We start from the raw sequence: 111,675 nt of genomic DNA on the forward strand, positions 1-111,675 counted from the left end.
GAGCTGTGCGAGAACACCCCCCTGCGGGAGGGCAGCGAGGAGTACCTCGACTCCGAGAAGTACCAGCTCCGCCCACGCGACTGGGACACCGCCGAGACCATCGCCCCGCTCATCACACGACTCAACGACGCCCGCCGCCGCCATCCCGCGCTGCAAAGGCTCAGGAACCTGCGCTTCCACCACACCGACAACGACGCGCTGATCGCCTACAGCAAGCGGGAGGGCTCCGACACGGTGATCGTCGTCGTCAATCTCGATCCCCACCACACCCAGGAGGCCACGGTCTCGTTGGACATGCCGCGACTCGGCCTGGATCACGGCGCCTCCCTGTCCGTGCACGACGAACTGACGGGTGACACCTACACCTGGGGCAGGACCAACTACGTGCGTCTGGAGCCCGGTCGGGCCCCGGCCCACGTGTTCCACGTCCGGCCGCAGAGAGCGCTGATCGGAGGGTCCAGAGCGTCATGACCGTCAACTCACCCGTTCCGGACACCTTCGAGGACACGCCCGCCAAGGACCGCGACCCCGACTGGTTCAAACGCGCCGTCTTCTACGAGGTGCTGGTCCGCTCCTTCCAGGACAGCAACGGCGACGGCGTCGGCGACCTCAAGGGCCTCACCAGCAAACTCGACTACCTGCAGTGGCTGGGCGTCGACTGCCTGTGGCTCCCGCCGTTCTTCAAGTCACCGCTGCGGGACGGCGGCTACGACGTCTCCGACTACACCTCGGTCCTGCCGGAATTCGGTGACCTCGCCGACTTCGTCGAATTCGTCGACGCCGCCCACCAGCGCGGCATGCGCGTCATCATCGACTTCGTCATGAACCACACCAGCGACCAGCACCCGTGGTTCCAGGAATCCCGCAAGAACCCGGACGGGCCCTACGGCGACTACTACATGTGGGCCGAGGACGACAAACAGTACGCGGACGCGCGGATCATCTTCGTCGACACCGAAGTGTCCAACTGGACGTACGACCCGGTGCGGGGGCAGTACTACTTCCACCGCTTCTTCTCCCACCAGCCGGACCTCAACTACGAGAACCCGGCCGTCCAGGAGGAGATCCTGGCCGCCCTCCGCTTCTGGCTGGACCTGGGAATCGACGGTTTCCGCCTGGACGCGGTGCCCTACCTGTACGCGCAGGAGGACACCAACTGCGAGAACCTCCCGGCCACGCATGAATTCCTGAAACGGGTCCGCCGCGAGATCGACGCGATGTATCCGGACACGGTGCTGCTGGCGGAGGCCAACCAGTGGCCCGAGGACGTCGTCGACTATTTCGGCGACTACGCCTCCGGCGGCGACGAATGCCACATGGCGTTCCATTTCCCCGTCATGCCGCGCATCTTCATGGCCGTACGCCGCGAATCGCGCTACCCGGTCTCCGAAATTCTGGCGAAGACCCCGGCGATCCCGGCGAGCTGCCAGTGGGGCATCTTCCTGCGCAACCACGACGAGCTGACCCTCGAAATGGTCACCGACGAAGAGCGCGACTACATGTACGCGGAATACGCGAAGGACCCGCGTATGCGCGCCAACATCGGCATCCGCCGCCGCCTCGCCCCCCTCCTCGACAACGACACCAACCAGATCGAGCTCTTCACCGCTCTGCTGCTGTCGCTGCCCGGCTCCCCGATCCTGTACTACGGCGACGAGATCGGCATGGGCGACAACATCTGGCTCGGCGACCGGGACGCCGTACGCACCCCGATGCAGTGGACGCCGGACCGCAACGCCGGCTTCTCCACATGCGACCCGGGGCGGCTGTTTCTGTCGGCCATCATGGACCCGGTCTACGGCTACCAGGTGACCAACGTGGAGGCGTCGATGGCCTCCCCGTCGTCGCTGCTGCACTGGACCCGCCGCATGATCGAGATCCGCAAGCAGAACCCGGCCTTCGGCCTGGGCAGTTTCACCGAACTGCCGGCGTCGAACCCGGCCGTCCTCGCCTTCCTGCGGGAGTACGAGGACGACCTGGTGCTGTGCGTGCACAACTTCTCGCGCTTCGCCCAGCCCACCGAACTCGACCTGCGCCGCTTCGACGGCCGCCATCCCGTCGAGCTGTTCGGCGGCGTGCGCTTCCCCGCCATCGGTGAACTGCCCTACCTGCTCACCCTCGCGGGCCACGGCTTCTACTGGTTCCGGCTCGCCCGAGTCGCATCCCGCACCGGCCGGCGCGTATGAGCGTGCGCCGGGGAAAGGACGCGTCACCATGCCGAAGACCGCAGTGATCACCCGAGGGTCCGCCGACACCCGTGCCACCGGGGCACTCGGCGCCCTGCTGAGCGAGTGGCTGCCCCGGCAGCGCTGGTTCGCCGGGAAGGACCGGCCCGTCGAGGATCTGCGTCTGCTGTCCATGACGGAGCTGTATCCGGGCTGTCTGCACGTCCTGCTCCACGCGGGCCACGCGGGTGTGCCGGCGCCGGTCGGCGCGGCTCCGACGGGCGACTGCTACCAGCTGCTGCTGGGCGTGCAGGAGCATGTGTCGCCGCGGCTGGGCCGGGCGCTGATCGGCAGGGTGGCGGAGGGTCCGCTGGCCGGGCGGATGGTGTACGACGCCCTGCAGGACCCCCGTTCGGCTCAGCTGCTGCTGGAGCGCATGCGGCATCCGGGGACGCTCGGCCCGCTGGTCTTCGAGTCCGATCCGGACGCGCCGCCGGTGCCCGCCGGGCTGGCGCCGCGGCTGCTGGAGGCCGAGCAGTCCAACACCTCGCTGGTGTACGGGGACGCCTTCATCCTGAAGGTGTTCCGGCGCATCCAGCCGGGCGTCAACCCCGATCTGGAGGTGCCGGTGGCGCTCGCCGGACAGGGGTGCGAGCGGGTGCCCGCGCCGGTGGCGTGGATCCGCACCACACAGCCGCAGGAGGCGACGCTGGGCGTGCTGCAGCCGTTCCTGCCGAACGCCTCGGACGGCTGGACACTGGCGCTGGACGCGTTGGCGCGCGGTGAGGACTTCACCGCCGAGGCCCTTGCGCTGGGCCGGGCGACGGCCGATGTGCATGTCGCGCTGGCGGCGGCCTTCCCGCTCGGTGAGCACAACGGCAACGGGGTCCTGGCGATCGCGATGGCGGAGCGTCTGGAGGCGGCCGCGCACCACGTGCCGGCGCTGCGCCCCTTCGTGCCGGGGCTGCGCGGTGCCTTCGGCGCGCTGTGCGCCTGCGACCCGGGGCCGCCCGCCCAGCGCATCCACGGCGATCTGCATCTCGGGCAGGTGCTGCGGGCCGGGCGTGAGTGGTTCGTCATCGACTTCGAGGGCGAGCCGTCCCGTCCGCTGGCCGAACGGTGCAGTGCCCACTCCCCGGTGCGGGACATCGCGGGCATGCTGCGCTCCTTCGACTACGCGGCCCGGCAGCGCCGCCCCTGGCGCCCGGAGTGGGCGCGCCGCTGCCGGGAGGCGTACTGCGCGGGGTACGCGGCCCGGGCGGGCTGGGACCCCCGCAAGAAACACGCCCTGTTGCGCGCGCACGAGACCGACCGTGCGGTGTACGAAGTGCTGTACGAGGCCCGGCACCGGCCCGACTGGCTGGCGGTGCCGATGGCCGCGATCGAACGACTCGCCGTCCGAGGAGGAGGCTGACCCATGGCCCTGCGTGACACGTCACTGCCCGAGGGGGCCGGGCCGGACCCGTCCCGGACCGTCCCCCTGGATCCCACCGACCGTGCCCGGCTGCTGGCGGGCGCCCACCACGATCCGCATGCCCTGCTGGGCGCTCATCCGGTGCCGGACGGCATCGTGATCCGGGCGCTGCGGCCCTTCGCACGCTCGGTGAGCGTGCTGGTCGACGGCGAGCGGGTCCCGCTCGCGTCCGACGGTGACGGTCTCTTCTCCGTCGTACTGCCGCTGGCGGCGATCCCCGCGTACACACTGCTGGTGGCGTACGACGGCGACGAGACCGAGACGCACGACCCGTACCGTTTCCTGCCCGCGCTGGGTGAGCTGGATCTGCATCTGATCCGGGAGGGGCGGCACGAGCGGCTGTGGACTGCGCTCGGCGCCGAGCCGATGACCCACCAGGGGGTGTCCGGCACCCGGTTCACCGTATGGGCGCCGAACGCGCGGGGTGTACGGGTCACGGGTGACTTCTGTTGCTGGGACGGCACCGCTTTCCCGATGCGGTCGCTGGGCGCGGCCGGGGTGTGGGAGCTGTTCCTGCCCGGGATCGGCGAGGGCACGCGGTACAAGTTCGAGATCACCTCGCAGTACGGCGACCGCTTCCTCAAGGCGGATCCGATGGCGCGCCGTGCGGAGGTGCCGCCGGACACGGCGTCGATCGTGCACGCCTCGCACTACACGTGGGGCGACGAGGAGTGGCTGGCCCACCGGGGCGACGTCCCGGTGCACCAGGCCCCGTTCTCGGTGTACGAGGTGCATCTGCCGTCCTGGCGACCCGGGCTGACGTACCGCCGGCTGGCCGAGGAGCTGCCGGCGTATGTGAAGGACCTCGGTTTCACGCATGTGGAGTTCATGCCGGTCGCCCATCACCCGTTCAGCGGGTCCTGGGGCTACCAGGTCACCGGGTTCTACGCGCCGACGGCCCGGCTCGGCGGCCCCGACGACTTCAAGTACCTGATCGACGCCCTCCACCGGGCCGGTATCGGCGTGATCATGGACTGGGTGCCGGCGCACTTCCCCAAGGACGACTGGGCGCTGGCCCGGTTCGACGGGGATCCGCTGTACGAGCCCGGGGACGCGCGCCGCGCCGAGCACCCGGACTGGGGGACGTACGAGTTCGACTACGGGCGTGTCGAGGTGCGCAACTTCCTGGTCGCCAACGCCGTGTACTGGTGCGAGGAGTTCCATATCGACGGGCTGCGGGTCGACGCGGTCGCCTCGATGCTCTACCTGGACTACTCGCGGGACTCCGGGCAGTGGGCGCCGAACGTCTTCGGCGGCCGGGAGGACCTCGACGCGGTGGCCTTCCTGCAGGAGATGAACGCGACGGTGTACCGCCGCTGTCCCGGTGTGGTGACCATCGCGGAGGAGTCCACCGCCTGGGACGGGGTGACCCGGCCCACCGACAGCGGCGGGCTCGGCTTCGGGCTGAAGTGGAACATGGGCTGGATGCACGACTCGCTGCAGTACATGTCCCATGAGCCGGTCCACCGCAAGTACCACCACCACGAGATGACCTTCTCGATGGTGTACGCGTACAGCGAGAACTACGTCCTGCCGATCAGCCATGACGAGGTCGTGCACGGCAAGCAGGCGCTGGTGTCGAAGATGCCCGGCGACTGGTGGCAGCGGCGCGCCAACCACCGGGCGTACCTGGGCTTCATGTGGTCCCACCCGGGCAAGCAGCTGCTCTTCATGGGCCAGGAGTTCGCGCAGGGCGCGGAGTGGTCCGAGGCGCACGGCCCCGAATGGTGGCTCCTCGACCCCGCCTACGTGGCGGCCGGCGACCACCGGGGCGTACGCGACCTGGTCCGTGATCTCAACCGGCTCTACCGCGACACCCCGGCGCTGTGGCAGCGCGACAGCGACCCGTCCGGCTTCCGGTGGGTGATGTGCGACGCCGCCGACGACAACGTGTACGCCTATGTCCGCCACGCCGCCGACGGCACACCGCTCCTCTCGGTCAGCAACCTCTCCCCCGTCGTCCGCCACGGCTACGCCCTCGGGGTCGGCGACGACATCGGGGCCTGGGAGGAGGTCCTCAACACCGACGCGGCCCGCTACGGCGGCGGCGACGTCATCAATCCGGATCCGGTGAAACCGGAGGAGGGGACCGTCCGGATCACCCTGCCGCCGCTGGCCACGGTGTGGCTGGTGCCGTCCGTGTGAACCCGACCCGCGGGGGCAGTCGGGTGCGTACGAGCCGTGTCAGAAAGGCCGCATGCCGTGCGCACTGTCGGAGTGGAGGAGGAGCTCCTCCTGGTGGACCCGACGACGGGTGAGCCCCAGGCACTGTCCGCCGCGGTGCTGGCGCGTGCCGCGCTGGACGACGACGGCCGGGACGCCGTCTTCGAGAAGGAACTCCACAACCAGATGCTGGAGTTCGCCACCCATCCGCAGTCCGGGATGGACGCGCTGGCGGCGGAGATCGTCCGCTGCCGCGCCAAGGCGGCCCGGCACGCCCGGGACACCGGGTGCGCGGTGGCCGCGCTGGCGACGTCGCCGCTGCCGGTACGCCCGGCCGTCGGGATGAACCGGCGCTACCGGTGGCTCGCGGACCAGTACGGCATCCGGCCCGGCGAGGAACAGCTGGTGTGCGGCTGCCATGTCCATGTACACGTCCACTCCGACGAGGAGGGCGTGGCGGTCGTCGACCGGATCCGCCCCTGGCTGTCGGTGCTGACCGCGCTGAGCGCCAACTCGCCGTTCTGGCAGGGCCGGGACACCGGGTACAGCAGCTACCGCAGCCGGGTGTGGCAGCGGTGGCCGTCGGCCGGGCCGACGGAGCTGTTCGGGTCGGCCGAGTCGTACCACCGTCGGGTGGCGGACATGGTGAGCACGGGGACGATCCTCGACGAGGCGATGGTCTACTTCGACGCGCGGCTCGCCCGGCGCTATCCCACGGTGGAGATCCGGGTGGCGGACGTCTGTCTGCACGCCGACAGCGCGGTGCTGATCGCCACGCTGGCCCGGGGGCTGGTGGAGCGGGCCGCGCGGGACTGGGAGGCGGGCCGGGAGCCGGTGGACCACAGTGTGAGCCTGCTGCGGCTGGCCGACTGGCGGGCCGCCCGCACGGGGCTGACCGGCGAGCTGCTGCACCCCGTGACGATGCGCCGGGCGCCGGCCGAGACGGTCGTACGGGCCCTGCTGGACCATGTCGGGGAGGCCCTCGCGGACAGCGGGGACCTGGACCGGGCCCGCGCGTCCTGCGCGGGGCTGCTCGCCCGGGGCAGCGGCGCGCAGGTGCAGCGCGCGGTGTGGGAGCGCACGGGCAGCCTGCGGGACGTGGTCACCGAGTGCGTGGGGCACACCCAGCGGTGAGGCGGAGTGTGCCGGGCGCACCCGGCGGTGAGGCGCGCTCACAGCATCAGCACGATGGCGTACGCCAGGAAGAACGCGGCGACCAGGACGACCAGGACGAGGATCAGCGTCAGCGGGGCCTTGGCCCAGCCTTTGGGCGGGTTGTGCGTCTCCTGGGGGCCGGCCTCGGGCATGCTGCTCTCCGCGGGCGGGGTCTCGCCCGGGGGGACGCCGCCGCCCGGTTCCAGTCCGGTGGAGCGCTCGGGTTCGGGATCGGGATTGATGTGCGTCATGCCGTCCGAGTCCCCCGAACGCGCCCGGATCATCAACTTGCCGGTTCCCGGCCACAAGCGATCCGACCTCGGCTAGATTCGACCACCGCCGATGACGGTCCAGGTCGGCGGAGTCACCCCCCGTACACCTCAGGAGCAGCGCATGCGCGAGTCCGCGATCGCTCCCCCAGCCGTCCCGCCCCTGACCACGGGGCTCGCCGACAGCGTCTTCGACACCGCCGACCGCACGCCCACCCGGCCCGTCCTCGCCCGCCGCCGGGCCGACGGGGACGGGTGGGACGAGGTGACCGCCGTGGAGCTGCGCGACCAGGTCGTGGAGCTGGCCAAGGGCTTCGTGGCCTTCGGGATCTCGCCGGGCCACCGCGTGGCGATCATGGCGCGCACCCGCTACGAGTGGACGGTGCTGTGCTACGCGCTGTGGGCGGTGGGCGCAGAGGTCGTCCCCGTGTACCCGACGTCGTCGCGCGACCAGGTGGCGTGGATCCTGCGGGACTCGGGGTGTGTCGGGGTGGTCGTCGAGGACGAGCAGAGCGTGATGACGGTGGGCTCGGTGTGCGCGACGCTGCCCGGGCTGCGCCATGTGTGGCAGCTGGACGCGGGGGCCCTGGAGGAACTGGCCCGGCACGGCGAGGAGGTCCCCGCCACCACGGTGGACTCGCTGCGCCGGATCGTGCTGCCGGACGCCACCGCGGTGATCGCCTACACCTCCGGCACCTCGGGCCGTCCCCTGGGCTGCGCGCTGAGCCACCGGGGCCTGGCGAGCCCCTGCGACACCCTGCTGGCCGGCTGGGGCCACACCGCGGCGGCGCCGGGCGAGCAGCCGTCGGTCCTGGCCTTCCTGCCCTTCTCCCATGTGTACGGGCTGATGATCCAGGGGCTGTGCGTCCGCGGCGGCATCCTCATGGGCCACCAGCCCGATCTTGGCCAGGAGGCGCTGTCCTCGGCGCTGCTGACGTTCCGCCCGACGTATCTGTACGCGGTGCCGTCGGTGTTCGAGAAGATCTACAAGAACTTCCTGCGCGCGGCCGAGCAGGCGGGGCGCGGCGCCCTGTTCGAGCGGGCCGCCTCGACCGCGCGGGACTTCGCGGCGGCCGTGGAGCGCCGGCGGCTCGGGCGCGGCTCCGGCCCGGGGCTCGAACTGCGCATGCAGCACGCCCTGTTCGAGCGGACGGTGTACCGCAGGCTGCGGGCGTCGCTGGGCGGCCGGGTGCACCGCGCCACGTCGGGCGGCTCACCGCTGGGCCGTGACCTGTCCCTGTTCTACGAGGGCATCGGCATCTACGTCCACGACGGCTACGGCCTGACGGAGACCAGCGGCGGGGTCACCATGCAGCCGCTGGGCCGCGAGCGGTCGGGGACCGTGGGGCAGGCCCTGCCGGGTACGGAGATCCAGGTGGCCGACGACGGGGAGATCCTGGTGCGCGGCCCGTCGGTGTTCCAGGGCTATGTCCACGACGAGGCCGCCACCCGGGCCGCGCTGCGCGGCGGTTGGCTGGCCACCGGTGACCTCGGGCATCTGGACTCGGACGGGTACCTGACCATCACGGGCCGCAAGAAGGACGTGATCATCACGAGTAGCGGCAAGAGCGTCTCCCCGGCTCTGCTGGAGCAGCGGCTGCGGATGCATCCGCTGGTCCACCAGGCGGTGGTGGTGGGCGACAACCGGCCCTGCGTCGGTGCGCTGATCACCCTGGACCCGGAGTTCCTGGTGCACTGGCGGGGCCGTCTCAGCCTGCACGGCGACACCACGAGCCGGGAGGCCCGGGAGGAGAACGCGCTGCGTGAGGAGGTCGGCCGGGCGGTGGCAGCGGCCAACAGCGCCGTGTCCCGGTCGGAGTCCATCCGGGTGTTCCGTATCCTGCCCCGGCCGTTCGACCAGGTCAGTGGTCTGCTGACGCCGTCGATGAAGCTGCGCCGCGACTCGGTCGTGGAGCACTACGCGGCGGAGATCGACGCGATGTACGCGACGCGTCGGCCGATGCCCCGGCAGAGCACGCCGGAGGAGGCGCTGGGCTGGGACGAGCCGGACGACGTGTTCCGCTGACCCGGAGGGGAGCGTAGGTCGGACCGGTCCGGGAACTCTCAAGGTGCGTGGGGACAGTGCCGTACGAGGAAGGACGACGGCCCCGGCCTTCCGGCGGGGCACACGATGTGATGGCAACCGAGCCGAGCGGGAGAGATTCACTGGCCTCCTGGGGACCACCGACCCGTAGCGTCCGTTTCGCGGGCGAGCCGCGCGACGTGACGGGGGCGCGGCTGGCCGCGGAGGAGTATCTGCGCGCTCTCGCGCGGGTGGTGCCGCCGACGAGCGAGGAGTGCTGGCACGACATCCTGTTGATCGTCGGCGAGTTGACGTCCAACGCGGTCCAGTACGCGCCGGGCCCTTTCGAGCTGCGGATGCGCCGGACGTTCGACGGGGTGCACGTCACCGTGCACGACACCAGCACCACGCGTCCGGAGCCGCGCCCCTTCCGGCCGGACAGCGGCGGCGGGGGCATCGGCTGGCACCTGGTGCACACGCTGTGCCGTCAGGTCAGCGTGGTGACGACCGAGCGGGGCAAGGACGTCCATGTGTTCCTGCCCTGGTGAGCGGCCGCCCGGGTCAGCCGGCGGTGGTGCCGCGCGGAGCGGTCCGGAGGTAGTGGTCGCCGACGGTCGCCAGGTAGGCGGGGTCGAAGGTCTCGCTGTCGGTGCGGAAGCCGGGCGCCGACTTCACCTGGTCCCGGGTGCAGTTCAGCGTGATCCGGCGGGCCGCTCTGTCGACGGCCGCGACCACGCCCGCGGGGACGACCGCGCTGTGGCCGAATATCCAGCGTCCGGTGTCGACGACGAGATGCGCCATGCCGTGCGGGGCGGCGGCGCGCTCGACGTGGCCCATCGTGCCGCCGTCGGCGGCGGCCACGCTCCAGCCCGTGAGGTCCTGCCCGTCGAGGTGCCCGCTGTCCGCCGCGTAGGACCATATGCCGTCGCCGGTGCCCACTGCCCCACCCCCTCTGCTCGCGCGCGGTGCCCGGGGTGCCGCCGCGCTCGCTCCACAGCACCCTTTACCCGTCCGGCGCCGCCGCGATGCGGAGGGGGGAGTGTGCCCCGCGTCGCATCGAAGCGGCTCACCGGGGTAGCCGCCTGACACGCCAGAGTTCGGAGGTGCCCGTGTCCACCGCCCACAGCCCCCTGTCCATCAAGGTCGAGCTGCCCCGGGAGGACGTCGTCCTGGTCACGGTCGCGGGCCATCTGGACCTCGACACCGCCGCGGAGTTCGAGGCCCGGCTGGCGCACCAGTTGCGGCAGGGACGCCGGCACTTCCTGCTCGACCTGTCCGCGGTGCCGTTCATGGACTCGTCGGGGATGAACATCATCCTGCGGACGCACCAGAAGGCCCGTGAACGGCCCGGCAGCGTGCACGTCGTCCGGCCTACGGACGCCGTGCGCCGCATCCTTGACCTGACGGGGGTGAGCCTCACGGTCCCGGTCTCGGACACCGTCGAGGAGGCTCTCACCCTGATCGACGGGGGCACCTCCTAGCGCCCCGGTTCCTCTGCATGCCTCACCCGGCTGGCGCGCACGGGCCGGGCGCGGTGGGATCGTGTGAGGTGCGACACAGTGCGGCCGGTGTGCGCCGGCTGTCGAATGAGGACCGCCGGCGCCGCAGAGAGGGAGATCGACGTGATACGACCCAGGATCCTGGTGGTGGGCGCGGGTTTCGCCGGAGTGGAGTGCGTCCGGCGCCTGGAACGCAGGCTGTCCCCGGACGAGGCCGACGTCACCCTGGTGACGCCGCAGGCATACCAGCTGTATCTTCCGCTGCTGCCGCAGGTCGCCTCGGGGGTGCTCACCCCCCAGTCGATCGCCCTGTCGCTGCGCCGCAGCCGCAAGTACCGGACCCGGATCATCCCCGGCGGCGCGATCGGGGTGGACCTGAAGGCGAAGGTCTGCGTCATCCGCACCATCACCGACCGGATCGTCAACGAGCGCTACGACTACATCGTGCTGGCCCCCGGCAGCGTGACCCGTACGTTCGACATCCCGGGGCTGAGCGACCACGCCTTCGGCATGAAGACGCTCGCCGAGGCCGCCTACATCCGCGACCATGTGATCTCCCAGCTGGATCTGGCGGACGCCAGTGTGGACCCGGCCGAGCGGGCCGGCCGGCTGCAGTTCGTGGTGGTCGGCGCCGGCTACGCGGGCACCGAGACGGCGGCCTGTCTGCAGAAGCTGACGCACGCCGCGGTCCGGCGCTACCCGCGGCTGGATCCGCATCTGATCAAGTGGCATCTGATCGACATCGCCCCGAAGCTGATGCCGGAGCTGGGCGAGAAGCTCGGCCGCAGCGCGCAGGAGATCCTGCGCCGACGGGGCATCGACATCTCGCTGGGGGTGTCGATCGCCAAGGCGGGCCCGGAGGAGGTCACGTTCACCGACGGCCGGGTGATCCCGACCCGCACGCTGATCTGGACCGCCGGGGTGGTGGCGAGCCCGCTGATCGGCACCCTGGGCGCCGAGACGGTCCGTGGGCGGCTCGCGGTGACGCCCGAGATGGTGCTGCCCGGCCACGACGGGGTGTTCGCGCTCGGTGACGCCGCCGCCGTGCCGGATGTGACCAAGGAGGACGGCGTGATCTGCCCGCCCACCGCGCAGCACGCCATGCGGCAGGGCAAGGCGGTCGCCGAGAACGTCATCGCGACCCTGCGCGGCCGGCCGCTGCGGCGCTACGAGCACGGGGACCTGGGCCTGGTCGTCGACCTCGGCGGCCGGGACGCCGTCTCCAAGCCGCTCGGCCTGGAACTGCACGGCCTGCCCGCCCAGTTCGCGGCCCGCGGCTACCACTGGTGGGCGCTGCGCACCAATGTGGCCAAGGTGCGGGTGGCGACCAACTGGACGCTCAACGCGGTCGCGGGCGACGATTTCGTCCGTACCGGTTTCCAGGCCCGGCGGCCCGCCAAGCTGAAGGACTTCGAGTACACCGGCACGTACATGACGCCCGAGCAGGTGCGGGCGCATGTCGCGGGGACGGAGCCGGAAGCCGGCTGAGGCCGCCGTCCCGCGGGGTGAGGCACGGGGGACGGCGGCCGGCGTGGGGCGGCCGCCCGCGGTCAGAAGTCCGTGGGCAGGCCGCTCGCCTCGGCGATGCCGCGCAGTTCCTCGGTGTCGTGGTGCCGTTGCCTGATGTAGTCGGCGATCTCGGCGAGCCGCACCGGGTCGGCCGCGGTGGCCGCGTCGGTCACCACGCGCACCGGGCCGGTCTCGTCGATGTGCAGCTCGACGAGCTGGTTGTCTAGGCGTCCGGTGACGGCGGTGGCGATGACCAGGGCGGCCTCGTCGCGGACGCTCTGCGGCAGGCTCAGTGTGTCGTCGGGGTCGAGTGAGAAGTCCAGGGCGGCCGAGGGCTCCTCGTCCAGGGCGCGCAGCGCTGGGGCGACGACCCTCAGCAGGAGCCGGTAGTCGTCGCTGTCCATGCGGCCGCGCAGACGGTCGAGATAGAGGTCCACGGCCCGCCCGTCCGGCGGATGCTCGGGTTCCTTCATTCGCTACGGGTTCCTCCCGCACTCGGGTGTACACCCACGGGTGTGCACCCGCTCACACGTACGCGCGCGAGCCCGTGCCGGGCCGTCCGGTGGATGCGGCACCGGTGTGCGACAGCCAGCGGTGGGCGGTCTCCAGGGCGTGTCGCACATCGCGTGTGCCGGTGGACACGCACAGCGTGTAGGCGAGGTCCTGGGCCCGGATCCCTGCCTCGGTGCGTCCGTCGGCGGTGTCGTCCGACGCCATCAGTGCCTCGTACTCGTCGACGAGTCTGCGCAGCGCCGCGGGGTGGGGCATCAGCATGGGTTCGCTCCTCGGGCCGGGGTCGATGGTGGGGGTCGGTGGTGGTGCCGGTGTCGGTGGTGCGTCGGTTCAGTCGGTCGTGCCGTCGGGCGGTGTGCCCGGGCGGCCGGTGTGTCCCAGTGCCTCGTCGCGCACCCGGGCGCAGCTGCGGCTGATCAGCCGGGAGACGTGCATCTGCGAGATTCCCAGCCGGTCGGCGATACGGCTCTGGGTCATGTCCTCGAAGAAGCGCATGTAGAGAATGGCCCGCTCGCGCTCGGGCAGGTGGCGCAGTCCCTCCTTGGCGGACTCTCGGTCGACGACGACGTCGTAGGAGGCGTCGGTGGCGCCGAGGGTGTCGGCGAGGCTGTAACCATCGTCGCCGGAGGGGAGTTCCGCGTCCAGTGACAGCGTGCTGAAGCTCTCCAGGGCCTCCAGTCCGGCGCTGACCTCGTCCTCGGTGAGGCCGGTGTGGGCGGCGATGTCGGCGACCGTGGGTTCGGGGGCGCCGGGGTGCTGGCTGAGGTCGCGGCGGGCGAGCCGCACCTTGTTGCGCAGCTCCTGCACGCGGCGCGGCACGCGCAGCGCCCACATGCGGTCGCGGAAGTGCCGCTTGATCTCGCCGGTGATGGTGGGGACGGCGTAGCTCTCGAAGGCCCCGCGGGCGGGGTCGAAGCGGTCGACGGCCTTGACGAGCCCCAGGGCGGCCACCTGGCGCAGGTCCTCGATGGCCTCGCCGCGGTCGCGAAAGCGGCCGGCGATGCGGTGGGCCATGGGCAGCCACGCGGTGACGATCTCGTCGCGGACGGCGTCCCGCTCGGGGCCGTCCTCCAGACTGTTCAGCCGGATGAACTGGGTGGTCGTGTCGGGGGCGTCGTCGTGCGGCCGCCGCGGCGACGTGGTGGCGTGGGCGGGGTTTCCGGTCGGGCTTGTCGACAGGTCGGTAGCCATTGCGGTTTCGCTCCTGAACGGTGGTGTCAGGGACTGACCGCGGGAGGAAAACGGCACGTGGGGACAGCTGCGGCCCCGGGCAGCCGTAGGACTCCCGCTGGCGCGCCTCCGGTCCGAAGCACGAGTGTGCGACTGCCCCTTCTGCGGGGGCCCAAACCCCCGTGGGGCGGGAAAGACGGTGCGGGAAAGACCGTGCGGGAAGGACGGTGCTGGTAGGACAGCTGAGCGGGGGCTGAGGAGGCGGGCGCTCAGAAGAGCGGTACGACGGCGGTGATGCGTTTCCCGCCGGACGGCAGGTCGGCGACGCGGACCTCCCGGGACAGCCGGCACACGATCGGCCAGCCCCTGCCGCCGGTGCGGCGTCCGGCCCGGTCGTCGTGGCTGTCGACGACCACGGGCAGGCGGTCGCTGTGGTCGCTCACCGAGACCCGTACCGCGCGCCCGTCGAGGTCGACGTCGAACTCGGTGACCCCGCCGCCGTGCAGGATGGCGTTGGTGGTGAGCTCCGAGGCGACGAGCAGGGCGTCGGAGAGGGCGGCCTCGTCGCAGGGCGCCCCCGTCACCCCGCACCGCCCGGCCACCACGTGCTGGACGGCGCGGCGGACGTCGGCCGGCCGGCAGGGGCCCCGGGCGCGCTGCCGGAGGGTACGGCTGTGGGGTGGGTGCACAGGGCGGGGCGTGTGGTCGGTGGACATCCCTTCGCTCCTTGACCGTTGCCGACCGTCAGGGTCCGGGCCGACGCGAGTGGCCTCTCCCTTCGGCTGGCCTTCTTCGCGCGACCCAAACCTGCCTTCGGCCCCGGAAACGGGTGAAGTAGCGGCCACAGCGGGTACGCGGTGGCCATGGCTGATGTCGTCGACTCGGACGAGCTGCTGCGTCGTATCCAGCGGGCCCGCGCCTGTGCGCGTCAGGAGCTGCGGTCCTGGCGCGGCCGCGCCGACGGGTCGCGTCCCGCGTCGGACGCGGGGGAGGCGCGGATGCGGCAGCTGGCCTACGAGGCGGTGGTGCGCGTTCTGGACGAGATCCTCACCCCTGGCCGCCAAGGACCGGAGCCGAACCCCGACGGCACGTGATCGCGTCACCCACGGAACGAGTGAAACAGGTCACGTGACCGGCTTCCCGGTTCGCATGTGCTCCATGGATCGTTTACTGTTCATCCATAAGCGGCGCGCGGGGTCGACGGTACTCCTCCTCCGTGCACCACTCCCCATACGGCCCTGGCTGGCTTCCCCCGTCCAGCCAGGGCATTTTTCTGCCCGTCTCCGAGGTGCCCGAGGCTGCCGCAGCGGCTGAAATGGGCATAGGGAAACCACGCACCCGGAAATTCCCCTTCCGGGTCCCCCACCCATCGCCCGGCGAGGAGCACCGCGCCATGACCAAAGCGATCAAACTCCTGACGGCCCTCCCCTCGCCCCAGCGGCAACGGCTGATGGCCCTCGCCCGGGAGGTGTCCTTCCCCGAGGACGCCCGCATCTTCGAGGCCGGGGGCCGGGCCGACCGCTTCTGGGTCATCCGCTCCGGCTCGGTCTCCCTCGACCAGCGGGTCACCTCGCTGCAGCGGGTCACGGTCGCCAGTCTGTCCGCCGGTGATCTGCTCGGCTGGTCGTGGCTGTTCCCGCCGTACGAGTGGGACTTCGGCGCGGAGGCGTTCAGCCCTGTCCGCGCCTACGAGTTCGAGGCGCAACCGGTGCTGAAGCTGTGTGAGGAGGACCCCGCGCTCGGCATGTCCCTGGTGCGGATCGTGGCCGAGATCCTCGCCCACCGCCTGGAGATGACCCGCGGCAAGCTGATGGAACAGTACGGGACGTATCGACGGGGCGTGCTGTAGCGAATCGCTACTCGGGCTTGAAGAGCTGGAAGAACGTCGGGAAGGTGCCGAGGACCCCGAGGCCGATCAGGAACAGCGCCACGGTGAGGGCGCGGCCGGTCTCGTGCTCCTTGTTCCGCAGGGCCAGGTGGAGGACGACCCAGGCCACCAGCCAGACGGCCACCGCCATCAGGGTCTTGCCGGACAGCGGGCCCACCCGGTCGTTCCACTGCAGCCAGTCCGCCACACCCTTGCTGGCCTCGGCCAGCGTCGTGAGCAAGCCCAGGGCGGCAGCCCCGATACCGGCGGCGATGACGGCCGCCGAGATCGGCCCTTCCGGACGCTCGTCGGCGCGCTGTGCACCCGGTACGCGCTCGTCGTGTTCGCTCATCGCACTCACTCCTCCCCGGTCTACGTGACCGGTGCGACCTTGGTGATGAGAGCGCCGAACGCCCCGGCGACCGCGGCGAAGGCGAACGCGAGGACGAACAGCAGCATGGTCGTGCGCCGTACCCGCTCGTGACGGATGAGGTGGTTGCCGTAGTAGAGGACGATGAAGGCGACCACGGTGGCCAGGATCGGACTGAGCCAGGCGATGTGCTCCTTCCACTCCATGCCGAACTCGTGCCAGTCGGCGGTGTCCGGATCGGCCAGCAGCTGCGACCTGGCGCTGTCCGGGATCTTCTCCCGGTACCACGGGTAGACCACCCAGGTGCCGGTGATCACCGTCGCCCAGGCGGCCAGCGCCATCGCCGTGACGCCGATCCTCAACCGCCGCATCCGCTCGACGACCCCGGTGCCGGTGACGAGCGCGGACTTGAGGCCGTAGAGATCGGCGAGCCCGCCCGCGAAGGCGAGCAGGAAGACCGCGCCCAGGACCATGCCGTGGATCAGCCCCCACACTTCGCGGTTCGTGAAGCTCATGGACCACCTCGCTGTGAGTCGCCTGTGACGATGTGCGACCGGTCGACCAGGTAGGCGGCCGCTTCGGCACCGGACAGATGCCGAGCAGCCCAGCCGGACCACCCCTCCAGGCCCATGCTCGGGGAGGGGTCCGTCAGGCGCCTCCGCTGCCGACCATAAGCATGACCCCGAGGGTGATCATCGTCGCCGCGACCAGTCCGTCCAGGACACGCCAGGCGGCGGGGCGGGCCAGGAAGCGGCTGAGCAGCCGGGCGCCGAAGCCGAGGGCGGCGAACCAGCTGAGGCTGGCGAGGGCGGCGCCGAGGCCGAAGGTCCAGCGCAGTTCGCCGCGGTCGGCGGCGATGGAGCCGAGCAGGAAGACGGTGTCGAGGTAGACGTGCGGGTTCAGCCAGGTCAGTGCCAGGCAGGTGAGCACGGCCCGGCGGCGTGAGCCGGCCGCCTCGCCCTCCGCCACCAGCGCCCCGCCAGGCCGCAGCACCCGGCGGGCGGCGAGGGCGCCGTAGCCGAGCAGGAACAGGCCGCCGATCCAGGCGACCGCGGTCAGTACCTCGGGCCAGGCCACCACGACGGCGCCCACCCCGCCCACGCCGAGGGTGATCAGCAGGGCGTCGGACAGGGCGCAGATCGCGACGACGGCGAGGACGGCGTCGCGGCGGATCCCCTGACGCAGGACGAAGGCGTTCTGGGCACCGATGGCGACGATGAGCGACATGCCGGTACCGAAACCGGCCGCCGCGGCGGCAAGAGCGTTGGACATGGCTCCACGCTAGGGAGCCGCTGACCGCGCGTACAGCTAAAGATTCTTACGTAACATTAGCCAGCATGAAGACGAACGCGGACGCGGGGATGCCGGATCTCCCCCTGGACCAGGTACGGACCCTGCTCGCGGTGGTCGACGAGGGCACCTTCGACGCGGCGGCCGCCGCCCTGCACGTGACGCCCTCGGCGGTCAGCCAGCGCGTCAAGGCACTGGAGCAGCGCACGGGCCGGGTGCTGCTGCTGCGCACCAAGCCGGTCCGGCCGACCGAGTCCGGCGAGATCGTCGTGCGGTTCGCCCGCCAGCTGGCCCGACTGGAGCGCGACACGCGGGCCGAGCTGGGCATGAGCGGCGGCGCCGGGGAGCCGACGCGGGTGACGGTCGCGGTGAACGCGGACTCGCTGGCCACCTGGTTCCTACCGGCGCTCACCCGGGTCCCGCAGGAGCCACGGCTCTGCTTCGAACTGCACCGAGAGGACGAGACCCGCACCGCGCAGCTCCTGCGTGAGGGGCGGGTGATGGCGGCGGTGACCTCCTCCCCGGAGGCGGTGGCGGGCTGCTCGGTGCGGCGCCTGGGCACCATGCGCTACCTGGCCGCAGCGACTCCCGACTTCGTCGCCCGCCACCTCGGCGGACCGCTGCGTGAGACGCTGGCCGAGGCGCCGGTGGTCACCTTCGACCGGAGCGACGACCTCCAGGACGCGTTCCTACGACGGCTGCGGCGCGGCCCGGCTCACACGAGCGCCGTCCGGCACGCCGTGCCGACCTCGGAGGGGTTCGTGGCCGCGGTGGCCGCCGGGCTCGGCTGGGGCATGGTGCCGCAGGTTCAGGGCGCGGGCCTGCTGCGCACCGGCCATGTGGTGTCCCTCGCCCCGGACCGGCCGCTGGACGTACCGCTGTACTGGCAGCAGTGGAAGCTGGACTCCCCGGCGCTGGCCGCGTTCGCCGAGGCGGTGGCGGCAGCGGCGGCCGAGGCGCTCGACTAGAAGCGGCGGACCACGAGGTGGCGGTACCTCACGGGTACCCGGCGCGCTCAGCCATTCCTGCGCCGCAGCGGCCCCCACTCGCGCTCCTGGCGGGTCACCTCGGCGCGTGCCTCCTCGATCACGTCCCGCTCGATCCAGCACAGCGGCCGTACGTCGGCCACCAGCGGCTCGTTGTCCGGCCCCCGGCCCGTCTCGCGGCCGGCGAGGACCCAGGGGCGGACGCCGGGTCCCTTCTCGTGGGGCAGGTGGGCGTAGTCGTACAGGCGGCGTGCCACCCACAGGGCGAGGGGCCGGTCCTGCCACCACTCCTCCACATCGAGCGGGCTGGCCGACAGGCCGGGCATGGACACGCCGGTGAGGTCGTCGGTGCTGGACACCTCGCCGAGGTCCGCGCCGGGGCCGCGCGACCAGCGCACGTACAGTCCCTGCCGCCGGCCCACCAGCCGGGTCAGCTCGGCGAGGCTGCGGGCGACGGGCAGGCGATCCGGTGCGCTCATCCCGGCCTCCCTCCTCGCCACCAGGCCCTCGGGGTACCCGTGGGGTGTCGACGCAAATCCCTGTCGTCTCCGGAAAGGGGCAGCTCATGAGTGTCCGAGTGCGCCGCGTCTACGATCCGCCGCAGCCCGACGACGGAGCGCGGGTGCTGGTCGACCGGCTGTGGCCGCGCGGGGTCTCCAAGGACGCGGCACAGGTGGACGAGTGGCCCAAGGCGCTCACCCCGTCGACGGAGCTGCGCCGCTGGTTCCACGCGGGCGAGGGCTCCTACGAGGAGTTCGCCCGCCGCTACGAGGCGGAGCTGGCCGCGCCGGAGGCGGCCGAGCTCCTCGAACAGGTCCGGCGGCTGGCCGGCAAGGGGCCGGTGACCCTGCTGACGTCCGCGAAGTCTCCGGAGCAGAGTCACGCCGCTGTGCTGGTCCGCCTGCTGACGGCGGCGCCCTGACCTCAGCCGGTCTGCCGTGCCGCGGCCCGGCCCGCCGCGCGCCCCGAGAAGAGGCAGCCGCCGAGGAAGGTGCCCTCCAGGGCGTTGTAGCCGTGGACCCCGCCGCCGCCGAAGCCGGCGACCTCGCCCGCCGCGTACAGGCCCTCGACGGGCTGCCCGTCGGTGCCGAGGGCGCGGGAGTCGAGGTCGGTCTGGATGCCGCCGAGGGTCTTGCGGGTGAGGATGTGCAGCTTGACGCCGATCAGCGGCCCGGCCGCCGGGTCGAGGACGCGGTGGGGAGTGGCGACCCGGCCGAGGCGGTCGCCGATGTAGCGGCGGGCATTGCGGATGCCCTGGAGCTGGGCGTCCTTGGCGTAGGGGTTGGCCATTTGCAGGTCGCGGGCCTGTATCTGGCGGCGGAGCAGGTCCGCGTCGAGGAGCGGCTTGTCGGTCAGGCCGTTCATCTTGTCGACGAGCTCGTCGAGGGTGTCCGCGGTGACGAAGTCCGCTCCCTTGTCGAGGAACGCCCGCACCGGCGCGGGCGCCCCCTTGCCGAGCAGCCGGTCGCGCAGCACGGCCCGCTTGTCCTTGGCGGTGATGTCCGGGTTCTGCTCGGAGCCCGACAGCGCGAACTCCTTCTCGATCATCTTCTGGGTGAGGACGAACCAGGAGTGGTCGTACCCGGCGATGTCCTCGGTGGTGCGCAGGTACTTGAGGGTGCTGAGGGTGTCGTAGCCCGGCAGGCAGGGGTCGGGCAGCCGGCGGCCGAGGGCGTCGAACCACAGCGGGGACGGCCCGGACAGGATGCGGATGCCGTGGCCGGGCCAGATGGAGTCCCAGTTCTGGACTCCCTCGGTGTAGTGCCACATGCGGTCGCGGTTGACCAGGCGGGCCCCGGCCCGGGCACTGATGTCGAGCATGCGGCCGTCGACGTAGGCGGGGACTCCGGTGACCATCTCGGCGGGCGGGGTGCCGAGCCGTTCGGGCCAGTGGCGGCGGACGAGGTCGTGGTTGGCGCCGATGCCGCCGCTGGTGACGATCACGGCCTGGGCGGTCAGTTCGAACGCGCCGATCGCGTCGCGGTGGGAGGCGACGCCGCGCGGAGAGTCGTCGGGGGCGAGGACGGTGCCGCGCACACCGCGGGCCGTGCCGCCCTCGACAACCAGTTCGTCGACCCGGTGGCGGTGGTGGAAGGTGAGCAGTCCGTCGCGGGACGCCTGCTTGGCGTAGCGGGCGAACGGCTCGACGACGCCGGTGCCGGTGCCCCAGGCGATGTGGAAGCGGGGTACGGAGTTGCCGTGGCCGTCGGCGCGCAGATCGCCGCGTTCGGCCCAGCCGACGGTGGGCAGCAGGCTGATGCCGTGCCCGGCGAGCCAGGTGCGCTTCTCCCCCGCCGCCCATTCGACGTAGGCGCGCGCCCAGCGCACCGCCCAGGAGTCCTCGTCGTCGGTGCGGTCGAACCGGGCGCTGCCCCGCCAGTCGCTCCAGGCGAGGTCGAAGGAGTCCTTGACGCCTAGGCGGCGCTGTTCCGGGGAGTCGACGAGGAAGAGCCCGCCGAAGGACCAGAACGCCTGTCCGCCGAGGTTGGCGGCGTTCTCCTGGTCGACGAGCGCGACCCGGCGGCCCCGGCTGGTCAGTTCGTGCGCGGCGACCAGGCCGGCGAGGCCGGCTCCGACGACGATGACGTCCGCGTCCATGCGTCCGTTCCCTTCCTCAGTTCTTCGGGAGTTCCTCGACAGGGCGTGCCGCCGCTGTGGTGAGCAGGGCGGTGAGCAGCTGTTTGAGCCAGGCCCGGGCGGCGTCGACGTCCTTGTCGAGCAGCAGTTGGGTGGTGACGCCGTCGTAGGCGGCGACCACCGCGCGGGCGGCGCCGTCGGTGTCGCCGAGCGCGGCGGGCAGCGCGGTGTGGCCGCGGGCGCGGGCGAGCCGGTCGGCGATGGCCCCTCTGAGCCGGGCCCGGTGGTCGAGGAGCGTGCGGGCGACGGCGGGGTCCCGGGCGGCGTGCACCAGGAAGTCCGTCTTCACCAGCAGCCAGTCCACGTCCAGCAGGAGTACCTCGGTGACCCGGTCCACGGAGGTCGGCACGTCGAGGTCGGGTCCGTCCTGGGCGAGCGCGTCGGCGACCTGTGCGGCGATCAGGTCGGCGCGGTCCTGGTAGAGGGCGAAGAAGAGTTCGTCGAGGGTGGCGAAGTTGGAGTAGAAGGCGCCCCGGCTGTAGCCGGCGGCCTCGCAGACCTCCTCGATGGAGACACGGCCGAACCCCTTCGCCGCGAACACGGTGAAGGCTGCGTCGAGCAGCCGGGCGCGGGTGCGGATCCGGCGCCGGGTGACGCGTCTGGGCCCCTCGTCGTCCATGACCGGCCACCTCCGTCCGATACGGGAATGTATCCGATACACCAGTGAATCGAAAGGCCGGTACGAATACCGCCGCCAACCAAGCCGGCGGGACAGAACCTCGGGCGGAGATTCGGCGGCGGCCCCGGACCGGAGTGGGCCGGCGAGGCGTGCCCTCTCCCCAACCGGGTGCGCGAGGTAATCGCACGGCGACACGCGGGGCGGTTGCGCCCAGCAGCGGTCCGATGCCGGGCATGCCGGCCACGGTCTCGGCCAGCTCATGCACGCGGAATCGGGGCTCGGTGAGCCGGCCGACCTCGGCGACCTTTTCGTTCAGGGCCCGGACCTCCTGGCCGAGCGTCCGAACGAGATGGGCGCACTCATGTCAGCTTGCCTCAACGGGTTCGGTGCCAGCGACCGTCCGCCTCGGCTGCGTGATCCGAGCGAGCGCTGTAGAAGTCGTCGTTCGTGGGGGCGAAGATCGCCTGCCCCGTTCGTTCGGCGCGACCGGCAAACCGAGGTTCGCGACGTTGCTTGGTCCCGACCACCCGGACACCCTCGTCAGCCACCGCGCGATTGCGGTCGCCCTGGGCCGGCTCGGCCGCTGGACCGAGGCCCTCCCTGAGCACCGGCACATGGCCGAGGCCCTCGACGTCGTCCTTGTCGGCCTGCACCATCGGGTACTCGCCGCCGCGGGCCCTGGGAACGGGCGTACCGGGTCCCTCCCGCCTCTCCCGCTGGTCAGGCCCTGTCGCCGACGGCCGAGGACGTGCTCCCTCGGCTACCAGTGGCGCCCGGAGACCCCGGTGGGCCAGGTGGCGATGTACGCGGGCGTCGGCCGGAAGTGATCCGGCCCGTCCCCCGTCATCTGCCATCCCGCACCCGTCACCCTCCCAGGTACCGGGCGTCGACGCGGCTGATCTCGCGGAGGCCCGTCCCCTCCACACGGTAGACGCTGGTGCGCGTCAGGGTGTGGGCCACCGGCGGGTCGGTGTCGTGGCGCGTGTGGTAGACCACCGTCACGTTGGGGCCCCTCACCGTGACGGAGACCACCGGATTGCGGTCGCCGAGGGATTTGGTGGCGGCGGGGACCGGGGTGCCGTGGTCGTTGCGCCAGACGACCACGGTGTAGAACCGGCCCGTGCCTTCCGGGGTGACCTTCACGACCCCCACGGCGTCGGCCGCGTCGTCCCCGACGAGCTGGCCCGTCGCGCATTCGGGCTCCACCAGGTCGACCTGGACGCCGTCCCCGCCCTCCCAGTGGCCGTCGGTCAGCCGCATGGAGTCGCGCGGGTAGTCCGGCAGCTTGACGAGGGCGGTCTGCAGCGGGGCGTTCCGGAGCTGCTCGCACGCCAGAGCCGCCGAAGTGCCCGGCGCGGGTGCGGCGGATGTCGGGGCGGCGGACGGCGGCGCGGCGGACGGCGTGGCAGATACGGGGGCCGACGGGGCCGCGCTCACCGTCGGGCTCTTCGCCCCCGACGGGGCGTCGGCGGCCCCGTCCTCCGGGCCGCAGCCGGCCAGCAGCCCCGCGGCCAGCGTCGCCGCCAGGCCCCCGGTGCCCAGCCGTGCCACGCGTGCGAGCTGTCTGGTTCCCGTGGTTCCCATGAACGTCATGTCCGTACCCCCCTGTGTCACCGGATCCCGAGGTGGGATGCGGAAGCTGAGACGTACGGACGGCCGACCGAGGTTGCGAAAGATTGTCCGGAACATGTAACCGCGGTCCGCTCGCCGAGGCCGGGCGAAGCCCGGCCTTGGCTGCCCATAAGGAGCGGGGCGTCCATCGTCACTGAAGCCGCTGAGACAGTCGGCGAAGGCGTCGAGATTTTTTGCCGAAGTAGCCACCGGGACCGTTGAGGCGCTGCCCCGCACGGGTTCGCCGGAGCATGTGCGCTTTGCTGAAGGTCTTGTTCGAGGTCAGGCTGATGGCGCCCTTCTCATCGTGATGTCAGAGCATGGCGAGCCGGTCCACCAGCAGCTCCACCCTCGGCTCGGTGTCCCCCGGCGGCAGCCGTCCCGCTCTGGTCAGGGTGGCCAGCCCGTGCAGGGCAGCCCAGAACACCTCGGTGAACAGCGCCGGGTGGACGCCGTCCCCGGCGACCTCGCCAAGGCTCTCCAGCAGGGCGGCGAAGGCGTCCTTCAACGGCTCGGGGGTGTCCTCGTGTGCGAACGCCAGGCCGCCGTCAAGCTCGAACATGGCGTCGTAGACCGCCGGGTTGCGCGCGGCGAACTCGAGGTAGGTGCGGGCGAGGGCGGTGACCCGGGTGCGAGGTCCGTCCGCGGCGGAGGTCGCGGCCCTCAGCGCTGCGGCCAGCTCGGCGGCACCCTCGAGGGCGACGGCGCCGATGATCTCGCGCTTGCCGCGGAAATGGCTGTAGAGGACGGGCTGGCTGTATTCGATGCGCTCGGCGAGCCTGCGGGTGGTGACCGCGTCCCAACCCTGCTGCTCGGCGAGTTCGCGGGCTGTCGCCACGATGAGGCGCTCACGCTCCGCCCGTTCGCGCTGCTTGCGTTCCTGTACCGACATGACTCGATCCTAGCAGCGCTAGACAATCGAGCGGCAGCAGAGTTAGCGTTGCCTCATTGGCTAGCAGCGCTAGATCCATGGAGGGGTCATCATGCTCAACGCACTCGAGGTGTTCACCACCGTGGTGGTCGGCGTGATGGTGGGGGTGGAGTTCTCCGTCGCCTTCGTCATCAACCCGATCCTCAACGCACTCCCCGGCGACAGTGGCCAACTCGGCCGCGCCCACGGGGGCCGGATGCTCGGCGCCGTGATGCCGGTCTGGTACATCACCTCCCTCATCCTGGTCGCGGTCTGGGCCATCGCCGGATGGCACCACCACGGCATCGGCCTCGTCGTCACCGCCGGCGCGCTGCTGATTCTCAGCGTGGTCATCTCGCTCCTGCTGCTCGTCCCGATCAACAACCGGGGCAGGACGTGGACCCCCGAGAACCGGCCCGAGGACTGGAAGGAGCAGATGAACCGCTGGGACCGCTTCCACTACGTCCGCGTCGCTGTCATCATCGCCGCCTTCGCCCTGCTGGTCGCCGCCCTCGCCTGAGCGCGGGCCGACACCGCGCTGGCGGCGCACAATCCCCACTCCCCGGGCGGCACAGTTCCTCGCGTTCGGCGTTCTTGCCGGACTTCTTGAGGCCGCCGGTCCGTACGGCCGGTACGGGGACGAGGAGATCGGCGGTGTGGTCGTCCAGAGGGGCCGCAGCCGCCAGATCGTACAGAGAACGGTGCTCCTCAAGTTCTTGAGCACATCGACCTTCTGACAATCATGATGGGCGGCTCCTGCCAGCGGACCTGGGAGCACTGCGTGCCGAAGTCCACGCGGGCCTCGGAGCCCCGGATCAGCATCCAGCTCCGCCCGCGGGGGCGATCTGCTTTGCTGGCTACCAGCACCCACCTCACCCCCACGGGACGATCATGCGGGCAGAAGTGCAGCAAGTCGCCGACGGTGTCCACCTCGTGCACGGCTCCCACACCAACTGGGTGATCCTCGGTGAGGGGGACACGGTCACCCTGATCGACACCGGGTATCCCGGAGACCGTGAGCTGCTGCTGGGCTCCCTGGCGGCGGTGGGGAGTTCACCGGAGGCGGTCCAGGCCGTCCTGGTCACGCACGCCCACACCGATCACATCGGCTCGGCCCAGTACCTGCGCGGCGCCCACGGCACGCCGGTGCTGATGCACGAGGCCGAAGTGCCGCACGCCCGCCGGGAGTTCCTGCACCAGGTGAGCGTGGGGACCGTGCTGAGGAACGGGTGGCGGCCCGGGGTGCTGCCCTGGGCCGTGCGCGCGGTCCGGTCCGGCGGGACCACACACGTCCCGGTCACCGATCCCGCGCCGTTCCCGGCCGCCGGCCCGCTCGACCTGCCCGGCCGGCCGGTGCCCGTGCACACGCCCGGGCACACCCTCGGGCACTGCGCCTACCACCTGCCGCAGGCCGGTGTGGTGGTCTCCGGGGACGCCCTGGTCAGCGGTCATCCCACGGCCCGGGCGACGGGGCCGCAGCTGCTGCCCGACATGTTCCACCATGAGCGGGAGCGCGCCCTGGCCTCCCTGGATCTGTTCGAGGGGCTGGACGGCGAGGTGCTGCTGCCCGGTCATGGGCCCGTCCACCGGGGCCCGGTCCGCGATGCCGCACGCCGGGCGCGGGAGCGCGCCCTTTAAGGTCGGGCCATGGCTTTGCAGATCAGCGCCACCAATCCGGAGCACCCGGCCCTCCTGCTGGAGTTGCCGTGGCACCTGCCTCTGGAGGAGTGGCCGGAAGACGTCCTCGTCCCGCTGCCGCGCGGCATCTCCCGTCACGTGGTGCGCTACGCCAGGGCCGGCGACGAGGTCATCGCCGTCAAGGAACTCGCCCAGCGGCCCGCCCTGCGCGAGTACGAGCTGCTGCGCGACCTGGACCGGCTCGGCATCCCGGCCGTCGACCCGCTCGCCGTGGTCACCGGCCGCGCCGACACCGCCGGCGAGTCGCTGGAGTCGGTGCTGGTCACCCGGCACCTCGGTGGCTCCCTGCCGTACCGCTCGATGTTCGAGACGACGATGCGGCCGGCGACCATGCACCGTCTGATGGACGCGCTCGCCGTGCTGCTGGTGCGCCTCCACCTCGCCGGCTTCGCGTGGGGCGACTGTTCGCTGTCCAACACCCTCTTCCGCCGCGACGCGGGCGCCTACGCCGCCTATCTGGTCGACGCCGAGACCGGCGACCTGCACCCGCAGCTGAGCCCGGGGCAGCGGGACTACGACCTCGACCTGGCCCGCGTGAACATCAGCGGTGAGCTGCTCGACCTGGAGGCGTCCGGGGCGCTGCACCCCTCCGTCGACCCGGTCGAGTTCGGCAGGGAGATCTGCGCCCGCTACGGCGAACTGTGGAAGGAGCTGACCCGCACCTCCGTCTATCCGGCGGGCAAGTACCACTACATCGAGCGCCGCATACGGCGGCTCAACGACCTCGGTTTCGACGTGGCCGAGATGCAGATCGAGCACTCCTCCAACGGCGACACCGTCACGTTCGTGCCGAAGGTCGTCGACGCCGGCCACCACCAACGCCAGCTGCTGCGGCTGACCGGTCTGGACACCGAGGAGAACCAGGCCCGCCGGCTGCTGAACGACCTGGAGAGCTGGATGGCCACCCAGGACGACTACGCGCCCGGCGACCCCCTCGCGGCCCGCCCCGAGGTGCTCGCCCACCGCTGGGTGCGGGACGTGTTCCGGCCGACCGTGCGCGCCGTGCCGCTGGAGCTGCGCGGCTCCATGGATCCGGCGGAGATCTACCACGAACTGCTGGAGCACCGCTGGTATCTGTCGGAGCGCGCGCAGCACGACATCGGGCTGGACACGGCCGTGGCGGACTACATCGAGAAGATCCTGCCCAAGGCGCGGGAGACGCTGGAGCCGACCGTCCCCGAGTGACCGGCGGTGGTCAGTCGTGGGGCACGACGGCGACCGGGCAGTCCGCGAGGTGCAGCACACCGTGGGCCACCGAGCCGATCCGGGCGCCCACCGCCGTACGGTGGGCGCGGCGCCCCACGACCATCAGCTGGGCCCGCCCGGACACCGACAGCAGGACCTGCCCGGCGCTGCCCATCTCGACGTGCTCCACGACATGCACGTCCGGGAACCGCTCCCGCCACGGCTTGACCACGGCCGCCAGCGCCTTCCTCTCGTACGGCTCCAGCCCGCCGGCCTCGTCCAGGAGCTTGATCGAGCCGGGGCTGTAGGCGAACACCGGCGGCAGGGTCCAGGCCCGTACCACGCGGACGGTGGCACGGCGGGCGGCGGCCGTCTCGAACGCGAACCGCAGCACCGCCTCGCTGTCCTCCGGTTCGCCCTGCTGGCCGACGACGATCTCGTGCCCGGCCACCTCGTCGGACGCCTTGCCGCCCGCCCGTACCAGCACGACGGGCCGGGACACTTCGGCGATCACCTGCTGGCCGACGGAACCCAGCAGGAACCCGACGACGGCGCCGTGCCCGCGTGAGCCGAGCACCAGCATCTCGGCGTCCGCCGCGGCCGCGACCAGCGTCTCGACGGGCCGGCCCTCCACCACCTCGGTGGTCACCTCCAGGCCGGGGTGCCGCTCGGCGACCGCGCCGACGGCGTCGTCCACACCGTCGCGCACCCACCGGGCCTGGGTGTCACGGTCGGCCACGTCTGCCGCCGCGTGCGACTGGAACCGCCAGGCGTGCACCACGCGCAGCGCCACGTCCCGCCGGACGGCCTCCCGGGCCGCCCAGGCGAGCGCCGCCAGGCTCTCGTCCGTCCCGTCGACCCCTGCCGTGATCGGGCCCGTCATCCCGCTTGCCTCCCTGCATCGCGTGCATGTGCGTCGGGGCCAGTCTTCACCACTCGGCTGCGGTTCGGCAGCGCCGCGGACGAACGACGACCGCGCCCCGGTCCGTGGGAACTGCCGTCGTGCTGGTGCGTTGTGTGGGTATGAGCGAGTTGGTTCCCGGGAGCAATGCGCCTCTCCCGCACGGTGTCCTGGCCCTTCGGGTGCCCGGTCCCTTTGATCTGTCAGCTCTCATCACCGATGACAGCGGGCGGGTCAGAGGCGACGGCGACTTCGTGTTCTACAACCAGCCGGCCGTGCCCGGGGCGCGTCTTCACGGGGACACGCTCACGCTGGAGCCGGGGCGGCTGCGTACCGGTGCCACCCGTGTGACGGTGGTGGCCGGCCCGGCAGACCCGGGGACGCCCCTGGCGCGGCTGCCCGTGCCCACGCTCCACGTGACCGACCCGCGCGGCCGCCCGCTCGCCCGGTTCGTGCCGCCGCCCGTGCGGCAGGAGACGCTGCTGCTGCTCGCGGAGGTCTATCGCAGGAACGGTGTGTGGAAGCTACGGGCGATCGGGCAGGGGTACGCGGACGGGTTGGCGGGGCTGGCCCGGGACTTCGGGGTGGACGTCGTCGAGGACGAGGCGGACCCCGACGGGTTCCTGCCGCTCGTGAACCGCGCGCGAGCGGCCGCCGGTTCGCCCGCCCTGACGCTCGACGCGCGGCTGGCGAGCGCGGCCGGGGCGCATGCGGCCGCCATGGCGTCGGCCGGGCGGCTCGGGGTGGAGGGCGGTGACGGGGTTTCCCTGTACCAGCGCGTCACGGCCGCCGGGTACGCGTATCTGGCGGTCGGTGAGCATCTGGTGTCCGGGCCGCGCAGCCACGCCGAGTTCGTCGACTACTGTCTGGGCGGCGAGCGGCTCCGGTGGATCCTGCACGATCCGGTGTTCACGGACGTCGGCGTGGCCCGGGTCGTCGGTGGGCCGTCCGGCGACAGCTACTGGACCGCCCTGTGGGCGCGGCCGCTCACGCCGGGCGGCCTGGACCGGGTGGAGGCCGAGGTCGTCGAGCTGACCAACCGGGAGCGGGTGCGGGCCGGGCTGCGGCCGCTCGCCGCCGAGGGGCCGTTGGGCAGCGCGGCACGGGCGTACTGCGCGGACATGGCGGCGCGTGCCTTCTACTCGCACACCTCGCCCGAGGGCACCCAGCCCTGGGACCGGGCCGCCGCCGCGGGCTCCACCCGGCGGACCATCGGCGAGAACATCGCCTGCGGCCAGCGCTCCCCCGCCGAGGTCGTCGAGGGCTGGATGGACAGCCCCGGCCACCGAGCGAACATCCTCAAGCCGGAGTTCACCCATATCGGCGTCGGCTTCGCGGGCGGCGGCCCGGCGGGCACGTACTGGACCCAGCTCTTCGGCGGCTGACGTCCCGGTGAACCGCGAAGAGTCGCCGTCGGCCGAACCGAGTTGACCCGGGAACGGCCACGAGCAAGGGTGCGGTGAGGCGCGGATCCCGTACCGCGCCAGAAGCCAGAAGCCAGAAGGGCGAACCACCTTGATCGGCATCTCCGACATCGAAACCGCCGCCGAGCGCATCGCGGGACATGTCGTCCGCACCCCTACCGTGCCGAGCCCCGGCCTCACCGAGCTGCTCGGTGTGCCCGTCACGGCGAAGCTCGAACTGCTGCAGCGTTCCGGCTCGTTCAAGGCGCGCGGCGCGACGGCGAAGCTGCTGTCGCTGAGCGAGGCCGAGCGGGCCGCGGGTGTCGTCGCGGTCAGCGGCGGCAACCACGGCATCGCCGTCGCGCAGATGGCCGGCGCCCTCGATGTGAAGGCCACGGTCGTGATGCCGCGCTCGGCCCCGGCGCGGGCGGTCCGGATCGCCGAGTCGGCCGGTGCCGTGGTGCGGCTGACCGACACCATGGACGGCGCGTTCGAGCTGATGGGCCGGTTGCGCGACGAAGGGCTCACGCTGGTCCACCCGTTCGACGATCCGGTGGTCGTCGCCGGGCAGGGCACGGTGGGGCTCGAGTTCGCCGAGGACGCCGGTGACGTCACCGACGTACTGGTGAGCATCGGGGGCGGCGCGCTGATCTCGGGGGTCGCCGCCGCGCTGCGCGCCCGTCGCCCGGGGCTGCGGATCTGGGGTGTGGAGACGGAGGGCGCGCAGGCGATGTCGGCGGCGCTGGCGGCGGGCGGGCCGGTGCCGGTGGAGCTGTCGTCGATCGTGTCCACGCTCAGCGCCCCGTCGGTGTCGCGGTTGACCTACGACCATGTCACCGCGCTGGTCGAGGAGGTGCTGGTGGTGTCCGACGCGGAGGCGGTGCGCGGCGCCCTGGACCTCGCGGAGCACGCCAAGCTGTGGGCCGAGCCCGCCGCGGGCTGTCTGCTGCCGGCGGCGCGGCGGGTGCTGGAGCGGGTCGGTGAGGATGCCCGTCTGGGGCTGGTGGTCTGCGGCGGCAACGCGACGACCGGGGACATGGCTGCCTGGGCGGGCCGGCTCCTCGGTGTTTCCCGGTCGCCGGAATAGGCCCGGGCGGGCGTTTTCCATTTCCCCGCTGTTTCCCCACGCGGCTGCTTTTCTTCGCACACCTGACCGGCGTTTTTGAATGAAAGACAGGAATCGCTGCCGATGTGCGGTTCCTTTGAACACGCGCCGTCGTACGGGTCGTACCTCTGGGAAAGGGAGAGCTCCGGGGTTCAGCGAGGGATGGCCATGGTCAAGGCGCACGTCTCCACGTCCGAGTTGGTCGCCGGAAGATACCGGCTGCTCGACGTCGTCCACCGGGAGACGAACCGCGTCAGCTGGTACGGGGAGGATCTGCGGGAGACGCGCCCCTGTGTGGTGACCCGCGTGGGGCTGCCGGACGGCATCGGCGAGGAGGACATGCGCCGGGCCGCCGACCGGGTGCTGCGGATGTCCGAGACGATGGCGCGGCTGTGCCCCGGCCGGATCGCCGCCGTGCTGGACGCGGTGGCGGAGGACGGCGCGCTGTGGACCGTGACGGAGTGGATAGACGGCCGGCCCCTCGGCCAGCTCCTCGGCCAGAAGCGGGTCTTCCCTCCGGCGCGGGCGGCCGGGATCGGGCTGCAGCTGCTGGAGGTGCTGGAGGCGGCGCACGGCGAGGGCATCACCCACGGCGAGCTGAGCCCCGGCCAGGTGTTCCTGCGGGAGCGCGGGCCGGTGGTGCTCACCGGCTTCGGTCTGGCGGGCGCCATGCTGGTGCCGCGCCTGGCGGCACCGTCGTACGCCTCGCCCGAGCAGGCCCGGGACGAGCGGATCGGCCCGGCGGCCGATCTGTGGGCGCTGGGGGCGCTGCTCTACACGATGGTGGAGGGCCGGCCGCCGTTCCGGGACCGGGACCGGCCCGAGAGCACGCTGAAGGGCGTGGACCGGCTGCCGCTGCGCACGCCCCTGCGGGCGGGCCCGCTCACCTCGACCGTGCAGGGCCTGCTGCGCAAGGACTCCCGGGAGCGGCTGACCCGCCCGGTGGTGCGCCAGGCCCTCGCCCGGGTGCTGGTGGACGACGAGGATCCGCAGTGTGTCCCCCTGCACGGGCTGCGGCGCGTGTACGTGGCCGCCCGGCAGGCCGGGCCGCGCGGGAGCGGGCGGGCGATGGCCGCCGGGACCGCGCTGGCCGTCGTCACGGTGGCGGTCGCCACCCTCGCCGTCACGCACCAATTGCCCGGCTCCGACGACCAGCCGTCCGGCAGTGCCCAGGCCCGTCCGACCGTGTCCGCGACAACACCGGCGCCCCCGACACCGAGCCCAACGCCGACGCCGACGCCGACGCCGACGCCTTCGCCCTCCACGTCGGCTCCGGTCCAGCCGTCCCTGTCCCCGTCTCCCTCCGCGTCGGCGTCCGGGGACGCCCTCCCCGACGGCTTCCGGGTCCACCGCTCCCCCGAGGGCTTCTCCGTCGCCCTCCCGGACGGCTGGCGGCCGCTGAGCACCGACCGCCAGGCCGACCTCGCCTACCGGGTCACCTTCGGGGCGGACGGCGACCCGCGCACGCTCGCGGTGACCTACAGCCAGCGCGTCGGCCCCGACCCGGTCGCCGTCTGGCGGGACGACGTCGAGCCGGGGCTCAAGGCAGCCGCCGGGTTCCGGCGCATCGGCGAGATCCGGGCGACGACGTACCAGGGGCGGGCGGCGGCCGACATGGAGTGGCTCGTCGACGCGGACGGCACCTGGGTGCGCACGTTCGGCCGGGGCTTCCTGCTCGGCGGGCACCGGGGTTTCTCGCTGCGCTGGACGACCCCGGCCGCGGACTGGGACAAGGCGGCGAACCAGCAGGCTCTGCACACCTTCCTCGACACCTTCCGGCCGGACTCAGCCTGAGGCGCGCAGCGAGCGCAGCGGGCCGCCGTGCAGCGGGACGGTGTCCCAGCGGGCGGTGAACGTGCCGTCGGACCGTGCGCAGACCACCCGCAGGCAGTGCGGTGTCTCCAGGAAGCGGACGTCCACGGTGAGCCGGTCGGCGTCGGTCCAGCCGCCGCCGACGGCCACGGGCAGCGGCCGCTCGTGGACCGTCCAGCCGCCGCCCTGCCCGAGGCGCAGATCCAGCGGGTGCCCCTCCTCCAGCAGGGTCAGTGTCCAGCCGTCCGGGCCCTCGGTGACCTTGACGCGGCTCAGCGTCGGCTGGCCCGCGCAGGTGCCGCCGGACGGGGTGAAGGCGGCGTCCGACCAGTCCCCGGCCCGCTGCGGCGGCGCGGGCTCGCCGGGTGCGGGCTCCAGTGCGAGCCCGGTGAGCCGCTTGGCGAGGGTGGCCTCGGCCTGCTCCTGTCCGGTCAGCGGCGCGGGCCGGAACGCGGGCAGCAGATGGTCCCACACGAGGTTCAGCAGGGCCTGCATGTCGTCGGTGGCCGCGGTGAGCGCGACCACGGCGTCCTGTTCCGGCAGGACGAGGGCGAACTGGCCGTAGGCGCCGTCGGCGCGGTAGCCGTGCAGGGACCGCCAGAACTGGAAGCCGTAGCCCCGGTCCCAGTCCGACCGGTCGGCGCCCGCCATCGCCCCGGCCGTCGGTATCTGCGCCCGGGTCGCCTCGGCGACCCACTCCCGCGACAGCAGCCGCTCGCCGTCCCACATGCCCTCGCGCAGATACAGCAGGCCCAGCCGGGCGAGCGCGTCCGTGGGGGCGTGCAGTCCGCTGAAGCCCAGCTCATGGCCGGACCGGTCGCTCAGCCAGGTGACCTCGCCGATGCCGAGCGGGTCCAGGAGCCGGGGGCGCAGATACTCGGTGAGCCGCTGTCCGGTGACCCGTTGGAGGATCGCGGCGAGGGTGTAGGTGGCGGGCTGGTTGTAGGCGAAGACGGTGCCCGGGTCGCGGTCCGGCGGCAGCAGGAGGAAGCCGCGGACCAGGTCGCGCCCGTCGAGGGCGCGCGCCCGGTCGAAGGTCTCGGCCTCGTGCCCGCTCGCCATCGACGCCACGTGCCGTACGAGCATGGCCCGGCTGCGCGGGTCGGTGATCTCGGCGTCGAGTTCCGGGAAGTAGGAGATCACCGGGTCGTCGAGGCCGATCAGCCCCTCGTCGACGGCGATCCCGGCGGCCGTGGCGGTGAAGCTCTTGCTCACCGAGTACACCAGCCGACGCCGCTCGGGCGTGTACGGCGCCCACCAGCCGGAGGCGACGAGCCGGTCGTGCCGGAGGACCGTCAGGCTGTGCGGTGCGATGCCGTGGGCCGCTTCCACGGCGTCGAGGAAGGCGAGGACGTCCGACGCGTCGACGCCCTGGGCGGCGGGGGTGCTGGAGGGCAGGGTCATGACCGCATCGTCGCTCTGCACGCACACATTTTCGACCCTGTTTCGGGACAGGGGCGTTCGGGGGGACCGGGTACGGACGTCCCTGAGGCTTTCGTTTTCCCGCCGGTGCGCCGGGGACCCGTCCGGCATGGTGCGATTCGGATACACGATGATGACCGAGCAGGCCGGCCCCCGTGAACTCGTCGGGCATGTGGTGCGCGCCGAGGAGGCCGGCTTCGACTTCTCGGTGACGTCGGACCACTACTTTCCGTGGCTGCGCGCCCAGGGGCACTCGCCGTACGCGTGGAGCGTGCTGGGGGCCGCCGCCCAGGCGACCGCGCGCATTCCGCTGATGACGTACGTGACCTGCCCGACCGTCCGCTACCACCCGGCGCTGGTGGCCCAGAAGGCCGCCACGCTGCAACTGCTGTCCGAGGGCCGTTTCCGGCTCGGGCTGGGTTCCGGGGAGAACCTCAACGAGCATGTGGTGGGTGGTGGTTGGCCTTCGGTGGAGGTGCGGCACGAGTTGCTCCAGGAGGCGGTGGAGATCATCCGCGCGTTGTTCGCGGGCGGTCATGTGACGCGGCACGGCACGCACTTCGACGTGGAGTCGGCCCGGCTGTGGGACCTGCCCGACGAGCCGCCGCCGATCGGGATCGCCGTCTCCGGTGAGCGGTCGTGCCGGATCGCCGGCCGGCTCGCCGATCTGGTCATCGCCACCGAGCCCAAGTCCGGTCTGCTGGAGGCGTTCGACCGGCACGGCGGCTCGGGCAAGCCGCGCGTGGGCCAGCTGCCGGTCTGCCACGACCCCGACCGGGACACGGCCGTGAAGCGGGCCCATGCGCAGTTCCGCTGGTTCGGCCTCGGCTGGAAGGTGAACTCCGAGCTGCCGCACCCGGATTCCTTCGAGTCGGCGACCCAGTTCGTGACCCCGGACGACGTGGCCGACTCCATTCCCTGCGGGGACGACCCGGAGGAGTTCGTGGAGGCCGTACGTCCGTACGTGGAGGCCGGGTTCACGGAGATCGCCCTGGTGCAGATCGGCGGGGACACGCAGCCGGCGTTTCTGGACTGGTCGGAGAAGACGCTGCTGCCCGCGCTGCGGGAGGCGTTCGACTGAGCGGCGCAGCGTGCCGTCGGCAAAGCGTCGTCAATAGGCCGATATAGGCTGCCGGTCTGCCCTGTCGTCCGCCGGGCACCTCACCGAGCGCGCTTTCCAGGAGAGTCGTCCGTGACCGTAGTCGCCGCCCCGTCCGAGCCGTCCGCCGAGGTCCCCGCCGGGACCCGTCCCGCGCCGCTGTCCGACCTCGTGGCGCGGGACGCGCGTGAGTTCGGCGTGTACGCGCGCACCGGGGGCTGGGCGTTCGGGCTGAAGGTGGCGCGCAGTGTCCGGCCGGGCGGTCAGGGCGCCGCCGAGACGCCGAAGGTGTCCGCGAAGGAGTTCGCCGAGCTGGCGGGCTGCTCCCCGGAGCGGGTGATGCGCCACTACAAGGCATGGGACCGGGCCGCCGACGACGGTCTCGTCCCGCACTTCGAGGAACTGGCCCCGGGGCAGGAGGTGGAGCTGCCGGACGCGGAGGTGTGGCTGACCTACTACAGCGCCCGCTCCAGCGCCGCCTCGGAGCGCGGGGTCGCCATCACCGAGGCCGCCGAGGCGGAGGGGATCCGGCCGACGAAGGCGCTGGAGGTCGCGGAGAACCCGACCGCCCTGCGCGCGGCGATCCTCGCCGACCCCTCGACCGCGCGGGCGGCCCGCGCCGCGCTCCTCGACCGGGTGCGTGAGGACCCGGAGCTGCAGGAGGAGCTGGCCCGGGACGTGGTGCGCACCGACGACCTGAAGAAGGCCGTCGCCACCGAGAGCCGCTCCGCCGACCGCATCGGGTACGTCCGTCAGATCGCCGAGTCGGGCCGGATCAGGACGCCTGCCGGGCAGACCCTGGAGGCGCCCGCCGAGCTGCGGCTGGAGGCCGAGCGGCATCTGTCGCTGATCGACGAGCTGGACGAGGGCGAGGACGCCGGGGAGTGGGCGGCCGAGGCGTACGACACGATGAGGCACCTCGTCGTCGAGACCGTGGAGGCCGACCCCGGTCTGCGGGTGCGGGAGCGGCGCACGAAGTTCTACAGCAGCCTGCAGAAGGCGACCAAGGCGTTCGAGGAGCTGACCTTCGACGACGCCCAGGAGTTCTACGAGGACGACATGGTGCAGCGGCTGGAGGAGCTCCAGCAGGCCGTCGGGAGCTGTCTGGCGGCGCTGCGCGGCGCCGGGGGTCAGCGCGAGGTGTAGCGGCGGCGGGTCCACAGGGGGACGCCGAACCAGCACAGGGCGTACCAGAGGACCACGGCGACGACGAGCCAGGGCACGAAGGCGTCGTGGGTGGCCACGCGCAGGATCAGCAGCAGCGCGGCGGTCATCGTCGCGAACAGCAGGATCAGGCCGACGAAGGTCAGGCGGGACGCCCATCGCACCGCCTGCGGCTTCACCCGGCGGCCGGAGACCAGGCGGTGCAGGGAGACAGGGCCGATCAGCGCGCCCGTCGCGCAGGCGCCGAGGATGACGGTCACGATGTAGATCACCTTGTCGGTGTCCCCGAGCGTCGTGTAGCGGGGGGTGAACACGACGGTCAGCAGGAAGCCGAAGAGGATCTGCACCCCGGTCTGGGCGACGCGGACCTCCTGGATCAGCTCGCCCCACATCCGGTCGGCGCGCTCCTCCTCGCTCTCGTTGCGTCCCCGGCGCCGCTCGGTGCCGGTCTCCTTGCCGATGCCCGCCACCTGTCCTCCCGGGGTCTCGCGGTCGTCCCGGTTCGAGTCGCCCCTCGGTGCGCTCTCTCCCGGGAGTACCCGGCGAGTACCCCGTGAGCGGTTTTCGTCCCGGGACCCCCGCCCGGCCGGGCTACCAGCGTCCCTCGACCTGGTCCTTGACGCGCCGCTCGTACAGGTCGCGGATCGCCGCGAGCGTCTCCTCGGACAGCGGCGGCAGTGCGGCGGCGGCCGAGTTGGCGCGGGCCTGCTCGGGGGTGCGGGCGCCGGGGATGACGGTGGTCACGCCGGGCTGGTCGATGATCCAGCGCAGCGCGAGCTGGGCCGGGGTGAAGCCCTCGGGGGCCAGGCCGGCGAACTCGACGGCGGCCTCGACCCCGCTGTCGTAGTCGACGCCGGAGAAGGTCTCGCCCTGGTCGAAGGACTCGCCGTGCCGGTTGTAGGTGCGGTGGTCGTTGGCCGGGAAGACGGTGTCCTTGGTGTACTTCCCGGACAGCAGGCCGGAGGCGAGCGGCACGCGCGCGATGATGCCGACGCCGGCCGCGCGGGCCGCCGGCAGGACCTCGTACAGGGGCTTCATGCGGAACGGGTTGAGGATGATCTGCACACTGGCCACGCCGGGGCGCTCGATCGCGGTGAGGGCCTCGGCGCAGGTCTCCACGCTGACGCCGTAGGCGGCGATCCGCTCCTCCTCGACGAGGGTGTCGAGGGCGTCGAAGACCTCGTCGGTGGAGTACACGGGGGTGGGCGGGCAGTGCAGCTGCACCAGGTCCAGGCGGTCGACGCCGAGGTTGCGGCGGGAACGGTCGTTCCAGGCGCGGAAGTTGTCCAGGACGTAGTTCTCGGGGATCTGGTCGACGCGGCGGCCCATCTTGGTGGCGACCAGCATCCGAAGGTCGGGGCGTTCACGCAGGAACGCGGCGATGGTCTGCTCGCTGCGTCCGTCGCCGTAGACGTCGGCGGTGTCGAAGAAGGTCACCCCCGACTCGACCGCCGTGTCCAGGACCTTCAGGGCCTCCTTGTCGTCCACGTCGCCCCAGTCGGCACCCAGCTGCCAGGTGCCGAGGCCGACGACGGATGCGTGCTGACCAGACCTGCCGAATTCGCGCTCGTCCATGGCGTCAGTCTGTCATCCTGGCCGGCCACTCACGGAACCGGCCCCTCCGGGCGGACTCGGGGTCGTACGCCGGGAGCTTGTCGAGCGGATCGCGCCACTTTTCGCGCGTGACGCATGCCATGGGTGGTGGGGCGGCCGGCGAAAGATCACCGAAGACAGCGCTTCCCGCGGAAGGAATTCCCCGCTCCGCCCCTGCGTGAGCCCCCGACAGAACAAGATCAACTTCGTTCAATACTGCACGACATCTGGCTAATTGTCCGGATCGTAGCCAACCCGTTCGGGGGAATTTCAGCCCTTCTCGGCCCGCCCGATAGGCATGCGGGGTCTCAACCGAATCCACCCCCCTCAGGAGGCTCCGCATGCCGGAACTCACCCGTCGTCGCGCGCTGACCGCCGCGGCCGCCCTCACCGCGGCCGCCGGCGTCGCCGGTGCCGCCGCACCCGCCGCCACGGCCGCAGGGCACGACGGACACGGCGCGCCCGCGCCCTTCGACGAGGTCTACAAGGGCCGCCGGATACAGGGCCGCCCGGCCACCGGTGGCGGGCACCACGGCGGCGGTCACCACGGCGCCGGCTACACCGTGTTCATCGACGGCGTCGAACTGCACCTGATGCGCAACGCCGACGGCACCTGGATCAGCGTGGTCAGCCACTACGACCCGGTGGCCACGCCGAAGGCCGCGGCGCGCGCCGCGGTCGACGAGCTGCAGGGCGCCAGGCTGCTGCCGTTCCCCGCCAACTGACCGCCGTCCCCGCACACTTGGAGCACCAGCACACATGACCGTCCGCAAGAACCAGGCCACCCTGACCGCCGACGAGAAGCGCCGTTTCGTCGCGGCCGTCCTGGAGCTGAAGCGCAGCGGCCGCTATGACGCCTTCGTCACGACGCACAACGCCTTCATCCTGGCCGACACCGACAACGGCGAGCGCACCGGCCACCGTTCACCGTCGTTCCTGCCCTGGCACCGCAGATTCCTGCTGGAGTTCGAGCGCGCCCTGCAGTCCGTGGACGCCTCGGTGACGCTGCCGTACTGGGACTGGTCCACCGACCGCTCGCCCCGCTCCTCGCTGTGGGCGCCGGACTTCCTCGGCGGCACCGGGCGCAGCCGGGACGGCCGGGTCACGGACGGCCCGTTCGCCGAGGTCTCCGGCAACTGGCAGATCAACGTGCGCGTCGACGGCCGTACGTATCTGCGGCGCGCGCTCGGCGTCAGCGTGCGTGAACTGCCGACCCGGGCGGAGGTGGAGTCGGTGCTGGCCATGGGGACGTACGACATGGCGCCCTGGAACAGCGCCTCCGACGGCTTCCGCAACCACCTGGAGGGCTGGCGCGGGGTCAACCTGCACAACAGGGTGCATGTATGGGTCGGCGGCCAGATGGCCACCGGGGTCTCCCCCAACGACCCGGTGTTCTGGCTGCACCACGCCTACGTCGACAAGCTGTGGGCCGACTGGCAGCGCCGGCACCCGGGGGCGACCTATGTGCCGGCCGCGGGAACACCGAACGTGGTCGACCTCAACGAGACGATGAAGCCGTGGAACGACGTGAGCCCGGCGGACCTGCTGGACCACAGGCCGTTCTACACGTTCGACACGGAGTAGTCAGGCCGAGGCGGCACTGCGGCACTCCGGGTGGCCCCAGCCCTGGTCGTTCTTGGCGATCTGCTCGCCGGCCGGGTAGGAGCGGCCGCACTGGCAGCGGCCGGGGAACTTTGCCTTGATCGTGCGGGACGACGCCGCACCGCCGCGCCGCTGGGTCGGCTTGGCCCCGGCGGGGCGGCGCCGCGGCGCGGCGGACTTCGGGGTGTCCGGGGAGGGCGGCGGCTCCGGGGAGCCGGCCGCGCTGCCCGCGGCCTCCTGGACACTGGCGGCCTGGCTGGCGGCGCGGTCGGCGAAGTCGTTGAGCTTGTCGCCGTCGACCTGGTGGGCGGGGACGTAGCGGAAGTCGACGGAGCGTCCGGTGAGCAGCTCGTCGATGCGCACGACCAGTTCCTGGTTGGCGACCGGCTTGCCCGCGGCGGTCCGCCAGCCGTTGCGCTTCCAGCCGGGCAGCCAGGTGGTGACCGCCTTCATGGCGTACTGGGAGTCCATCCGGACCTCCAGCGGCACCGCCGGGTCGGTGGCCGCCAACAGGCGCTCCAGCGCGGTCAGTTCGGCCACGTTGTTGGTGGCCCGGCCGAGGGGTCCGGCCTCCCAGCGGGCCGGCGCCTCCGACTCGTCGGCGACGACCCAGGCCCAGCCCGCCGGTCCGGGGTTGCCCTTCGAAGCCCCGTCGCACGCGGCCACAACACGTTCACGCATGGGCACGATGATGTCATGGCCGGGCGAGGCCCCGGCACGCCCTCAGGGCACGTCCGTGATCTTCGGCAGCTCGCCCTCGGTCGTGGACGGGTCGAGGACCGAGAAGCTGGCGCCCTGGGGATCGCTGAGCGCGGCGAAGCGGCCGAAGGGGGAGTTCATCGGGCCGAACCGGAGTACGCCGCCGAGCCTGGTCGCCTTGGCGACGGCGTCGTCGCAGTCGGGGACCGTGAAGTAGACGTTGACGTACGACGGCACCTCGGGCGGGAACTCCTCCGTCATCTTCATCCGGCCGAGGACCGTGGTGTCGCCCAGGTTGAACAGGCGGAAGTCGATCGCGTCGTCCTCCATCTGCTGCATCGAGTACGGGAAGACGGCGGGCAGGAACGCGTCCGTCTTCTCGGGCTCGCGGGTGAACACCTCGGCCCAGGCGTAGGCGCCGGGCACCCCGGTCGCCTGGAAACCCTCGTGCGTGCCGGCCTGCCAGACGCCGAACACGGCGCCGCCGGGCTCACGGGCGATCAGCATCGTGCCGTACTCGCCCACCTCCATCGGCCCCATCAGCACCTCGCCGCCGTTGTCGCGGACCTTGGCGGCGGTGGCGGCGGCGTCCGGCGACGCGAGGTACACACACCACTGGGACTGGCCCTCCTGGCCGGGCATGGGCGGTACGACCGCGGCGACCGCCTTGCCGTCCGCGTACGCCTCGGTGTAGTTGCCGTACTCCGACGACGCCTCGCCGAAGGTCCAGCCCAGCACCTCGCCGTAGAAGCGCTTGGCTCCCTCGACGTCACTGAACATCGCGTCGGCCCAGCAGGGGGTTCCTTCAGGTTGTACGGCCATGACGGCGGCCCTTCCGATGAGAGGGATTCTCCGCTTCCTCACGCTAGCCATCCGACGCCCACCCCGCGCGCCGAGCGCCCCCGTCCGTCCCAGACTGGGAGGCGAGGGTCATCGGCACGACGAGAGGGGGCGCGGCATGGCGGACAGGGCGATGCGCGCCTGGTCGGTGGTGGCGCCGGGGCCGGTGGAGGGCGAGCCGCTGCGGCTGGTGACCAGGCCGGTGCCGGTGCCGGGGGACGACGAGCTGCTGGTGCGGGTGCGGGCCTGCGGGGTGTGCCGCACCGATCTGCATGTCACCGAGGGTGATCTGCCGGTGCGCAGGCCGGGGGTGACGCCGGGACACGAGGTGGTCGGCGAGGTGGCGGGGCTGGGCACGGCGGTGACCGGTGTCGCGGTCGGTGAGCGGGTGGGTGTGGCGTGGTTGCGCCGCACCTGCGGGAGCTGCCGGTACTGCGCGCGCGGGGCGGAGAACCTGTGCCCGGACTCGCGGTACACGGGCTGGGACGCGGACGGCGGCTACGCCCCGTACACGACCGTGCCGGCCGCGTTCGCGCACCGGCTGCCCGCCGGTGTGGACGATGTGGCGTTCGCGCCGCTGCTGTGCGCGGGCATCATCGGCTACCGGGCGCTCAGGCGCGCCGCGCTGCCGCCGGGCGGACGGCTCGGGCTGTACGGCTTCGGGGGCAGCGCCCATCTGTGCGCGCAGGTGGCGCTGGCGCAGGGCGCCACCGTGCATGTGCTGACCCGGGGCGCGGCGGCGCGGCGGCTGGCGCTGGAACTGGGCGCGGCCTCGGCGCGCGACATCCACGAGGTTCCGCCGGAGCCGCTGGACGGTGCGATCCTGTTCGCCCCGAGCGGCGATCTGGTGCCGGTCGCGCTGCGCGCCCTGGACCGGGGCGGGGTACTGTCCATCGCCGGGATCCACCTCAGCGACGTACCGCCGCTGCGCTACGAGACCGACCTGTTCTACGAGAAGGAGGTGCGCAGCGTCGCCTCCAACACCCGTGCGGACGCACGGGAGTTCCTGGAGCTGGCGGCCCGGCACGGGGTGCGTGCGACGACCCACGCCTATCCGATGTCGGGTGCCTTGGGGGCGCTGCGGGACCTGAAGGCGGGGCGGTTCGACGGGGCGGCGGTGCTGGTCGACGACCTGTCGTAGAGGGAGTGTCGGGCGGCGGCGCGGACGTGGGCCGGGGACCGCCGACGGTGCGGCCGTCGCCGCACCGCCAGCCGGCCGCCGGGTCACTCGCCGTCGTACGCGCTGCGCAGGGCGGCGATGTCGAGCTTGCCCATCTTGAGCATGGCCTGCATGGCGCGGCCCGCCTTCTCCTTGTCCGGGTCGCTGATCATGTCCATCAGGACCTTGGGCGTGACCTGCCAGGACACTCCGTACCTGTCCTTGAGCCAGCCGCAGGGGCCGGGCTCGCCGCCGCCCTCGGTGAGCCTGGTCCAGTAGTAGTCGATCTCCTCCTGGTCGTCGCAGTCGATCTGGAAGGAGACCGCCTCGTTGAACTTGAACTCGGGGCCGCCGTTGAGCGCGACGAACCGCTGGCCGTTGGCTGTGAAGTCGACGGTCATCACACCCCCGGCGGGGCGGGGCGCGCCCTCCAGGTAGTGGGTGACGGTCCCGATGCTCGAGTTCTTGAAGACCGAGACGTAGAACCGGGCGGCTTCTGCGGCCTCGGTGTCGAACCAGAGACACGTGGTGAATCCGTCGGTGGTCATGAGCTGCCTCCTGGGTCAGTGCACACGGTCATCTGTATCGACCGGTCCGGCGTCCGAAACTCATCGCCCGCAGCCGGATCCATCCGTACGGCGGCACCTGGCGGCGCGGCCCCGACCGGACCGGCCGGCCCGAGGGCGGAGGGGCCGGGCGCTCTGCCCGTGGCGAATCTGCCGCGGGCAGAGAGACCGCGTGCGGGGGGCGTGCGCGGCCCAGAGTGGAGGGGACGGCACTCACCTCCCGAAGGGATGACCCGATGCTCACCACGCTCGCTCCCCGCGCCGAGGAGGGCGACACCCCGCCCACCCGGTTCGACGACCAGCTGGCCGCCCAACTCCTGGGCCGGCGGATCGTGTTCCTCGGCACGCAGGTCGACGAGGTCTCCGCCAACCGGGTCTGCGCCCAGTTGCTGATCCTGTCGGCGGAGGACCCGCGCACCGACATCGGCCTGTACATCAACAGTCCGGGCGGCTCGGTCCACGCGGGCCTGGCCATCTACGACACGATGCGGCTGATCCCCAACGACGTCGTCACCGTCGCGATGGGGTTCGCCGCGAGCATGGGCCAGTTCCTGCTCAGCGTCGGCACGGCCGGCAAGCGGTACGCGCTGCCGAACGCGCGCATCATGATGCACCAGCCGTCGGCCGGCATCGGCGGCACCACCGCGGACATCGAGATCCAGGCGCAGAACCACGAGTTCACCAAGCGGACCATCGAGCGGATCACCGCGGAGCACACCGGCCAGAGCCCGGAGACCATCTCCCGGGACGGCGACCGCGACCGCTGGTTCACCGCCGAGGAGGCCCGGGAGTACGGCATCGTGGACCGGGTGGTGGAGTCGCTCACCGACGTCCGCCCGGCCTCGTCGAAGCGACGGATGGGGCTGTGACATGGGGAGCTACACGATTCCGCACGTCATCGAGCGCACCCCGCAGGGCGAGCGGTCCTTCGACGTGTTCAGCCGGCTCCTCAACGAGCGGATCATCTTCCTCGGCACCGAGATCGACGACGGCGTCGCCAACGTCGTCATCGCGCAACTCCTCCATCTGGAGTCGTCGGCGCCGGACAACGAGATCGCGATCTACATCAACTCGCCCGGCGGATCGTTCACTTCGCTGATGGCGATCTACGACACCATGACGTATGTGCAGGCGCCGATCTCGACGTTCTGCGTGGGACAGGCGGCCTCCACGGCGGCCGTCCTGCTGGCCGGCGGGGATCCGGGGCGGCGGTTCGTGCTGGAGCACGCTCGGGTGCTGCTCGGGCAGCCCGCCAGCGGTGGCCGGCAGGGCACGGTGTCCGATCTCGCGCTCCAGGCCAAGGAGATGGTGCGGATCCGCGCACAGGTGGAGGAGGTGCTGTCCCGGCACACCCACCAAGATCTCGCCACGCTGCGCGCGGACACGGACCGCGACAAGGTGTTCACCGCGCCGGAGGCGGTGGCGTACGGGCTGGCCGACGAGGTGGTGAGCCGGCGCCTCACGGCGGTCTGAGGCGCCGGCCGACGCTCCTGACAGGACGTCAGGCGGCCAGGCAGAGCCCGCCGTACGGCGAGGAGGTGGTCGTACGGCCGCGGCTCGCGGTGCGGCTGCTCAGGCGGACGAGTTCGCCCTGGGCCCGCGCCAGCAGATCGCCCAGGGTCAGGCCGAGGGCGTGCGCGGCGGCCGCGAGGACCTCGGAGGAGGCTTCCTTGCGGCCGCGTTCCACCTCCGACAGGTACGGCATGGAGATCCGGGCGGTGTCGGCGACGTCCTTCAGGGTGCGTTCCTGGGCGAGGCGCTCGCGGCGCAGCACGTCACCGACGAGGTCGCGCCACAGGGGCTCCTTGGGGCGGGCCGCCTGCGGCGGTGACGGGGTGTTCGGGCGCAGCGGGATCACTCGGGCTTCGTTCGGCACGTTGGTCACCTTCTCAGCCTAGGAGTTGAGGCCGCGTCGGGAAGGGTCCGGCGTTCCGCCCTCGGTGGAATCGGGGGGGCAGGCATGTGCCGGGCGACATCGGGTAGGCGCCCGTTCGTGGCAGAGGGCATGCGGGCCGCCGGGACGCGGTCGGAGACAGGAACCGTCGGGACACGGACCGCCGGGGCGGAAACCGTCGAGGACCCACGGAGCGTGGCCCCGCTCGACGCCCGGGAGCTGTCCCGCGTGTTCTTCCGCCGGCTGGCGGAGCTGGAGGAGGGCACGCCGGAGTACCAGTACGCGCGCAACACGCTCATCGAGATGAACATCTCGCTGGTGCGGTTCGCGGCCGCGCGGTTCCGGGGCCGCGGGGACGACATGGAGGACATCGTCCAGACCGGGGTGGTCGGGCTGATCAAGGCCATCGACCGGTTCGAGCTGGCGCGCGGGGTGGAGTTCACGTCGTTCGCGCTGCCGTACATCCTCGGCGAGATCAAGCGGTTCTTCCGGGACACCACCTGGGCGGTGCACGTGCCGCGGCGGCTGCAGGAGCTGCGGGTGGAGCTGGCGAAGGCCCGTGAGGAACTGGCGGCCCGGCTGGACCGCGAGCCCACGGTGGCGGAGCTGGCCACGCTGCTCAACCTGCCCGCGGCGGAGGTGGTGGAGGCGCAGATCGCCTCGAACGGCTACTCCTCGGCCTCGCTGGACGCCGCGCTCACCGGGGACGGCCCGGACGGCGGCGAGGCGGTGCTGGCGGACTTCATCGGTGTGGAGGAGCGTGCGCTGCTGCTCGTCGAGGACATCAGTTCGCTGGCCCCGCTGGTGGCCGGGCTCAGCGAACGCGACCGGCGGATCCTGCATCTGCGGTTCGTGGAGGAGGCCACCCAGGCGGAGATCGGGGAGCGGCTCGGCTGTTCCCAGATGCATGTGTCCCGGCTCATCAAGCGGATCCTGACCCGGCTGCGCCGGGGGTTGGTGGACGAGCCGGGCCGGGCCTGACCCGGTCCCCGGCCCCGGGCCGGTCTGCGGGCCGTTCTCAGGTGCCGTCGAGCGGGACGACCGCGCGCACGCGTTTGCCGACCGGCACCCGCTCGGCGCTGACCTCGGTCGCGAGGGCGTGCACTATCTCCAGTCCGTGCCGGCCGACCCGCTCGGGGTCCTTGGGGAAGCGCAGGGGCAGCGCGTCGCTGCTGTCGTAGACGGACACCGTGACGGAGGCGTCCGTGCCCTCCAGTTCCAGGATGTAGGGACCGTTGCTGTGCCGGTCGGCGTTGGTGACCAGCTCGCTCACCACCAGCATCAGCTCGTCGACCGCCCGGTCGTCGATGGCGGCGCACCACTCGGTGCGCAGCCGCTCCACGAAGCGCGCGGCGAACGTCCGGGCCTCGGCGATGCATCCCGGCTCCCCGGTGTAGTGCTCCGCGCGCCGCAGCGGTTCCACGGGCACGTCGAAACCAGTCGGTACCACGGACCCGTCCAGGTGCTCGATCATGCGTGTCTCTCTCGGAGGCCGGACTGGCCGGACGCTGTTGCACCTGTGCTCGTACCCCGTGGCGCGCCACGCACTCCCGTTGTCACAGCGACGGCGACAACCGCTGGGCCCCGTCCGGGGGCGCCGCGGGTTCGCTGACCGTGTCGGCGCCGGGCGGCGCCTCCCCGGGCGGTGCCTCCCCGGGCGGGGAGGCCACGGAGTCCTCCGTGCCGGGCTCGCCGGTCTGCGGTTCGGGCGGCGAGGGCGACTCCTGCGGCGCGGGCGACTCGGTGTCCGGGGACGGTGGAGACGGGGACGACGGAGACGGGGACGGGGACGACGGGGATGGCGGCGAGGTGGGCGCGGTGGGCGTGGTGGCGCTCACGGAAGGCGAGGGGTGCGCCGGTGGCTTGGTCGGCCGGTCCTTGTGCCCGGTGTCGCCGCGCTGCCGGGCGAACCAGCCGTCGTCGTCGTGGTCGTAGAGGACGAAGACGTTGATGACGGTCGTCGAGGGCGACACCACGACGACGTTCGACGAGCGGTACGTCGGCCAGGAGTCGCCGGTGTGCTTCGGGGTGCCCTGCTGGGCGACCGGCGGGGTCAGCGGGTTGCCGCAGGCGCAGCGCACGCGCGGCACGCCGTGCCCGTCCACAAGGACGGCGGTGCCGGTCTGCAGCACGGCCTGGTAGCGGGTGGCGGCGCCGTCGCGGTAGCCGTGGTTGGTGACGCGGGTGTCCATGCGCAGTTGCACCGGGGTGAGGGAGCGCAGGTAGGCGCCGACGTCGGAGGGGTCGACGCCGGCCACGGAGGCGAACGCCCTGTTCTTGGCGGGGGCGGCCCCGAGCACCTTGATCTGTTTCTCCACATCGCAGCTGGCTTTGTTGAGGCTGCCGCCGTAGAGGCCGGTGGCTCCGCCGTCGACGCCGCGCACGGCCTTGGAGGGCGTGGTCGCGAAGTCGGCGCTCGGGCTCACGGACACGGGTGGTGCTGAGCTGTCCGTCGCCGTGGACTCGGTGAAGGGGTCGGGACCGGTCTGGCTCGCGGCCTGCAGGAAGACCTCGCCGCCGGTACCGTCCGAGCCCCCGCCGCCGGGACGGGTGAGCACGACGGCGACGGCCGCCGCGGCCACGGCGGCGGCCGTGACCAGGGCGATCGCGGGCACGGACCGCCACCAGGGCCGGCGCGGTTCGGGCGTACCGCCCGAGGAGCCGCCGGGCGGCTGGGAGGGCGGACCCGACGGCGGGCCCGACGGCGGCTGGGAGGGACCCGACAGCGGGCCGGAGGGGGGTCCGGTGGGGCGGCCGGACGACGGCGGTTCGACGCTCACGGGGCTCTCCCGACGGGGACTTCCGCGACACTCCAGCACGGAGATGTCAGATATGCCGGATATGCCTGGTTTTTTTGCAACGCCCCATTGTGTGCTCCAGTCGGGTGCCGTCCGCAAGCCCACGGCGACGCGTGGTCCCCGGACGGATCTCCCGGCAGGCGCACGGCGCGGTGCCTGCTTAGCGTGGCAGGGTGAGTGCGCACAGCCCCTCCGCCTCGGCGGTCGCCCGCCACGGCTGGGTGCAGGCGGTCGTCACGGCACTGGCCGGGCTGATCGCCATGGGGGTCGTGGCCTCGCTGGGCCTGTGGGCGGCCGGCGCCGCGGACCTGCCGGACAACGCGTTCCCGAGGGTTGTCGCGGCGACCCTCGTCACCGCGGTCGGTGGCACGGTCGAGCTCTCCGGCGACGCGGGCCCCCTGGCCGGCACCCGGGCCGGGCTGACGGTGATCCCGCTGTCCGTGACCCTCACCGGGGCGCTGGTCGTCGCCGCCGGTTTCCTGCGGCCGCTGCGCCATCGCGCGGTGGCCGGTGCCGGGGAGCTGGCCGGCTGGGCCGCGCGGGTCGGCGTGGTGTGGCTGCTGGGGCTGCTCGCCGTGGCACTGGCCGCCCGCCAGACCTTCACGATCTCCCTCGGCGAGGGCGAGCTGAGCGACATCGCCGATATCTTCGGCATCCGTCCGGAGGTCGGCTTCACCACGGACGTGCCGCTGACCCTCTTCGTCGGCCTGGTGTGGCTGGCCGGGGTGCTGCTGCTGGCGCTGCTGGTCTCCCGCGGCGCCCCGCTGCCGGCGCGGCTGCTGCGCTTCCAGCAGTCGGTGCGCCCGGCCGCGTACGCGATGGTGCTGCTGCTCCTGGCGTATGTCGGCCTGGGCGTCGTCATCGCTCTGGTCGTGGCCGTCTCCCGGGGTCATCCCGCCGAGACGCTGGCGGTGGTCCTGCTGGGTCTGCCCAATCTGGTGTGGCTGGCGCTCACGCTCGGCCTGGGCGCCACCTGGGACGGCAGGGTGGAGGGCCCGTTCGGGCTGCCCATGCCGCACGTGCTGGACGAGGTGCTGCGCGGTCAGGAGACCTCCGCCCTCAACCTCCGTACGCTCGCCGAGCACGACGGCCGGGTGTGGTGGCTCGTCGTGGTCGACGCGGCGCTGCTGCTGGCGGCGGCCTTCGTGATGGCGGCCCGCTCACCGGCCCGCACACGCGCCTGGCAGCACGCCCTGCACATGGCGGTGGCGCTGGTGCTGACGGTGCTGATGATCTGCCTGGTGGGTCGAATCTCCGCGCACTACGGTCTGTCGGTGCTCGGCATCGGCGACCTGGGCGGCGGTCTCGCCGGCGACCTGTTCCTGCGCCCCCGACTGTGGACCGCGCTGGGCCTGGCCGCCCTGTGGGGCCTGGTCACCGGCTTCCTGGGCGGCCTGCTGGCACGCCCGGTACGGCACCGGGGCGCGGTGGACAGCGGCGGGCGGAGGCGGGGCTGACGGCCGGGCCCGCAGTCACCGACGGAACATCGGCTCCGCCCAGCGCGGCGGCGGCTTCGGCGGGTCTCTCAGCGGATCCACGACCCTGAGGTCCACCTCGGTCGGCGGGTGACCGGTCGCCGTGCCGCCCCCGGCCACGGCGGCGCGCAGGTCGGCGACGAAGGCGAGGCAGGAGTCGTGGCGGTCGTCGGGGGCCTTGGCCAGCGCCCTGGCGAACACGGCGTCGACGTGCGGGTCGAGGTCCGGGCGCGCCTTCGTCAGGGGCGGCGGCTCGTCGTACTGGTGGGCCCACAGCAGGGCCATGTCGTCGTCGCGGCGGAACGGCGGCTGCCCGGCGAGGATCTCGTGGACGACGCAGGCGAAGCCGTAGACGTCGCAGCGCGCGTCGACCGGCTTGCCGGAGATCTGCTCGGGGGCGACGTAGTCGAGGGTGCCGACGAACTGGCCGACGGTGGTGAAGCCGGTCAGCGACAGGGACTTCTTCGTCAGACCGAAGTCGGTGAGGTAGGCGTGCTCGGGGTGGTCGGTGTCGGTGCCGCGGGCGATCAGGATGTTGCCCGGCTTCACGTCCCGGTGGACCAGCCCGTGCTCGTGCGCCGCGTCGAGTGCGGAGGCGACCTGGGCGGCGATGCGCAGGGCCGCGGCGGGCGCCAGCGGGCCCTGCCGGTCCAGGAGGTGGCGCAGGTCGCTGCCGGCGACGTAGCGCATGGCGATGTAGAGGATGCCGTCGGTCTCGCCCGCCTCGTAGACCGGCACGATGTGCGGGTGGTCGATGGCGGCGGCCGCCCGGGACTCATGGGTGAAGCGCTGCCGGAAGGTGTCGTTGCGGGCGAGTTCGGGGGCGAGCAGCTTGAGCGCGACCGTGCGTTCCAGACGCAGGTCGCGGGCACGGTAGACGACGGCCATGCCACCGCGGCCGATCTCGCGTTCGATGCGGTAGCCGGCCACCGTGCGGCCGATCAGCTCGGAGGGGCGATCGGAGAAGAGGCTGCTCTCATGGGCCATCGGGGGTCACGACCTGGGTCGGGGCGTGTCCGGGCGGTGCGGTGGCGCGGGGTTCGTCGTCCGTGGCGTAGGTGCTCAGCCGGGTGCCGTCGGCGTAGACCCACCGTCCGTGCTCGGTGTCGTACAGCCACAGGGACTCTCCGTCGACGACCACCCCGGTCCGCAGGCCCTCGGTGCGGCGGCGGAAGGTCTCGCCGTCGAGCGCGCCGGACGCGAGGTCCTCGACGGCCGCCCGGTAGCCGGCCAGCACGCGTTCGACGCGGGCGAGCAGGGGGCGGGGGTCGGCGGTGCGGGTGAGCGGGCCGCCGTCGACGGTGGGCGGGTCCTGCGGTACGGCGACCAGGAGGCGGCCGTCGACCCAGGCCGACCAGCCGTTGGCGCACAGCACATGCCCCCAGTCGCCGCGCTCCTCGACGAGCCGGACGGGCAGCAGCGGGTCGAGGGGCACGGTGGGCCGGGCGGGGTCGGGGGCCTCCCAGGCGGGCATGCCGTGCCCGGGGACGACGTGTGTGGGCCGGAAGGCCGGGATCGTCATGGCGGTCCTACTTCCGCATGATGGCCGGCTCGTGCCGGCGCAGCAGCCGGGAGACGGTCCAGCCGAAGACCACCGAGAGCACGAGGAGCATGCCCACGTCGAGCAGCCACACTCCGGCCGAGTGCTCGAACAGCGGGTCGGCGGTCAGGTCCCCGGGCGAGATCCGGGCCAGGTCGAGGGTGCCGGCCATGGCGGCGAGCGCCCAGCGGGAGGGCACCAGCCAGGCCAGCTGTTCCAGTACGACCACACCGTGCAGCTCCAGCAGGGCGCCGCAGAACACCACCTGGACGATGGCGAGCAGCACCAGCAGCGGCATCGTGACCTCCTCCTTGCTGACCAGGGCGGAGACCACCAGGCCGAGCATCATCGCGGTGAAGGCCAGCAGGGCGACGACGAGGGTGATCTCGATCAGCGGCGGCATCAGCACGCCCTGGCCGCCGGGTGCGTTGAGGTCGACACCGAGCAGGCCGACCAGGCTGAGGACGACCGCCTGGACGACCGTCACCGTGCCGAGCACCACCACCTTCGACATCAGGTACGCCGTTCTGGACAGTCCGACGGCGCGCTCCCGCCGGTAGATCGGCCGCTCCTTCACCAGCTCGCGCACGGCGTTGGCGGCGCCGGTGAGGACGCCGCCGACGCACAGGATCAGCAGGGCGTTCAGCGCGGTGCGCCGGTTGAGTTCGCCGCCCGCCAGGGCGCGGGCCATGGCGCCCATCACGAACGGCAGGGCGATCATGATGGCGAGGAAGGTGCGGTCGGCGCTCAGGGCGGCCGCGTAGCGGCGCACCAGGGTGCCGAGCTGGGCGCGGCGGCTGCGCGGCCGGCGCGGGGGCGGCATGATCACCGGGCCCTCGCGGGGCAGCCGGGGCTGGGCGGTGGAGTCGACGACGTACTGCCGGTGCAGCCGCGAGGTGCGGTACTGGCCCGCCCAGTCGCGGTCGCCGTCCCGTTCGAACGCCTCGAACGCCTCGGGCCACTGGGTGTAGCCGAAGAAGGCGAGGGCCTCGTCGGGCGGGCCGTAGTAGGCGATCCGCCCGCCGGGGGCGAGCACCAGGAGCCGGTCGCACACGTCGAGGCTGAGGACGCTGTGGGTGACGACGATGACGGTGCGGCCGTCGTCGGCGAGGCCGCGCAGCATGTGCATCACCGAGCGGTCCATGCCGGGGTCGAGGCCGGAGGTCGGCTCGTCGAGGAAGAGCAGCGACGGTTTGGTCAGCAGCTCCAGGGCGACGCTGACCCGTTTGCGCTGGCCGCCGGAGAGGCTGTGCACGGGCTGGTCGGCGCGCTGCTCCAGGCCCAGTTCGCGGATGACCTCCTCGACCCGGGCGCGGCGCTCGGCCCGGGCGGTGTCCTGCGGGAAGCGCAGCTCGGCGGCGTAGGCGAGGGCGGCGCGCACGGTGAGCTGGGCGTGCAGGATGTCGTCCTGGGGGACGAGGCCGATGCGCTGGCGCAGTTCGGCGTACTCGCGGTAGAGGTCGCGGCCGTCGTAGACGACCGTGCCGTGGTCGGCGGGGCGCTGCCCGGTCAGGGCGTTGAGGAGGGTGGACTTGCCGGCGCCGCTCGGTCCGACGACGGCGAGCAGGCACTTCTCCCCCACCGGGAAGGAGACGTGGTCCAGGAGGGTCTTGCGGCCGTGGTCGACGGCGACGGTGAGGTCCTGGACGTCGAGGGAGATGTCGCCGGTGTCGACGTACTCCTGCAACTGGTCGCCGACCAGGCAGAACGCTGAGTGGCCGATGCCGAGGATGTCGCCGGGGGCGAGGGGCGCGCGGACGACGGGGCGGCCGTTGAGGTAGGTGCCGTTGTGGCTGCCGAGGTCGGCGATCTCGTATCCCCCGTCGGGCAGGGCGCGCAGCTCGGCGTGGTGGCGGGAGACCACGAGGTCCTCGATGACGAGGTCGTTGTCGGCGGCGCGGCCGATGCGCACGGTGCGGGTGGGCAGCGGGCGGACGGCGGTGGGCTGCCGGAAGGTGCCGGTCTGTGCGGGCATCTGCACCGCGGAGGGGCGTTCCGGGGCGGGCGGCGGGCGGCCGACGAGGACGGCGCGGGGACCGTCGGCGGGGTTGCCGAAGCGGATCACGCTGCCGGGGCCGACGTCCCACTCGTGGACGCGGTGGCCGTCGGTGTAGGTGCCGTTGGTGCTGTGCTCGTCCTTCAGGGTCCAGTGGTCGCCCTCGGGGCGCAGCACCGCGTGGTGCCAGGAGACGCGGGTGTCGTCGAGGACGATGTCGCTGAGCGGGTCGCGTCCGACGTGGTAGGCGTGGCTCGGGGTCATCACCGTGGCGCCCGTCTCGGTCTCCAGGACGAGTTCGGGCGCTGTCGAGGCGACCTGCCGCTCCGCCATGCCGGAATTCTATCGATTGGTCCGGATGTGCGCCCTGTCGGGGCGCGGGGTCAGCCGACCGGCACCACCAGTGCGGGGATGGTGCGCTGCATCCGCAGCGCGTCGACGGACTCGGCGAGCAGCTCGTACTCGGTGGTCTCGTCGCTGGCGGCGATCCGCACCAGCCGTCCGCCGGCCAGTTCGTCGGCGACCAGTTCCTGCTGTTCCACGTCCGCGCACCAGGAGCGCAGGATCCGGGGCACGTCGGGCACGGTCTCGGCGACCGGCACCAGCGCGCCCGCCGGATACCGGGCGCTCTCGGGCTGCGGATCCAGCCGTTCGGCGATCCAGGAGGCCCGGTCGCGCAGCCACCACAGGGCCAGCGCCAGCGTGGGCGCCCGATAGGTGCCGAGCGGTACGCCGATCCGCCGGCCGTCGCAGATGCCGTACGCGGTGACATGGCACAGGAATTCGTCGTGCACGCCTCACTCCCCCGTCGATCGCTTGCGCCTGGGCCTCGCTTTCCATGCGGCTCTCGGGTGGTGAACTGCCCCTGACGTTCGAGTATGTTCACTTCTAAATCACTGTCACCACGACTTTCCGGCCACTCTCCTGGCATATTCCGCGCCGCCGCTGGCCGAAATGTGGCGGGGCGCCAGGTCCGGTGTCATGACCCGCGAGGTCATCGCCATGGGCACGTCGGGGGGAGGCGCCGCGATGAGTTCCGCCGCCCTCGCCGGGCCACCCGGCAGGACCGGCGTGAGCGGAGGAGATCATGAACGCGCGTGGTGAAGTGGGGCGATCGGCAAGGAGGAGGGCGACCGGGTCCGGCTGACCGAGCGGCTCAGCCGTTGATCACGGCGTCGATACGGGCCAGCTCACCCGCCGCGAAACCGAGGTTGTCCAGCGCGCCGACGCTGTCCTCGATCTGCCGGGCGCTGCTCGCACCCACCAGGGCGGAGGTCACCCGGCCGCCGCGCAGCACCCAGGCGAGCGCCATCTGGGCCAGCGACTGCCCGCGGCCCTTGGCGATCTCGTCGAGGGCGCGCAGCTTGGCCACCAGCTCCCCGGTGACCGCGTCGGAGTGCAGGAAGGGGCTGTCGCTCGCGGCCCGCGAGTCCTCGGGGATGCCGTCGAGGTAGCGGGAGGTCAGCAGACCCTGCTCCAGCGGGGAGAAGACGATCGAGCCGACCTGCAGCTCGTCCAGCGCGTCGAGCAGGCCCCCGGTCTCCGGGCGGCGGTCCAGCATCGAGTAGCGCGGCTGGTGGATCAGCAGCGGGGTGCCCAGCTCGCCCAGGATGCGGGCGGCCTCGCGGGTCTGCTCGGCCGAGTAGTTGGAGACGCCGACGTACAGCGCCTTGCCCTGCTGCACGGCCGAGTGCAGGGCGCCCATCGTCTCCTCCAGCGGAGTGTCCGGGTCGGGGCGGTGCGAGTAGAAGATGTCGACGTAGTCCAGGCCCATCCGGGCCAGGCTCTGGTCCAGGGACGACAGCAGGTACTTGCGGGAGCCCCACTCGCCGTACGGGCCGGGCCACATCAGATAGCCGGCCTTGGTGGAGATGATCAGCTCGTCGCGGTAGCGGCCGAAGTCCGCCTTGAGGAACTCGCCCAGCGCCGACTCGGCGGCGCCGGGCGGCGGGCCGTAGTTGTTGGCCAGGTCGAAGTGCGTGACGCCGAGGTCGAAGGCGCGGCGCAGAATGGCGCGCTGAGTCTCGACCGGCCGGTCCGGGCCGAAGTTGTGCCACAGTCCGAGCGACAGCGCGGGGAGTTTCAGGCCGCTGCGTCCGGAGCGCCGGTAGGGCATGTCGGCGTAACGGTCGGGGTGTGCGGTGTACGACATGCACCCACTCTTGCCTGACCTGCGGACAGTGGTCCAACAGGAGAATCCGATGAGATTCAGCGGTTACGCTTCTCAATCATGGAACTCCGCCATCTCCAGCACTTCGTCGCGGTCGCCGAGGACCAGCACTTCACCCGGGCGGCCGAACGTCTGATGGTCTCCCAGTCCGGTCTGTCCGCGTCGATCCGGGCGCTGGAGCGGGAGCTGCGGGCGCCGCTGTTCGTGCGCACCACCCGCCGGGTGACGCTGACCGAGGCCGGGCGTGCCCTGCTGGGCGAGGCCGAGCGCGTCCTGGCGCAGGTCCGGGCGGCGCACGAGGCGGTGGCGGCGGTGCAGGGCGTGCTGCGCGGGACGCTGGCGCTGGGCGCCGAGCAGTGCATCGCCGGGGTGCATCCGCCCCGGCTGCTCGCCGCGTTCCGCCGGCTCCATCCGGACGTGGAGATCCGGCTGCGGCAGCACGGCTCGGGCACGCTGGCGGAGGAGGTCGCGGCCGGGCGGCTCGACCTGGCCTTCGCCTACCGCACCCAGGAGGACACCGACCAGCTGCGCTCGGTGCCGCTGGCCGCCGAGCCGATGTACGTGCTGTGCCACCCGGATCACCGGCTCGCCGGTGCGGCGGCCGCGCTCACCCCGCAGGACATCGCGGGCGAGGTGTTCGTCGACTTCCACCCCGACTGGGGTCCGCGCCGGGCGACCGACGCCGCGTTCGCCGCTGCGGGGGCGCGGCGCACGGTGGCCCTGGAGGCCAACGACGTGCACAGCCTGCTGGACCTGATCGACGAGAACCTCGGCATCGCGGTCGTCCCCCGCCACTTCCGGCACAAGCGGGAGGCGCTCACCGCGCTCCCCCTCAAGGGCGCCGGCGAGGCGGCCTACGAGACGGTCGCCCTGCTCCCGCCCCCGCAGTCGACCAGCCCGGCGGCGCGGGCGCTGATGACGCTCCTGGAGATCGGGAGCGCGTAGGCGCCGACTGCGCGATGGTGGTCGTATGCATGCGAAGGACATCCTCATCGACGGCTACGGCCGCATCCGGGAAGAAGTCCACGCGGCCGTCGAGGGCCTCGACACCGACGACCTCAACGCCCGCCCGACCGCCGAGACCAACTCCGTCGCGTGGCTGATCTGGCACCTCACCCGAGTGCAGGACGACCACATCGCCGACGCGTTCGACCTGGAGCAGGTGTGGCTCACGCGGGACTGGGAGAAGAGGTTCGGCCTGGACCTGCCGCGCCGTGACACCGGGTACGGGCACAGCGCGGCGAAGGTCGCGAAGGTACGGGTCGACTCACCGGACCTGCTGACCGGCTACTACGACGCCGTGCACGCGCAGACGCTCCAGCAGCTGCGCGCGGTGACCGCGGCGGACCTCGAACGCATCGTGGACGAGCGCTGGGACCCGCCGGTCAGCCTGGGCGTACGGCTGGTGAGCGTCCTGTCCGACGATCTGCAGCACGTCGGACAGGCGGCCTATGTGCGTGGGCTGCTTCAGAGCGCGGCGGCGTAGCCCGGCAGGACGACGTCCTCGATGAGGGCCTTGCGCTCGTCGAACGGGATGAAGGCGCTCTTCACCGCGTTCACCGTGACGGTGCGCAGGTCCTCGACGGTCCAGCCGGCCTCCTCGACCAGCAGGGACATCTCCCGGGTCATCGTCGTGCCCGACACCAGACGGTTGTCGGTGTTGAGGGTGACACGGAAGCCGAGGTCCTTGAGCGCGGTGATCGGGTGCTCGGCTATGGAGGTGGCGGCGCCGGTCTGGAGGTTGGAGGTGGGGCACATCTCCAGCGCGACCCGGCGGTCGCGCACCCACCCGGCGAGGCGGCCGAGCTTGCCGGCCGCGAGGTCGGGGATGTCGTCGGTGATGCGCACACCGTGGCCGAGGCGCTGGGCGCCGCAGATCTGCAGGGCCTGGTGGATGCTGGACAGGCCGTCGGCCTCGCCGGCGTGGATGGTGAACGGCACGTTCTCGCGGCGCAGGTGCTCGAAGGCGTCGAGGTGGTCGGCGGCGGGGAAGCCCGCCTCGGCACCGGCGATGTCGAAGCCGACGACACCGGCGTCCCGGAACGCCACGGCCAGGTCGGCCGCCTCACGGACGCGGTCGAACATCCGCATCCCGCACAGCAGCGTGCCGACCCGCACGGGAGTACCGGCGGCCGCGGCCTTCGCCATGCCGGCGGCGAGGCCCTCCTGGACGGTCTCGACGACCTCGGCGAGGCTCAGCCCGCCGTTGGTGTTCAGCTCGGGGGCGTAGCGCACCTCGCCGTACACGACACCGTCGGCGGCCAGGTCGAGGACGTACTCCTCGGCGGTGCGCAGCAGGCCCTCGCGGGTCTGCATCACGGCGAGGGTGTGCTCGAAGGTGGCGATGTAGCGGACCAGGTCGCCGGAGTTGGCGGCCTCGAAGTACCAGGCGGCCAGCTCGTCCGGGTCGGTGGTGGGCAGGGTGTGGCCGACCTCCTCCGCCAGCTCGACGACGGTCGCGGGGCGCAGGCCGCCGTCGAGGTGGTCGTGCAGGACGGCCTTGGGGAGGCGGCGGATCAGATCGGTGTCTACGCGCGTAGCAGTCATGGCGGGGTCTTTCCTTGAGCGGGGTGGTTCGGGGCGTCGGGAGGGAGGATCAGCCGACTGGCTGGAGCAGGTCCCAGCGGTTGCCGTAGAGGTCCTGGAAGACGGCGACCGAGCCGTAGGGCTCGTGACGCGGCTCCTCCAGGAAGGTCACGCCGGCGGCCAGCATCCGGGCGTGGTCGCGGGCGAAGTCGTCGGTGTGCAGGAAGAACCCGACGCGTCCGCCGGTCTGGTCGCCGACACGGGCCCGCTGGGCGTCCCCCCTGGCGCGGGCGAGCAGCAGCCCGCTGCCCTCACCGGCCTGGACGACGACCCAGCGGGAGCCGTCCGGACGCGGGGTGTCCTCCAGGAGGCGGAATCCGAGGGCCTCGGTGTAGAAGCGGATCGCCTCGTCGTAGTCGTCGACGACGAGGGTGACCAGGGCGACGCGTCTCATCGTGGCCTTTCGGGAGGGCTGATTAGCGGGAGAGGTTATACGTAAAACCTGCTACGCGCCAGTCACCCGGAGGGCCGAACGTCCCCTCCAGGCCATGGAGAGCGCCCTTCCGGGCCTGGCGCCCATCACGGCGCCCGAGCCCGGTGGGCACGGCGGCACGTTCATCAAGCGGCCGGCCGGGAAGCTCGGCACCCGGGCCGCAGCCCCTCGCAAGTGGGCGCGCCGGGCTGGTGCGCCCACGCCGTGACCCGCTGACCGGGATCGCGTCCACGACGAGGCCGACGTCCGGGGCGCCCGGCTGTCCACCTCTGCTGACCGCTCCAGCTTCGCGGCCAGGGACGGGGTCCTAGGGCCAAGGACCGAGCGGTTCCTCTGCGCGCGGCCGAGGTGGGGCGTGCGGGGGCGCGGCTACGGTCGCGGGCATGGGGATCGGTGAGCGGTCGCGGGACGTGCCCGAGGCGCGCAAGAAGGATGTGCTGGGCCGGCTGGAGCGGGAGGTCGACGCCTGGGTGGCCACGGCGGACGGTGACGGGACGCCCTGCTTGGTCGCGCTGTCGTTCCTCTGGGACGGCGAGTGCCTGTGGCTGTCCACGCGTCTCACCAACCCCACCGGCCGCAATCTGAGCGACGGGCGCCGGGCGCGCCTGGCCCTCGGGGACACCCGGGACGTCGTACTGGTCGACGGCGAGGTCGACACGTACGCGCTGCGGGACGTGCCGGAGAGCATCGCCGAGGCGTTCGCGGTACGGACGGGCTGGGATCCGCGACGGGGCGGTGGCGCGTCGTACGCGTACTTCCGGGTCCGCCCGCGGGAGGTGCAGGCGTGGTGCGAGGAGCGGGGGCTGCCGCGTCGGCACCTGATGCGGGACGGGGTGTGGATGGTCTGAGGCGGCGCGCGCCGACCGATCTTCGCGGAACGGATCATTCCAAGCGGCACGGGGGTTACCTGGCGGTAATCCCCGGTGGTTTCATGTCCGGCGCCACTCAACCCCCTCCACCCTCAGGGAGATCCAGTGCCGCTCGCCGCACCGCGCCGCACCCGGGGCGCCGTCGCGCTCGCCCTTGCGCTGTCCGCCGTGCCGTTCGCCGGCGCCGCACCCGCCGAGGCCGCCGAACCGGCGCCGGCGGTGCGGGTGTTGTCGTACAACGTGTTTCTGATGAGCAAGAGCCTGTACCCGAACTGGGGGCAGGACCACCGGGCCGCGGAGATCGTGAAGGCACCCTTCTTCCGGGGGAACGACGTGGTGGTGCTGCAGGAGGCGTTCGACAACTCGTCCTCGGACGCGCTGAAGCGTGCGGCGGCCGCCGAGTACCCGTACCAGACGCCCGTCGTGGGGCGGAGCCGGGACGGCTGGGACGCGACCGGCGGGGCGTACTCGTCGGTGACGCCGGAGGACGGAGGTGTGACGATCCTCAGCAAATGGCCGGTCCTGCGCAGGGAGCAGTACGTCTTCAAGGACGCCTGCGGCGCCGACTGGTGGTCCAACAAGGGCTTCGCGTATGTGGTGTTGAACGTGAACGGCGCCAAGGTGCATGTGGTCGGCACGCACGCGCAGTCCACCGACCCGGGGTGCGGCGCCGGTGAGGCCGCGGCGATGCGCAGCCGGCAGTTCCGGGCCGTCGACGCCTTCCTTGACGCCAAGGGCATTCCGGCGGGCGAGCAGGTGCTGGTCGCCGGTGACCTCAATGTCGACTCGCGCACGCCCGAGTACGCCTCGATGCTCGCCGACGCCGGCCTGGTCGGCGCCGACGCGCGCACCGGGTACCCGTACTCCTTCGACACACGGGAGAACTCCATCGCCCGGTACCGGTATCCGAACGACCCGCGCGAGGATCTCGACTTCGTGCTGCACCGCGCGGGCCACGCCCGGCCGGCGGTGTGGAAGAACGAGGTCGTCCAGGAGGAGTCGGCGCCCTGGACGGTGTCCAGTTGGGGCGCCGACTACACGTACACCAACCTCTCCGACCACTACCCGGTGACCGGTTACACGGGCTGACCTGCCGCCAGATGCACCGCCTCCAGCCGCCGCAGGTCCTCCGCGGTCCCGCACGGCCCCTCGGACGGGCGGTCGGTCAGCAGGCCACCGTCTCCTCGCACTTGCGCAGCGCCTCGCGGACGTCGCGGCTCCACTGGCGAGGAGTGCGCGGGGAGGCGGCGGAGACGGTGTGCACGCCCGGTTCCTTGCGCTCGGGCAGAGCGGCGGTGCGGGTGCGGTGGTGCTCCCCGGCGGGGGCCGCGCCGCGTCCGCAGACCTCGTAGAGGAGGTCGGCGAGATCGCCGTCGGGCAGGGGCAGCTCCAGGTCGTCGTCGACGAAGCCGATCACGGCGGGTACGTACTCGACCAGTGACCGCAGCGCCTGGGGCAGGCCCCGTCCGCCGCGCCGCAGCCCGCGCAGCACATGCAGGGCCGTCTCTATCTCCAGCTCGGTGGCCTCTCTGCTCAGGGTGGCGGGGGTGATCTCCGTGTGGCGCAGCCACCAGTCGGCCTCCTCGTCCTCACCGAGGGAGCGGTGGTGGAGGTAGAGGCAGTACGAGGAGACGGTGTCGGAGCCGCCGGCGCCGTACTGCCACCAGAAGCGGGCGCTGTCCTCGCAGCCGGCGAGATGGAGGAGCCCGCCGAGGACGCGGGCGCCGGACGGCTCCGGCAGGGAGCTGCCGAGGAAGGTGCCGATGCCGTCCAGGGCACCGGGGCGGGTCAGCAGCGCCTCGCACAGTGCCCGCAGGTCGCGGGCCGCCGGGTGGACCTGCGCGGGCCGGCGGACCGGCGGGGGGTTCTCGTCCGCAGGGGGTGCGTCGGCGTCGGCGGCGACCCGGGCGGCGATGCGGGCTTCGGCGGCCTCGATGTCCGAGCGGGTGTAGGGGGCGGTGGGCTTCAGCCGGGCCCCGGCGAGCAGGGCGTCCACGTCGCTCACGGTGTCGTAGGTCATGAACGCTCCGCCTCCTCCTCGGCGTACGACGTATAGATCCTGTCCAGCCGGCGTTTGGCGTAGCGCTCGGTGGAGCGCACTCCCGCCTCGGTGATGCCGAGGTGGAACGCCACCTCGGCGGTGCTGTAGCCCTCGCAGTAGCGCAGCCGGATGACGTCGCGCTGGCGCTCGGGCAGGTCGGATATGGCGCGGAACAGCCGCAGGTTCTGCTCGATCACCTCGAAGGCGTCCTCGGCGCCCTGCAGGGTGACCGTCTCGAAGACCGCCGTGTCCATGAGGGTGGCGCGCCGGCCGCGGGCCCGGGCGTGGTCGATGACCCGGTTCTTCACCACCCGCCAGGCGTACGCGGCGGGGTTCTCGGTGCTGAGTGTCTGCTGCCACTCGCGGGCCAGCTGGACGAACGCCTCGTCGACGGCCTCCTCGGCGTCCGCGCGGCAGCCGAGGCAGCGTTCGGCCTCGCGGACATAGCGCGGCCGGTGCATCTGGTGGAACGCGGCGAAGTCCAACGGCAGTTTCTCCGGTGCCCGTGAGCGTCCGGCGGGGCTCAGTTTCGACTCCTCCTGGGTCACCGGTCGCCTCCCGGCAGTCGGTGGTCCATCTCCCGGACGCCCACCCGTACGAGGGCGGCGGCGACCCGGCGGGCGAGGTGGACGAGGCCGGGTCCGAAGACCCGCAGGGCGAGCAGGGACAGCGCCACGTCGCGGGCTGGCTGTAGGAACTGGTCGTTCACGGACCCTTCGGTCCTCTCCGCTGGCTGGTCGGGGCTCAGGGGCCCCGGAAGGCGACGGTTACACCTTCTGCCTCCACAGCGTCCGGCCGGGCCGTTTCGTGCATGCCGGGTTCGAATGCCCGGTGGATTTGGTCGATTAGGACTACGGAGTGAGTCGTTCCGGACTAACACCGGTGCCGTTCCGGACTAACTGCCGTGGCTTTGCGGTCGCTTGGCGCACCACTTGCGCCCACTCCTGCCCGCTTCCTTGAGGCCGCTCAGACCCGCGAGGAGGGGCCGTCTGGCGCCCGGCGTGTGAGCCCAGCGCGCCGGCGTTCGAGGAAGGCACGCGTCGGCGGGCTCTCGACGAGGGCGAGGGCCGCGTCGTACGCCTGGGCGGCCTCCGCGCGGCGGCCGAGGCGGCGCAGCAGGTCGGCGCGGACCGCGTGGAAGACGTGGTAGCGGTCGAGGGCGAGCGTGTCCACGAGGTCGAGGGCGTCCTGCGGGCCGTCGACCTCGGCGACGGCGACGGCCCGGTTGAGGGCGACGACCGGGCTCGGGGCGACGGCCATCAACTGGTCGTACAGGCGCAGGATCTGGCCCCAGTCGGTGGCACCCGGGGTCGGGGCGTCGCTGTGGACGGCGTTGACGGCGGCCTGGATCTGGTAAGGCCCGGGCCGCCCCCGGCGCAGGCAGCCGCGGACGAGCGCCTGTCCTTCGGCGATCAGCTCACGGTCCCAGCGGGTGCGGTCCTGCTCGGGCAGCGGTACGAGTGTGCCGTCGGCGTCCTCCCGGGCGGGCCGGCGCGACTCGGTCAGCAGCATCAGTGCGAGCAGTCCGGCGACCTCGGGTTCGTCCGGCATCAGCTCGGCGAGGAGCCGGCCGAGGCGTACGGCCTCGGCGCACAGCTCGGGGCTGCCCGAGCAGCCCTCGTTGAAGATCAGGTAGACGACGGCGAGCACACCGTTCAGCCGGTCCGGCAGGTCTGCGTCGCGCGGCACACGGTACGGGATCCGCGCGTCCCGGATCTTGGCCTTGGCCCGGACCAGACGCTGGGCCATGGTCGGCTCGGGCACCAGGAACGCGCGGGCGATCTGAGCGGTGGTGAGCCCGCCGAGCAGGCGCAGGGTGAGGGCGACCCGGGCCTGGGGGGCGAGGGCGGGGTGGCAGCAGGTGAAGATCAGCCGGAGCCGGTCGTCGTGCACGGGGCCCTCCTCGGCCGGTTCGCCGGGCGCCTGGAGCAGGGCGGCCTGGGCGTGCCGTGCGTCGCGGCCGGCCTCCCGGCGCAGCCGGTCGACGGCCCGGTTGCGGGCGGTGGTGATGATCCAGCCGGCCGGGCTGGGTGGCACCCCGGTCCGCGGCCAGCGCGCCACGGCCGTGGTGAAGGCGTCCTGGACCGCTTCCTCGGCGAGGTCGATGTCGCCGAGGAAGCGGACGAGGACGGCGACGGCCCGGCCGTACTCCGCGCGGAAGACGGCCGCCACGTCGGGGGCGCCGGCCATGTCAGTGCTCGGACGCGAAGGGCCGCACCTCGATGGGCAGGGTGGTGGCCAGGGCGGCCTTCCTGCCCCACTCCAGGGCCGCGTCCAGGTCGGGCGCCTCGATCAGGCACAGGCCGCCGAGGTACTCCTTGCCCTCGGCGTACGGGCCGTCGGTGACGAGTACGTCGCCGTCCTGCGGGCGGAGCATGGTGGCCGTCTCCGGGCCTGCCAGCCCGCCGGAGAAGACCCAGGCCCCGGCGTCGCGCAGTTCCTGGTTGAAGGCTTCGACGTCGCGCATGATCGCGGCGAGCTCGTCGGGGGGAGGCGGCTGCCCGCCGGTCGGCTGGACCACGCTGAGCAGGTAGTGCGTCATGACGTCCTCCTTGGCGTCGTGGGGGTTCTTCCACCTCCTACACGAACGGCACACCCGCGGATCGACACCGCACGCCTCGCGGGAGGAAAAATCTCGTCCATGAGCGCATCCGACGCCGCCGCACCGGCCACGCCGCCCCCGCCGCATCCGCTCGTCACCCGGGCGCGAAGACTCGCCGACGAGTTGCTGGCACCGCACGCCGAACGCGTCGACGCGGAGGGGGTGCCGGCCGGCCACATCGCGGAGGTGAAACGGTCGGGGCTGCTCGGGGTGGGCGCACCACGCGCGTACGGCGGGGCGGAGGCACCGGCCTCCGTGGCCCGGGAGACGGCGGAGATCCTCGCCGGGGCGTGCTGTTCGACCTGGTTCGTGCAGACCCAGCACCACACGCCGGTGCAGACACTGATGACGGGCGAGGGTCCGGTACGGGAGCGGCTGCTGGGCCCGCTGGCCCGTGGCGAGCTGCTGTCCGGGGTGGCGTACGCCCATCTGCGCGCCCATCCGCGTGTCCCGGTGCGTGTCACGAGGGAGCGCGGTGGCCGGCGCTTCGACGGCACGGTCCCCTGGTACACGGGGTGGGGCCTGAACGACGTACTGCTGCTGGCCGGGGTGACCACCGAGGACGAGGCGCTGTTCGCCTTCACTCAGGCGCGGGAGCAGCCGGGGCTGCGGGCGTCGGAGCCGATGCGGCTGGCGGCGCTCACCGCGGCCCGCACGGTGTCGCTGGAGCTGGACGGGTTGTGGCTGCCGGAGGAGGCGGTGGCGTTGCGCGCCCCGTACGAGCGGTGGGCGGCGGCGGACCGGGAGAAGTGGGTGAACGCCTCGCCCGCGGTGTTCGGGGTCGCCGAGGCGGCCCTGGCGCTGGTGGGCGAGGAGTCGGCGGCCCCGCTGCGGGCCCGTCTGGCCGAGGTCCGCGACCGTGCCTACGCCCTGGCCGACGCCCCGGACCCGGCGGAGCACCGGGCGGAGCGGCTGGCGCTGCGCATCCGGGCGTACGAGGTGCTGGCGGCGGCGACCACGGCTGCGGTGGTGGCGGGCGGCGGCCGCTCGCTGGCGCTGACGAGCAAGGCCCAGCGTCTCGCCCGCGAGGGCCTGTTCCTGCTGGTGCAGGGGCAGACCCCGCTGTCGCGCCGGGCCCATCTGGAGGCGCTCGGCGGCGGCTGACCGGCCGAGCGGCGCGGGGGTCACTCGTCGTCGCGCACCGCGACGACGACGAGGAAGGCGTCCTGCTTCAGGTCCATCACCACGGTCGCGCGCAGGCCCTCGGCGCGCAGTGCCGCCGCGTACTCCTCCGCCGGCCAGGAACCGCGCGGAGCCCCTGCCGGGAAACGCTCCACCACCTCCGTGCGCATGGCGGCCGCCACCTCCCCTGTCCCGGGCCGCCGGCCCGCTCCGGCGGCGCTCCTGTGGTTCCGCGTGCCCCGGATCGGCTCGGACATGTCGCATTCAGCCGGTTGCGGCGGGCCCTGGGCCCGGAGTGGCGGGGGTGTGTTCCGGGGGGAGTACGGGGAGCGGCTCGGGGCGCTTGGCGGTGCGGCCGTCGCCGGAGGAGCGGCCGAGCAGGCGGCGGCCGAGCCAGGGACCGAGGAAGGACGCGGCCCAGCGGGCCTCGGCCAGGCCGGCGCGCCATCCGGTCGGCGCGGGGTGGTCCGGGGTGGGCAGGGGGTGGGACCAGGAGTCGTCGCTGCCGGGGAGGGCCAGGGCGTGCGCGACGGCCGCGGCGATGCGCGCGTGGCCGAGCGGCCCGGCGTGCAGCCGGTCGGCGCTCCACAGGCGCCGGTCGGTGACGACGGGGTGGTGGGCGGTCTCGGCGACGACGACCCCGTGCCGCTGGGCGGCGTCCCTGATGCGGGCGTTGAGCGCGGTGACGCGGGGTGTGAGGGGGCGGGCGAGCGGGGTGACGCAACCGAGGTCGGGGAAGGTGAGCGTGGCGACCCGGGCGCCCTGTGCGGTCAGCGCGGCGAAGACGGCCTCCAGGTGGGCGGCGACCTCGTCGGCGTCGAAGCGCGGGCGCAGCAGGTCGTTGACTCCGGCGACGACGGTGGCCAGGTCGGGGCGCAGGGCGAGGGCGGGGGCGAGTTGCTCGGCGTGGACCTGGCCGGCGAGCCGGCCGCGGACGGCCAGGTTGGCGTACCGCACAGCGGGGTCGTGCCGGGCGAGGTGTTCGGCGAGGCGGTCGGCCCAGCCGCGCGGTCCGGTGCGGTCGTCGCCGTCGCCGAGCCCTTCCGTCTGGCTGTCGCCGAGGGCCACGTAGCGCGTGTAGCGGATGTCGGTGCCGTGCATGCCGGTCCAGTCCCCCTGCCGTCCCCATACTCAATTTTTTGAATAATCAGACAGCTTAGCCCTGCGGGCGGCGGTGTCACCAGGTGCGGGCGGTTCGCAGCAGCAGGTCCCGGACGCGGGACACGTCCGGGTTGTCGGCGGTGCCCGGGCGCTGGACCAGGAAGCCCGTGTTGATCGGCGGGTCCTCCGGCTCGTACAGCGCGACGAGCCCGCCGGTGGCCAGTTCGTCGAGGCAGAGATAGCGCGGCAGCACACCGAAGCCGGCGCCCGCGACCAGCGCCGACCGCACGCCGCGCAGGTCGGGCACGGTCACGGCGGCCGGGCAGGACAGCCGCCGGCCGAAGACGTGCCGCCAGTAGCGCCGGGCGATCGGCAGGTCCTCCGCGTAGGTGACCAGCGGGACGGAGTGCAGGGCGGCGGCCACGTCCTCGGCAGGCCGGCCGGCTGTTCGCTCGGCCCACACGGGTGCGGCGACCAGCACGAACTCCTCGTCCATCAGCGGCGTCGCGACCAGCGCGCGCCCGCGCGGGCGGGTGGTGGCGATGACCAGGTCGTGGCGGCCGGCCCGCAGCTCCGCCAGGAGCGGGTCGGTGAGGCCGGCGGCCACCCGCAGCCGTACGCCCTCGGCGACCAGCGGGGCCAGGGCGGGCAGGACACGGACACACAGCAGCTCGGCGGGTCCGGCGAGGTGCACGGGGTCCGCGCGCCGGCCGCCGGTCGCCGGGGCGGGGCCGGCCACGGCGGCGAGGTCGTCGAGCGGTGCGGCGACGCGGGCGGCGAGTTCGTCGGCGACCGGCGTGGGGGTGACACCGCGCGGCAGCCGCTGGAACAGCTCGCGGCCGGTCTGCCGCTCCAGGGTGCGCATCTGCGTGGTGACCGTGGGCTGCGACAGGCCGAGCAGCTGCGCCGCTCCGGTGAACGAGCCGGAGCGGTAGACCGCGAGGAAGGTGCGCAGCAGGTTCAGATCGAGGTTCGCGTGACCGTCCACCGTCCCCAGTATTCCGTCGGAACCCATAAGGAAACCAATGGCAGCCATTGGAATCCTCATTGGCGGCCTATGGACGACGCACCTAGCTTGGACGCATGAGCAAGATTCTCTTCGTGATGACCGGCGTCGACTTCTGGACGCTGAACGACGGAACCAAGCACCCCACCGGCTTCTGGGCCGAGGAGGCCGTCACCCCCTACCGGGCGTTCAAGGACGCCGGTCACGAGGTCGTCGTGGCCACCCCGGGCGGAGTGGTGCCGACCGTGGACCGCGGCAGCCTGGCCGCCGAGGTCAACGGCGGGCCGGAGGGCGCCGAGCGGATCGAGCGGGAGCTCGCCGCGATGACCGAGCTGCGGCAGCCGCTGCGCCTGGAGGATGTGGACCTCGCCGACTACGCGGCCGTGTTCTACCCCGGCGGGCACGGCCCGATGGAGGACCTCGCCACCGACGCCGTCTCGGGCCGGCTGCTCGTGGACGCGCTGGCCTCCGGCATGCCGCTCGGCGTGGTGTGCCACGGCCCCGCCGCCCTGCTGGCGGCGGTCCGGGAGGACGGCTCCCACGCGTTCGCGGGCTATCGGGTCGCCGCGTTCACCAACGCCGAGGAGATCCAGGGCGGTCTCGCGGCCAAGGCGAAGTGGCTGCTCGAGGACCGGCTGACCGAGGCGGGCGTGGAGGTGCGGCCGGCCGAGGCGTGGGCGCCGCACGTGGTGGTCGACCGCACGCTGGTCACCGGCCAGAACCCGGCCTCCTCGGCCCCGCTCGCGGCCGAGCTGCTCAAGCGGCTCGGCTGACCCGCCTCTTCTGTCCCACCTCTACACATAAAGGTGAAATAAGAGCAAAATAAGCATGCGCGGTATGTGCCGCACACCGCTTCAGACGGCGGTGGCCTGCTAGTCAAAGGAGACGAGTCATGGCCGACGTCTCGCGTACCAGGGGTGACATGGCGACTCACCCTGACGCCTATGAAATGCGGGAACGGTACGCCCGCATGCTCGGTGGTCGTGATGTGGCACTCGTGGACGGACCGGTGTTCCTGCTCGGTCTGTACTGCGCGGTGTCCCCGTGGGTACTCCACTACACGACCAGCCAGCCCCCGCTGGTCACCCACAACCTCATCATCGGCATCGCGATCGGTCTGCTCGCCCTCGGCTTCACCCGGGCTCCGGAGCGCATGTACGGCCTGAGCTGGGCGATGGGCGCCGTCGGCGTGTGGATGATCATCGCACCGTGGGTCGTGGGCGACAGCCCGGACACCGGCGTGGCACTCAACAACATCATCATCGGTGCCCTCGCGGTGATCCTGGGGCTGATGTGCGCCGGCACGGCGGCGAAGACCACGCCGAAGCCGTAACTCCCCCTCGGACAGGCGATCCGGCCCGGTCGGCCCGCACGCGGCGGGCCCGCCGGGCCGTCGGCGTCATCCGGTGGGGCCGGGCCCGCCGCCACGGTTCCCCCGTGCGTACGGCAGGCCCGTCGCCTCGACCGTGCGTCCCGTACGGGAGAGTCCAGGACACGTCGGGAGGCGATCCCCCTCGGGCGGTGGCGACGTGCGCCCCACAGGATCAGCGTGCCGTCCCCGCGGCCCGGCCGCATGGGGCCGAACGGCCCCTACCGGGAGGGGCATACGGCTGCCGTCGTGCTCACGGCACATGGATGTGGGGCGTCGTCGTGCTCAGCGGTGCGAAGCCGAGGCGTTCGAGGATGGGGCGGCTCTGGTCGGAGGCGTCGACCTGGAGATAGCGGTAGCCGCGTTCGGCGGCGACGCGGGCGCGGTGGGCGATCAGCGCGCGGTAGATGCCCCGGCCGCGCCAGCCGTCGACGGTGCCGCCGCCCCACAGGCCGGCGAACCGCGCGCCGGGGACCAGCTCCATCCGCGCGGAGCTGACCGGCGCCTCCCCGGCCAGCGCGACGAGGGCGACGGTCGCGCCGGGGTCGTCGGCCAGGCGGTCGAGCAGCAGCTCACGCAGCCAGGAGGCGTCCTTCCCGAACGCCTTCCGGTGCGCCTCGGCCACCAGATCGACGCCCGCCCGGTCGGTCACGGGGACGATCCGGACGCCCTCGGGCGGTTCGACGTGCGGGGACAGGGCCTCGCTCTCGCCGACCATCAGCGTCTCCTCGGGCTCGGCCGTGAAGCCGGCCGCCAGCAGCCGCCGGGCCAGGTCCGCCGGGCGGTCATGGCCGTACACCTTCCACTCGAACTCCAGACCGAGCCCGGTGAAGTAGGCGACCTGTTCGGCGATCGCCGCCTCGGCGTCGGACGCGTCGAGGCCGGACCAGACGACACCGTTCCAGCCGCCTGCGGGGGCGACCTGGCGGACCACGGCACCGGTTCGCTCGACGCGGGCGCCGGGGCTGTCGGGGCGGGCGCCTTCGCGCATCTCCCGGTCGTAGAGGGCGAGAACCGCGGCATGATCCATGCGGGCCACTCCAGCACCATGGCCCGCCCCACGACAACGCAATTACGCCGGGTCCCACGCGCAGGTGCGGCAGGATCGCGCGGGTCATCTCCGCCGTCGGGCCCGAGTCGGGCAGGCCCCGGCTCCGCCGCACGTTCGCTGCGCCGGAAGCCGCGATCGGGCCCCGGCCTCAACAGGGTCCCGGACGTCGGAAGCGGCGGTAGAGGATCGCGCCGCCCAGGATCAGGGCAGTGCTGCCCAGCAGGGCGGGGAGGGCGGTGTCGGCGCCCGTGCGGGCCAGGGTGCGGGTGGCGCGGGGTTCCGGGAGGGAGACCGGGCCCGGCTCGGCCTTCGGGAGAGCGGCGGTGGGGACTGTCGGGGGACGAGGGGCGGGAGGCGCGGGGATGGGCGGTTCCTCGCCGGGTGTGTGCGCGGACCCGTTGCCGGTGGCCGGGTTTCGCACGCCCACGATGTCGGCGGTGTTGCCGCTGACGTCGACCGGCAGGTCGACGGGGAGCTGGATGCCGTTGCCGGAGGCCAGGCCGGGTGAGTGGGCGGCCTCGGTGTCCGCCCAGGCGCCGCCGACCTCGGACCTCCCCTCGTCGGCGCAGGCCGTGCCGATGGCGGGGTTCAGTACCCCGATCACGTCGGCCGTGTTTCCGCAGACGGTGACCGGCAGGTTCACCGGGAGCCGGACGCTGTTCCCTGAGATCGCGCCGGGAGAGCCGGTCGCGGATCCGTCCGTCGAGGCGTCGGCGTGTGCCGGCGTCGTCAGGGCCACCGCACCCGAGGCGGCGGCGCAGGCGATCATCCCGATTCGGGCTACCCGTCTCATAGGTCCTGCCTTCCAGACATGGTCGCGGGCAGTCGCCCGCACCGATAAAACGCGGCCGAACCACGCAAGTTATGGCCTACCGGCCCTTCACCCCATCAAGCGACATGATCATCGAACTGGTGTCAAAACCGTCGAATAGCCACCGAGGGTGCGCAGGGTAGAGGGCCGTCGGCCCGGCCGCACGTCCAGAGGCGGGCCCGGTACGAGCCCCCTATCGTGTTCGAGGGCGCCGATTCCCGAGCGACGGCGGGGCGCCTCCTGGAGGCACTGATGCTGGCCATGCTGTCGACACGCACCGCGCCCCGGCGCTGCGCGTGCGCCGCGGCGGCCGCGCTGACCCTGCTCGGCGCGGGACTGCCGATGGCGGCCACGGGCCGGGACGGCGACGGACCGCCCGGGCTCTCCCGCTTCTACGACCAGAAGATCCAGTGGTCGGCCTGCGAGGGCGAGGCGATGCCCGACGATCTGCAGTGCGCGAAGCTGACCGTCCCCCTGGACTACAACCGGCCCACGAAGGGCACGCTCGACCTGGCGCTCGCCCGCTACCGGGCCACCGGCGACCGGCGGGGCTCGGTGGTGCTGAACTTCGGCGGGCCCGGTGGCCCCGGGGTACCCGAACTCGCCTACGGCGGCAAGGAGTTCATGGAGCTCACCGACCACTACGACGTGGTCTCCTTCGACCCGCGCGGGGTCGGCCGCTCCTCCCCCGTCAGCTGCGGCGACGGCGAGGAGGCGTTCGCCGCGCCCGACGAGGAGACGGTCGACCTCTCCGACCCCCGTGCCGTGCTGGAACGGCTGAAGGCGGCGGCCTCCGAGTGCGTCGAGCACTCCGGGCCGGTGCTGCCGTACATCGGCACGGTGCACGCCTCCCGCGACCTCGACGTGATGCGCGCGGCGCTCGGCGACAGGAAGCTCAACTACCTCGGTTTCTCCTACGGCACCCGGCTCGGCGCGGTGTACGCGGCGCAGTTTCCCGACCGGGTGGGCCGGCTGGCGCTGGACGGCGTGGACACCCTGACCGAGCCGCTGGCCGAGCAGGGCCTGGTGGGGGCGGCGGGGCAGCAGAAGGCGCTGGACGACTTCGTCACCTGGTGCACCGAGGACATCGCGTGTCCGTTCGGGACGGATCCGCGCACGGCCCGCGAGGCCGTCGTACGGCTGGTGCGCTCCCTGGACGAGGATCCGCTGCCGACCGGCTTCGGTGAGCCGTTCAGCGGGCAGGACCTGGTCGGCGCCATCGGGCAGGGGCTCTACAGCAGGAAGTGGTGGCCGTCCCTGCAGCGGGCCCTGGCCCGGCTCGTGGAGGAGGGCGACGCCAGCGGGGTGATGGCCTTCGCCACGGGCGGCGCCGCGCCGCCGCCGCAGGACACGCCGAGCCCGGGCGCGCTGGTCGACGAGGAGGAGGTGCCCCTCGACAACCTCCCCGCGGCGCTGATGGCGATCAACTGCGCGGACGATCCGGACCGCCCCGGCGCCGAGCGGATCACCGCGGAGCTGCGCCGGCTGCGCGCCCGGTACGAGGCGGCGTCGCCGGTGTTCGGGCGGTACCGCCTGGCCCAGGTGCTGACGTGCTACGGCCGCCCCGCGGGCACGGACTTCATCCGGGACAAGGTCAAGGACCTCGACACGCCGAAGATGCTGCTGGTCGGCACCCGGGGCGATCCGGCGACGCCGTACCGCTGGACCGTGGAGACGGCCGAGCGGCTCGGACCGCCGGCCGTGGTGCTGGACAACAAGGGTCAGGGGCACACCGGTTACGGGTCCTCCAAGTGCGTGCACCGCAAGGTGAACGACTTCCTGATGTACGGCTCCCTGCCGCCGAACGGCAGTTCCTGCGGGCCCGAGGAGGAGCGGTGAGGTTCAGGCGCGCCCGGTGACGAACGCGTCGATGGCGGCGGTCAGTTCGGCCGGCTTCTCCACGGGGAGTTCATGGCCTGCGTCGAGCACACGGACCGTGGCGTCCGGGTACGCCTTGGCCATCCGGAGCATCTGCTTCAGCGGCAGCTGGATGTCGTGGTAGCCGTGGATCATCAGGGTGGGCGTGCCGATCCGGCCCACCCGGTCGAGGACGTCGAAGGCCCGCATGGCGCCGTAGAGGGTCATGACGACCTCGCGCGGGGTGTCCGCGGACGCCTTGATGTACTCCCGGATCTCCTCGCGGGGGTAGCCGGGTGCGAAGGCGCGCTGGATGTTGGCGGCGACGAACAGCTTGAACGGGGCGAGGGTGGAGACGGCCATGAGCAGGGCGCGCGGCCGGCTGTAGGCCATCCGGCCGATGGAGTTGACCAGCACCATGCGCTCGACGCGTTCCGGGTGGGCGAGGGCGATGGTCTGGGAGATCATCCCGCCCATCGAGTGCCCGACGATCACGAAGCGCTCGATCTTGAGGTGGTCGAGGAGGGCGAGGACGTCCTTCGCCAGTTCGTCGATGGTCTTCACGCCCGCGCCGGTGCTCTCGCCGTGGCCGCGCAGGTCGAGCCGCACCACCCGGCGCCGCTCGGCGAAGTGGGCGAGCTGGTGGTCCCAGCGGTGCCGGTTCGCCGTCCAGCCGTGCACGAACACCAGGGGGACCCCGCCGCCGTCGCGGGGGCCCTCGTCGTCGTACGTCAGTGCCGCTCCGTCGACGTCGAGCTGTGGCATGGGGCCTCCTGCGGTGGGCTGCGGTGGGTTACTGACGCGTACGGTAACCGGCCGTGCGGGTCGCCGTCACCGTCGTTCGCCGAGGAATTCCAGGATGTGCCCGAACACGTCGAGGGCGGCGCCCCGGCCGAGGAAGGTGTCGAGGTGGCCGTAGCCCGGTATCTCGGTGTAGCGCACGTCGAGCTGGGGATGCCGGTGGGTGAGGACGTCGTGGCAGAGCTTCTGGGAGGCCGGCCACAGGCCGTTCTCGCTGCCGGAGAGCAGCAGCACGGGCGTGTCGATGCGGGCGGCGGCGTCCAGGGCGTTGGGTGGCAGCGCGCGGTAGCGGTGGTCGGTGTCGTGCCAGCGGACCGCGCTGCGGGCCAGCTCCATGCGGCGCAGATGGGGCAGGATCCACAGGGGTGCCGGGCCGAGGAGCTCGGCGAGGCGGTCGTGGGTGGCGGCGGAGAGGTTCTCATGGACGAAGAGCGAGGCGCCCGTGCCCCAGGCGGAGCGGTGCAGGATCTGGCAGGTCGGGTCGGGGCAGTCGGCCCCGCGGGCGGCGAGCGCGAACAGCGGGGTGTACCGGGACCACAGACCGACCCTGCGGAAGTCGACCGGGATGTGGTCGATCCGGGTCCGCAGCAGCTCGCCCGCGACGGACATGCGCAGTGAGGTGCGGCCCGCCAGCTTCGGGGTGAGGAAGACACCCTGGGAGACCACCCCGGCCAGTCCCGGCACCAGTCCGGCGGTCATGCTCAGCGAGAGGGCGAGCGAGCCGACGCAGTGGGCGATCACGAACAGCGGGCGGTCGCCGATGCGCCGGCGGATGTGGGAGACGGCGCCGGGGATGTCGTACAGGGCCACGTCGTCGTAGGTGTGGCGCTGCCCTGTCTCGTTGTAGGGCAGGCGGCAGCTGCCCCGCCAGTCCAGCAGCCAGGGCTCGTAGCCGTCGTCGAGGAGGGTGTCGACGAGGTTGCGGGTCTCGGGGAGCAGGAACATGTCGGCGGAGGCGGTGTGGCCGTGCAGCAGGAGCACGGCGGGGCGGCCGGGCGTGCCGGGGTCGACGCGGGTGAGGCCGAGGCGGACGCCGTCGGCGGCGCGCAGGGGGATCTCCTCGACGCGGGCCGGGTCGAGGCGGTGGCGCAGCGGGCGCGGGGCGGGCGTGGTGCGGACGCGCCGCAGCGGGCGGCGGGCGGTCGGGGTCGGGCTCGGTCTGAAGATCATCGGTGGCGCTCCATGAGGGTGGGGGTGCGGCGCAGGTCGAGCAGGTCGGCGGCGGCCCGGGCGAACGGGCCGAGCAGCCCGCGCCCCATCTCCAGGCCGAACCAGGCCAGCCAGGTGAGCTTGGCGGCGCGTTTCTCCCGGCCGGTGAGGTGCGGGGCGACCCGGATGCCGTCGATCTGGTCGCGGACGTAGGAGTCGGCGGGGACGACGACCTCGCCGGCAAAGGACGCGGGCGCGCCCTCGCGGCCGATCTCGACGGTGAGGGTGCGGGTCTGCCGCCAGACGTCACGGCGGGCGCGGGCGTGCTTGCGCCCCTCCAGCCGCCACTGCCCGCCCTCGGTGTCGCGCAACCGAAGCCGGTACAGCAGGAGTTGGTGCGCCGACCCGTGCCGCTGCGGGATGCCCTCGTCCGGGCGGACCCACACATCGCCCTGGACGACGGTGAGCGGCTCGGGGTGGAGCGCCGGGCAGGTGACCTCGCCGGTGACGTCGACGCGGCGCTCCTTCACCAGCTGGTACATGCTCGCGATGGACAGGGTGAGGGCCATCGAGCAGGGGCTGACGGCGGTGGCGTCGCCGACGGGGTGGACACCGCCCTCGGTGGTCTCCGGGAACCACAGGTAGGGCTGGTCGTCCTTGTGCGGGAGCCGGGCCAGGCCGTCGTCGGCGAGCTTCTCGAAGGTCCTCAGCCGGGCGCGGGCGTCGTAGCGGGCGGCGGGCGGCAGGCCGAGGGCCTCGACGAGCGCGGCGGTACGTTCGCCGGTGGCGGCCGGGCCGGTGAGGGTCGCCTCGCACAGCCGCAGCGCGGTGGGGCTGCGCAACACCCGGGTGAGGAAGGCGAGTTCGGGTACCTGGTCGGCTTCGAGGCGGGCCAGGACGTCGGTGCGCCACTCGTCCCAGTGGTGGACGCGGACGTGGGTGCCGCCGAGCGCCATGTCCCGTACGACGTCGTCCAGGGTGGTGGGGACGCCGGTGAGGTGGTAGTCGAAGCCCCAGGCGTCTGGCTCGCAGACCACGGCGACCGCGGTCCGGCTGACCCAGTCGACCGGCGCCACGTTGAGGTGGCGGAACGCCGGTACGGTGCGGAGGCGGGCGAAGGCCGCGATCAGGCCGCTGCTGAGGTCCTGAGGGTTGTGGGCGCCGGTCCTGGTGTGGCCGCCGATGCCGCCGGGGCGCAGCGCGGAGACGACCAGGCCGTGGTCGCGGGTCCGGCGCAGGGCCGTCTCGGCGGCCCACTTGGACTGGTCGTAGCCGGCGGCGAGCCCGCCGATGTGGGCGAAGGGGTCGTCCTCGCCCATGGACGGGATGCCGGCCTCGTTGAAGACGGCGATCGAGGAGATGTGGTGCAGGGGCTTGGGACGGCCCGTGGCGGCGAGTTCGGCGAGGGTGAGTGCGCCGAGGACGTTGCTCGTGCGCAGGGACTGGTAGCCGCGCAGGAAGTCGACCGCCGCGGCGACACCGACGACGCTGTCGAGTTCGTCGGCGAGGGTGTGCCAGAGCTCGTCGGACAGCCCCAGGCGCGGCTCGCGGATGTCGCCGGGTACGACGGTGATCCGGCGGCGGACCTCCGCGTTCCAGGGCAGCCGGTAGGCGCGGAGCTGCGCGCCGAGCCGGGCCTCGGCCGCCTTCTCGTCGGCGGCGCGGACCAGGCAGTGCACCTGGGCGTCGCTGTGCCGCAGCAGGTCCAGCAGCATGTGGCTGCCGAGGAAGCCGGTGGCTCCGGTGAGCAGGACGCGGCGGGGCGGGAGCGGCTCGGGCGGGCGGACGAAGGGGAGGCGGTCGGCGAGGGCGAGGTCGGCGAGGATCTGGGAGAGGTCTTCCGGGCGGGCTGCGGAGTGGGAGGCATCCGCCGGTTCGGGGGTGACCCGACGTTGGGGCGTGGCCCCGGGTCGGGGGGTGGTCCCAGGCTGGGCGGTGGCCTCCGGCCGGAAGGGGTCCCCGCCTCGGGAGGTGGCCCCAGGCCGGGAGGTGGCCCCAGGTGCGGTGGAGGGCGGCGTGGCTTCGACTCCGGCCTCCAGGCAGCGGCGGGCCAGGGTGCGGGGCCGCGCGTCGGCGAACACCTCGTCGAGGTCCAGCTCCACGCCCAGCTCCCGCTCCAGATCGGCCGCGAGCTCGACGGCGTGCACGGAGGTGCCTCCGGCGTCGAAGAAGTCCGCGTCCGGGGCGAGACGGCCCTGGGGGAGGTAACGGCCGGCGGCGGTGGCGATGACGGAGGCGAGGGCGTCGAGGTCGGGGCCGGGCGTCGGGCCGGCCGTCTTCTCACCGGCTTCCCCGCCCAGCACCCTCGCCAGCAGTTCGGTCACGCCCAGCGGGCCGCCGCCGCGTTCGATCGCTTCCGCGGTCGCCCCCTGCGCGGCACACGCCGCCGTCTCCTCGTTCACGTCACGCATCAGAGCCCTTCCCCCTGCGCACGGTCTGCTGTCCGTCCCGCTCCCAGGAGCGGAACACCCTGAGGTGGTCCGGTGTGACCACGGCCTGCAGGAGTTCGTCGTCCGGCTCTCCCCCGCCGAGCGCGGCGACGATCCGCCGTGCGGGCGCGTTGCGGGGCGTGCGCTGTGCCGTCAACCGCACTTTCCCGCAGCCCAGTTCGTCGGCGCGGTCGGCCAGCCAGCCCAGCAGGCGTTCCTCGACGCCCCGGCCGAGGGCGCGACAGCTCAGCAGCCAGGCCAGGACGTCCAGTTGGTCCCCGTCGGCCCGTACGGCGAGGAGTGCGATCTGCCCGTAGTCGCCGAACCGGTCCCGTGCGGCGGCCGTCCACACCTCGCCCCGGTCCCGCCACCGTTCGAGATCGCGGCCGTCGGCGGAGCGGGGCCGGAGGGTGAACTGGTTGGTGCGGCGCACGAGTTGTTCCGCGCGGGGCACGTCCGCGTCGGTCAGCGCACGGATGTCGACGGTCAGGTCCAGCTCGGCGAGGAACTCCTGGTATCCGCCCTGCTCGGTCCGGACCGCGTCCCGGGCGCGTTCCTCCGTGTAGAAGCGGGCCCGCAGGGTGTCCTCGACGGTGGCGGCGGCCGGGACCAGTGGCCACAACCGGGCGAGGAACGGCTCGAGTTCGGCTGCGGGCGGGCAGGTCACGGACAGCACCTGCGGCAGCTCCGCCCGCATCCTGGCGATCTCGGCCGGGTTGTCGTCGAGGAAGAGGAAGCCGTCCAGACCCAGGTTCAGCTCGCGGGCCGCGTCCTCGAGGCGGGCCGGCTTGGGGCCCCACTCGGCGGACAGGACGCTGAAGTGCTCGGGCCCGAGCGGGCTGTCGGGCCGGTCGAGGACGGCGCGGACCGTCTCCTCGTCGTTGTTGCTGACCAGCACGAGCAGCGCCCCGGCCGCACGCCACCGCAGCAGCCTGCGTGCGAGCAGAGCGCGCGGCCCGGTGAGGTCCACGGCCCCGGGTCCGGTCTCCCCGGCCACGCCGCCCCACAGGGTCTCGTCGCCGTCGACGGCGATCACCTTGGGCGCCGGGCGCAGCACCGCCCGTACGGTCTCGGCGAGGCCAAGGGCCACCGCGGCCTGGAACTCGGGGGTGAAGGGGAGGTGGGCGAGCCGTTCGGTGTGCTCGTCGAAGCGGTCCTCGACGGGGTGACGGCGGGTCCAGTCGTCGGGGCCGAGCACGGCGAGGCCGGGGGTGTCGGCCAGCTCGGCGGCGACCTCCCGCTCCCAGCGGGCCATGCGCTCCGCGGTGCCGTCGGACGGCAGGAAGCCGACGATCAGGGGGGTGCGGGTGCGCTCGGCGAGGGAGCGCAGGGCGGCCGGATACTCGGTGCGCAGCTCGGCGAGGAGCGCGTCGTCGACGGTCCCGAACCGTTCCAGGTCCGCTGCGCGCAGGAGCACCACGGCGACGGCCGCGCCCGGGTCGGCGAGCACCCCGGACGGATCGCGCAGAGCGGCCAGGACCTGGTGGTACGGCGCCTCGGCCACGGTCAGCCCGCTCTCCTCCACGGCGGCCTCGCACAGGGCGGGCAGGTGCCCGAGGGCGAAGGTGGCGGCGAGGGCGAGGGTCGGGCGGCCGGGGGTGCGCGCGGGCCGGTCCGCGAGTTGCCCGAGCAGCGCGAGGAACTGCTCCCCCAGCCCGGCGGTGGCGGTCTCGTCCAGGATGTCGAGGTTGTGGTCGAGACGGATCCGGCCCGCGTCCGGTGTCATGGTGATCATCAGGTCGAGGTCGGAGTACCCGGTCCCGGCCGGCAGCACCTCCAGCGCGGTGAGCCGGCCCCCGTGGCGGACGTGGTTGAAGTAGACCTCGACGAGGGGCGCGTCCGCCCGGTGCAGCCCCTGCCGGGCCAGGGTCGCCAGCACGTCGGAGAACATCGCGCCCTTGGTCAGCAGCCGTTCCAGCCGGGCGCCGGTCCGGCGCAGCACCTCGGCGGCCGGTTCACCGGCACGCGCCTCGGCGGGGAACGGCACGGGTACGCCGTAGAAGCCCACCGCGTCGTACGCGTCGGCGTGGATCCGGGTGTCGACGGGCACGGCCAGCACGAACCGCTCCCGCTCCCGCAGCCGCGCCAGCAGCAGGGTCAGGGTGCCGAGGCAGAAGGCGGCGGGCGTGATCGCGAGGTCGCTCGCGGCGGCGGAGACGCGGTCCATGAGCCCGTCGGGGAGGGGCAGGGTGACGCTGCCGGCCCGGTAGGTCCGCTCGGCCGGGCGCGGGTGGGACAGGGTCAGGTCGAGCCGCTCGGCGCCCTCGAAGAGCGCCCGCCACTCGGCCGTGGCGGTGCCCTCGCCGCTGTGCTGGGCCTCGACGAGGAGGTGGACGTCGCGGTTGGTCGGTTCGGAGCCGAGGGCGGATCCGGAGAGTTCGGCGTCGATCTCGCCCGCGACGAGGAGCAGCGACTGCAGGTCTGCGACCGCGTGGTGGGCGCCGAAGAGGAGGATCTGGTCGCGCGGGCCGGTGTCGAGCAGCTCGAACCGCCACAGCGGGGTGGCCGTCAGGTCGAACGGCGGCTCCAGCAGCTCCCGCAGCCGGTCGGCGGGGGTGACGTCGGCGGGGGTCTTTGTCCAGCGCAGCAGCGGCGCGGTCGGCTCGCGGTCGACGCGCAGGTGCCGTAGGCCGTCGGGGCCGGTGTCGATCGCCGTGCGCAGGGCCGCGTGGCGGGAGGCGAGGCGGGTGAGGGCGTCCGTGAGGGTGTCGCGGGTGGTGGGGGTGGCGAGCAGGACGGCGAGGCCGATGGTGTGGGCGGCGGGCGGCATGCCGGGCCGGGCGCTGCGCAGCAGTCGGACGACGTCCCGGGTGGCGGGGTGCCGCTCGGTCTCCGGGACGTCCTCGGCGGCCGGTTCCGGTGTCCGCGACACGTGCCGCTCGGGCAGGGCCTCGGCGAGGGACCGGGCCAGGCCCCGGATGTCGGCGGCGGCGAACATCTGGGCGGTGGGCAGGTCGACGCCGAGTTCGCGGGCGAAGGTGTTGCGCAGCCGCACCAACATGAGGGAGTCCAGGCCCAGTTCCTTCAGGGCGGTGCTCGCCGCCGGGTCGACGACACCACCGCAGACCTCGTCGACGCGGGCGCGGACGTACGCCTCCAGCCACATCCGGCGGTCGTCGTCGGTGGGCGCCGCGAAGACCTTGCGGACCAGCCCGTCGGGGTCCGCCGGGCCGGTGGGGGCGGTGACGAGGCCGGCGAGGATCGGCCGGGTGCGGAGCAGGTCCGGGGTGAGGGAGAGCAGTTCCCGGTCGAGGGCGAGGGGGGCGAGCTGTCGGTGGCCGGTGGTCAGCACGCGGTCGAACAGTTCGCCGCCCTCCTGCGGGGAGAGGGCGACGAGCCCCGAGCGGCCGGTCCCGGCGGCGCGGGTGGCGTCCGCGGCGACCATGCCGACGCCGGACCAGGCGCCCCAGTCGAGGCTCAGCGCTCGCCGTCCGGTGTGCGCCAGATGGTGGGCCCAGGCGTCGAGGAAGGCGTTGGCGGCGGCGTAGGGTCCCTGGCCGGCCGAGCCGAGCAGACCCGCCGCCGAGGCGAACAGCACGAAGTGCTCGGATTCCGGGACGAGTTCGGTGAGCAGGGCGGTGCCCAGCACCTTAGGGGCCAGGACGCGCCGTACGTGTGTGTCGGTGAGGTTGGCCAGGGTGGCGTCGTCGAGGATGCCGGCCGCGTGTACGACGCCGGTGATCGGGCCCGCCGCCCGGCGTACGGCGTCCAGCGCGGCCGTGAGTCCGTCGCGGTCGGCGACGTCGGCGCGGGCGAGGTGGACGGTGGTCCCGCGCTCTTGGAGGCCCGCGATCCAGCGCGCGGCGTCCCGGTCGGGCGTACCGCGGCTCAGCAGGGCCAGCCGGCGGACGCCGCGGCCCACGAGCCGTTCCGCGACGACCCGGCCGAGACCGCCGAGACCGCCGGTGATCAGGTACGGGCCGTCCGCGACGCGGCCGTCGGTGTCCGGGCGGGCGCGCCTCAGCCGGGGCACGAACCGGCCGGAGTGGCGCAGGGCGACGAGGCGTTCGTCGTCGGCGTGCCGCAGCTGGGTCCACAGGGCGTTCTCGCCTCCGGTGGGCGGCAGGTCGATCAGGGTGGTCGCCAGCTCGGGGTGTTCCTGGGCCACGGTGAGGCCGAATCCCCAGGCGAGCGCCTGCTGCGGCCGGGTGACCTCGGTACTGTCCCCGACGGCCTGGGTGCCGCGCACGACCACGAAGAGGCGGGGGGCGGCCTGCCCGTCGGTGAGGGCCCGCACCAGGTGCAGGGTGCTCAGGCAGCATCGCCGGGCGGCCTGCTCGGCGGTGGCGGAGTCGGTGACGGGCGGGGTGTCCAGTGCGGTCAACTGGACGACCACGGCGGGGCGTTGGTCGCCGTACGCCTCGTTCAGCAGACGCGTGACGTGCGCCGGATCAGCCGGGTCGAGGACATACCGGGCCGGGCCTTCGGCGGTGAACTCTGTGCCGGTGCGGGCGACGACGGCCGTGGCGCCGAGCCGGGCGGCGAGGTCGTCGGCCACTCCGGTCGCGTCGGCGAGGATCAGCCAGCTCCCCTCGGCGGGCGGTTCGTTGGCGGCCGGACGGGATTCCCAGCGGGTCTCGTAGAGGGCGCCGTCCAGCGGGGAGAGCGCGGCCAGTGTGAACTCCTCTACTTCGAGGAGGAGTTGGTCGTCCGCGTCCCACAGTCGCAGGTCGACGGTGGCGGTGTCGCCGGCGACGGAGCGCAGTTCGCACGACGCCCAGGCCGGGGTCGTACGGCGTCCCGTCCAGCGCGCGCCGCCGCATCCGGCGGGGACGAACGCCCGGCTCTCGGGTGCCTCGCCCGGCAGGGCGGCGGTGTGCAGGGCGGCGTCGAGGACGGCGGGGTGCAGCAGATGCCCGGCGGCGGGCCGTTCGGCCAGTCGGCCGAGCGCGGCGGTGGCACTGCGGCGGCCGCCCTCCAGGTTGCGGAAGGCGGGGCCGTACTCGATGCCGAGTGCGGCGAGCCGGGCGTGGACGGCCGTGAGGTCGACGGGTTCGGTGCAGCGCTCACGCAGGTCGGCGAGGCGCGGTTCCTCGGTCCCGGCCTGCGCGGTGACGACCCGCCCGGTCACGTGTGGCACCCAGCGCGGCGGCCGCTCACCGGTCCGGGCCGAGGTGATGGTGAACTCCCGGACGCCTTCCCGGGCCGGGCGCAACGCCAGTTGCACCCGCACGGGTCGGTCCTCGCTCAGCCGCAGCGGCTCCAGGAAGCGCACGTCCGCCAGCCGGGCTCCCCCGCACACCTGTACGGCGGCCTCCAGCGCCATGTCCAGGAAGGCGGCCCCGGGCAGCCAGACCTCGCCGGTGACGCGGTGGTCGGTGAGGTAGGCGAACCGGTGGTCGCGCAGGTCGAGTTCGGTCTGGAAGAGATGCCGGTCGGGTTCGTCGCCGGCCTCGATGTGGAGGCCGAGCAGCGGGGAGGCGCCGGTGGGGCCGGCCGGGGCGGGGGCGAGCCAGTGGCGTTCCCGGGCGAAGGCGTAGGTGGGCAGGTCGAGGCGGCGGCCCCGTGGGAAGAGCGCTGTCCAGTCGGGGGTGTGCCCGGCGGTGTACAGCTCGCCGAGCCGGCGCAGCAGGGTGGCGTGCCCGTCCTGTTCGCGACGCAGCGAGCCGACGGCGACCGCGTCGATGCCGGTGTCGGCGGCGACGGCCTCGATGGAGGCGGTGAGCGAGGGGTGCGGGCCGAGTTCGACGAAGTAGCGGTAGCCGTCGTCCAGCATGCGGGTGATGGTGTCCGCGAAGCGGACGGGTTGCCGGAGGTTGGCGAACCAGTACGCGGCGTCCGGGTGGTCGACGCGCTCCGCCAGGACCGACGAGTACACGGGCAGGGCGGACGGCGCCCCCTCGATGCCCGAGAAGCGGTCGCGGAGTTCGTCGCGCAGTGGCTCCATCAGCGGGCTGTGCGAGGCGAACGGCGTCGACAGCCGTCGTACGGGGACGCCTCGCTCCTCCAGGGTGCGACGCAGTGCGGCGAGCGCCTCGGTCTCTCCCGAAACGGCCGTGGAGCGTGCGCTGTTGAGGGCGCCGACGAAGAGCCGGTCGGGGTGTGCGGCGATCAGGTCCGCGAGTTCGGCGGGCGGCAGGTCGACGGCGAGCATGCCGCCGTGCCCGACGAGCGGTGCGACGGCCGCGGCCCGCCCGGTAACCACGGTGACCGCCTCGTCGAGGGTGAGCGCACCTGCGTCGTAGGCGGCGGTGATCTCGCCGAGGCTGTGTCCGACCACCCCGTCGGGGGTGACGCCGAGGGCACGCCAGGCGGCGGCCAGGGCCGCGTCGACGGCGAACAGCGTCGGCTGGAGGTACTCGGTGCGCTCCAGCGGGGAGAACTCCTCGGTGGCGCGCAGAGCGTTGAGCACGGACCAGCCTGCGTGCCGCCGTACCGCCTCGTCGATCCGGGTGAGTTCCGCGCGGAAGGCTTCCGACTCGGCCGCCGACCGCAGCCCCATGCCGGGCCACTGGCCGCCGTGCCCGGCGAAGACGAAGGCGACCTTGCCGGTCCGGTTCTCGTCCGGGACGTGCAAGGGCGCGCGGCCGGACGCCAACGCGTCGAGTGCGGAGCGCAGTTCGTGCCGGTCACCCGCCACGATCGTCGTGCGCCACTCGAAGTGGCTGCGATGGCGGGCCAGGGTGTGGGCGACATCCGGCAGCGGGGTGTCCTCGGTGACGTACCGGGCGAGCCGTGCGGCCTGCCCGCGCACGGCGGCCTCACTGCGCCCCGAGAGCACGAACAGATCCTTCCCGGCGGCGACCTCGGCCTTCGGCGGGCGGCGCGCTCCCGCGCTCGACGGCGTCTCGGTGGCCGGTGCTGCCTCTTCGACGATCACATGGGCGTTGGTGCCGCTGATCCCGAAGGCACTCACACCGGCGCGCCGCACCCGCGTCGGCGCCGACGGCCAGGGCGTCGGCTCGTGGAGCAGGCGCAGCCCGCTGGTGTCCCAGTCGACGTGGCGGCTGGGGGTGTCGGCGTGCAGCGTGGCCGGGAGGATGCCGTGGCGCAGGGACTGTACGACCTTGATCAGCCCGGCGACGCCCGAAGCGGCCTGGGTGTGGCCGATGCTGGACTTCAGGGAGCCCAGCAGCAGCGGGCGGCCGGCGGGCCGGGAGGTGCCGAACACCTCGCTCAGGGCGCCCGCCTCGATGGGGTCGCCGAGGGTCGTGCCGGTGCCGTGGGCCTCGATGTGGTCGATGTCGGCGGGTGTCAGCCCGGACAGTTCCAGGGCGCGGCGCACCACCCGCACCTGTGCGGGCCCGTTGGGCGCGGACAGGCCCTGGCTGCGGCCGTCCTGGTTGACGGCTGTGCCGCGCAGCACGGCCAGCACCTCGTCGCCGTCGCGGCGGGCGTCGTCCAGGCGCTTCAGTACGAGCATCCCGGCGCCCTCGGCCCAGATCGCGCCGTCGGCGTCGTCGGAGAAGGAGCGGCAGCGGCCGGTGGCGGACAGTGCGCGCAGCCGGCTGAACTCCACGAAGGTCTGCGGGGTCACCATCAGCGTCACCCCGCCCGCCAGCGCCAGCTCGCACTCGCCGGAGCGCAGGGCCTGCGCGGCGAGGTGGACGGCGACCAGCGACGACGAGCACGCCGTGTCGACGGTGAGGGCCGGCCCGTGCAGTCCGAGCGCGTACGCCAGCCGCCCGGACGCCACACTCAGCGCCGAGCCCGTGCCGACATGGCCGTCGAGCTGGTCGAGGCGGGTGCCGGAGCGGTAGTCGCTGCCGAACATGCCGACGTACACACCGGTGGCGCTGCCCGCGAGACGGGCGGGCACGATGCCGGCGCGCTCCAGCGCCTCCCAGGCGGTCTCCAGCAGCAGCCGCTGCTGGGGGTCCATGGCGGCGGCCTCCTTCGGGGTGATGCCGAAGAACCCCGCGTCGAAGGACTCGATGTCGTCGAGGAAGCCGCCTTCCCGGGCGTAGGACTTGCCGGGGGCGTCGGGGTCGGGGTCGTAGAGGGCGTCGACGTCCCAGCGTCCGGCGGGGAAGGGGCCGACGGCGTCGCGGCCCTCGGCGAGGAGCCGCCACAGGTCGTCGGGGTCCTGGACGCCACCGGGCAGGCGGCAGGCCATGGAGACGACGGCGATCGGCTCGTCGGTGGCGACGGCGCGCCTCGCCTTCCGCACGCCACGGCCGCCGGGCACGACCGTGCCGAGGAGGTGCTCGGTGAGGCGGGCCGGGGTCGGGTGGTCGAAGAGCAGGGTGGCCGGGAGCCTTGTGTCGAGGCGGGCGGCGAGGCGGTTGCGCAGCTCGACGGCGGTCACCGAGTCCATGCCGAGGTCGCGCAGGGGCCGGTCGGGGCCGACGCAGTCGACCGAGCGCAGGCCGAGGGCGCGGGACGCCTCCTCGCGGACGAGGGCGAGGACCCGGTCGGCACGGTCGGTCTCCGCCAGCTCGGCCAGCCGCCGGGCGAGACCACCGCCGCCCGGGCCGGTGGGCCGGGGCGCGGGCAGCAGGGTCCGCCACACGGCCGCGTCGGCGGTCGCCCCGCGCAGGCGGGCCAGGTCGAGGGACCAGGCGACCTGGTGGGGCGTGCCGCGCCGGACGGCGAGTTCGACGAGGTCGCGGCCCTGGTCGGGGGTGAGGGTGCGGTGACCGAGGCGGGCGAGGCGGTCGAGGTCGGCGTGTGCGGCGGCTAGCCCCTCGCCCGCCCAGGCGCCGAAGGAGACGGACAGGGCGGGCAGCCCCTGGGCCCGCCGGTGGTGGGCGAGCTGGTCGAGGAAGGCGTTGGCCGCCGCGTAGTTGCCCTGCCCCGGGCTGCCGACGACACCGGCGGCCGAGGACACCAGCAGGAACAGCTCCAGCGGCAGGCCGGCGGTGAGCCGGTGCAGATGCGCGGCGCCGTCGACCTTGGGGCGCAGGACCCGGACGAGACGGTCCGGGGTCAGCTCCGTGATCACACCGTCGTCGAGCACGCCGGCACAGTGCACGACGCCGCGCAGCTCGTCCCCGGCGCGGGCCAGTACGGCGGCCAGTGCGGTTGCGTCGGCGACGTCGCAGGCCGCGACGTCGGCCCGGGCACCGAGAGCGGCCAGTTCGGCGACGGCCGCCTCGGCACGGGGGTCGTCGCTTCCCCGACGAGACGTCAATAGCAGTCGCGTCACGCCGCGTTCGGCCAGCAGCCGGGCGATCTGCCGTCCGACCGCGCCCAGTCCACCGGTGATCAGCACGGTGCCGTGGGCGGGGAGGCTCCCGTCCTCGTCCGTGCGTGCGGCACGGATCAGCCGGGGGGCGAGCACCTCCCCCGCCCTGACCGCGATCTCCGGCTCCTCTCCGGCGGAGCGCAGCAGTTCCTCGCTCTCCGTGCCGTCGACATCGACAAGCGTCAGCCCGAGGTCCGGGTGCTCCGCTCGGGCACTGCGGGCGAGCCCCCACAGCACCGACTGCGCAAGCCCCGGCACGGTGTCCCCGTCGGCGGCCGCGACCGCGCCCCGGGTCACCCACACGGTCCGGGTGGGCGCCTCGATGAGCGTCTGCAGCTCACCCAGGGCGGCGGCCGCCAACTCCTGTGCCGCGGCGGCCGGTTCGGCGTCCGCCGGGGGCTGCGGCCAGTGTCGTACGACGGTGTCGGCGCCGTCCGGCCCGGCGGGCACCGGTGTCCACGCCACCTCGTACAGGTGCCGGGCGTTCTCCGCACCGCCGCCGAGGTCCGCCGGGCTCGCGGTGCGCAGCCGTACGTCCTCCAGGCGGCCCGCCGGGAAGCCGTCGGCGTCCCACAGGGCGATGTCCAGGGTGAGGTCGGTGGCGGTGCCGCCGGTGCGCCGGACGGACACCGTCAGATCGGTCGCGCCGCCGGGCGGCAGGGTGCAGCGGCCGACGGCGACGGGCAGCAGGACCCGGTCGTCGGCCGGGGCGAGGGCGGCGGCCGTGTGCAGGGCGGCGTCCAGGAGCGCCGGGTGGACCGGGTAGGGGTCGGTCGTGTCCCGGGCCGCGGCAGGCAGGGACAGGCGGGCGAGCAGCTCCCCGTCACCGGCCCGCACGGCCTCGCGTATGCCCCGGAAGGCGGGGCCGTAGTCGAGGCCGAGGGCGGTCAGGCGGTCGTACGTCTGCGGCGTCCAGGCCGGTTCGGCGCTCTCCGGCCAGGTCGGGGGCCGGGCCGCCTGGATCGCCTCGGCGGCGGTGCCGGTGGCGGTGGCGTGCAGGGTCCAGCCGAGGTCGTCCCGGTCGCGCGGGCGGCTGTGCACGGTGACCTCGGGCGCGGGCCCGTCGGTGACCACGTCCACGGACACCTCGACCGTGCCGGAGGGCGGCAGGGTGAGCGGGGCGAGCAGCAGCAGGCCGCTGACGTCGGCGGGCCGGTCGGGGGACGCGGTGGCCAGGGCGGCACGGCACAGTTCGAGCAGGGTGGTGCCGGAGACGACCGTACGGCCGAAGACGGTGTGGTCGGGCAGCCAGTCGGCGGTGGCCGGCGACCACTCGTCGCGGAAGGTCCAGCGGGTCGCGTCGGCGGACCGCAGTTGGACGCCGAGGAGGGGATGGGTGGAGCGGTCGAACAGGCCGGTCCCGCCCGCCGCGCCCTCGGGTTCGGTCCAGTACCGCTGCTCCTGCCAGGCGTACGTCGGCAGGTCGGCCCGCGCCGAGGGCGGCACGATGCGGCGCCAGTCGACGGGCCGTCCGTGCACATGGAGTTCGGCGGCGGCCCGGTCCAGACAGGCGGATCCGTCGGCGTCACGGCGCAGGGAGCCGACGGCGACCAGGTCGTCGTCGACGGTGCGTACGGCGGTCAGCAGCGTGGGGTGCGGGCTGAGCTCGACGAAGTGGCGGTGGCCGTCGGCCGCCATACGGGCCACGGTGTCCGAGAAGCGGACGGGTTCGCGCAGGTTGGTGTACCAGTAGCCGGCGTCCAGTTCCTCGGTGACGGGCTCGCCGGTGACGCTGGAGTACCAGGTGACGGAGGTCGGGAGGGTGGTCACGCCGTCGAGTTCGTCGAGGATCTCGGCGCGCACGGGCTCGACCCCGGCGCTGTGGGAGGCGTAGTCGACGTCGAGGCGGCGGACGAAGACCTGCTCGCGGTGGAGGTCGTCGAGGAGGGCCCGGAGCGGTTCGGGCTCGCCCGCGATCACCGTGGCGCGGGCGCTGTTGACGGCGGCGACGGTGACCCGGCCGTCGTGTCCGGCGATCCGTGCCTCGACCTCGGCACGCGGCAGGGCTACGACGGCCATGGCGCCGCTGCCGGACAGCGCGGTCAGGGCCCGGCTGCGCAGGGCGACGACGGCGGCCGCGTCGTTCAGGCTGAGGGCTCCGGCGACACAGGCGGCGGCGACCTCGCCCTGGCTGTGTCCCACCACGGCGTCGGGGCGGACGCCCCGGGCGCGCCAGACGGCGGCCAGGGACACCATCACGGCGAACAGGACCGGCTGGACGACGTCCACGCGCTCCAGGGAGGGGGCGCCCGGGTCGCCGCGCAGCACGGCCGTGACGGACCACTCGGTGAACGGGCGCAACGCGCCGTCGCATCGGTCGAGTTCGTCGGCGAACACCGGGTCGGCCGCGAGCAGGTCGCGGGCCATGCCGGCCCACTGGGCGCCCTGCCCGGGAAAGACGAAGGCCACCTTGCCGGGCGGGAGGGCGTCCTGCGGCCCGGCGGTGCTGTCGGGGTCGGGGCGGCCTTCGGCGAGGGTGCGCAGGGCGACGCGGAGTCCGTCGTGGTCGGCCGCCTGGACCACGGCGCGATGGGCGAAGTGGGTGCGGTGATGGGCGAGCGTCGCGGCGATCGCGGGCAGCGGCGTTCCGGACCGCTCACCGAGGGCTTCGGCGAGACGGCACGCCTGCTGACGCAGCGCGGCGGGGGTGCGGGCGGAAACCGGGAACAGCGTCGGCCGACGCGGAACCTCAACGGTGTACGCGGCGTCGGCCGGGGGGCCCGTTGCGGCAGTCCCGGTGTCACCCGCGCCGGTCGGCACATCCGCCACAGCGGGCCCGGCCCCGACCAACGTGTCCGCCCCAACCGACCCGCTGTCGGCCGACGCACCCACCACAGCGCGACCGGCATCAGCCGGGGTACCCACCACGGCGGGCCCCGCGCCGACCGACGCGCCCGCCGCAGCCGGCCGGGTATCCGTCGGCGCCTCTTCCAGGATCACGTGCGCGTTGGTCCCGCTGATGCCGAACGCGCTCACGCCTGCCCTGCGGACCCGGTCGGCACGGCGCGGCCACTGTGCCGCCGTACGGAGGAGGCGCAGGCCGCTGCCCGGCCAGTCGATGTGCTCGGTGGGGGTGTCGGCGTGCAGGGAGGCGGGGACGCGCTCGTGGCCGAGTGCCAGGACGGTCCTGATGACGCCGGCGATGCCCGCGGCGGCCTGGGTGTGTCCGATGTTGGACTTCAACGAGCCGACCCCGAGGGGGTGTCCGGGTGGCCGGCCGGGGCCGAAGACGGCGGCGAGCGCGCCCGCCTCGACGGGGTCGCCGAGGCGGGTGCCGGTGCCGTGGGCCTCGATGTGGTCGATGTCCTCGGGGCGGAGCCCGGCTGCGTCCAGGGCGGCCCGCAGCACCCGCTCCTGGGCGGGGCCGTTGGGCGCGCTCAGCCCCTGGCTGCGGCCGTCCTGGTTGATCGCCGAGCCCTTGACGACGGCGAGGACGCGGTCGCCGTCCCGGCGGGCGTCGGCGAGCCGCTTGAGCAGGACGAGTCCGCAGCCCTCGCCCCACACCACCCCGTCGGCGTCGGCGGAGAAGGGGCGGCAGCGGCCCGAGGGGGAGAGCCCGCGCAGCCTGCTGAACTCGACGTGGCCGCGCGGGGTGACCAGCAGCGTCGCCCCGCCCGTGAGGGCGAGATCGCACTCGCCGGCCGCCAGCGCCCGGGCGGCCAGGTGCAGGGCGACCAGGGAGGAGGAGCAGGCGGTGTCGACGGTGACCGCGGGTCCGTGCAGGCCGAGGGCGTAGGCGATGCGCCCGGAGGCGACACTGGCCGCGGAACCGGTGCCGACGTGGCCGTCGAGCTGGTCCAGGGAGGCGGCGGAGAGATAGCCGCTGTCGTAGAGGCCGAGGTAGACCCCGGTGGAGCTGCCGGCCAGGGTGTCCGGGACGATCCCGGCGCGTTCGAGGGTCTCCCAGGCGGTGCGCAGCAGCAGCCGCTGCTGTGGGTCCATGGCGGCGGCCTCGCGCGGGGAGATGCCGAAGAAGGCGGCGTCGAAGCGGTCGATGCCGTCGAGGTAACCGCCGCGCAGGCTGTACGCCTTGCCGGTGGCCTCCGGGTCGGGGTCGTACAGCCTCTGGGCGGGCCACCGCCCCGCAGGTGGCTCGGAGGTGACGTCCCGTCCGGAGTCGAGTATCCGCCACAGCCCCTCGGGGTCGTCCGCGCCACCCGGGAAGCGGCAGGCCATGGAGATGACGGCGATGCCGTCATCGACTGCCTGCCCCTTCACCAACAGGGGTGCGTCTTCTGGAGCTTGGCCGGGAAAGAGCGCGTCGGCGATCGCCGCGACGCCGGGGTGGTTGAAGACGAGGGACGGGTCGAGCGTGCGGCCGACGCGCTCGGCGAGCTCGGCGCCGAGCGCGACCAACTGCCGTGACCCCAGCCCGAATTCGGCGAGCGGACGGTGTGGGTCGACGGTGTGCGGGGCGAGGCCGGCCGCCTCGGCCACCGCCGGGACGAGCCAGTCCCGCACCTCTTCGGCGGTCGTCAGGGACGGTTCGGGAGCATGGTTCGGCGACACATTCGCAGGCATCTGGTGAAGGTCCTCGAAAGGCGGAGAGGGCTGGGCGGCGCCGCGATGTCACTCGGCGCCCGGTGTCATCACTTGGCGCCCGGTGTCATCGCTCGGCGCCCGGTGTCATCGCGCGGCGGCGCTGTCGAGCCCGGCGAGGGTGCCGTCGAGATAGGCGGCGCGGGAGGCGCGGCGCCGGATCTTGCCGCTGGAGGTCTTGGGAAGGGTGCCGGGCCGGATGAGCACGACGTCGTGCACGGACAGACCGTGTGCCTCGCCGATCGCGCCGCCGACCACGTCGGCGATCTTCTCGGCCTCGCCGGCCATGTCGGGGCCGATCTCGGCGACGACGACGGGCCGTTCGCCGTCGACCCCGGCGTCCACGGAGAACACGGCGGTGCAGCCGGGCCGCAGCGCGGGGTGGGCGAGTTCGGCGGTCAGCTCCACGTCCTGCGGGTAGTGGTTGCGCCCGTCGATGACCATGAGGTCCTTGAGGCGTCCGGTGACGAAGAGTTCGCCGTCGTCGAGGTGGCCGAGGTCGCCGGTGCGCAGGAAGCGGCCCTCGCGGCCGGGCAGCGTGGCGCGGAAGGTGTCGCGGGTGGCGAGGGCGTTGCGCCAGTACCCCTGGGCGACGCCCGCGCCCTGGACCCAGATCTCGCCGACCTCGCCGTCGGGCAGCTCCCGCTGCCGTTCGGGGTCGGCGATCACGACGGTCACCCCGTCGCCGGGGCGTCCGCAGCTCACCGGGGCGGTGTCGGCGAGGGCCCGCGGTGTGCCGCCGGTGACCATGAGGGTGGCCTCGGCGAGGCCGTAGCAGGGGTGGAGGGCGCGGCGGTCGAAGCCGGCCGGGGCGAAGGTGTCGGCGAAGCGGCGCAGGGTGGCGGCGCGCACCGGTTCGGCGCCGTTGAAGGCGACCCTCCACGAGCGCAGGTCGAGGCGGTCGAGGAGTGCGGGCGTGGTGTGCCTGAGGCACAGCTCGTAGGCGAAGTTGGGGCCGCCGGAGGTGTGCGGGCGGTAGCGGCTGACGGCGGCCGGCCAGCGTTCGGGTCGCTGGAGGAAGTGCAGGGGTGACAGGAGGGTGGTGGTGGCGCCGAGGTAGACCGCGTTGAGGACGGGGCCGATGAGGCCCATGTCGTGGTAGACGGGCAGCCAGCTGACGAAGAGTTCGTGGTCGTGGGCGTCGAGGGCGTCCCGGGTGTGGCCCATGCGCTCGGTGATGACGCGCTCGTTGTCGAGCAGGTTGCCGTGGGTGACGACGACGCCGCGCGGGGCGGAGGTGGATCCGGAGGTGTACTGCAGGAAGGCGACGGAGTCGGGGGTGAGGTCGGGCGGGCGCCAGGCGGTTGCCTGCTCGTCGGGGATGTCCTCGGTGGCCACGCGGGTGATGCCGTCGAGTTCGGGGAGGTGGCCGGCCGGGTCGCCGAGGGCGGCGATCACCTCGCGGTCGCCGAGGATCACCTCGGCGTCGGCGTCGGCGACCAGGCGCCGGGTCCGGGTCAGCGCCCGGTGGCCGCGGGCGCGGTCCTGCGGGGGTACGGCGGGGACGGCGACCACTCCGGCGCAGAGACAGCCGAGGTAGGCCGAGACGAACTCCAGGCCCGGCCGGTGGAGCAGCACGGCGCGGGATCCTGCGAGTCCGCGGTCCTGGAGCCAAGCGGCGACGGCCCGCGAGCGGAGGGCGAGACGGCCGTACGAGATCTCCTGGACCTCCCCGTCGCAGTCCCCCGTGACGAGGAAGCGGTAGGCGGTCCGGTCGGGCTGGTGCGAGGCGTGCGCGGTCAGTAGGTCGACCAGGGAACGGGCCATGTTGAGGAGTCTCACCTGTTCGGATGCGACGACACGGGAACTGGAGTTCGAGATGCACACACCGGTTGCTACCGGCGAGTAACACCCTAGCAAGCCATCCGCACGATATGTCGAACACAGGTAAACCCTGTGTATCCAAGGGAGCCGATCCGGACAGCGGACTTGCCCCAGAAAGGGCGGAACGCCCCTGAATGCCCCGCCCGCCGATCGGCCCTATCGTGCTGTTATGGAGCACGCACTCAGTCCCACGACCCTGTCCGCGCTGCGCCGCCCCCGTCCGTACCCCGCGGTCTCCGTACTGACGCCGACGCACCGCCGTGAACCCGACAACGCCCAGGATCCCGTCCGGCTGCGCAACGCCGTGGCCGAGGCCAAGAAACAGCTGGCCGCCGACCCGGCGGTGACCCGGGAACGGCGCGCCGACATCGTCGGTCAGCTGGACCGGGCACTGACCGAGGTGGACCTCGCGCACGCCGAGGACGGGCTGGTGATCTTCGCCGCGCCGGGCGAGCACCAGGTGTGGTCGCTCTCCCGCGCCGTGCCGGAACGCGTGGTGCTCTCGGACACCTTCCTCACCCGCAACCTGGTCTCCGCGCAGGCCGCCGAACGGCCGTTCTGGGTACTGTCGGTGTCCCCGGACCACGTCACGCTGTGGAACGGCGGCGCCGGTCACGTCACCGAGGAGCGCTCCGGTGCCTTCCCGATGACCCGGACACGGGAGAACTTCGACGCCGAACGACAGGAGCGCATCGGCGACCTGCCGAGCACCTACCGCGACGAGGACACCCGCCACTTCCTGCGCGAGGCCGACACGGCGATCGGCAGGCTGCTGCGTGAGGACCCGCGGCCGCTGTACGTCACCGGCGAGCAGGCCGCCCTCTCCCTGCTGGACGAGTTCGGCGGGACCGCCCGGGACGCGATGCACGTGGCGCGCGGCGGCCTGGCGCACGGCACCCCGGACGCCGTCTGGCAGGCGGTGCGCCCGCTGCACGAGGCCGCGGCCCGCCAGGAGACCGCCGAGGTGGTCCGGGAGCTGGAGTCGGCGCGCGGGCACCGCACGTTCGCGGCCGGAGTGGACGAGGTCTGGCGCACCGCCCGGGAGGGCCGGGTGCGACTGCTCGCAGTCGAGGAGAACTTCCGCGCCACGATGCGCGACGACGGCGACCATCTGGTGCCCGCCGACAGCGGCGACCGGGGCGCGCGGGAGGACGTCGTGGACGAGATCGTCGAGCGGTGCCTGGAGACGGGCGCCCAGGTCCGCTTCGTCCCTGACGGCACACTCGGCCCCGCGCTCGGGATCGCCGGCGTCCTGCGCTACTGAGCCGATCCCTGCCGGGCGCCTGTCGAGTCCCTGGACGACCATGAAACGCTGAGGGCCGTCCAGGGAGAGGAGCCGACGGATCGTGTCCGAGCTGCTGGGTGTGGCCGTACTGGGTGCGGGCCACATGGGAGCCGACCACATACGGCGTATCGACCGTGTGGTGAGCGGAGCGAGGGTGGCCGCGGTGGCCGACCCCGACGCCGATCGCGCGAAGGAAGCCGTGGCCGGGATCGACGGGGTCTCGGTCCACACGGAGACCGAGGCCGCGCTCGACGCGCCGGGCGTCGAGGCCGCGCTGATCGCCTCGCCCGGCCCCGCCCACGAGGAGGCGCTGCTGGCGGCCTTCGCCCGTGGGCTGCCGGTGCTGTGCGAGAAGCCGATGGTGCCGGACTCCGCCGGGGCGCTGCGCGTGGTGGAGGCGGAGGCGCGGCTCGGACGGCGGCTGGCGCAGATCGGTTTCATGCGGCGCTACGACACCGGGTACCGCCGGCTCAAGCAGGTGCTGGACGACGGGCGGCTGGGCCGCCCGCTGATGCTGCACTGCGTCCACCGCAACGTCTCCTCGCCGCCCGGCTTCACCAGCGCGATGCTGATCGACAGCTCGGTGTCGCACGAGATCGACGCGGCCCGCTGGCTGCTCGGCCAGGAACTCACCGCGGTGACGGTGTTCCGGCCGCGCGCGTCGTCCGGCGCCCCGCAGGGCCTGCTGGACCCGCAGTTCGTGCTGTTCGAGACCGACGCGGGCGCCCTCGTCGACGTCGAGGTCTTCGTCAACTGCGGCTTCGGCTACCAGGTGCGCTGCGAGGCGGTGGGTGAGGCGGGCAGCGCGCGGATCGGCGAGGAGCACGGCCCGCTGGTCACCACGCGCGGCACCGCGGGGCAGGAGGTGCCGCAGGACTACCTCGTGCGGTTCCGGGACGCCTACGACCGTGAGGTGCAGGCGTGGGTCGACGCCACCCGGCGGGGCCGTACGACCGGCCCCACCGCCTGGGACGGTTACGCCGCGTCGGCCGTCGCCGAGGCCGGTGTCCGGTCGCTGGAGACCGGCACGCGCGTGACGATCGGCCTCGCCCCGCGCCCGGACCTCTACCCACACATCACCCACCGAACATCAGTCCGGCACCCTTCGAACGAACCCCACGGACCTCTCAAGTCACGTACGTCACCTACCATTTGAGGCCGTCGCCCCTTGCTTCGGGGCGACGCCCGGACCGACACGCGAAGACGCTGGCATATGCCAGCTGCACCACCGCATCGCGTGTTGCCAAATCCCTTACACGGCGTCGCCGGCTGTGCAACAGTCGTAACGGCCCTTCCGGGGAACCCATCGCATCGGAGTGCGTCATGCCGTCCCATGTCTCCGCGGATCGACCAGCCGCCCAGCCGCCCGGGCGCGGCTCGGTCGACGCGCTGATATCGCAGACGCGGCGACTCAAGGGCGAGGTGGACGCCGTACGGCGGGACACACCGAGCGACGGATCGGACCCGCAGGAACGCTGGCAGCGCGCCCTGTGCGACCTCGCACTGCACCAACTCGACGACCTGGACACGCACTTGGCGCAACTGCGGGACGGCCTGCCGACGGCACCGGCCACCGACGGCAGCGCGCCGTCCGCTCCCCGGCGCGGCACCCTGCTCAGCCGGGTCGGCAGCGCGGAGTGGAACCTGCTGACCGACGAGGCGGTCTGGTCCGGCGAGCTCTACCAGATCCTCGGCCGCGACCCGGCCGCTCCCCCGCTCACCCTCGACGAACTGCCGTCCGTCGTGCTGGAGGAGGACCGGCCGAAGCTGACGGCGATGGTCACGGGATGTCTCGTCGACGCCCGGCCCATCGACGGGGAGTTCCGGGTGGTGCGCCCGGACGGCGAGATCCGCACCGTGCACATGATGGGCGAACCCGTGCTCGACACGGACGGCAGCACCGCCGCGATGTGGGCGGTGCTGCGGGACGTGAGCGAACTGCGCCGCAGCGAACGGGCGGTCAGCGAGAACCGTGACTCGCTCCAGCGCCAGCGCGCACAGACCGAGCGCCAGGTCGCGGTCGAGCTGCAGGAAGCCGTGCTCCCCCCGTGGCGCGGCTCCCTGCGGCTCCCGCACGCGGAGCCCGGGCCGCTCGACATCGCGGCCCACTACGTGCCCGCCGCGACCACCTCGATGATCGGCGGCGACTGGTACGACTCGCTCGAACTGGCCGACGGCGACACCCTGCTCAGCGTCGGCGACCTCACCGGGCACGGCCCCACCGTCACCTCGAACATGGCGATGCTGCTGGGCGCCCTGCGCGGCATGGCGATGGCGGGCACCGGGCCCGGCCGGCTGATGGTGCTGCTCAACCAGTTACTGGACGCCACCGTCCAGCCGGCGCTCGGCAGCGCCGTCTGCTGCCGCTACCGCCCGGCGGACCGCACCCTGACCTGGGCGCAGGCCGGACACCCCACCCCGCTGCTGTTCCGCGACGGGACGGGGCGCCGACTGGACGCACCGAAGGGGGTCCTCCTCGGCGCCACCTCGGGCGCCGACTACGGCGAGGCCGAGGAGACACTGCGGGAGGGTGACCTGCTGCTGCTGCACACCGACGGGCTGGTGCCCGGGAGCACCGACGGTGGGGCGGCGGACCGCCTCTTCGATCTGGCCGCGCGCCTCGACGGGGCGCGCGACGCCCAGGACTGTGTACGGCTGGTGGTGGAGGAGTTCGGCGAGGGCGAGCGGGAGGACGACGCCTGTGTGCTCGTGGCCCGGGTGACGTCCTGACTCCCCCTCCCCGACGTGTGACGCCTACACGTGCGCGCCGCCGCCCTTGCCGCCCTTCGGCTTGGGCAGCGCCACCCTGATCTCCTCCCGCAGTTCGCTGATCCGCGGCGAGTCGGCGTACTCGGCGGTGAGCCGGTACATCTGGCGCAGCCGGTCCCAGGTGCGGTGGGAGGAGTTGGAACTCATCGACATCAGGGCCAGCTTCGCGTAGCGGGCCGCCTGCTCGGGGTCGTCCGCGATGAAACAGGCGGACGCCATGGACAGATGGTCGAAGATCTTCGACCGCTCCTGGGCGTCGATGCGCAGCGCCAGGGCCTTCTCCGCGTAGTACCGGGCATGGACGGCGGCGGCCGGCTCGAACTCCGCCAGCGTGCGGTAGGACAGGGCCTGCATGCCGTACAGATCGGCCTCGTTGAACAACTGCATCCAGCTCGGCGGGGGCACGTCGCCGTCGTGGGAGACGAACAGGTCCTCCGCCTGGCCCAGCGTGCGGCGCATGGCCTGGCCCTTGCCCATGGACGCCTGCGCCCACGCCTCGATGGTGTGGAACATCGCCACGGTGCGCGGCAGGACCGCCTCACCGGAGCCGGACTGGGCGAGCTTCATCAGGTCGAGGGCCTCGTCGGGACGGCCCAGATGCACCATCTGCCGGGCCGCGCGGGAGAGCGCCTCGCCGGCGCGCGGCCGGTCGCCGCCCTCCCGGGCAGCGTGCGCGGCGATGACGAAGTACTTCTGGGCCGTGGGCTCCAGGCCGACGTCGTGCGACATCCAGCCCGCGAGCACGGCGAGGTTGGCGGCGACGCCCCACAGGCGCCGCTGCAGATGGGGTGGGTGACGGTAGGCGAGCATGCCGCCCACCTCGTTGAGCTGACCCACCACTGCCTTGCGCTGGAGGCCCCCGCCGCGGGCGGCGTCCCAGGCCCGGAAGATCTCGACCGAAGCCTCCAGTTCCTCGATCTCCTCGTACCCGATGGGGGCGGCCTCGTAGCGGTCGAACCCAGCGGGGTCGGCTTGGAGAGGATGGTCGAGGACGGGGGCGTCGGCGGAGAGGGTCGGATCGGTGTGCAGCCAGTCGTGCATGGCGCTGCTGAGTGCTGATCCCGCGGCGAGCGCGGCACCCGCGCCCACCAAGCCGCGTCGGTTGAGCATGAGGTCCATTCCCGTGAATTCGGTGAGGAACGCGACCGTCCGGTCGGGCGCCCACGGCATGCCGTCGGGGCGCTCCACGCTCCCGCCGCCCTGCCGTTTCCCGGTGCGCCCGTGCCGGACCAGACCGAGGTCCTCGATGGTCACGACACGGCCGAGACGCTCGGTGAACAGAGCCGCCAGCACCCGCGGCACGGGATCGCGCGGAATCTCTCCCGTGTCGATCCAGCGCCGCACCCGCGAGGTGTCGGTCGCCAGCTGGGGGTGGCCCATGGCCGCCGCCTGCTTGTTGACCAGCCTCGCGAGTTCTCCCTTGGACCAGCCGGCCAGGCCGAACAGGTCGGAAAGGCGGGTGTTTGGTTCTCCGCTCACGTCAAGCCCCCAGGTTCTCGGCTGAGTTGACAGTAGCCCTGGGAGAGTTGCCGGGCGACTATTCGCCAGGCTTCGCCAGGGTGCGCTAGATGGTGTGCCACGGGTCATCGGGTGTCAGGTAGGAACGCGCCACCCCGACCCGGTCGCCCTCGTGAGTTCGGCCGGTGCATTCCCCAGGGTGCACCCGGGAGACCGGGCCGGGCTGCGCAATGACGTCGCAGGCACACGAAGGGATCTGTTTCGCCCATGTACGCAGCATCGTCCTCCGTGTCCGCACCGCCCCGGTCGCCGCGCCCCCGCCAGGGCGGCGGCCCCTACCTCGACCCCGCCGCGCGATCGGCGGCCCCGGTGCTCGGCGCCGGCCGGCCGCTGCGGGCGCCGGGGCTCGGCACGCAACCGCTCAGCGGGAGAATCGACTTGTCCGGCCCTCAGGGCGCCCAGCTGCGCACGGCGATCGCGTCGGTGCACCGCATCTGCCCGGAGTTCGCCCCGGTGCAGGTGCTGCGCCGCAGCGGACGCTCCGTGCTCCTGGTCGGGACCACGGGACGCAGCACGGCCGTCGCCAAGTGTTTACTGGACCACTCCCCCGTATGGGCCGAGCGGATCCGGCACGAAATAGCGGCATATCGCACGTTCGTCCGGCACCGCCCTCCGGTGCGGGTGCCGAGGCTGATCGCGGCGGATCCGGACAACTGCACCCTCGTCGTCGAGCGGATGCCGGGACGGTCGGCCGCACTCCAGCGCCACCCCGCCGAGGCACCGCCGCGCACGGACATCAGAGCGGCGCTCGGCGCGGTCTGCCGGCTCAACTCGTGGCGGCCGCCGGCGGGCACGTTCGACGCACCGCTGGACTACGCGGCGCGTATCTCCCGGTACCACGAGCTGGGGTTGCTCACCGACCGGGACCTGGGCGACCTGCAGAAGCTGCTGCGCGGTATCGCGGCGAGCGCGGGCCGCCAGGGGATGGGCCAGTTCTGCCACGGCGACGCCCTGCTGTCGAACATCCTGATGTCACCGGCCGGTCCAGTGCTGGTGGACTGGGAGCACGCGGGCTGGTACCTGCCGGGTTACGACCTGGCGATGCTGTGGTCGGTCCTCGCGGACGCGCCGGTGGCGCGCCGTCAGATCAGTCAGATCGCGCAGCAGGCGGGCCCGGCCTCGCGGGACGCCTTCCTGGTGAACCTGATGCTGGTCCTGACCCGCGAGATCCGTACCTATGAGACGGCGGTGCAGCGTTCGATGCACGATGCGCCCCCGACGGCCCCGGGCACGGCCCACCCGGGTGCCGCGCCGTCCGGCGAGGAACAGCGGCTGCTGCTGCGGCGGCTGCACGACGACTGCCAGATGGCCCGCCGGGCCGTACGCGCGGCGGTCGGCACTCGCTGAGGGGAGGAAGGTCCGCGGCGTGCCGGAACGGCGGCGCACCGCGGACCTTCACGCATCCGTATGTCCAAGGAAAACCTCCTGGCCACGGGCATGATTGACGGATCGTCGGCAGGCCGGTACCGCGGACCACGCCCGGCCCCGCACGTCCCCCCACGTTCCCGTGCCCCCAGGAGGCCGCTGTGCGAGGACCCGTCACCGTTTCCGGACGCACCCGCCGAGGCGCGGCAGCCGCGGCGTCGGCGGCGCTGATGCTGCCCCTGCTCGGCGCGGCGCCCGCGGACCCCGGGCCGCCCGGCGGCGCCCTGCAGCGGGCGTTCGCCGCCGCGGCCGCCGAGTACCGCGTCCCGCAGAGCGTCCTGCTGGGCGTGTCCTACCTGCAGTCCCGCTGGGACGCGCACGGCGGCGCGCCGAGCGTCGTCGGCGGCTACGGGCCGATGCACCTCACCGACGTCCGCACCGCGCTCGCCGCCGTCGAGCACGACGCGGAGGGCACCGAGGATCCCCGGAGCGACACCGACCGCACGGCCCTGGGGGCCGCGGTGAAGCTACCGGCGGACTCCGAAGTGCCCGCCCGTCTGAGGACGCTGCCGAGGGCGGCGGAGCTGACCGGTCTGAGCGCGTCCGAGCTGCGCACCGACCCCGCGGCCAACATCGCGGGCGGCGCGGCCCTGCTGGCCGCCGCCCAGCGGGAGCTGGGCGAGCCGCTGAGCGCCGACCCGGCGGACTGGTACGGCGCGGTGGCCCGCTTCTCGGGCGCCGACGACCGGGCGACGGCGGCGGCGTACGCGCGTGACGTCTACGACGTGATCCGCGCCGGTCAGCGGCGCACCACGGACGCCGGGCAGCCGGTCGCGCTGGCGGCGCGGCCCGGCCTGGTGCCGGACACCGCCCAGCTGGCCCGCACCGGTCTGCGCGCGGCGTCGGCCGCGGGCACCGAGTGCCCGGCGTCGGTCTCCTGCGAGTGGATCCCGGCCCCGTACGAGGAGTTCGGGGACGACGACTACGGCAACCACGACCTGGGTGAGCGCCCGGCCTCGCAGGGCATCGACTACATCGTCATCCATGACACCGAAGGCCGCTGGGAGGGGGTCCTGAGGATGGTCCAGGATCCGACGTACGTGTCCTGGCAGTACTCGCTGCGCTCCACCGACGGGCACATCGCCCAGCATGTGAAGGCCAAGGACGTGGCCTGGCACTCGGGCAACTGGTACGTCAACGCCAAGTCGATCGGCCTGGAGCACGAGGGTTTCCTCGCCCAGCCGGACTCCTGGTACACGGAGGCGATGTACCGCTCCTCGGCCCGCCTGGTGCGCCACCTCGCCGACACGTACGACATCCCGCTGGACCGGCAGCACATCCTGGGCCATGACAACGTGCCCGGGCCGACCGCGGCGACCGTCGCCGGGATGCACACCGACCCGGGGCCGTACTGGGACTGGCGGCACTACTTCGAGCTGCTGGGCCGGCCGCTACGGGCGACCGCCGACCGGGACGGCGCACTGGTGACGATCCGGCCGGACTACGCGGCCAACCGGCCGGTGTACACCGGCTGCACCACCGCGGGCGAGCCGTGCCCGGCGCACGGCTCCAGCGAGGTGAGGCTGTACTCCGACCACGACGAGTCCTCGCCGCTGATCCAGGACATCGGCCGGGGCACCGCCCCGACCAGCGGCGTCAACGACATCTCCTCGCGGGTCTCCACCGGGCAGCAGTACGCGGTCGCCGACCGGTGGGGCGACTGGACGGCGATCTGGTACCTGGGCCAGAAGGCGTGGTTCCGCAACCCCGAGGAGCAGCCGACGGCGGTCCCGGCGTCCGGCCTGGTGGTGACGCCGAAGGAAGGCCGGGACAGCGTGCCCGTGTACGGCCGCGCCTACCCGGAGGAGTCCGCGTACCCGCCGGAGGTGCCGGTCCAGGCGCTGTCGGCGCTGCCGTACACCCTGCCGGAGGGCCAGCGGTATGTGGTGGGCGACGAGGTGCCCGGCGAGTACTACCACGCGGTGACCTTCGCGACGGACACGCACCGGGTGGTCGTCGGCAGGGAGCCGTACTACCAGATCCAGTACGGCCACCGGGTGGCGTTCGTCCGGGCCGCGGACGTGACGCTGCTGCCGTCGGCGGGGTAGCCGACTCAGCCCTGCTGGAAAAGCTCCGCGGGGAGCGGCTTCAGCAGGGCGTACAGGTCGTCGGTGATGGGGCGGTCCCAGGCGGCGATGGTGACCAGGACGTTGTCGCTGCGGTCGAACTGGACGCAGGAGATACGGCTCTCGGAGAGCTTGATGCGGCGCACGATCAGCAGGTTGTCGCCCTGCATCACCGGCACGTCCTCGGTGCCGACGACGGTCACCTCCTCCTCGTTCTCCAGGGCGAGCAGCAGTTGGGCGACCTCGAAGGGGATCTGGTCCTCGGCGACCTCGCGGGCCGGGGAACCCTCGGGCAGATTACCGATGATCATCGCGGGGCCGCGGCCGCCGAAGAGGTCGTAGCGCAGAAAGACGCCCTGGCAGCTGCCGTCGGGGGCGGGCAGCAGCCCGGCACCGAGATTGCCGGGCCAGTCACCCGGGTCCATGGCCAGTACGTCGAAGTCGGGCCCGGCGGGCGTGGCGCTGCGGCGGCGGAGGAACGACATGCGCCTATGGTACGGCGGGAAGGCGGGACAGCGTCTGCGGGGCCGTGGTCCGTCGGCCGGGTGCGGGTTGCGGGTGGCTGGTCGCGCGGTTCCCCGCGCCCCTGGGGTTGGTCACATCGCCGTCGGCTTCTTGTGGCGCTCGTGGTGGCGGGCCACTCGGGCTCTGTTGCCACAGGACGGCCTGCACCATTCCTGGCGGGGGTGGTCCTTGAGGAAGTAGCGGACGCAGCGGGGGGCGTGGCAGGCGCGGAGGCGGCGGCGGTCGGGGCCGGCGAGGAAGGCGATCATGGCCTGGGCGAGGGTGGCCGTCAGGTCGGGCGGGGTGGTGGTGGGACGGTGGTCGAGCATCGGGTCGCCTGCGTCGGGCCAGGTCAGCACGGGCACGGTCGGGGTGCGGGCGGCGGCCGTGTTGAGGCGGCTCAGTGCCTCGGGCAGGGGGAGGAGCCGGGCGGCGTCGGCGGGGCTGGGGGCGGCGGGGCGTACGGCGTGGGCGAAGAGGGCGCGGACGGCGGCGCGCAGGTGTCGTACGGCGGCCAGGTCGTCGGCGTCGGCCTGGAAGGCGGCGGCGCCCGGGAGGGCGTCCTGGTGGGCGCGTACCCAGATGGTGAGGCCGGCGGGGGCGGCGAGGTCGTCGGCGACCCCGCCGTGGCCGTCGTGCCGAATGGTCAGGGCGAGGTCGAGGGCGAGCCGGGTGTCCCTGGCGAGCGGGTCGGGGGCGGTCTGGGTGTGCTCCGGAGCCTGCATGGGGCTAACGATAGACCCCTGGTTCATCCATTAGGTGCCCGTTCGTTCCTCGGCGGGCGTCGGCGGCACCACCGCGACCGGGCAGGCGGCGTGCAGCAGGACGGCGTGGGTGACCGAGCCGAGCATGCGGGCCGGGGCGAGCAGCCGGCGGCGGTGGCGGCCGATCACCAGCAGTTCGGCGTCCTTGGAGGCGGCGACCAGGTGGCCGGCCGCGTCGCCGGGGACCGGGTACGGCTCGGCCCGGACGCCGGGGTGGCGGGCGCGCAGGGGGGCGAGGAAGCCGTCGGCGAGGGTGCGGGTCTCGTGTTCGAGGGCTTCCTGGTCGACGCCCTGGGGGAGCACTTCGCCGGGCGCGGACCAGGTCTGGACCGGCCATGGGTAGGCGGCGAGCGCCTGCACGCGGGCGCCGCGCAGCGCGGCCTCGGTGAAGGCGAGGTCGAGAGTGGCCTCGTCGGGGCTGTCCACCTTCAGGCCGACGACCACCCGCGGCCCCGGTTCGACGGTCGGGGCACTGTCGACCTCGCGGCCGGGCCGGGGCACCACCACGACCGGGCACTCGGCGTCGCGCGCGGCGGTGATGCTGTTGGAGCCGAGCAGCAGGCGGGCGAAGCCGCCCCGGCCCCGTGAGCCGAGGACGAGCAGCTGGGCCTCGCCGCCGAGTCCGGGCAGCAGGGCACCGGGTGCGCCGTCGAGTCCGACGTACTCGGTGTCGGGCAGTTCGCCCCGGGCCTCCACATGGGCGCGGGCGTCGGTGAGGATCGGGTCGTCCTCCGGGGGTGGCGGCACGACGACAGGGACGCCGGGCTGGGTCCAGGCGGCGTACTGGCGTACGTGCGCCACCCTTAGGGGCGCCCCGCGCCGCCGGGCGGCGTCGACGGCCCAGTCGAGGGCGCGCAGGCTGTCCTGGGAACCGTCGACCGCCGCGACGACCGGCAGACCGCTCATGGGTCCTCACCTCCGGAGATACGACCTCGCTGCTGGGTGACACCTTCGCTCAGGTGTCCGCCCCGGCAGGGCGTTTGCAGGTCGCGTGTCCGGAAAAAGGGGCCCGACACCCCCGGTTCGGCCCGCGTCGGCGGTTCAGGTGAGGTCGAACTCCCCTTCCCTGGCGCCGGACACGAAGGCACCCCACTCGGCGGGCGTGAAGATCAGGGAAGGGCTCTGGGGGCTGCCGCTGTTGCGCATCGCGATGAATCCCTCGACGAAGGCTATCTGGACATCCCCCAGGCCCCGACTGCTCGACTGCCACTCGGCGTTGCTGAGGTCCAGCTCGGGCTTGTCCCAGCCCGCGAGCGGCTGCTGCTGGATGGTGCTCTCGGCCACGTCCGTGCTCCTCCCGGTTCCGTCGTCCGCGGCCAGCCTAGCGATCGGCCCCGGGCACCGACAGGGCACGTGAAGGGGACCTTGCGGGTGCCTCAGGAGTCCGGGGGCGCGTCGCCCACGAGCCACATGGAGAAGAACTGCGAGCCGCCGCCGTATGCGTGTCCGAGGACCCTGCGGGCCCGCTCCAGCTGGTGCTCCCCGGCCTGTCCGCGCACCTGGAGGGCGGCCTCGGCGAAGCGGATCATGCCGGAGGCGCCGATGGGGTTGGTGGACAGCACCCCGCCGGACATGTTGACGGGCAGGTCGCCGTCGAGTTCGGTCACCCCGGACTCGGTGAGCTTCCAGCCCTCGCCCTCGGCGGCGAAGCCGAGGTTCTCCAGCCACATGGGCTCGTACCAGGAGAACGGCACGTACATCTCGGCGGCGTCGATGTCTCGGCGCGGGTCGCTGACGCCGGCCTGCCGGTAGACGTCGGCGGCGCAGTCCTGGCCGGCCCGCGGGGACACGGCGTCCTTGCCGGCGAAGAGGGTCGGCTCGCTGCGCATGGCGCCGCCGAGCATCCAGGCGGGCCGCCGGGGCGCGCGGGCGGCTCCGGCGCGGTCGGTGAGCACCATGGCGCAGGCGCCGTCGGAGGAGGGGCAGGTCTCCGAGTAGCGGATGGGGTCCCAGAGCATGGGCGAGGCCATCACCTTCTCCAGGGTGATGTCCCGCTCGTGCAGGTGCGCGTACGGGTTCAGCAGCGCGTTGCGGCGGTCCTTGTACGCCACCAGCGCGCCGATGGTGTCGGGTGCGCCGCTGCGCCGCATGTACGCGCGTACGTGCGGGGCGAAGAAGCCGCCGGCGCCGGCCAGCAGGGGCTGCTGGAAGGGGATCGGCAGGGACAGTCCCCACATGGCGTTGGACTCGGACTGCTTCTCGAAGGCGAGGGTGAGCACGGTGGTGTGGACGCGGGCGGCGACGAGGTTCGCGGCGACCAGGGCGGTGGAGCCGCCCACGCTTCCCGCCGTGTGCACCCGCAGCAGCGGTTTGCCGACCGCGCCGAGGGCGTCGGCGAGGTACAGCTCGGGCATCATGACGCCCTCGAAGAAGTCGGGCGCCTTGCCGATGACGACGGCGTCGATGTCGGCCCACGTCAACTCCGCGTCGGCCAGGGCGCGTTGTGCCGCCTCCCGGACGAGTCCGGCGATGGAGACGTCCCGGCGCGCCGCCACGTGCCTGGTCTGACCGATGCCTGTGACGGCCACGGGCTCCTTGCTCATCGGGGCTCCCCTTCGAGTACGGCGACCAGGTTCTGCTGGAGGCAGGGGCCGGAGGTGGCGTGGGCGAGGGCACGGTCGGAGGCGCCCCGGTGGATGCGGGCGGCGGCCTCGCCGACGCGGATCAGACCGGCGGCCATCATCGGGTTGGCGGCGAGGGCGCCGCCGGACAGGTTCACGCGCACGCTGTCGTCCAGCCGCAGCGCCCGGCGCAGCACGACCTCCTGCGAGCTGAACGGCGCGTGCAACTCGGCCGTGTCGACGGGCCGTTGGAAGGCGCCGGCCTTCTCGGCGGCGAGCCGGGCGGAGGGCGAGTCGGTCAGGTCGCGCACCCCGAGGGAGTGGGCCTCGACGCGGTGGTCGATGCCGCGGATCCAGGCGGGCCGCTCGCACAGCTCGCGGGCGCGCTCCCCCGCCGCGAGGATCACGGCGGCCGCCCCGTCACCGACGGGCGGGCAGTCACCGGTGCGCAGGGGCCGTACGACATAGGCGCCCCGGGGCGCCGAACCTCTCGCCTGCGCATGGGGGTTGAGGGTCGCGGACCGGCGGCTGCGGGCGCCGATCGCGGCGAGCTCGGGCTCGTCGGTGACACCGGCGTCGATCAGCGCCTGTGCCTGGAGCGCGGCGAGGGCGACGGAGTCGGGCCACAGCGGGGCGACGTAGTACGGGTCGAGCTGGCGGGTCAGGACGTCGCGCAGGGAGCCGGGTGAGGACTTGCCGTAGGCGTAGACGAGCGCGGTGTCCGCCTCGCCGGTGAGCAGCTTGGTCCACGCCTCGTACAGCGCCCAGGCGCCGTCCATCTCGACGTGGGACTCGGAGATGGGTGGCCAGGCGCCGACGCCGTCGAGGGCGAGGGTGAAGGAGAAGGCCCGGCCGGCGAGGTAGTCGCTGGAGCCGGAGCAGGTGAAGCCGATGTCGGCGGCCCTCAGGCCGGTCTGGTCGAGCACCTCGTGCAGCACGGGCATGAGCATCTCCACCTCGGAGAGCTCCTCGGTGCTGCGCAGGGTGTCGGACTGTGCGAAGGCGATCACTGCGATCTCACGCGTCACCGGGTCTCCAAGTCGTAGAGTCCTGACCGCGGAGCGAGAGCCAGGCCCGCATGGCAGGTCCTTCCAGAACCTCGTACGACCGGGCTCGTTCCAACCCGGCCAGGAATCCCCATCTTTCGCGAGGGGGAGGATTCAAAGCAGCTCCTTGTAGGTCTCGTATGGAGCGTCGGGTTCGCCGGTGGGGCGGTAGTGGTCGGGAAACCGGGCCCCTTCCACCCACACCGGCTCGACGCGCAGCCCCATCCTGACCTGGTCGTACGGGATGCCGCCGATGCGGCCGTGCAGGGCGAGGTCGGCGCCGTCGAGGGCGATGTGGGCGTAGACGTACGGCACTTCGATGTCCAGGTTCCTGGCCTTGATGTTGACGATGCAGAAGGTGGTGACCGTGCCGCACGGCCCGACCTCGACCTGTTCGTCGGTGGCGACCCCGCAGGTCGGGCAGGCGCCCCGGGGCGGCACGTACACCTTCCGGCAGGCCGGGCAGCGCTCGCCGACGATCCGGCGGTCCGCGAGGGCTTCCAGGTGGGCGGACTGGGCACGCCCGGGCGCGTAGGTGTAGTCGAGGCGGGCGGGGGCGACGATGCCGGTGACCGCGTCGGCGAACTCACCGCTGTGACCCGTGACTCGGGCCGGCCCACCGTCGTACGGCTCGAAGCAGGCGATGTCGGTGACGGCCCCCGCGCGTTCCTCGGCCCAGCGGATCCGCACCCGCATACCGGTGTGCACGGCGTCGGGGGCGGGGGCGTCGAGGGCGTGCAGCAGTCCGGTGTCTGCGCCGTCGAGCCGGACCAGGACCCAGGCGAAGGGGGTGGCGAGGGGCTGGCCGGGGCGGGGGGCGTGGTTCCAGGCCCAGGTGGTGACGGTGCCGGTGGGGGCCACTTCGACGAGGTCGCGGATCTCCTCGGCGGTCACGGGGTCGTACTCGACGGGCGGGACGAGGACCCGCCCGTCGGAGGCCCGCACCCCGAGGACGACGCGCTCGCGCAGCCCGGTGAGAAAGGCGCTCTGGACGGGGCCGAGGGAGCGGGTGAAGGGAAACTCGACGGTCAGGGGAGCCGTGAGAACCTCAGGCATCGGGGCATGCCTCCTTGGGAGATCGGGGGGCGAGGGGGCACAGCCCCCTCAGGGGCGCGGGGAACCCCGCGACCAGCCACATCCGGCCGGCAGCCGACATGCGACCCAGCACAGCACTACGCCCGCTTGTAAACAGGCGGCCGCTTCTCCGCAAAGGCGCGGGCACCTTCCTTCGCATCGGCCGTGTCGAAGACCGGCCACCCCCGCTTCAGCTCGGCGGCAAGCCCCTCGGCCTCGGTCATGTCGGCGGTGGCATACACACACGCCTTGACGGCCTCCACGGCGAGTGGCCCGCACGCATTGATCCGTTCGGCGATCTCCAGGGCCTCCTCGAGAGCCGTGCCGTCGGGCACGACATGGCCGATCAGTCCGATGTCCGCCGCCTCCCGGGCGGTGTACGCCCGGCCCGTGAGCAGCATCTCCAGCGCGTGGGTACGCGGGACCTGCCGCTGGAGGCGGACCGTGGAGCCGCCGATGGGGAACAGGCCGCGCCGCACTTCGAACAGCCCGAAGGTGGCGGACTCGCCGGCGACGCGGATGTCGGTGCCCTGCAGGATCTCGGTGCCACCGGCGACGCAGTGGCCCTCGACGGCGGCGATCACCGGTTTGCGGGGCCGGTGGTGGCGCAGCATCGCCTTCCAGTGCAGGTCGGGGTCGGCGGTGAGCCGGTCGCGGTACTGCCGGCCTTCCATCCCCTTCCCGGCGAGGGCCTTGAGGTCCATGCCGGCGCAGAACGCGCCGCCCGCGCCGGTCAGCACGATCGAGCGGATCGCGTCGTCCTCGTCGGCCTGGATCCAGCCGTCGTGGAGACCGACGAGCATCGGCAACGAGAGCGCGTTCCTGGCCTCGGGCCTGTTGAGTGTGAGCACCAGTGTGGCGCCTTCGCGCCGCACGGTGAGGTGTTCGGTCCCGCCCATCGCCGTCTCCCCTCTCGAAGAACGAGAACAGGTTGCAGGAGGCGCCGAAGCACTTCAAGAGTTCTCTGACAGTCAGTCAGATTTCTTTGCTCCAGGACCTTCACAGTTGTGGCGCCCTTTGCTCTGATGACCGGCAGCCGGTGAAGAGCGAGGTCAGGAGGAGCGGTGGAGTACAACCTTGCCGACCTGTTCGAGTCGGTCGTCGACGTGGTCCCGGACCGCGAGGCGCTCGTGTACGTCGACCACCCGGGCACCGGCGCCGAACGCCGGCTGACGTACGCGGAGCTGGACGCGGCCGCGAACCGCATCGGCCATCACCTCCTCGACCACGGGATCCGCCCCGGCGAGCATCTCGGGCTGCACCTGTACAACGGCGTCGAGTACCTGCAGACGGTGCTGGGCTGCCTGAAGGCGCGGATCGTCCCGGTCAACGTCAACTACCGCTACGTCGAGGACGAGTTGGTGTACCTGTACCGGGACGCGGCGCTGGCCGCCCTGGTCTTCGACACGGAGTTCGCGGACCGGGTGGCGGCGGCGCTGCCGAGCGCGCCGGGGCTGCGGCATCTGATCCGGGTGGGCGCGGGCGGCACCGTGGGTGTGTCCTTCGCGGACGCCGAGGCGGGCGGGTCGCCGGAGCGTGGGTTCCCGGCCCGTTCGGGCGACGACCAGTTCATCATCTACACCGGGGGGACGACCGGGCTGCCCAAGGGCGTGATGTGGCGTCAGGAGGATCTGTTCTTCGCGGGGTTGGGCGGCGGCGCCCCGACCGGCGAGCCGGTGCGCAGGCCCGAGGAGCTGGCCGAGCGGGTGGCGGCGGGCGGGTCGGGGATCACCTTCTTCCCCACTCCCCCGCTGATGCACGGCACCTCCACGCTGACGGCGTTCATCGGCTTCAACTTCGGCCAACGGGTGGTGATCCACCGCAAGTTCGTACCCGAGGAGGTGCTGCGGACCGTCGAGCGGGAGAGGGTCACCAGTATCGCCCTGGTCGGTGACGCGATGCTGCGGCCGCTGATCGACGCGCTGGAGGGACCGATGAAGGGCACGGACTGCTCCTCCCTCTTCAGCGTGTCGTCGTCCGGGGCGATCATGTCGGACGCGGTCCGGCGGCAGTTCCAGGCACTGCTGCCGAACGCGATGCTGCTGAACAACTTCGGCTCCTCGGAGTCCGGCTTCAACGGCACCGCGACCCAGGACGCGGGCCCCGAGCGCGGCTTCCGCATCCGAGTCAACTCCCGTACCCAGGTGGTCGATCCAGCGACCCACGAGCCGGTCGCCGCCGGTGAGGTCGGCCGTGTGGCCCAGCGCGGACACGTCCCGCTCGGCTACTTCAACGACCCGGTGAAAACCGCCGAGACGTTCTTCGAGCGGGACGGCGAGCGCTGGGTGCTGCTCGGTGACATGGCGACCGTCGACAAGGACGGGGTGGTGACCGTCCTCGGGCGCGGCTCGCAGTGCATCAACTCCGGGGGCGAGAAGGTGTACCCGGAGGAGGTCGAGCAGGCGCTGAAGGCCCATCCGGACGTGTACGACGCGCTGGTGGCCGGGGTGCCCGACGCCCGGTGGGGCAACCATGTGGCAGCGGTCGTACAGCTCCGCCCGGGCGCGCCGAGACCCTCCCTGGAGGACATCCAGTCCCACTGCCGCACCAGCCTCGCCGGCTACAAGATCCCCCGCCAGCTGGTCGTCACGGACACCATCCGCCGCTCGCCGAGCGGCAAGGCGGACTACCGGTGGGCGCGGGAGGTGGCGGTGGCGGCGGACACATGAGCGTCTCCGTCACCGAGTTGAGCCTCATCGAGGAACGCGGTGACGCGGCGGACGAACCAGGCGGGGTCGTCCAGCCAGGGGAAGTGGCCGGCGCCGGGCTGCACGGCGACCTCGGCGTTCGGAAAGGCATCGGCGGTGCGACGGGCCAGTGCGGGGCGGGGGCCGCCGTCGAGTTCCCCGGCGAGGAGCAGGACCGGCGCGGTGAGCCGGATCAGGCGGGCCCGGATCTCGGCCGGGTCGAGGTCGGCGTCGGCGTAGTACCGGTCGCTCGCCTCCTCGTTGGTCTGTTCGACCTCGGCCGCCGCGTGCGCCTGCGCGGCGGCGTCCCAGCGGCCGTAGAAGAAGGGCGCGACATCGTCGTCACACTCCCCCTCGCCCGTGAGCCATGCCTCCAGCCGGGGATACGCCTTGTCGAACCACGGCTCCTGCTGTCGCAGCCGCGCCGCCGCCCGCCGGTCCTGCGGTGTCGCCCGCAGACCGAGAGGCCGTACGGCGGTGGTGATCAGGGCGAGCCGGGCCACGCGGTCGGGGTGCCGGGCCGCGTAGAGGGTGGCGAGGCTCCCGCCCGCCGAGTGCCCCAGCAGGTCCATCCGCTCCAGACCCAGATGGGCCCGCAACGCCTCCACGTCGTCGGTCAACCGGTCGCAACGGTACGTCTCCGGATCCGCCGCGGGCGCGGAGTCCCCGGTGCCGCGCAGGTCGAGCAGCACCAGCCTGCGGTGCGCGCCGAGACCCCCGAGGTCCCCGAGGTAGGCGGAGGCCCGCATCGGTCCGCCCGGCAGGACGACAAGTGGTTCCCCGTCTCCCTCGAGGTGATAGGCGAGTTCGGTCCCGTCGGCTGCGGTGAAGATCGGCATGGAGCCGATCATCGCGGCCACGCGGCCGCGCGGGCAACGGGGTTCCGGCAAACGCCCTGGACCAGGGTTCGCGGCGGCGTCGCCGGGTCAGCTGCAGCCGCAGATCTTGACCTTGTCGATCACAGGTCCGTTGGCGCCGAGCGTGGTGCTGGTGAAGGTCAGCGTCGTGGCGGAACTGGTCGCGGTGAAGTTCACCGTCTGCGTCTGGTATCCCATGTCGGACCTGGTCTTGCCGGTCGCATCGAACACGAAGGTCTGGACCGTCTCGCCGTTGATGGACACCGTGCCGGTCTTCACCGGGGGCAGCCCGTTGGGATTGCCTGCGAGCGAGTACGTCAGCGTGTACTGCTGCTGCGGGAGGGTCGCGAAGGTCTGCGAGATCCTTCCGGAGCCGAGGCCGTTGAGATCCACGGACTGTCCGCCGTCCGCGGCCTCCCAGTACCCGGAGCCGATCAGGTCGACGGAGCCGCTCTCGACAGTCCAGGGCCCGATGCTCTTGCCCGCCGGGAGGTTCAGGAAGGTGCCCGGGGGAACAGGCGGCTCCTCGAAGCTGCCGTTCGAGAACAGGTCGGCTTGAGCGGCCATCAGTGAGCGGTGGTCTGTGCTGCCCTGCTCGGCGGCGACAGCGGGGCCGGTGGCAGCGAGCAGGCAGGCCGCCATCGTGGCAGCGATGCGCGTACGAACACGCATGGGGAGTTCCTCCGAGATGAGAACCGTGCGAAAGCTTCTGACAGCTCGTCCAGTTGAAGCGCATGGCCTACACCTGCGGCAAAGCGACCCGCCACAAGGTCGCGGCAACTCACTCGGATGCCTCATCCAGTGCCTCGGCGCCTTGGGGAGTCTCGTCGTCCTCGACTTCGACGAGGCTGCTCCAGGGGCCACACGGCGAGGTCGAAGGCGCTGCCTGTGGGCTCGGTGAATTCCGGGCCGGTGGCGTGGCTGCGCGGAGGGCCCGGTCAGCCGAAGCGGTGGCGCAGTTCGCGCTTGAGGATCTTGCCGCTGGCGTTGCGGGGCAGCTCGGTCACGAAGAAGACCCGCTTCGGGGCCTTGAAGGCGGCGAGCTTCTCGCGGGCGTACGTGAGCAGTTCCCGCTCCGTGACCTCGCCGCGCGGGACGACGACGGCGGTGACGGCCTCGATCCACTTCTCGTCGGGCAGGCCGATCACGGCGGCCTCGGCGACCGCGTCATGGCCGTACAGCACGTCCTCGACCTGGCGGGAGGCGACCAGCACCCCACCGGAGTTGATGACGTCCTTCACCCGGTCCACGATGGTGAAGTAGCCGTGCGCGTCGCGCACCGCGAGGTCGCCGGAGTGGAACCAGCCGTCGCGGAATGCCTCGGCGGTCTCCTCCGGCTTGTCCCAGTAGCCCTCGCACAACTGCGGTGAGCGGTAGACGATTTCGCCCGGGGTGCCGTCCGGCACGTCCTTGCCGTCCTCGTCAACGACACGCGCGTCCACGAAGAGGACGGTCCGGCCGCAGGAGTCCATGCGGCCCTTGTGCTCGTCCGGGGCGAGCACGGTGGCCAGCGGGCCGATCTCGCTCTGCCCGAAGCAGTTGTAGAAGCCGAGCTTCGGCAGCCGTTCGCGCAGCCGCTCCAGGACGGGCACCGGCATGATCGACGCCCCGTAGTACGCCTTGCGCAGGCCGCTGAGGTCGCGTTCGGCGAAGTCGGGGCGGTTGGCCAGACCGATCCACACCGTGGGCGGCGCGAACAGGCTGTCCGCGCGGCCCTCCTCGATCAGGTCGAACAGCCGGTCGCCGTCCGGTGCGTCGAGGATGATGCTCGTGGCGCCGACCGCGAGGTACGGCAGCAGGAACACATGCATCTGCGCCGAGTGGTAGAGCGGCAGCGAGTGCACGGGCCGGTCGCCGGCGCTCAGGTCGAGTGCGGTGATGGCGCTGAGGTACTCGTGGACGAGCGCCCGATGGGTCATCATCGCGCCCTTGGGCAGGGCCGTCGTCCCCGAGGTGTACAGCAACTGGACGAGGTCCTCGCCGCGTGCCTCCGGTCCGTCGTACGGCGGTGTCGCCGCCAGTCGGGCGAGCAGCGCGTCGTCGGTGTCGCG

The 111,675-nt window shown here is 72.9% G+C and carries 102 protein-coding genes and 1 pseudogene (1 of these 103 only partly in view); 44 read left to right on the top strand and 59 right to left on the bottom strand.

Annotation, left to right across the window (positions count from 1 at the left end; all coding sequences use genetic code 11):
* The 5 genes from ACH5AC_RS31070 to ACH5AC_RS31090 form a co-directional block, all read left to right on the top strand.
* Positions 1-471 (top strand): DUF3459 domain-containing protein (locus ACH5AC_RS31070; protein ID WP_398865572.1); only part of this gene is annotated, 471 nt, incomplete at its 5' end.
* Positions 468-2,186 carry a maltose alpha-D-glucosyltransferase gene (gene treS / locus ACH5AC_RS31075; RefSeq protein ID WP_398865573.1) on the top strand — a complete coding sequence of 573 codons (1,719 nt, stop codon included), beginning with the start codon at positions 468-470 and terminating at the stop codon, positions 2,184-2,186. The genes ACH5AC_RS31070 and treS, both read left to right, overlap by 4 nt.
* A gap of 28 nt (positions 2,187-2,214) precedes the next feature.
* Entirely contained in the window at positions 2,215-3,579 is a 1,365-nt protein-coding gene (locus ACH5AC_RS31080) for a maltokinase (RefSeq protein WP_398865574.1), read from the top strand.
* 3 nt (positions 3,580-3,582) lie between these two features.
* Positions 3,583-5,784: a 1,4-alpha-glucan branching enzyme gene (glgB, locus tag ACH5AC_RS31085; RefSeq protein ID WP_398865575.1), complete on the top strand. Its 2,202-nt coding sequence runs from the start codon at positions 3,583-3,585 to the stop codon at positions 5,782-5,784.
* Between the two features lie 57 nt (positions 5,785-5,841).
* Positions 5,842-6,936: a glutamate--cysteine ligase gene (locus ACH5AC_RS31090; protein WP_398865576.1), complete on the top strand. Its 1,095-nt coding sequence runs from the start codon at positions 5,842-5,844 to the stop codon at positions 6,934-6,936.
* A 38-nt stretch (positions 6,937-6,974) separates the two neighbouring features.
* Here ACH5AC_RS31090 and ACH5AC_RS31095 read toward each other — a convergent pair whose 3' ends face one another.
* Positions 6,975-7,208 (bottom strand): DUF6480 family protein, encoded by a 234-nt coding sequence (locus tag ACH5AC_RS31095; RefSeq protein WP_398865577.1) that lies wholly within the window; start codon positions 7,206-7,208, stop codon positions 6,975-6,977.
* A 142-nt stretch (positions 7,209-7,350) separates the two neighbouring features.
* Between ACH5AC_RS31095 and ACH5AC_RS31100 the strand changes: the two genes are divergently transcribed.
* Both ACH5AC_RS31100 and ACH5AC_RS31105 read left to right on the top strand, forming a co-directional pair.
* The gene (locus tag ACH5AC_RS31100) at positions 7,351-9,252 is read left to right on the top strand and encodes an AMP-dependent synthetase/ligase (RefSeq protein WP_398865579.1); all 1,902 of its coding nucleotides are present in this window, start codon (positions 7,351-7,353) and stop codon (positions 9,250-9,252) included.
* Between the two features lie 110 nt (positions 9,253-9,362).
* Positions 9,363-9,797, top strand: coding sequence for an ATP-binding protein (locus ACH5AC_RS31105; protein WP_398865580.1), 435 nt, complete (start codon positions 9,363-9,365; stop codon positions 9,795-9,797).
* 13 nt (positions 9,798-9,810) lie between these two features.
* Here the strand turns inward: ACH5AC_RS31105 and ACH5AC_RS31110 are convergent, their stop codons facing one another.
* Entirely contained in the window at positions 9,811-10,188 is a 378-nt protein-coding gene (locus ACH5AC_RS31110; protein ID WP_398865581.1) for a PRC-barrel domain containing protein, read from the bottom strand.
* A 170-nt stretch (positions 10,189-10,358) separates the two neighbouring features.
* Here ACH5AC_RS31110 and ACH5AC_RS31115 point away from each other — a divergent pair, with 170 nt between their 5' ends.
* Both ACH5AC_RS31115 and ACH5AC_RS31120 read left to right on the top strand, forming a co-directional pair.
* Positions 10,359-10,730 carry an STAS domain-containing protein gene (locus tag ACH5AC_RS31115; RefSeq protein ID WP_398865702.1) on the top strand — a complete coding sequence of 124 codons (372 nt, stop codon included), beginning with the start codon at positions 10,359-10,361 and terminating at the stop codon, positions 10,728-10,730.
* 105 nt (positions 10,731-10,835) lie between these two features.
* Positions 10,836-12,236: an NAD(P)/FAD-dependent oxidoreductase gene (locus tag ACH5AC_RS31120; protein WP_398865582.1), complete on the top strand. Its 1,401-nt coding sequence runs from the start codon at positions 10,836-10,838 to the stop codon at positions 12,234-12,236.
* A gap of 62 nt (positions 12,237-12,298) precedes the next feature.
* Here ACH5AC_RS31120 and ACH5AC_RS31125 read toward each other — a convergent pair whose 3' ends face one another.
* From ACH5AC_RS31125 to ACH5AC_RS31140, 4 genes are all read right to left on the bottom strand, one after another.
* Positions 12,299-12,730: a hypothetical protein gene (locus ACH5AC_RS31125; RefSeq protein WP_398865583.1), complete on the bottom strand. Its 432-nt coding sequence runs from the start codon at positions 12,728-12,730 to the stop codon at positions 12,299-12,301.
* A 52-nt stretch (positions 12,731-12,782) separates the two neighbouring features.
* Positions 12,783-13,031 carry a DUF5133 domain-containing protein gene (locus ACH5AC_RS31130; RefSeq protein ID WP_398865585.1) on the bottom strand — a complete coding sequence of 83 codons (249 nt, stop codon included), beginning with the start codon at positions 13,029-13,031 and terminating at the stop codon, positions 12,783-12,785.
* A 69-nt stretch (positions 13,032-13,100) separates the two neighbouring features.
* Entirely contained in the window at positions 13,101-13,961 is an 861-nt protein-coding gene (locus ACH5AC_RS31135) for an RNA polymerase sigma factor SigF (RefSeq protein WP_398865586.1), read from the bottom strand.
* A 248-nt stretch (positions 13,962-14,209) separates the two neighbouring features.
* The gene (locus tag ACH5AC_RS31140) at positions 14,210-14,656 is read right to left on the bottom strand and encodes an ATP-binding protein (protein ID WP_398865587.1); all 447 of its coding nucleotides are present in this window, start codon (positions 14,654-14,656) and stop codon (positions 14,210-14,212) included.
* 147 nt (positions 14,657-14,803) lie between these two features.
* On the opposite strand from ACH5AC_RS31140, the gene ACH5AC_RS31145 reads away from it, so the two are divergent.
* Positions 14,804-15,034 (top strand): hypothetical protein, encoded by a 231-nt coding sequence (locus ACH5AC_RS31145; RefSeq protein WP_398865588.1) that lies wholly within the window; start codon positions 14,804-14,806, stop codon positions 15,032-15,034.
* 299 nt (positions 15,035-15,333) lie between these two features.
* Positions 15,334-15,789 carry a cyclic nucleotide-binding domain-containing protein gene (locus ACH5AC_RS31150; protein ID WP_398865589.1) on the top strand — a complete coding sequence of 152 codons (456 nt, stop codon included), beginning with the start codon at positions 15,334-15,336 and terminating at the stop codon, positions 15,787-15,789.
* 7 nt (positions 15,790-15,796) lie between these two features.
* Here the strand turns inward: ACH5AC_RS31150 and ACH5AC_RS31155 are convergent, their stop codons facing one another.
* The 3 genes from ACH5AC_RS31155 to ACH5AC_RS31165 form a co-directional block, all read right to left on the bottom strand.
* The gene (locus ACH5AC_RS31155) at positions 15,797-16,159 is read right to left on the bottom strand and encodes a hypothetical protein (RefSeq protein WP_398865590.1); all 363 of its coding nucleotides are present in this window, start codon (positions 16,157-16,159) and stop codon (positions 15,797-15,799) included.
* A 20-nt stretch (positions 16,160-16,179) separates the two neighbouring features.
* Positions 16,180-16,692, bottom strand: coding sequence for a hypothetical protein (locus ACH5AC_RS31160; protein ID WP_398865591.1), 513 nt, complete (start codon positions 16,690-16,692; stop codon positions 16,180-16,182).
* Positions 16,693-16,825: 133 nt separating this feature from the next.
* Positions 16,826-17,449 (bottom strand): LysE/ArgO family amino acid transporter, encoded by a 624-nt coding sequence (locus ACH5AC_RS31165; RefSeq protein ID WP_398865592.1) that lies wholly within the window; start codon positions 17,447-17,449, stop codon positions 16,826-16,828.
* Positions 17,450-17,514: 65 nt separating this feature from the next.
* Here ACH5AC_RS31165 and ACH5AC_RS31170 point away from each other — a divergent pair, with 65 nt between their 5' ends.
* Positions 17,515-18,435: a LysR family transcriptional regulator ArgP gene (locus ACH5AC_RS31170; protein ID WP_398865593.1), complete on the top strand. Its 921-nt coding sequence runs from the start codon at positions 17,515-17,517 to the stop codon at positions 18,433-18,435.
* Between the two features lie 47 nt (positions 18,436-18,482).
* Here the strand turns inward: ACH5AC_RS31170 and ACH5AC_RS31175 are convergent, their stop codons facing one another.
* Positions 18,483-18,932 carry a DUF6098 family protein gene (locus ACH5AC_RS31175; protein WP_398865594.1) on the bottom strand — a complete coding sequence of 150 codons (450 nt, stop codon included), beginning with the start codon at positions 18,930-18,932 and terminating at the stop codon, positions 18,483-18,485.
* Between the two features lie 86 nt (positions 18,933-19,018).
* On the opposite strand from ACH5AC_RS31175, the gene ACH5AC_RS31180 reads away from it, so the two are divergent.
* Positions 19,019-19,375, top strand: coding sequence for a DUF488 domain-containing protein (locus ACH5AC_RS31180; RefSeq protein ID WP_398865595.1), 357 nt, complete (start codon positions 19,019-19,021; stop codon positions 19,373-19,375).
* A gap of 2 nt (positions 19,376-19,377) precedes the next feature.
* Here the strand turns inward: ACH5AC_RS31180 and ACH5AC_RS31185 are convergent, their stop codons facing one another.
* The 5 genes from ACH5AC_RS31185 to ACH5AC_RS31205 form a co-directional block, all read right to left on the bottom strand.
* The gene (locus tag ACH5AC_RS31185; protein WP_398865596.1) at positions 19,378-21,051 is read right to left on the bottom strand and encodes an FAD-binding dehydrogenase; all 1,674 of its coding nucleotides are present in this window, start codon (positions 21,049-21,051) and stop codon (positions 19,378-19,380) included.
* Positions 21,052-21,067: 16 nt separating this feature from the next.
* A complete protein-coding gene (locus ACH5AC_RS31190) occupies positions 21,068-21,709 on the bottom strand; it encodes a TetR/AcrR family transcriptional regulator (protein ID WP_398865597.1) in 642 nt (213 codons plus the stop codon).
* 374 nt (positions 21,710-22,083) lie between these two features.
* A complete protein-coding gene (locus ACH5AC_RS31195; RefSeq protein WP_398865598.1) occupies positions 22,084-22,365 on the bottom strand; it encodes a hypothetical protein in 282 nt (93 codons plus the stop codon).
* 208 nt (positions 22,366-22,573) lie between these two features.
* On the bottom strand, positions 22,574-23,302 hold the full coding sequence (locus ACH5AC_RS31200) for a hypothetical protein (RefSeq protein WP_398865599.1): 729 nt from the start codon (positions 23,300-23,302) through the stop codon (positions 22,574-22,576).
* Positions 23,303-23,633: 331 nt separating this feature from the next.
* Positions 23,634-24,212 (bottom strand): TetR/AcrR family transcriptional regulator, encoded by a 579-nt coding sequence (locus ACH5AC_RS31205; RefSeq protein ID WP_398865600.1) that lies wholly within the window; start codon positions 24,210-24,212, stop codon positions 23,634-23,636.
* A 91-nt stretch (positions 24,213-24,303) separates the two neighbouring features.
* Between ACH5AC_RS31205 and ACH5AC_RS31210 the strand changes: the two genes are divergently transcribed.
* The 4 genes and pseudogenes from ACH5AC_RS31210 (at position 24,304) to ACH5AC_RS31225 (ending at position 27,113) form a co-directional block, all read left to right on the top strand.
* Positions 24,304-24,750 (top strand): anthrone oxygenase family protein, encoded by a 447-nt coding sequence (locus tag ACH5AC_RS31210; protein WP_398865601.1) that lies wholly within the window; start codon positions 24,304-24,306, stop codon positions 24,748-24,750.
* Between the two features lie 195 nt (positions 24,751-24,945).
* Positions 24,946-25,071: pseudogene (locus ACH5AC_RS31215) on the top strand (alpha-ketoglutarate-dependent dioxygenase AlkB); the annotation flags it as partial.
* A 50-nt stretch (positions 25,072-25,121) separates the two neighbouring features.
* Entirely contained in the window at positions 25,122-25,868 is a 747-nt protein-coding gene (locus ACH5AC_RS31220) for an MBL fold metallo-hydrolase (protein WP_398865602.1), read from the top strand.
* A gap of 9 nt (positions 25,869-25,877) precedes the next feature.
* On the top strand, positions 25,878-27,113 hold the full coding sequence (locus ACH5AC_RS31225) for a DUF4032 domain-containing protein (protein WP_398865603.1): 1,236 nt from the start codon (positions 25,878-25,880) through the stop codon (positions 27,111-27,113).
* Between the two features lie 10 nt (positions 27,114-27,123).
* On the opposite strand, the gene ACH5AC_RS31230 is transcribed toward ACH5AC_RS31225, so the two are convergent.
* Positions 27,124-27,996 carry a universal stress protein gene (locus tag ACH5AC_RS31230; RefSeq protein WP_398865604.1) on the bottom strand — a complete coding sequence of 291 codons (873 nt, stop codon included), beginning with the start codon at positions 27,994-27,996 and terminating at the stop codon, positions 27,124-27,126.
* A 140-nt stretch (positions 27,997-28,136) separates the two neighbouring features.
* On the opposite strand from ACH5AC_RS31230, the gene ACH5AC_RS31235 reads away from it, so the two are divergent.
* The 3 genes from ACH5AC_RS31235 (at position 28,137) to ACH5AC_RS31245 (ending at position 32,316) form a co-directional block, all read left to right on the top strand.
* Positions 28,137-29,399, top strand: a complete 1,263-nt coding sequence (locus tag ACH5AC_RS31235; protein WP_398865605.1) for a CAP domain-containing protein — start codon at positions 28,137-28,139, stop codon at positions 29,397-29,399.
* Positions 29,400-29,529: 130 nt separating this feature from the next.
* Positions 29,530-30,504: a threonine/serine dehydratase gene (locus ACH5AC_RS31240; protein ID WP_398865606.1), complete on the top strand. Its 975-nt coding sequence runs from the start codon at positions 29,530-29,532 to the stop codon at positions 30,502-30,504.
* A gap of 180 nt (positions 30,505-30,684) precedes the next feature.
* Positions 30,685-32,316: a serine/threonine-protein kinase gene (locus ACH5AC_RS31245; protein ID WP_398865607.1), complete on the top strand. Its 1,632-nt coding sequence runs from the start codon at positions 30,685-30,687 to the stop codon at positions 32,314-32,316.
* Here the strand turns inward: ACH5AC_RS31245 and ACH5AC_RS31250 are convergent.
* Positions 32,308-33,738: a serine hydrolase domain-containing protein gene (locus tag ACH5AC_RS31250; protein ID WP_398865703.1), complete on the bottom strand. Its 1,431-nt coding sequence runs from the start codon at positions 33,736-33,738 to the stop codon at positions 32,308-32,310. The two genes, ACH5AC_RS31245 and ACH5AC_RS31250, sit on opposite strands and share 9 nt — an antisense overlap.
* A gap of 127 nt (positions 33,739-33,865) precedes the next feature.
* Between ACH5AC_RS31250 and ACH5AC_RS31255 the strand changes: the two genes are divergently transcribed.
* Positions 33,866-34,837, top strand: coding sequence for an LLM class F420-dependent oxidoreductase (locus ACH5AC_RS31255; RefSeq protein ID WP_398865608.1), 972 nt, complete (start codon positions 33,866-33,868; stop codon positions 34,835-34,837).
* 111 nt (positions 34,838-34,948) lie between these two features.
* Positions 34,949-36,001 (top strand): hypothetical protein, encoded by a 1,053-nt coding sequence (locus ACH5AC_RS31260; protein ID WP_398865609.1) that lies wholly within the window; start codon positions 34,949-34,951, stop codon positions 35,999-36,001.
* Here ACH5AC_RS31260 and ACH5AC_RS31265 read toward each other — a convergent pair.
* Positions 35,986-36,489 carry a DUF6328 family protein gene (locus ACH5AC_RS31265; RefSeq protein WP_398865610.1) on the bottom strand — a complete coding sequence of 168 codons (504 nt, stop codon included), beginning with the start codon at positions 36,487-36,489 and terminating at the stop codon, positions 35,986-35,988. The genes ACH5AC_RS31260 and ACH5AC_RS31265 overlap by 16 nt on opposite strands.
* A 121-nt stretch (positions 36,490-36,610) precedes the next feature.
* On the bottom strand, positions 36,611-37,594 hold the full coding sequence (locus tag ACH5AC_RS31270) for an aldo/keto reductase (protein ID WP_398865611.1): 984 nt from the start codon (positions 37,592-37,594) through the stop codon (positions 36,611-36,613).
* Positions 37,595-37,953: 359 nt separating this feature from the next.
* Between ACH5AC_RS31270 and ACH5AC_RS31275 the strand changes: the two genes are divergently transcribed.
* Together ACH5AC_RS31275 and ACH5AC_RS31280 are read left to right on the top strand one after the other, a co-directional pair.
* Positions 37,954-38,337, top strand: coding sequence for a tyrosinase cofactor (locus ACH5AC_RS31275; RefSeq protein WP_398865612.1), 384 nt, complete (start codon positions 37,954-37,956; stop codon positions 38,335-38,337).
* Between the two features lie 34 nt (positions 38,338-38,371).
* Complete coding sequence (locus tag ACH5AC_RS31280) at positions 38,372-39,196, top strand: tyrosinase family protein (protein WP_398865613.1); 825 nt, start codon at positions 38,372-38,374, stop codon at positions 39,194-39,196.
* On the opposite strand, the gene ACH5AC_RS31285 is transcribed toward ACH5AC_RS31280, so the two are convergent.
* Both ACH5AC_RS31285 and ACH5AC_RS31290 read right to left on the bottom strand, forming a co-directional pair.
* Positions 39,197-39,895: a ribonuclease H gene (locus ACH5AC_RS31285; RefSeq protein WP_398865614.1), complete on the bottom strand. Its 699-nt coding sequence runs from the start codon at positions 39,893-39,895 to the stop codon at positions 39,197-39,199.
* 42 nt (positions 39,896-39,937) lie between these two features.
* A complete protein-coding gene (locus ACH5AC_RS31290; RefSeq protein ID WP_398865615.1) occupies positions 39,938-40,735 on the bottom strand; it encodes a VOC family protein in 798 nt (265 codons plus the stop codon).
* 151 nt (positions 40,736-40,886) lie between these two features.
* Here ACH5AC_RS31290 and ACH5AC_RS31295 point away from each other — a divergent pair, with 151 nt between their 5' ends.
* Positions 40,887-41,894, top strand: coding sequence for a zinc-binding alcohol dehydrogenase family protein (locus tag ACH5AC_RS31295; protein ID WP_398865704.1), 1,008 nt, complete (start codon positions 40,887-40,889; stop codon positions 41,892-41,894).
* A gap of 83 nt (positions 41,895-41,977) precedes the next feature.
* Here ACH5AC_RS31295 and ACH5AC_RS31300 read toward each other — a convergent pair whose 3' ends face one another.
* Positions 41,978-42,460, bottom strand: a complete 483-nt coding sequence (locus ACH5AC_RS31300; RefSeq protein ID WP_398865616.1) for a VOC family protein — start codon at positions 42,458-42,460, stop codon at positions 41,978-41,980.
* Positions 42,461-42,714: 254 nt separating this feature from the next.
* Between ACH5AC_RS31300 and ACH5AC_RS31305 the strand changes: the two genes are divergently transcribed.
* Together ACH5AC_RS31305 and ACH5AC_RS31310 are read left to right on the top strand one after the other, a co-directional pair.
* A complete protein-coding gene (locus ACH5AC_RS31305) occupies positions 42,715-43,347 on the top strand; it encodes an ATP-dependent Clp protease proteolytic subunit (protein ID WP_398865617.1) in 633 nt (210 codons plus the stop codon).
* Position 43,348: 1 nt separating this feature from the next.
* Positions 43,349-43,951: a ClpP family protease gene (locus ACH5AC_RS31310; protein WP_398865618.1), complete on the top strand. Its 603-nt coding sequence runs from the start codon at positions 43,349-43,351 to the stop codon at positions 43,949-43,951.
* Positions 43,952-43,979: 28 nt separating this feature from the next.
* Here ACH5AC_RS31310 and ACH5AC_RS31315 read toward each other — a convergent pair whose 3' ends face one another.
* Positions 43,980-44,363: a helix-turn-helix domain-containing protein gene (locus ACH5AC_RS31315; RefSeq protein WP_398865619.1), complete on the bottom strand. Its 384-nt coding sequence runs from the start codon at positions 44,361-44,363 to the stop codon at positions 43,980-43,982.
* 120 nt (positions 44,364-44,483) lie between these two features.
* On the opposite strand from ACH5AC_RS31315, the gene ACH5AC_RS31320 reads away from it, so the two are divergent.
* A complete protein-coding gene (locus ACH5AC_RS31320; RefSeq protein WP_398865705.1) occupies positions 44,484-45,353 on the top strand; it encodes a SigB/SigF/SigG family RNA polymerase sigma factor in 870 nt (289 codons plus the stop codon).
* A 37-nt stretch (positions 45,354-45,390) separates the two neighbouring features.
* On the opposite strand, the gene ACH5AC_RS31325 is transcribed toward ACH5AC_RS31320, so the two are convergent.
* Together ACH5AC_RS31325 and ACH5AC_RS31330 are read right to left on the bottom strand one after the other, a co-directional pair.
* Positions 45,391-45,846 (bottom strand): ATP-binding protein, encoded by a 456-nt coding sequence (locus ACH5AC_RS31325; protein WP_398865620.1) that lies wholly within the window; start codon positions 45,844-45,846, stop codon positions 45,391-45,393.
* 82 nt (positions 45,847-45,928) lie between these two features.
* Complete coding sequence (locus tag ACH5AC_RS31330; RefSeq protein ID WP_398865621.1) at positions 45,929-47,152, bottom strand: DUF6777 domain-containing protein; 1,224 nt, start codon at positions 47,150-47,152, stop codon at positions 45,929-45,931.
* A 191-nt stretch (positions 47,153-47,343) separates the two neighbouring features.
* Between ACH5AC_RS31330 and ACH5AC_RS31335 the strand changes: the two genes are divergently transcribed.
* On the top strand, positions 47,344-48,627 hold the full coding sequence (locus ACH5AC_RS31335) for a streptophobe family protein (protein WP_398865622.1): 1,284 nt from the start codon (positions 47,344-47,346) through the stop codon (positions 48,625-48,627).
* Positions 48,628-48,642: 15 nt separating this feature from the next.
* On the opposite strand, the gene ACH5AC_RS31340 is transcribed toward ACH5AC_RS31335, so the two are convergent.
* From ACH5AC_RS31340 to mgrA, 5 genes are all read right to left on the bottom strand, one after another.
* Positions 48,643-49,632 carry a serine/threonine-protein kinase gene (locus ACH5AC_RS31340; RefSeq protein ID WP_398865623.1) on the bottom strand — a complete coding sequence of 330 codons (990 nt, stop codon included), beginning with the start codon at positions 49,630-49,632 and terminating at the stop codon, positions 48,643-48,645.
* Positions 49,622-50,167, bottom strand: a complete 546-nt coding sequence (locus ACH5AC_RS31345; protein ID WP_398865624.1) for a hypothetical protein — start codon at positions 50,165-50,167, stop codon at positions 49,622-49,624. The genes ACH5AC_RS31340 and ACH5AC_RS31345 overlap by 11 nt, the downstream gene beginning before the upstream one ends.
* Positions 50,168-50,174: 7 nt before the next feature.
* Positions 50,175-52,514, bottom strand: coding sequence for an FHA domain-containing protein (locus ACH5AC_RS31350; protein ID WP_398865625.1), 2,340 nt, complete (start codon positions 52,512-52,514; stop codon positions 50,175-50,177).
* A gap of 50 nt (positions 52,515-52,564) precedes the next feature.
* Positions 52,565-52,975 (bottom strand): hypothetical protein, encoded by a 411-nt coding sequence (locus tag ACH5AC_RS31355; protein ID WP_398865626.1) that lies wholly within the window; start codon positions 52,973-52,975, stop codon positions 52,565-52,567.
* 362 nt (positions 52,976-53,337) lie between these two features.
* Complete coding sequence (gene mgrA, locus ACH5AC_RS31360; protein ID WP_398865627.1) at positions 53,338-54,333, bottom strand: L-glyceraldehyde 3-phosphate reductase; 996 nt, start codon at positions 54,331-54,333, stop codon at positions 53,338-53,340.
* Between the two features lie 78 nt (positions 54,334-54,411).
* Here mgrA and ACH5AC_RS31365 point away from each other — a divergent pair, with 78 nt between their 5' ends.
* Positions 54,412-55,296 carry a LysR family transcriptional regulator gene (locus ACH5AC_RS31365; protein WP_398865628.1) on the top strand — a complete coding sequence of 295 codons (885 nt, stop codon included), beginning with the start codon at positions 54,412-54,414 and terminating at the stop codon, positions 55,294-55,296.
* Between the two features lie 25 nt (positions 55,297-55,321).
* Positions 55,322-55,837, top strand: a complete 516-nt coding sequence (locus ACH5AC_RS31370) for a DUF664 domain-containing protein (RefSeq protein WP_398865629.1) — start codon at positions 55,322-55,324, stop codon at positions 55,835-55,837.
* Here ACH5AC_RS31370 and ACH5AC_RS31375 read toward each other — a convergent pair.
* On the bottom strand, positions 55,819-56,898 hold the full coding sequence (locus ACH5AC_RS31375) for an adenosine deaminase (RefSeq protein WP_398865630.1): 1,080 nt from the start codon (positions 56,896-56,898) through the stop codon (positions 55,819-55,821). The genes ACH5AC_RS31370 and ACH5AC_RS31375 overlap by 19 nt on opposite strands.
* Before the next feature lie 49 nt (positions 56,899-56,947).
* The gene (locus ACH5AC_RS31380) at positions 56,948-57,331 is read right to left on the bottom strand and encodes a VOC family protein (RefSeq protein ID WP_398865631.1); all 384 of its coding nucleotides are present in this window, start codon (positions 57,329-57,331) and stop codon (positions 56,948-56,950) included.
* A gap of 94 nt (positions 57,332-57,425) precedes the next feature.
* On the opposite strand from ACH5AC_RS31380, the gene ACH5AC_RS31385 reads away from it, so the two are divergent.
* The 3 genes from ACH5AC_RS31385 to sph all read left to right on the top strand — a co-directional run bounded on the left by ACH5AC_RS31385 (position 57,426) and on the right by sph (position 59,328).
* On the top strand, positions 57,426-57,578 hold the full coding sequence (locus ACH5AC_RS31385; RefSeq protein ID WP_398865632.1) for a hypothetical protein: 153 nt from the start codon (positions 57,426-57,428) through the stop codon (positions 57,576-57,578).
* Between the two features lie 175 nt (positions 57,579-57,753).
* Positions 57,754-58,218 carry a pyridoxamine 5'-phosphate oxidase family protein gene (locus ACH5AC_RS31390; RefSeq protein ID WP_398865633.1) on the top strand — a complete coding sequence of 155 codons (465 nt, stop codon included), beginning with the start codon at positions 57,754-57,756 and terminating at the stop codon, positions 58,216-58,218.
* Positions 58,219-58,344: 126 nt separating this feature from the next.
* Positions 58,345-59,328 (top strand): sphingomyelin phosphodiesterase, encoded by a 984-nt coding sequence (sph, locus tag ACH5AC_RS31395; protein ID WP_398865634.1) that lies wholly within the window; start codon positions 58,345-58,347, stop codon positions 59,326-59,328.
* Between the two features lie 76 nt (positions 59,329-59,404).
* Here the strand turns inward: sph and ACH5AC_RS31400 are convergent, their stop codons facing one another.
* The 5 genes from ACH5AC_RS31400 to ACH5AC_RS31420 all read right to left on the bottom strand — a co-directional run bounded on the left by ACH5AC_RS31400 (position 59,405) and on the right by ACH5AC_RS31420 (position 62,822).
* Positions 59,405-60,259: a hypothetical protein gene (locus ACH5AC_RS31400; RefSeq protein ID WP_398865635.1), complete on the bottom strand. Its 855-nt coding sequence runs from the start codon at positions 60,257-60,259 to the stop codon at positions 59,405-59,407.
* Positions 60,256-60,828, bottom strand: coding sequence for a sigma-70 family RNA polymerase sigma factor (locus ACH5AC_RS31405; RefSeq protein ID WP_398865636.1), 573 nt, complete (start codon positions 60,826-60,828; stop codon positions 60,256-60,258). Before ACH5AC_RS31405 ends, ACH5AC_RS31400 begins: the two co-directional genes overlap by 4 nt.
* Positions 60,825-60,989, bottom strand: a complete 165-nt coding sequence (locus ACH5AC_RS31410) for a hypothetical protein (protein ID WP_398865638.1) — start codon at positions 60,987-60,989, stop codon at positions 60,825-60,827. The genes ACH5AC_RS31405 and ACH5AC_RS31410 overlap by 4 nt, the downstream gene beginning before the upstream one ends.
* A gap of 257 nt (positions 60,990-61,246) precedes the next feature.
* Positions 61,247-62,470: an RNA polymerase sigma factor gene (locus tag ACH5AC_RS31415; protein WP_398865639.1), complete on the bottom strand. Its 1,224-nt coding sequence runs from the start codon at positions 62,468-62,470 to the stop codon at positions 61,247-61,249.
* 1 nt (position 62,471) lies between these two features.
* Positions 62,472-62,822, bottom strand: coding sequence for a YciI family protein (locus ACH5AC_RS31420; RefSeq protein ID WP_398865640.1), 351 nt, complete (start codon positions 62,820-62,822; stop codon positions 62,472-62,474).
* 99 nt (positions 62,823-62,921) lie between these two features.
* Between ACH5AC_RS31420 and ACH5AC_RS31425 the strand changes: the two genes are divergently transcribed.
* On the top strand, positions 62,922-63,986 hold the full coding sequence (locus tag ACH5AC_RS31425) for an acyl-CoA dehydrogenase family protein (protein ID WP_398865641.1): 1,065 nt from the start codon (positions 62,922-62,924) through the stop codon (positions 63,984-63,986).
* 20 nt (positions 63,987-64,006) lie between these two features.
* Here the strand turns inward: ACH5AC_RS31425 and ACH5AC_RS31430 are convergent, their stop codons facing one another.
* The 3 genes from ACH5AC_RS31430 to ACH5AC_RS31440 all read right to left on the bottom strand — a co-directional run bounded on the left by ACH5AC_RS31430 (position 64,007) and on the right by ACH5AC_RS31440 (position 66,120).
* Positions 64,007-64,174 (bottom strand): hypothetical protein, encoded by a 168-nt coding sequence (locus ACH5AC_RS31430; RefSeq protein ID WP_398865642.1) that lies wholly within the window; start codon positions 64,172-64,174, stop codon positions 64,007-64,009.
* Positions 64,175-64,268: 94 nt separating this feature from the next.
* Entirely contained in the window at positions 64,269-65,105 is an 837-nt protein-coding gene (locus ACH5AC_RS31435; protein WP_398865643.1) for an SGNH/GDSL hydrolase family protein, read from the bottom strand.
* A gap of 76 nt (positions 65,106-65,181) precedes the next feature.
* Positions 65,182-66,120, bottom strand: coding sequence for a LysR family transcriptional regulator (locus tag ACH5AC_RS31440; protein ID WP_398865706.1), 939 nt, complete (start codon positions 66,118-66,120; stop codon positions 65,182-65,184).
* A gap of 68 nt (positions 66,121-66,188) precedes the next feature.
* Between ACH5AC_RS31440 and ACH5AC_RS31445 the strand changes: the two genes are divergently transcribed.
* Together ACH5AC_RS31445 and ACH5AC_RS31450 are read left to right on the top strand one after the other, a co-directional pair.
* Positions 66,189-66,884, top strand: a complete 696-nt coding sequence (locus ACH5AC_RS31445; protein WP_398865644.1) for a type 1 glutamine amidotransferase domain-containing protein — start codon at positions 66,189-66,191, stop codon at positions 66,882-66,884.
* A 119-nt stretch (positions 66,885-67,003) separates the two neighbouring features.
* Entirely contained in the window at positions 67,004-67,444 is a 441-nt protein-coding gene (locus ACH5AC_RS31450; RefSeq protein WP_398865645.1) for an SPW repeat protein, read from the top strand.
* 289 nt (positions 67,445-67,733) lie between these two features.
* Here the strand turns inward: ACH5AC_RS31450 and ACH5AC_RS31455 are convergent, their stop codons facing one another.
* Both ACH5AC_RS31455 and ACH5AC_RS31460 read right to left on the bottom strand, forming a co-directional pair.
* The gene (locus tag ACH5AC_RS31455; protein WP_398865646.1) at positions 67,734-68,510 is read right to left on the bottom strand and encodes a GNAT family N-acetyltransferase; all 777 of its coding nucleotides are present in this window, start codon (positions 68,508-68,510) and stop codon (positions 67,734-67,736) included.
* A 169-nt stretch (positions 68,511-68,679) separates the two neighbouring features.
* Positions 68,680-69,300 carry a chaplin gene (locus ACH5AC_RS31460; protein WP_398865647.1) on the bottom strand — a complete coding sequence of 207 codons (621 nt, stop codon included), beginning with the start codon at positions 69,298-69,300 and terminating at the stop codon, positions 68,680-68,682.
* A gap of 294 nt (positions 69,301-69,594) precedes the next feature.
* On the opposite strand from ACH5AC_RS31460, the gene ACH5AC_RS31465 reads away from it, so the two are divergent.
* A complete protein-coding gene (locus tag ACH5AC_RS31465; protein WP_398865648.1) occupies positions 69,595-71,181 on the top strand; it encodes an alpha/beta hydrolase in 1,587 nt (528 codons plus the stop codon).
* 3 nt (positions 71,182-71,184) lie between these two features.
* Here the strand turns inward: ACH5AC_RS31465 and ACH5AC_RS31470 are convergent, their stop codons facing one another.
* The 5 genes from ACH5AC_RS31470 to ACH5AC_RS31490 form a co-directional block, all read right to left on the bottom strand.
* Positions 71,185-71,964, bottom strand: coding sequence for an alpha/beta fold hydrolase (locus ACH5AC_RS31470; RefSeq protein WP_398865649.1), 780 nt, complete (start codon positions 71,962-71,964; stop codon positions 71,185-71,187).
* A gap of 66 nt (positions 71,965-72,030) precedes the next feature.
* A complete protein-coding gene (locus ACH5AC_RS31475; RefSeq protein ID WP_398865650.1) occupies positions 72,031-73,170 on the bottom strand; it encodes an alpha/beta hydrolase in 1,140 nt (379 codons plus the stop codon).
* Positions 73,167-75,560: a thioester reductase domain-containing protein gene (locus ACH5AC_RS31480; RefSeq protein ID WP_398865651.1), complete on the bottom strand. Its 2,394-nt coding sequence runs from the start codon at positions 75,558-75,560 to the stop codon at positions 73,167-73,169. Before ACH5AC_RS31480 ends, ACH5AC_RS31475 begins: the two co-directional genes overlap by 4 nt.
* Positions 75,553-89,226, bottom strand: coding sequence for an SDR family NAD(P)-dependent oxidoreductase (locus ACH5AC_RS31485; protein ID WP_398865652.1), 13,674 nt, complete (start codon positions 89,224-89,226; stop codon positions 75,553-75,555). The genes ACH5AC_RS31480 and ACH5AC_RS31485 overlap by 8 nt, the downstream gene beginning before the upstream one ends.
* 105 nt (positions 89,227-89,331) lie before the next feature.
* Positions 89,332-91,011 (bottom strand): fatty acyl-AMP ligase, encoded by a 1,680-nt coding sequence (locus ACH5AC_RS31490; RefSeq protein ID WP_398865653.1) that lies wholly within the window; start codon positions 91,009-91,011, stop codon positions 89,332-89,334.
* A gap of 226 nt (positions 91,012-91,237) precedes the next feature.
* On the opposite strand from ACH5AC_RS31490, the gene ACH5AC_RS31495 reads away from it, so the two are divergent.
* The 3 genes from ACH5AC_RS31495 to ACH5AC_RS31505 all read left to right on the top strand — a co-directional run bounded on the left by ACH5AC_RS31495 (position 91,238) and on the right by ACH5AC_RS31505 (position 95,083).
* Positions 91,238-92,332, top strand: a complete 1,095-nt coding sequence (locus ACH5AC_RS31495) for a chemotaxis protein (protein ID WP_398865654.1) — start codon at positions 91,238-91,240, stop codon at positions 92,330-92,332.
* A gap of 82 nt (positions 92,333-92,414) precedes the next feature.
* Positions 92,415-93,509 carry a Gfo/Idh/MocA family protein gene (locus ACH5AC_RS31500; RefSeq protein WP_398865655.1) on the top strand — a complete coding sequence of 365 codons (1,095 nt, stop codon included), beginning with the start codon at positions 92,415-92,417 and terminating at the stop codon, positions 93,507-93,509.
* Positions 93,510-93,676: 167 nt separating this feature from the next.
* Entirely contained in the window at positions 93,677-95,083 is a 1,407-nt protein-coding gene (locus ACH5AC_RS31505; protein ID WP_398865656.1) for a PP2C family protein-serine/threonine phosphatase, read from the top strand.
* A 24-nt stretch (positions 95,084-95,107) separates the two neighbouring features.
* Here ACH5AC_RS31505 and ACH5AC_RS31510 read toward each other — a convergent pair whose 3' ends face one another.
* Positions 95,108-96,601, bottom strand: a complete 1,494-nt coding sequence (locus ACH5AC_RS31510) for a hypothetical protein (protein WP_398865657.1) — start codon at positions 96,599-96,601, stop codon at positions 95,108-95,110.
* Positions 96,602-96,847: 246 nt separating this feature from the next.
* Here ACH5AC_RS31510 and ACH5AC_RS31515 point away from each other — a divergent pair, with 246 nt between their 5' ends.
* Both ACH5AC_RS31515 and ACH5AC_RS31520 read left to right on the top strand, forming a co-directional pair.
* Entirely contained in the window at positions 96,848-97,987 is a 1,140-nt protein-coding gene (locus ACH5AC_RS31515; RefSeq protein ID WP_398865658.1) for an aminoglycoside phosphotransferase family protein, read from the top strand.
* Between the two features lie 248 nt (positions 97,988-98,235).
* Complete coding sequence (locus ACH5AC_RS31520; RefSeq protein WP_398865707.1) at positions 98,236-100,113, top strand: N-acetylmuramoyl-L-alanine amidase; 1,878 nt, start codon at positions 98,236-98,238, stop codon at positions 100,111-100,113.
* Positions 100,114-100,118: 5 nt separating this feature from the next.
* On the opposite strand, the gene ACH5AC_RS31525 is transcribed toward ACH5AC_RS31520, so the two are convergent.
* The 8 genes from ACH5AC_RS31525 to ACH5AC_RS31560 all read right to left on the bottom strand — a co-directional run bounded on the left by ACH5AC_RS31525 (position 100,119) and on the right by ACH5AC_RS31560 (position 106,979).
* Positions 100,119-100,616 (bottom strand): hypothetical protein, encoded by a 498-nt coding sequence (locus ACH5AC_RS31525; RefSeq protein ID WP_398865659.1) that lies wholly within the window; start codon positions 100,614-100,616, stop codon positions 100,119-100,121.
* 111 nt (positions 100,617-100,727) lie between these two features.
* Positions 100,728-101,360 carry a CGNR zinc finger domain-containing protein gene (locus ACH5AC_RS31530; protein ID WP_398865660.1) on the bottom strand — a complete coding sequence of 211 codons (633 nt, stop codon included), beginning with the start codon at positions 101,358-101,360 and terminating at the stop codon, positions 100,728-100,730.
* A 30-nt stretch (positions 101,361-101,390) separates the two neighbouring features.
* Positions 101,391-102,305, bottom strand: coding sequence for a universal stress protein (locus tag ACH5AC_RS31535; RefSeq protein ID WP_398865661.1), 915 nt, complete (start codon positions 102,303-102,305; stop codon positions 101,391-101,393).
* Positions 102,306-102,440: 135 nt separating this feature from the next.
* Positions 102,441-102,683, bottom strand: coding sequence for a DUF397 domain-containing protein (locus ACH5AC_RS31540; RefSeq protein WP_398865662.1), 243 nt, complete (start codon positions 102,681-102,683; stop codon positions 102,441-102,443).
* Positions 102,684-102,775: 92 nt separating this feature from the next.
* Positions 102,776-103,942 (bottom strand): thiolase domain-containing protein, encoded by a 1,167-nt coding sequence (locus ACH5AC_RS31545; RefSeq protein ID WP_398865663.1) that lies wholly within the window; start codon positions 103,940-103,942, stop codon positions 102,776-102,778.
* Positions 103,939-104,988 (bottom strand): thiolase domain-containing protein, encoded by a 1,050-nt coding sequence (locus ACH5AC_RS31550; RefSeq protein WP_398865664.1) that lies wholly within the window; start codon positions 104,986-104,988, stop codon positions 103,939-103,941. The genes ACH5AC_RS31545 and ACH5AC_RS31550 overlap by 4 nt, the downstream gene beginning before the upstream one ends.
* A 132-nt stretch (positions 104,989-105,120) precedes the next feature.
* On the bottom strand, positions 105,121-106,062 hold the full coding sequence (locus ACH5AC_RS31555; RefSeq protein ID WP_398865665.1) for a Zn-ribbon domain-containing OB-fold protein: 942 nt from the start codon (positions 106,060-106,062) through the stop codon (positions 105,121-105,123).
* Positions 106,063-106,178: 116 nt separating this feature from the next.
* Positions 106,179-106,979 carry a crotonase/enoyl-CoA hydratase family protein gene (locus ACH5AC_RS31560; protein ID WP_398865666.1) on the bottom strand — a complete coding sequence of 267 codons (801 nt, stop codon included), beginning with the start codon at positions 106,977-106,979 and terminating at the stop codon, positions 106,179-106,181.
* 165 nt (positions 106,980-107,144) lie between these two features.
* Here ACH5AC_RS31560 and ACH5AC_RS31565 point away from each other — a divergent pair, with 165 nt between their 5' ends.
* On the top strand, positions 107,145-108,749 hold the full coding sequence (locus ACH5AC_RS31565; RefSeq protein WP_398865667.1) for an acyl-CoA synthetase: 1,605 nt from the start codon (positions 107,145-107,147) through the stop codon (positions 108,747-108,749).
* Here ACH5AC_RS31565 and ACH5AC_RS31570 read toward each other — a convergent pair.
* The 3 genes from ACH5AC_RS31570 to ACH5AC_RS31580 form a co-directional block, all read right to left on the bottom strand.
* Complete coding sequence (locus ACH5AC_RS31570; protein ID WP_398865668.1) at positions 108,707-109,606, bottom strand: alpha/beta fold hydrolase; 900 nt, start codon at positions 109,604-109,606, stop codon at positions 108,707-108,709. The two genes, ACH5AC_RS31565 and ACH5AC_RS31570, sit on opposite strands and share 43 nt — an antisense overlap.
* A gap of 87 nt (positions 109,607-109,693) precedes the next feature.
* Complete coding sequence (locus ACH5AC_RS31575) at positions 109,694-110,296, bottom strand: choice-of-anchor C family protein (protein ID WP_398865669.1); 603 nt, start codon at positions 110,294-110,296, stop codon at positions 109,694-109,696.
* Positions 110,297-110,562: 266 nt separating this feature from the next.
* Positions 110,563-111,675: the 3' portion of an acyl-CoA synthetase gene (locus ACH5AC_RS31580; protein WP_398865670.1), read on the bottom strand. The gene runs 381 nt beyond the window's last position; 1,113 of the gene's 1,494 nt are visible here — the last part of the coding sequence; its start codon lies beyond the right edge, outside the window; it ends in the stop codon at positions 110,563-110,565.

Origin of the sequence: Streptomyces sp. NPDC018693 (assembly GCF_044391385.1) — a bacterium.
Lineage (GTDB): Bacteria > Actinomycetota > Actinomycetes > Streptomycetales > Streptomycetaceae > Streptomyces.

Coding starts and splice junctions, on each gene's coding strand:
- ACH5AC_RS31080 (WP_398865574.1), top strand. CDS start 2,215: ATGCCGAAGACCGCAGTGATCACCCGAGGGTCCGCCGACACCCGTGCC.
- ACH5AC_RS31300 (WP_398865616.1), bottom strand. CDS start 42,460: ATGACCACCGACGGATTCACCACGTGTCTCTGGTTCGACACCGAGGCC.
- ACH5AC_RS31435 (WP_398865643.1), bottom strand. CDS start 65,105: ATGCACGGCACCGACATCCGCTACACGCGCTACGTGGCCCTCGGCGAC.
- ACH5AC_RS31285 (WP_398865614.1), bottom strand. CDS start 39,895: ATGCGTGAACGTGTTGTGGCCGCGTGCGACGGGGCTTCGAAGGGCAAC.
- ACH5AC_RS31570 (WP_398865668.1), bottom strand. CDS start 109,606: ATGCCGATCTTCACCGCAGCCGACGGGACCGAACTCGCCTATCACCTC.
- ACH5AC_RS31320 (WP_398865705.1), top strand. CDS start 44,484: ATGCGGGCCGCCGGGACGCGGTCGGAGACAGGAACCGTCGGGACACGG.
- ACH5AC_RS31415 (WP_398865639.1), bottom strand. CDS start 62,470: ATGGCCGGCGCCCCCGACGTGGCGGCCGTCTTCCGCGCGGAGTACGGC.
- ACH5AC_RS31385 (WP_398865632.1), top strand. CDS start 57,426: ATGGAGAGCGCCCTTCCGGGCCTGGCGCCCATCACGGCGCCCGAGCCC.
- ACH5AC_RS31350 (WP_398865625.1), bottom strand. CDS start 52,514: ATGGCGGAGCGGCAGGTCGCCTCGACAGCGCCCGAACTCGTCCTGGAG.
- ACH5AC_RS31290 (WP_398865615.1), bottom strand. CDS start 40,735: ATGGCCGTACAACCTGAAGGAACCCCCTGCTGGGCCGACGCGATGTTC.
- ACH5AC_RS31220 (WP_398865602.1), top strand. CDS start 25,122: ATGCGGGCAGAAGTGCAGCAAGTCGCCGACGGTGTCCACCTCGTGCAC.
- ACH5AC_RS31310 (WP_398865618.1), top strand. CDS start 43,349: ATGGGGAGCTACACGATTCCGCACGTCATCGAGCGCACCCCGCAGGGC.
- ACH5AC_RS31295 (WP_398865704.1), top strand. CDS start 40,887: ATGCGCGCCTGGTCGGTGGTGGCGCCGGGGCCGGTGGAGGGCGAGCCG.
- ACH5AC_RS31235 (WP_398865605.1), top strand. CDS start 28,137: ATGAGCGAGTTGGTTCCCGGGAGCAATGCGCCTCTCCCGCACGGTGTC.
- mgrA (WP_398865627.1), bottom strand. CDS start 54,333: ATGTCGTACACCGCACACCCCGACCGTTACGCCGACATGCCCTACCGG.
- ACH5AC_RS31475 (WP_398865650.1), bottom strand. CDS start 73,170: ATGATCTTCAGACCGAGCCCGACCCCGACCGCCCGCCGCCCGCTGCGG.
- ACH5AC_RS31340 (WP_398865623.1), bottom strand. CDS start 49,632: ATGGCCCATGAGAGCAGCCTCTTCTCCGATCGCCCCTCCGAGCTGATC.
- ACH5AC_RS31135 (WP_398865586.1), bottom strand. CDS start 13,961: ATGGCTACCGACCTGTCGACAAGCCCGACCGGAAACCCCGCCCACGCC.
- ACH5AC_RS31505 (WP_398865656.1), top strand. CDS start 93,677: ATGCCGTCCCATGTCTCCGCGGATCGACCAGCCGCCCAGCCGCCCGGG.
- ACH5AC_RS31205 (WP_398865600.1), bottom strand. CDS start 24,212: ATGTCGGTACAGGAACGCAAGCAGCGCGAACGGGCGGAGCGTGAGCGC.
- ACH5AC_RS31130 (WP_398865585.1), bottom strand. CDS start 13,031: ATGCTGATGCCCCACCCCGCGGCGCTGCGCAGACTCGTCGACGAGTAC.
- ACH5AC_RS31445 (WP_398865644.1), top strand. CDS start 66,189: ATGAGCAAGATTCTCTTCGTGATGACCGGCGTCGACTTCTGGACGCTG.
- ACH5AC_RS31400 (WP_398865635.1), bottom strand. CDS start 60,259: ATGACCTACGACACCGTGAGCGACGTGGACGCCCTGCTCGCCGGGGCC.
- ACH5AC_RS31190 (WP_398865597.1), bottom strand. CDS start 21,709: ATGGACGACGAGGGGCCCAGACGCGTCACCCGGCGCCGGATCCGCACC.
- ACH5AC_RS31255 (WP_398865608.1), top strand. CDS start 33,866: ATGGTGCGATTCGGATACACGATGATGACCGAGCAGGCCGGCCCCCGT.
- ACH5AC_RS31560 (WP_398865666.1), bottom strand. CDS start 106,979: ATGGGCGGGACCGAACACCTCACCGTGCGGCGCGAAGGCGCCACACTG.
- ACH5AC_RS31485 (WP_398865652.1), bottom strand. CDS start 89,226: ATGCCTGCGAATGTGTCGCCGAACCATGCTCCCGAACCGTCCCTGACG.
- ACH5AC_RS31140 (WP_398865587.1), bottom strand. CDS start 14,656: ATGTCCACCGACCACACGCCCCGCCCTGTGCACCCACCCCACAGCCGT.
- ACH5AC_RS31545 (WP_398865663.1), bottom strand. CDS start 103,942: ATGAGCAAGGAGCCCGTGGCCGTCACAGGCATCGGTCAGACCAGGCAC.
- ACH5AC_RS31200 (WP_398865599.1), bottom strand. CDS start 23,302: ATGACGTTCATGGGAACCACGGGAACCAGACAGCTCGCACGCGTGGCA.
- ACH5AC_RS31465 (WP_398865648.1), top strand. CDS start 69,595: ATGCTGGCCATGCTGTCGACACGCACCGCGCCCCGGCGCTGCGCGTGC.
- ACH5AC_RS31365 (WP_398865628.1), top strand. CDS start 54,412: ATGGAACTCCGCCATCTCCAGCACTTCGTCGCGGTCGCCGAGGACCAG.
- ACH5AC_RS31420 (WP_398865640.1), bottom strand. CDS start 62,822: ATGACGCACTACCTGCTCAGCGTGGTCCAGCCGACCGGCGGGCAGCCG.
- ACH5AC_RS31425 (WP_398865641.1), top strand. CDS start 62,922: ATGAGCGCATCCGACGCCGCCGCACCGGCCACGCCGCCCCCGCCGCAT.
- ACH5AC_RS31490 (WP_398865653.1), bottom strand. CDS start 91,011: ATGGCCCGTTCCCTGGTCGACCTACTGACCGCGCACGCCTCGCACCAG.
- ACH5AC_RS31145 (WP_398865588.1), top strand. CDS start 14,804: ATGGCTGATGTCGTCGACTCGGACGAGCTGCTGCGTCGTATCCAGCGG.
- ACH5AC_RS31430 (WP_398865642.1), bottom strand. CDS start 64,174: ATGCGCACGGAGGTGGTGGAGCGTTTCCCGGCAGGGGCTCCGCGCGGT.
- ACH5AC_RS31230 (WP_398865604.1), bottom strand. CDS start 27,996: ATGACGGGCCCGATCACGGCAGGGGTCGACGGGACGGACGAGAGCCTG.
- ACH5AC_RS31535 (WP_398865661.1), bottom strand. CDS start 102,305: ATGAGCGGTCTGCCGGTCGTCGCGGCGGTCGACGGTTCCCAGGACAGC.
- ACH5AC_RS31455 (WP_398865646.1), bottom strand. CDS start 68,510: ATGGATCATGCCGCGGTTCTCGCCCTCTACGACCGGGAGATGCGCGAA.
- ACH5AC_RS31155 (WP_398865590.1), bottom strand. CDS start 16,159: ATGAGCGAACACGACGAGCGCGTACCGGGTGCACAGCGCGCCGACGAG.
- treS (WP_398865573.1), top strand. CDS start 468: ATGACCGTCAACTCACCCGTTCCGGACACCTTCGAGGACACGCCCGCC.
- ACH5AC_RS31530 (WP_398865660.1), bottom strand. CDS start 101,360: ATGCAGGCTCCGGAGCACACCCAGACCGCCCCCGACCCGCTCGCCAGG.
- ACH5AC_RS31185 (WP_398865596.1), bottom strand. CDS start 21,051: ATGGACGCGGACGTCATCGTCGTCGGAGCCGGCCTCGCCGGCCTGGTC.
- ACH5AC_RS31325 (WP_398865620.1), bottom strand. CDS start 45,846: ATGATCGAGCACCTGGACGGGTCCGTGGTACCGACTGGTTTCGACGTG.
- ACH5AC_RS31495 (WP_398865654.1), top strand. CDS start 91,238: ATGGAGCACGCACTCAGTCCCACGACCCTGTCCGCGCTGCGCCGCCCC.
- ACH5AC_RS31095 (WP_398865577.1), bottom strand. CDS start 7,208: ATGACGCACATCAATCCCGATCCCGAACCCGAGCGCTCCACCGGACTG.
- ACH5AC_RS31175 (WP_398865594.1), bottom strand. CDS start 18,932: ATGAGCGCACCGGATCGCCTGCCCGTCGCCCGCAGCCTCGCCGAGCTG.
- ACH5AC_RS31270 (WP_398865611.1), bottom strand. CDS start 37,594: ATGGACGAGCGCGAATTCGGCAGGTCTGGTCAGCACGCATCCGTCGTC.
- ACH5AC_RS31100 (WP_398865579.1), top strand. CDS start 7,351: ATGCGCGAGTCCGCGATCGCTCCCCCAGCCGTCCCGCCCCTGACCACG.
- ACH5AC_RS31520 (WP_398865707.1), top strand. CDS start 98,236: ATGCTGCCCCTGCTCGGCGCGGCGCCCGCGGACCCCGGGCCGCCCGGC.
- ACH5AC_RS31250 (WP_398865703.1), bottom strand. CDS start 33,738: ATGACCCTGCCCTCCAGCACCCCCGCCGCCCAGGGCGTCGACGCGTCG.
- ACH5AC_RS31305 (WP_398865617.1), top strand. CDS start 42,715: ATGCTCACCACGCTCGCTCCCCGCGCCGAGGAGGGCGACACCCCGCCC.
- ACH5AC_RS31195 (WP_398865598.1), bottom strand. CDS start 22,365: ATGGTGCAGGCCGACAAGGACGACGTCGAGGGCCTCGGCCATGTGCCG.
- ACH5AC_RS31470 (WP_398865649.1), bottom strand. CDS start 71,964: ATGCCACAGCTCGACGTCGACGGAGCGGCACTGACGTACGACGACGAG.
- ACH5AC_RS31105 (WP_398865580.1), top strand. CDS start 9,363: ATGGCAACCGAGCCGAGCGGGAGAGATTCACTGGCCTCCTGGGGACCA.
- ACH5AC_RS31280 (WP_398865613.1), top strand. CDS start 38,372: ATGACCGTCCGCAAGAACCAGGCCACCCTGACCGCCGACGAGAAGCGC.
- ACH5AC_RS31345 (WP_398865624.1), bottom strand. CDS start 50,167: ATGACGATCCCGGCCTTCCGGCCCACACACGTCGTCCCCGGGCACGGC.
- ACH5AC_RS31125 (WP_398865583.1), bottom strand. CDS start 12,730: ATGAAGGAACCCGAGCATCCGCCGGACGGGCGGGCCGTGGACCTCTAT.
- ACH5AC_RS31165 (WP_398865592.1), bottom strand. CDS start 17,449: ATGTCCAACGCTCTTGCCGCCGCGGCGGCCGGTTTCGGTACCGGCATG.
- ACH5AC_RS31150 (WP_398865589.1), top strand. CDS start 15,334: ATGACCAAAGCGATCAAACTCCTGACGGCCCTCCCCTCGCCCCAGCGG.
- ACH5AC_RS31460 (WP_398865647.1), bottom strand. CDS start 69,300: ATGATCGCCTGCGCCGCCGCCTCGGGTGCGGTGGCCCTGACGACGCCG.
- ACH5AC_RS31575 (WP_398865669.1), bottom strand. CDS start 110,296: ATGCGTGTTCGTACGCGCATCGCTGCCACGATGGCGGCCTGCCTGCTC.
- ACH5AC_RS31120 (WP_398865582.1), top strand. CDS start 10,836: ATGAGGACCGCCGGCGCCGCAGAGAGGGAGATCGACGTGATACGACCC.
- ACH5AC_RS31380 (WP_398865631.1), bottom strand. CDS start 57,331: ATGAGACGCGTCGCCCTGGTCACCCTCGTCGTCGACGACTACGACGAG.
- ACH5AC_RS31525 (WP_398865659.1), bottom strand. CDS start 100,616: ATGTCGTTCCTCCGCCGCCGCAGCGCCACGCCCGCCGGGCCCGACTTC.
- ACH5AC_RS31370 (WP_398865629.1), top strand. CDS start 55,322: ATGCATGCGAAGGACATCCTCATCGACGGCTACGGCCGCATCCGGGAA.
- ACH5AC_RS31180 (WP_398865595.1), top strand. CDS start 19,019: ATGAGTGTCCGAGTGCGCCGCGTCTACGATCCGCCGCAGCCCGACGAC.
- ACH5AC_RS31555 (WP_398865665.1), bottom strand. CDS start 106,062: ATGCCTGAGGTTCTCACGGCTCCCCTGACCGTCGAGTTTCCCTTCACC.
- ACH5AC_RS31450 (WP_398865645.1), top strand. CDS start 67,004: ATGGCCGACGTCTCGCGTACCAGGGGTGACATGGCGACTCACCCTGAC.
- ACH5AC_RS31480 (WP_398865651.1), bottom strand. CDS start 75,560: ATGCGTGACGTGAACGAGGAGACGGCGGCGTGTGCCGCGCAGGGGGCG.
- ACH5AC_RS31160 (WP_398865591.1), bottom strand. CDS start 16,692: ATGAGCTTCACGAACCGCGAAGTGTGGGGGCTGATCCACGGCATGGTC.
- ACH5AC_RS31440 (WP_398865706.1), bottom strand. CDS start 66,120: ATGGGTTCCGACGGAATACTGGGGACGGTGGACGGTCACGCGAACCTC.
- ACH5AC_RS31210 (WP_398865601.1), top strand. CDS start 24,304: ATGCTCAACGCACTCGAGGTGTTCACCACCGTGGTGGTCGGCGTGATG.
- ACH5AC_RS31275 (WP_398865612.1), top strand. CDS start 37,954: ATGCCGGAACTCACCCGTCGTCGCGCGCTGACCGCCGCGGCCGCCCTC.
- glgB (WP_398865575.1), top strand. CDS start 3,583: ATGGCCCTGCGTGACACGTCACTGCCCGAGGGGGCCGGGCCGGACCCG.
- ACH5AC_RS31375 (WP_398865630.1), bottom strand. CDS start 56,898: ATGACTGCTACGCGCGTAGACACCGATCTGATCCGCCGCCTCCCCAAG.
- ACH5AC_RS31515 (WP_398865658.1), top strand. CDS start 96,848: ATGTACGCAGCATCGTCCTCCGTGTCCGCACCGCCCCGGTCGCCGCGC.
- ACH5AC_RS31225 (WP_398865603.1), top strand. CDS start 25,878: ATGGCTTTGCAGATCAGCGCCACCAATCCGGAGCACCCGGCCCTCCTG.
- ACH5AC_RS31245 (WP_398865607.1), top strand. CDS start 30,685: ATGGCCATGGTCAAGGCGCACGTCTCCACGTCCGAGTTGGTCGCCGGA.
- ACH5AC_RS31170 (WP_398865593.1), top strand. CDS start 17,515: ATGAAGACGAACGCGGACGCGGGGATGCCGGATCTCCCCCTGGACCAG.
- ACH5AC_RS31390 (WP_398865633.1), top strand. CDS start 57,754: ATGGGGATCGGTGAGCGGTCGCGGGACGTGCCCGAGGCGCGCAAGAAG.